Here is a 112,282-nt window from a genome sequence, read left to right as displayed (position 1 = left end):
CGGGTCCGGTTCGCCGGGCAGGACCTCGACGGTTTCGTGCTCGAGCGGGTGGCCGAGTCCGACCATCGCGGCCGGTTGGCGCCGCTGCGCCGGGTGGTGTCCGCCGAGCCGGTGCTCGCCCCCGAGATCGCCCGGCTGGCTCGCCGGGTTGCCGACCGTTACGCCGGCACGCTCGCCGACGTCCTCCGGCTGGCCGTGCCGCCGCGGCATGCGCGGGTGGAGTGCGCCGCCGCCAAACCCGCATCGGATTCCGCTCCCGGATCGGACCCGGAGTCCGCTCCGGATTCCGCGCCGGAGTCCTCCGACAAGGTCCCGTCCGCTCGCCCGGCCGACGCCGTGCGGCCCGGACCGTGGGGCGCCTACCAGACCGGCGTCGCCTTTCTGGAGGCTCTGCGCCGGGGCGACGCGCCGCGCGCGGTCTGGACCGCCGTACCCGGCGAGGACTGGCCGACCGCACTCGCCCACGCCGCCGCCGCGACCCTCGACGGCGGCCGTGGAGTGCTGGTGGTGGTCCCCGACCAGCGCGACGTGGCCCGGCTGGACGCCGCGTTCGGCGAGGTGCTCGGCCCCGACCGGCACGTCGTCCTGACCGCCGATCTCGGTCCGGCCGAGCGCTACCGCCGTTTCCTGGCCGCCCGACGCGGCAGCGTGCGGTGTGTCGTCGGCACCCGGTCGGCGGCCTTCGCGCCGGTCGCCGACCTCGGCCTGGTCACCTGCTGGGACGACGGCGACGACCTGCATGCCGAGCCGCGCGCGCCCTACCCGCACGTGCGCGAGGTCTTGTTGCTGCGGGCGCACGAGTCCGGGTGCGCGGCGCTGCTCGGCGGGTTCGCGTGCACGGCCGAAGGCGCTCACCTGCTGGCCACCGGATGGGCGCGGCCACTGGCTCCGGAGCGCGCCGTCGTCCGCGACCGCGGGCCGCGGGTGGTGGTGGCCGGCGACAACGACACCGACCTCGCCCGCGACCCGGCGGCCCGCGCGGTACGCCTGCCGCACCGGGCGTTCGAGCAGGCCCGGGCCGCCCTGGGTTCCGGGCCGGTGCTGGTGCAGGTGCCCCGGTCCGGCTACCTCCCCGCGCTGGCCTGCCAGACCTGCCGGGGCCCGGCGCGGTGCGTGACCTGCTCCGGTCCGCTCCAGCTCGGCTCCGCCGGCGCACCCCCGAGCTGCGGATGGTGCGGCCGGCCCGCGGTGTCGTGGCGGTGCCCCACCTGCGGCGGCGGCCGGTTGCGTGCACCCGTGGTGGGTGCCGGGCGGACGGCCGAGGAGCTCGGCCGGGCGTTCCCGAGGGTTCCGGTGCGCACGTCCGGCGGCTCCCGCGTGCTGTCCACGGTCGGCGCCGAGCCCGCCCTGGTGGTGGCCACGCCGGGCGCGGAGCCGGTGGCCGAGGGCGGATACTCCGGTGCTCTGCTGCTGGACTCCTGGCTGGCACTGGCACGCGCGGACCTGCGGGCGGGGGAGGAGGCACTGCGCCGCTGGTTCAACGCCGCGGCGCTGGTCCGGCCGGCGCGTGCGGGCGGTTCGGTCGTCGTCGTCGGCGACCCCGGCTCCCCGGCGATCCAGGCGCTGGTCCGGTGGTCGCCGCAGGACCAGGCCGACCGCGAGCTCGCCGAACGCGAGGCCGCGAGGTTCCCGCCGGCCGCCCGGCTGGCCACTCTGACCGGTGCGCCGGACGCCGTTCGCGACCTGGCCGGGCTGGTGGAGCTCCCACCGGGCACCGAGGTGCTCGGCCCGGTGCCCCAGGCCGGCGAGGACGAGGTCGTCCGGCTCGTCCTGCGGGTCCGGTGGGCGGACGGCGCTCGCCTGTCCGCGGCGCTGAAGGCGGCCCAGGCGGTACGCAGCGCCCGCAAGGCGCCGGGCCCGGTCCGGGTCCAGGTCGACCCGGCCGTGCTCGGGTAGGCCCGCGGGGCAGCCCCCCGCGCGGGTAGGGTCGGCGTTCGTGACGCACGCAGACACCCCACCCTCCTCGCCGTCCCGCATCCCGCCGTCCCGGACACCGCTGGAGGCAGTCGTGTTCGACGTGGGCGGGGTCCTGCTGGACTGGAACCCGCGCTACCTCTACCGCACGCTGCTGACTGACGAGGACGAGGTCGAGAGGTTCCTCGCGCAGGTGTGCACCCCGGAGTGGAACGCCGCGCAGGACGCCGGCCGGACCTGGGCCGAGGGTGTGGCCGAACTGACCGCCCGGTTCCCCGAGCACGGCGCCCTGATCCGGGCCTACGACGAACGCTGGGCGGAGATGGTCGCCGGCACGTTGGAGGAGACCGTCGCGGTGCTGGACACCCTGCGGGCGGCCGGCGTCCCGACGTACGCGCTGACGAACTTCTCCGCCGAGAAGTGGACGGTCGCCTGCGAGAAGTGGCCGTTCCTCGCCGACCTGGATGGTGCGGTCGTGTCCGGTGTGGAGCGGGTGTCCAAGCCGGACCCCGCGATCTACCGGCTGCTCCTGGACCGGCACGGCCTGACCGCGGACACGACGTTCTACACCGACGACGTGCCGGTCAACGTGCACGCCGCCCGCTCGGTGGGGCTGCGTGCGGAGGTGTTCGTGGACGGGGAGACGATGCGCGGCCAGCTGAAGGCGGCCGGCCTGCCGGTGTGAGCCCCGCGGCGGGTCGGCGGACCGCCCGGGTGACACGGGCGGAAGCCCGCCGACGAACTGTCAGCCGAGCGCGTCGAACGCCAGCGCGTACAGCACCGCGGTGAAGGACAGTCCGTCCCGCATCCGCCCGTCGCGCACGATCCGGCGTACCTCCGGCACCGGCACCCACTCGACCCGCTCCGCCTCGCTGGGGTCACTGGGCGCTCCCACCCGGGTCGCCCCGTCGGCGAGGAAGAGATGGAACCGCTGGTCGGCGATCCCGTTGCTCGGGTGGTACGCCGCCAGCTCGCGCAACGGGCCGGGCCGCCAGCCGGTCTCCTCCAGGACCTCCCGCTCGGCGGCCTGCGCCGGGCTCTCGCCCGCGTCGACGCCGCCTGCCGGAATCTCCCAGCCCCAGGTGTCGGTGATGAACCGGTGCCGGTACAGCAGCAGCAGGCCTCGCCCGGGGTCGTGGACCACCACGCCGGCGGCTGGGCGCGGCATCCGCAGGACGTGGTGGTCGAACCGGCGCAGTCCGGGCACCTCCACGTCGGCCAGGGTGAGCCGCACCCAGTCGCTGGAGTAGATCTCGCGCTCGCCGTGCACGGTCCATCGCATGGCGCCGACCCTATGGGCGGCTTGCGAATGGTGGGGAAATGGCCCGGTCGGGCCGGATCCGGGGCGTCCGTAGACTGGCGGGGACGTCTGTGAGCTGATCGAGGAGACCTGCGTGGCTGTCCAGCCCATTCGACTGTTCGGTGACCCGGTGCTGCGGACCCCGGCCGAGCCCGTGCGCGACTTCGACAAGGAGTTGCGCAAGCTCGTCGCGGACCTCACCGAGACCATGCTCGACGCGCCCGGCAGCGGCCTGGCCGCACCCCAGATCGGCGTCGGGTTGCGGGTCTTCACCTACCACGTCGACGACGTCATCGGTCACCTGATCAACCCCCAGCTCGACCTGTCGGAAGAGGAGCAGTTCGGGCCGGAGGGGTGCCTGTCGATCCCCGGGTTCACCTTCGACTGCCGGCGCGCGCTGCGGGTCGTGGCCAAGGGCTACGACATGCACGGTGAGCCGGTGACCGTCGAGGGATCGGACCTGCTCGCGCGGTGCGTCCAGCACGAGACCGACCACCTGGACGGCGTGTTGTTCGTCGACCGGCTCGACCGGGAGGCACGCAAGGCGGCCCTGCGGGCGATCCGCGAGGCGGAGTGGGCCGGCCAGACGCCACCCGCCGTTCGGGTGTCGCCGCATCCCACCCTGGGCCGGGCGCTGTAGTGCCGGCCGTGAACGCGGGGGAGTCCGCGGTGCCGGAGGCCAACGGTGCGGCGGCGGACGGCGCCCGGATGCGGTTGCTGTTCGCGGGTACGCCCGAGGCGGCGGTGCCCGCCCTGGAGGCGATCCTTGCCGGCCGACACGAGGTCGCCGCCGTACTGACCCGGCCGGACGCACCCTCGGGCCGGGGGCGCAAGCTGCATCCGTCGCCGGTGGCCGAACGCGCCCGCGCCGCCGGGATCGAGGTGCTCACTCCGAAGTCCGCGAAGGACCCGGCGTTCGCCGAACGCCTGCGCGAGATCGCCCCCGACGCCTGCCCGGTGGTGGCCTACGGTGGACTGCTCCCGGCGAGCGTGCTGGACATCCCCCGGCACGGCTGGATCAACCTGCACTTCTCGGTGCTGCCGGCCTGGCGCGGTGCGGCGCCGGTGCAGCACGCGATCCGCGCCGGTGACGACGTCACCGGGGCGTCGACGTTCCAGATCGTGGAGGAGCTGGACGCGGGCCCGGTGTACGGCGTGCTCACCGAGCCGATCGGCCCGACCGACACCGCGGGCGACCTGCTCGACCGGCTGGCCAGCAGCGGCGCCCGGCTGCTGGCCGACACCCTGGACGGCATCGCCGCGGGCACGCTGGTGGCCCGGCCCCAGCCCACCGACGGCGTGACGTACGCGCGCAAGGTCGACGTGGACGACGTACGCGTGGACTGGAAGGCGCCCGCGTTCGCCGTCGACCGGCTGGTCCGCTCGGCCACACCCGCCCCCGGCGCGTGGACGACGTTCCGCGACGAACGCCTCAAACTCGGCCCGGTCACCGTCGTCCCGGACGCCGAGGTGCTGCCGCCCGGGCAGCTCCGAGCGGAGAAGTCCAGGGTTCTCGTCGGCACCGGCAGCGTTCCGGTGGCGCTCGGTGAGGTACGCCCGCCGGGCAAGCAGGCGATGGCGGCGGCCGACTGGGCGCGCGGCGTGCGGCCCGATGCCGAGGAGACGCTCACCTGATGGGGTCCGAGTCCGGCACCCCTGCCAGGTCCGGCAGACCCGGAGGCTCCGGCATGTCTGGAGGCGGCGGGAAATCAGGCGGCGCCCGGCGCACCGGGCCGGCCGCCGGGGCCGGCCGGCGAGGTGGAGCGAGCACCGCGGGCCGGCGGCAGCCGCGTCCTTCCGGTGGCTCGGGTGAGTCCGGCGGGCAGCGGCGTGGCGGGATCGATCCCGCCCGGCTGGCCGCCTACGACGTCGTGCACGCGGTGTCGGTCCGAGACGCCTACGCCAACCTCGTGCTGCCCTCGTCCCTGCGGGAGCGCGGCCTGTCGGGCCGTGACGCCGCCTTCGCCACCGAACTCGCCCACGGCACATTGCGGCGCGGCGGCTACGACGACGTGCTCGCCCACTGTGTCAACCGGCCCTTGACGAAGCTGGACCCGGAGGTCCGGGACGTCCTTCGCCTTGGTGCGCACCAGATTCTCGGCATGCGGGTGCCCGCGCACGCGGCGGTGGCGACCAGCGTCGACCTGGCCCGCAGGGTGGCCGGCATCGGCCCGTCGAAGTTCGTCAACGCCGTATTGCGGAAGGTGGCGGCCCGCGACCTGCCCGGCTGGCAGGCCGAGCTCGCCCCGGCGTACGAACAGGATCCGGTCGGCAACCTGGCCGCGGTGCACGCGCATCCGCGGTGGGTGGTGGAGGCGTTCGCGGCCGCGCTCGGCGGTTCGCTGGCCGAGACGGCCGCCGTGCTCGCGGCCGACAACGAGCCGGCCCGCGTGACGCTCGCGGCCTGGCCGGGCCGGTCGAGTGTGGCGGACCTTCGCGCCGACGGCGCCGAACCCGGCCGGTGGTCTCCGTACGCCGCCGTCCTGACCGAGGGCGGTGACCCGCACCGGATCCCGGCGGTGGCCCAGGGCCGCGCCGGCGTCCAGGACGAGGGCAGCCAACTCGTCGCGGCGGCGCTGGCGGAGGCGCCGCTGGCCGGCGACGGCACCACCGGCGGTGACGGGATCAGCGGCACCGGTCCGGACGAGCGATGGCTCGACCTGTGCGCCGGGCCCGGCGGCAAGTCCGCCCTGCTGGCGGGCCTGGCCGGACGGCGGTCGGCGGCGTTGCTGGCCGCCGAACTCCAGCCGCACCGGGCCGACCTGGTCGCCCGGGCACTGACCCCGCGCGGACGGCGCACCCGCGGCGTGCTCGGCACCGTGGTCGCGGACGGCACCGTCCCGGCCTGGCGGCCCGGCACCTTCGACCGGGTGCTCGTCGACGCGCCGTGCACCGGACTCGGTGCGCTGCGCCGCCGGCCGGAGGCGCGCTGGCGGCGGGCGGCCGAGGACGTCGCCGGGCTCACACCGCTGCAGGGCAGGCTCCTGGCCACCGCCCTGGACTCGGTGCGGGTGGGCGGCGTCGTCGCGTACGTCACCTGCTCACCGCACCTGGCGGAGACCCGGGACGTCGTGGCCGGCGTGCTGGCCACCCGCTCCGACGTGGAACGCCTGGACGCCCGCCCACTGCTGCCCGGCGTACCCGACCTCGGCGACGGCCCGTACGTACAGCTGTGGCCGCACCGGCACGGCACGGACGCGATGTTCCTCGCCCTGCTGCGACGCACCGACGGTGACAACGGCGACGGCGGCACCGGCGGCACCGGCGCAGCGCACCAGTAGAGTCGCGACCACCATGGGCGTTCAGATAGCACCGAGCATCCTGTCGGCCGACTTCGCGCGGCTGGCCCAGGCGGCCGAGTCGGTCCAGGCGGCCGACTGGCTGCACGTCGACGTGATGGACAACCACTTCGTCCCCAACCTCACGCTGGGACTTCCGGTGGTGGAGTCGCTGCTCGCCGCGACGGACCTGCCGATCGACTGCCACCTGATGATCGAGGACCCCGACCGCTGGGCACCCGCGTACGCCGAGGCCGGAGCGGGCAGCGTGACCTTCCACGTGGAGGCGGCGCACGCACCGGTACGCCTGGCCCGCGAGCTGCGCGCCCTGGGCACCCGTGCCGGGATGGCGCTGAAGCCGGCGACGCCGGTCGACCCGTACGCCGACCTGCTGGGCGAACTGGACATGCTGCTGGTGATGACGGTCGAGCCGGGGTTCGGCGGGCAGAAGTTCCTCGACCTGTGCCTGCCGAAGATCCGGCGCGCACGGGAGCTGGCCGGCGGGCGCGGGCTCGACCTGTGGCTTCAGGTGGACGGGGGAGTGTCGGCGGAGACCATCGAACGCTGCGCGGACGCCGGCGCCGACGTGTTCGTCGCGGGCTCTGCGGTCTTCGGCGCCGAGGATCCCGACAGGGCGGTCACCCACCTGCGTGCGCTGGCGGCGGAGGCGTCCAAACCGGTCGGGTAGGAATCCTCCATGACCTTTCCCGAGTACGACCACTCCGACGTGCAGTACCCCACGCCCCGCTACGCCGGCACCGGCGGCGAGGTCAGCGCGACCTACCGCCCGGCGGACCACCCGCCGGAGTTCACCTACCGATCGGGCGGCAGCGTCCACTACCTGTCCACCGGCGCGTCCACCAACGGCGAGTTCGGGCTCTACCGCTGGGAGATGGGACCGGACCCCTCCGGCCCGAGCGAGCACTTCCACCGGTCGATCTCGGAGTCGTTCTACATCCTGGCCGGATCGGTCCGGATCTTCGACGGCTCCCGCTGGCTCGACACCGAGCCCGGCGACTACGTGCACGTCCCCGAGGGCGGCATCCACGCGTTCCGCAACGAGTCCGGCGAACCGGCCAGCATGTTGCTGCACTTCGCACCCGGCGCTCCGCGGGAGGGCTACTTCGAAGGCCTGCCCGACCTGTCGAAGACCGACCAGGCCGAGCGCGCTGCGTTCTTCCTCCGGCACGACACGTTCTGGGTCTGACGCCGGGCCCGGGCCTGGGCCCAAGCCCGCTCCGGGACTGCCGCGCCCGGTCTCGCCCGGCCGTGCAAGACTGAACGTCGTACGAGCTGACAGCTCGCGCGTGCTCCGGGGTCGGTGAAAGTCCGAACCGGCGGTGACAGTCCGCGACCCGTGCGAAGCCGTTCCGACGGCCTCGCACGGTTGACCAGGTGGAACTCCTGGACCGACGGTTAAAGTCCGGATGGGAGGCAGCACGCGGGCCACGGCATGCGTACCCGCCGTGCGGACGAGGGCACCCCTCGTCTGCGCCGACGGGTCGTCACGTGCCATGACCTCGCCTTTTCCCCGGTGCCCGCTCGGGCGGACCGGAAGGCGAGGGAGTAGCCGGTGTTCACCGGAATTGTCGAAGAACGCGGCGAGGTCGTCGACCTCGTGCGCCTGGGGGACTCCGCGCGGTTGACCGTGCGCGGGCCCGTGGTGACCAGTGACGCGCGGCACGGCGACTCGATCGCCGTCGACGGCTGCTGCCTCACCGTCGTGGAGGTCGAGCCCGGCGAGGGCCGGTTCACCGCCGACGTGATGGCCGAGTCGTTGTCGCGGACCAGCCTCGGCGGCCTGGCGCCCGGCGACCTGGTCAACCTCGAGCGTTCCGTACCCGCCGGCGGGCGGCTCGGCGGCCACATCGTGCAGGGTCACGTCGACGGCACCGGCCACATCCTGTCCCGCCGGCCCACCCCCCGCTGGGACCTGGTCGAGATCGCCCTGCCGCCGGCACTGGCCCGCTACGTCGCGGAGAAGGGCTCCGTCGCCGTGGACGGGGTGTCCCTCACCGTCGTGGAGGTCCGCGACCTTCCCGAGCCGGCGTTCACCGTCGCACTCATCCCCACCACCCTCGACGTCACCACGCTGGGCGCCCGGCAGCCAGGCGACGCGGTCAACCTCGAGGTCGACGTCATCGCGAAGTACGTCGAACGACTCACCGTCACCAACGCCGACCGGGCCACTGATCACGTAGCCGGGCGGTCGCACACCCAAGGAGCACACGCATGAGCTGGTTGACCTGGCTGATCGACGCGAAGCTGCAGATCGGCGGTTCTGAGATCCTCTGGCGCGAGATCGTCGGCAACGGCTTCGGCCTGGCCAGCGCGCTGTTCGGGATGCGCCGCCGGGTCGCGGCCTGGCCGGTCGGCATGATCGGCAACATCCTGCTGTTCACGGTCTTCCTCGGCGGCGTGTTCCACGCCCCGCAGGACAAGGACCTGTGGGGGCAGGCCGGCCGGCAGGTGTTCTTCTTCGCGGTGAGCGCGTACGGCTGGTGGCGGTGGCGCCAGGCCCGCAACGGCGCCGGTGACGGCGGCGCGGTCGCGCCGCGGTGGGCGACCTGGCGCGAGCGCGCGGGCATCCTGGTCGGCGCGGCCGTCGGCGTGGCGGTGTTCACCTACGTGCTCGGCCTGCTCGGCTCGTGGGGCCCGCTCGCCGACGCCTGGATCCTGACCGGCAGCATCCTCGCCACCTACGGCATGGCCCGCGGGTGGGTGGAGTTCTGGCTGATCTGGATCGCGGTGGACGTGGTGGGGGTCCCGCTGCTGCTGAGCGCGGGCTACTACCCGTCGGCGATCCTCTACATCGTCTACGGCGCCTTCTGCGTGCTGGGCTTCGTCACCTGGATCCGCGTCCGGGCGAGGATCGCGGCGATGCCCCAGCCTGCGGACACCGTGGCGGCAGGTGATCCCGCATGAGCCCGGGCCGCGACCCGGTCGAGCGCGCACTGGCCGACCTCGCCGCCGGCCGGGCGGTGGTCGTGGTCGACGACGAGGACCGCGAGAACGAGGGCGACATCATCTTCGCCGCCTCGGCCGCGACCCCGGAGCTGGTGGCGTTCACCGTGCGGCACACCAGCGGGGTCCTGTGCGTACCGATGGAGGGCGCCGACCTGGACCGGCTGGCCATCGGCCCGATGACCGCGGACAATCGCGACGCCATGCGGACGGCGTTCTGTGTGACCGTGGACGCGGCCGCCGGAATCACCACCGGCATCAGCGCCGAGGACCGTACGCACACCATCCGGCTGCTGGCCGACTCGTCCACCGGCCCCAACGACGTCGTACGACCGGGTCACGTGTTCCCGCTGCGCTACCGTCCCGGCGGCGTGCTGGTCAGGCGGGGGCACACCGAGGCCGCCGTCGACCTGGTCCGGCTCGCCGGCCTGCCGCCGGTGGGCGTCCTCGCCGAACTCGTCGAGGACGACGGCTCGATGATGCGCGGGGACGCGCTGCGCCGGTTCGCCGGCGAGCACGACCTCGCGCTGATCACCGTCGAAGATCTCGTACGCCACCGCCGCCGGCACGAACCGCTGGTGGAACGCGTCGCGCAGACCCGGATCCCGACCCGGCACGGCGACTTCCGTGCCGTCGGCTACCGCTGCACGGTCGACGGCTCCGAGCACGTCGCCCTGGTCCGCGGGGAGCCGGGCGCCAAGGACGGGGCCGGTGCGCCCGGCACCCCTGGCGCCACAGGCGGCGAGCCCCTGGTGCGGCTGCACTCCGAATGCCTCACCGGCGACGCGTTCGGTTCGTTGCGCTGCGACTGCGGACCCCAGCTGGACCGTGCGCTGGCGGCGGTCGCCGCCGACGGCACCGGGGTGGTCGTCTACCTGCGCGGCCACGAGGGACGCGGCATCGGCCTGCTGGCCAAGCTGTCCGCGTACGCCCTGCAGGACACCGGGCACGACACGGTGGAGGCCAACCTCGCGCTGGGGCTGCCGGTCGACGCCCGCGACTACTGGATCGGCGCGCAGATCCTCGCCGACCTCGGCGTGGAGCGGATGCGTCTGCTCACCAACAACCCGGCCAAACGCGCCGGGCTGGAGGCGTACGGCCTGACCGTCACCGCCACCACACCACTGACGATCACACCGAACGGCGACAACGCCCGTTACCTCGCGACCAAGCGGGATCGGCTCGGGCACGCGCTGCCGGCCGAGGCGGGCGTCCTTCGGCAGACCACCGGGAGGGCTTCATGAGCGGATCGGGCGCACCGGGCGCCACCCGGATCGACGGTGCCGGCCTGCGGGTCGGCGTGGTCGCCGCGTCGTGGCACGAGGAGGTGATGGGCGGCCTGCTGGACGGCGCGCTGCGAGCGCTCGCCGAGGCAGGGGTGAGCGACCCGGTGGTGGTGCGGGTGCCGGGATCGTTCGAGCTTCCGGTGGTGGCCGCGCGGCTCGCCCGGTCGGGCCTGGACGCCGTGGTGGCCCTGGGCACCGTCATCCGCGGCGGCACACCGCACTTCGACTACGTGTGCCAGGCGGCGACCGCCGGGCTCACCGACGTGAGCGTCCAGACCGGGGTGCCGGTCGGCTTCGGCGTGCTCACCTGCGACACGGCCGAGCAGGCGCTGGACCGCGCCGGGCTGCCCGGGTCGCACGAGGACCGGGGCTACGAGTGCACCCAGGCGGCACTGCGCACGGCGCTGACCCTGCGGAACCTGGCGGGCACGCTCCCGCCGGCCGGTGGCCACCGCGTCGTTCCGGTCACCGGGTGAGCTGCGGGGAAGGGGTGCTCTGCGGGGAAGGGGTGATCCGGTGAGGAGCCTCCGAACGAACCGGCGGTTGCTGCTCCTGCGCCACGGCAAGGCGGAGTCACCGTTGGGGGTGGCCGACGCCGACCGCCCGCTGGCCGGCCGTGGCCGGGCACAGTCCGGCTACGCCGGGCGGCAGGCCAGGGAACTCGGCGTCGTGCCCGACCTGGCAGTCGTGTCGCCCGCGCTGCGGACCAGGCAGACCTGGGCGGAGTTCGCCGGCGCGATCGCGGCGAACTCCGCGGGCGGCGCCCCTCGTTCAGGAAAGTCTCAACCTGAAGTTGAGGTCGAGACAACTGCACCTCAGGTCGAGGTGGAGGTCGACCTCGATCGGCGGGTGTACGACAACACCCTGGACGACCTCCTCGACGTGGTGACCGAGGCGCTGCACGACGCTCGCACCCTGCTGGTGGTGGGGCACAACCCCTCGATCGCGAGTCTCGCCGCCGTACTCGACGACGGCTCGTCCGGAGCGGACCGGAGCGTGCTGGCCGGCGGATATCCCACCGGCACGCTCACGGTGTTCGACGTCGCGGGCTCGTGGAAGACGGTGGGCCCGGGGTCGGGCCGGCTCCGCGCGGTGATCCGGCAACCGTCCTGACCCCGGGTCCGGGACCTCACACCGAGCGCTGGTAGGAGCGGAACGCCCGCGCCGCCAGCCAGCCCATGACGGCCACGAGCGCCACCAGCAGCCCGAGCCGGCCACCGACCAGCCCCCAGTCCGGTGCCGCCGAGACCGCCGACCGGGCGGCGAGGGCGGCCCAGTCCACCGGGTTGAACCTCGCCACGTCGCCCACCCAGGCAGGCATCAGCGCGGGGGCCATCATCACCGACGACAGGAACGACAGTGGCAGGATCAGGAACTGCGAGATCCCGATCAGCGCCTCCTGCTGGTGCACCAGCAACGCGATCGCGTCCGACAGCGCGGCGAACACGACCGCCAGCAGCACGGCGCACACCAGGACAACCAGCACGCCCGTGACCCCGCCGGCGAAGCGCGCACCGGCCGCAAGCCCGACACCGAGGACGATCAGCGACTGGATCACGGTGGTCACCGCCTGGAACGCCAGCGAACCGGTGATCAGCGCGCCGCGGCTCATCGGAGAGGTGAGGTTGCGGTCCATCACGCCGCGTTCCATGTCCTGGATGAACGACGTGCCCGCCCAGCCGGCGGAGAACATCGCCGTCATCACCACCACGCCGGGCGTGAGGTACTCCAGGTAGGAGCCGGTGCCGAAGCCCGGTAGCCGGGCGACGTTCCGGAACAGCTGGCCGAACAGCAGCAGCCAGATCATCGGCTGGATCAGGGTGAACGCGAGGTACGCCGGCTGCCGGGTCAGGGTGCGCAACGACCGTCCGGTGAGGTACGCGGAGTGGGCCAGGAACGTGCCGGCCGAACCGGCCCGCCGCTCGGCCCGTACGCCGGTGCGGGCGTCCGTCCGGCCGTCGACAGGGGTTTCGGGGAGGGTGGTCATCGGTTCGTCTCCTGCCGGGGGAGGGACGCCGTGTCGGCTCGGTCGAAGGACCGGCCGGCGTGGCGCAGGTACACGTCGTCGAGGGAGGGCCGGGCCACTGTCACCGCGGTCAGGCCGACCCGGGCGCCGTCCAGGGCGGTCAGTACGGCGGGCAGCGTGGCCGCGCCGTTGCTCACCCGGGCCCGCACGGTCGTCTCCTCCACGGAGACGTCGTGGACGCCGGGCACTCCGGTCAGCGCCGACCGGGCCACCTCGGCCTGGTCGGCAGCGGCGATCTCGGCCTGGACGGTGTCGCCGTCCAGCTGGGCCTTCAGCTCCTCCGGCGTACCGGCGGCGACGACCCGGCCGCGGTCGATGATCACCAGCCGGTCGGCGAGCCGGTCCGCCTCCTCCAGATAGTGCGTGGTGAGCAGCACGGTCAGCCCGTCCTCGCGGGCCAGCCGGGCGATCTCGGCCCACATCTCGGCCCGGGCCTGCGGGTCCAGTCCGGTGGTGGGTTCGTCCATGAACAGCACCGATGGCCGGTGCACCAAGCCGGTGGCGACGTCGAGCTTGCGCTGCATGCCGCCCGACCACTTGCCGGCCAGCCGGTTGCCGGACTCGGTGAGTCCGAAGCGGGCAAGCAGCTCGTCCGCCCGGGACCGGGCGGACGGCCCGGACAGCCCGTGGACGCGGCCGGCCAGCACGAGGTTCTCCCGGCCGGTGCCCATCGGGTCGAACGCCGGTTTCTGGGAGACGTAGCCGATCGCCCGGCGTACCCGCGCGGGGTGGCGGTGCACGTCGATCCCGGCGACGCTCGCCGAGCCGGCGTCGGCGCGGGAGAGCGTGGTGAGGATCTTCACCGTGGTGGACTTGCCGGCGCCGTTGGGCCCGAGGAGTCCGAAGACCGAGCCGGCGGGCACGGAGAAGGTGATTCCGGCCAGCGCACGGACGGCCTTGTCGCCGCTGCCGTAGGTCTTGGCCAGGCCGGCAGCCTCGATGGCGGGCCGGCCGGAGGGGAGTGGTGCGGGGTCGTCGAGGACCCCGGACGCCGCGTACGCGGACATGGTGCTCCTTCGCGTGGAGGGGTGAAGGAGTCGAGTGGTCGCGGTACGCGGATATCCTGCGCTGTGGAGGCCTTGGGATCCGCGCCCGGCGACGGGCTCGACTCGAGGTTGTGCCGCCGGCCCCTGACCGTGGTGTTGCCGCACCTGGTCGGGGGTCGCGTGCTTGTCGGCGCGGGGCGCCGAAGCCGGCTAGATCGTGCGGCGGTCCTCCGTCCAGCTCAGTTCCTCGCGGAACTCCTCGTGCAGGATCGCCGAGGCCTCCTCCGGGGAGAGGTCGCCGGCACGGAGTTCGTGCATCCGCTGCCAGAGCCGGTAGCCGCCGAGCTCCTGCGTGCGCATGTCGGCGACGAGGGAACGGACGAACTCGATCTCCGCGTCCAGCAGGGCGGAGGTGAAGTCGTACTCGATCATGAAGATCCGCGGGAAGTTGGGTGGTGCGGCCGCCCTGACCGCCTCACCTGCCGCCCGCTGCATCGTCAGCGCGCTCAGCCGCAACTCCAGCAGCCGGAGCACCTCCTCGGGATCGAGCGCACCCATCAGCGACAGTGCCGCCTCGAAGTTGGTGAACTCCTTCTTCGGCACGCTGACCAGTTCGCTCAGCCAGTCGGTCATCCGGGCCTTGCCGGGCTCGGTGATCGCGTAGATCGTCCGCTCGGGCCGGTTGCCCTCCCGCAGCGTCTCCCGCGCCTCGATCAGGCCGGACTTGTGCAGCGAGGCGACCACGGAGTACAGCGAGCCGTAGTTGAGCTTGATGCTGTCCTCCTTGCGCCGCTCGCGCAGCGTGGTGGACATCTCGTACGGGTGCATGGGCCGCTCGTAGAGCAGGACGAGCACGGCCAGGGCCAGCGGGTTCGTCAGACGCGGCGTGGCCATCGCTCCTCCGGTCGGTTCCGCCGCCGGCTCGGGGCAGCGATCTCTACTCGGGCTCGTTTACTCGAACCAGAGTATTCGCCGCCGGATGGTGGTCCGTCAAGCTGTTTCGGTGGTCTCCGCGTCCGCGGCGTCCACCTCGTCCCGGGTGATGCCGAGCAGGTAGATGATCGCGTCCAGGTAGGGCACGCTGACCGCGGTGTCGGCGGCCTCACGGACCACCGGCTTGGCGTTGAACGCCACCCCGAGCCCGGCGGCGGCGAGCATGTCCAGGTCGTTGGCGCCGTCCCCGATCGCCACCGTCTGCGACAACGGGACGCCGGCCGCCGCGGCGAACCCCCGCAGCGCCTCCGCCTTTCCGGGGCGGTCCACGATCGGTCCCTCGACCCGGCCGGTGAGCCGCCCGTCGGCGACCTCCAGCCGGTTGGCGGCCACGAAGTCGATGCCGAGCTCGGCGGCGAGCGGCTCCACCACCTGGGTGAACCCGCCGCTGACCACGCCGATCTGGTAGCCCAGCCGGCGGAGGGTACGGGTGAGCGTGCGGGCGCCGGGGGTGAGCCGGACCTCGCGGCGTACCTCCGCCAGTGCTCCGGCGTCGACTCCGGCGAGCAGGGCGACCCGCCGGCGCAGCGACTCGGCGAAGTCGAGTTCTCCACGCATCGCCTCGGCGGTGACCCGGGTGACCTCCTCCTCACAGCCGGCGTGCGCGGCGAGCATCTCGATCACCTCGCCCTGGATCAGGGTCGAGTCCACGTCCAGGACGACCAGCCTCTTGGCCCGGCGGTACAGGCCCGCCGGCTGGACGGCCACGTCCACGTGCGTGGCGGCGGCCTCGATGGCCAGCGCCTGGCGAAGCAGGTCGGGATCCACACCGGACACGTCCATCTCGATGGCGACCACCGGATAGCGGGCGATCCGGACGATGCGGTCGATGTTGGCGCCGGTGTCGGAGATCCGCCCGGCGATCGCCGCGACCGCCTTCGGCCGCAGCGGCTGGCCGAGCACCGTGACGTGGCTGCGGCCACTGCGGCGCGGCCGGTTGTCGCCGGCACCGTCCTCGGTCTCGACGTACATCCCGAGGCCCCGGCCGACCTTCTCCACCTCCTGCCGCAGCCGACCCACGTCACGCGGCGCGGTCACCAGGATGCCGAGGACCAGCCGGCCACGCAGGACGACCTGTTCGACGTCGAGCACCTCGACCGGGTACCTCGCGAGGGTGTCGAACACCGCGGAGGTGACGCCGGGGCGGTCCCGGCCGGTGAGGGTGACGAGCAGGGTGGAGACGGGCGGCTTCGACGCGGGCGGATCGGTCGCGGGCACGTCGGCAACGTTAGTGGGGCCACCGCGGTGCTCCGGCGCCGGGCGGGTCCGGCTCAGCCGCGGCCGACGTAGGGCATCCGGGTCGCCATCACCGTCATCGTCGGCACGTTCGCCGAAAGCGGCAGGCTCGCCATGTAGACCACCGCGCGGGCGACGTGGGCGACGTCGATCGTCGGCTCGGGCCGAACCGAACCGTCCGGCTGTGCCACGCCCTCGGCCATCCGGGCGGTCATGTCGGTCGCGGCGTTGCCGATGTCGATCTGTCCACAGGCGATGTCGTACGGGCGGCCGTCCAGCGCGGTGGCCTTGGTGAGCCCGCTGATCGCGTGCTTGGTGGCGGTGTAGGCGGCCGAGTGCGGGCGCGGCGTGTGCGCGGACAGAGAACCGTTGTTGATGATCCGGCCGCCCAGGGGGCGCTGCGCCTTCATCAGCCGGACGGCGTGCTGGGTGCACAGGAACGCGCCGGTCAGGTTGACGTCCACCACCGCGCGCCAGTCGGCCAGGGACACCTCCTCGACGGAGGTGGCGGGGGCGTTCCGCCCGGCGTTGTTGACCAGTACGTCCAACCGGCCGTGGTGGGTGCGTACCGCGTCGAACAACGCGGCCACCGACTCGGGGTCGGCGACGTCGGTGGGTACGGCGAGCGCCGGTTCGCCCGACGTGCTGGAGACGCTTGCCGACCGGGCGGCATCCCGCCACGCCCGCGTACACTCCGCCGCCACCTCCGCCAGCGGCTCGGGCCGCCGCCCGGCGAGCACCACCGCGTAGCCGTCGGCGGCCAGGGCGACCGCGACCGCCCGGCCGACGCCGGACCCGGCCCCGGTGACCACCGCGACCGGAGCGGCCGCGCCCGACTCGCCGGGACCGCCCGCGCCGGTGCTGCCGTCCTCGTCGTTCCTGCCGACCGCGTCGTCCGCCATCCCGCCAGGATGCCGCACCGTACGCCGTCACCCGGATACGCGGCGACGAGCAAGCTGACCGCTATGGGACGAGTGGGCGCGGCTGGGTTGTCGAGACATCAGATCTCTATCGACGCTGGTCGCATGACAACCCGAATCGCGATGCTCGGCGCCGGATCACTCGGCTTCACCCGCCGCCTGGTGCGGGACATCCTGTCCGTACCCGAACTCGCCGACACGACGTTCGCGTTCCACGACATCAACGAACGCAACCTCGACATGGTGACCAGGCTGATCCGCCGCGACATCGAGGCCAGCGGACTGCCGGCCACGATCGAGCCGAGCCTGGAACGCCGCCGGGCCATCGCCGACGCCGACTACGTGTTCTCGGTGATCCGGCAAGGTGGGCTTGACGCCTTCCGGACCGACATCGAGATCCCGCTGAAGTACGGCGTCGACCAGTGCGTCGGTGACACGTTGTGCGCGGGCGGTGTCATGTACGGACAGCGCACGATCCCCGCGCTGCTGGACTTCTGCACCGACATCCGCGAGGTCGCCAAGCCGGACGTGCTGTTCCTCAACTACTCCAACCCGATGGCCATGAACACCTGGGCCTGCAACGAGTACGGCGGTGTGCGGACCGTCGGCCTGTGCCACGGCGTCCAGGGCGGCCACTGGCAGATCACCCGGTGCATCGAGCACTGGGCGAAGCGGGAGGGCCTGATCGGCCAGGACGAGACGCTGCACCGCAGCGAGGTCGACATCGTGGCCGCCGGCATCAACCACCAGACGTGGTACATCAAGGCGCAGTGGCGCGGCATCGACATGATCCCGAAGATGCTGGAGCTGTTCGAGGGGCACCCGACGTACCCGCAGACGGAGAAGGTCCGCATCGACGTGCTGCGCCGCTTCGGCTACTACAGCACCGAGTCCAACGGCCACCTGTCGGAGTACCTCCCGTGGTACCGCAAGCGGACCGACGAGATCTCGCGGTGGATCGACCTGTCCAGCTGGATCAACGGCGAGACCGGCGGCTACCTCCGGGTGTGCACCGAGGGACGGAACTGGTTCGAGACCGACTTCCCGAACTGGATGAAGGAGGACCCCAAGCCGATCACCGCCCAGGACCGCAGCGAGGAGCACGGCTCGTACATCATCGAGGCGCTGGAGACCGGACGCGTCTACCGCGGCCACTTCAACGTGCCGAACGACGGCGTGATCACCAACCTGCCGCAGGGCAGCGTGGTGGAGGTGCCGGGCTACGTCGACCGCAACGGCATCAACATCCCCGTCGTCGGTGACCTGCCGATGGCCTGTGCGGCCACCTGCGCGGCCAGCATCCGGGTGCAGGAGATGGCCAAGGAGGCGGCGGTGCACGCCGACACCACCCTGCTCAAGCAGGCGATGCTGCACGACCCGCTGGTCGGCGCGGTCTGCGACCCCGAGGAGGTGTGGCAGATGACCGACGAGATGCTCGTGGAGCAGGCGCGGTGGCTGCCGCAGTTCGCCGAGGAGATCCCCGCGGCCCGGGAACGCCTGGCCACCGCCGAACGCGACGGCACCCGGGTCAAGACCGTCACCACCGAGGGCGCGGCCCGGCTGCACACCAAGACCGTGGAGGAGATGGCCGCGGACCGGGAGGCCGCGCGGTCCAACGCCGCCGCCGCCGACAAGGCGGGCATGACGAAGACCGGCTGACCTCGCCGGCCAGGCGTCCGGGACGTCGGGTGAGCGGGAGTGGTTACGGCGATACCCGGCCGGTTGTCGGTGCTGACCTCTAGGGTCAGCCCAACGGCCGGCCGGGAGTCGCGACGCCGGCATCCGACACATTCCCTGGAGGCATCCATGCCCGACGTTCACCCTGGCGCCGCACGCCGCGTGGTTCTGCTGGTCGGCACGACCAAGGGAGCCTTCTTCCTGCACTCCGACGAGCATCGTCAGGACTGGACGCTCACCGGTCCACACCTGGGCGGCTGGGAGGTCTTCAGCCTGCTCGGCGACTCCCGACAGGGCCGCCGGCGGATCTATGCGGGCACCCACCACCAGTCCGGAGGCGCCACGATCCAGGTGAGCGACGATATGGGCGCCTCCTGGCGCCCGGTCGAGGAGGGGCCGCGGTTCACCCCGATGGGCGACTTCGACTGGGAGAAGGGGCGGTGGATCCCCAACCAGCCAGGCACGCAGCGGGAGTGGCGGCTCAACCGCTTCTGGCAGCTCGTCCAGGGTCACGACTCCCAGCCGGACACGGTGTTCGCCGGGTCAGAGGAGGCGGCGTTGTTCGTCAGTCACGACGCCGGCGAGCACTGGACGGAGCTGTCCGGGCTGACCGCACACCCCACCCGGCCCGACTGGGGACCCGGTGCGGCCGGCATGGGCCTGCACACGATCCTGGTCCACCCCGACAACCCCGACCGGATGTGGGTGGCGGCATCGGCGGTCGGGGTGTTCCGAACCGACGACGCCGGCGCGACCTGGCAGACCTGCAACGCGGGGCTGGACCGCCAGCCGGTGGCCGGCAGATCTGCGGAGATCGGCTACTGCGCCCACAAGATCGTGCTCGACCCCGACGACCCGGAGGTCCTCTACATGCAGGACCACGGCGGCGTCAACAAGTCGGTCGACGGTGGCGACAGCTGGTTCCCCATCGAAAAGGGCCTCGGCGCCGAGGGAGACGAGCGGTTCGGCTTCCCGATGGCCGTCGCCCGCAGCGGGGAGCTCTACATCTTCCCGTTGAAGAACAGCGAGCACCGGGTCGCTCGGGACGGCCGCATGATGGTCTACCGCTCCGACGACCGAGGCGAGTCCTGGCAACCGGTCCCGGGCGACTTCGCTGCCTCCACCAGCTATGTCAACGTCCTGCGTGACGGCATGGCCGTCGACTCGCTGGAGCCGCACGGCCTCTACTTCGGCACCAGCTCCGGGGATCTCTTCTACTCCCTCGACCGCGGCACCAGCTGGTCCGCGATCGAAGGCCGCTTCCCCCGCATCACCTGTGTCAAGACCTGGTTGCTGCCGGCATGACGACCACCGAGCCGCCAACCCGGCGCGACGCATCGGCCGGAGGGGCCGAGATCACGGTGCGAGTGCCGTCCCTTCTGCGCGACTGCACCGGCGACCGGACGCGGTTTCCGCTCACCGCCGGCACGCTCGCGGAGGCGGTCGAGGTGCTGCTGACCACCTTCCCTCTTCTGCGCCAGCACATCGTGGACGAGCAACGCCGCCTGCGTCCGCACGTACTCATCTACTTCAACGGCGACAACATCGCCTTTCTCGACCAGTCGGAGGTTCGGCTCGCACCTGGCGACGAGCTGACCGTGCTGCAGAACGTCTCCGGGGGCTGACATGGCAGGAGTGCCGTCCAGTTCCCCGGCCAGCACCGACGCCGCCCCGGTCCGTGACCAGGGGGGCACGGTCGTGCTGCTGGTGGGGACCACCAAGGGTGCCTTCGTGTTCTGCGCCGACCGCGGCCGGATGTCGTGGCGGTGCCTGGGGCCGATCCTGCCCGGATGGCAGGTCTACGACCTGACGGTGCTGCCCACCACCGGCCGGCTGTTGGCCGCGACCAACCACCAGGCCTACGGACCCACCGTGCGGGTGAGCGACGACTTCGGCGCCGGCTGGCGTCCGGTGCAGGGGAGCCCGCGATTTCCGGACGGAGGTGGGCGTAGCGTCCGGGAGATCTGGCGGTTCGGCGGCCCGGAGCGCGGGCCGGGCACGCGCTTGTACGCCGGCACCGCAGACGCCGGGCTGTTCACCTCCGGCGACGAAGGTGAGTCCTGGACGCTCGTGGAGAGCCTGGAGGCGCACCCGACGCGGCCCTTCTGGGACGTGCCCGCCACCGCCGGCAGTCTGCACAGCGTGGTGCTGGACCCCGCCGACCCCCGCCGGATGTGGGTGGGTGTCGCCGGCGCCGGCGTGTTCGGCTCCGAGGACGGCGGCGCCACCTGGGAGCCACGCAACTCCGGTCTGCCACCCGCACCGCCCGGACATCCCCATCCGGAGGTGGGCCGGCACGTGCACAAGCTCGCGATCGACCCGACGCCGCCCCACCCGCTCTACCTCCAGCACCGCGGCGCCGTGTCGACGTCGACCGACGGTGGACATTCCTGGCGGCCCGTGCCCGGGAGACTCCCCGGCACGTTCGGCTTCCCGCTCGCCGTCGACCGGCGCGGAGCTGTCTACGTCGCGCCGCTGGCGGGTCCGGCCGAACGCTACATGCCAGACGGCCGGCTCGGGCTGTACCGCTCGACCGATGCCGGGACGACCTGGACCGAATGCCGGCAGGGACTTCCGGCGACACCGCAGTACGTTTCCGTCCTCCGCGACGCGGTCGCGGTCGACGACCTCGACCCGGTGGGGGTCTACTTCGGCACGACGTCAGGGGAGCTGTACGCCTCCGCCGACGGTGGCGACACCTGGCGTCGGATACCCGGACAGTTCACCCGGGTCACCAGTGTGCGAGCTCGTGTGCTCGACGCCGGTGTCGACACGTGGTTCGACGCCGAGGCCCTCACCGACCGGCTCGGCGGTGGCACACCCTGAACCGGCATGGAGGGACCATCCACCAAGGGGGGTCCCTCCAAGCCGGCTAGGGACCGGGCGGGCCGGCCGCGGGGCGGGGCCGGGCACACGCGGCGACCAGTGCACGCCGCGCGGCGTGCTCGAGCCGGCGCAGCGCCCGCCGCCGGGAGTCGGCTTCGTACGCCGACGCCGAGCCGCCCTCGTCGACCAAAGCGAGCTCGCAGACCAGCAGGCACCGCCGGGCCCGGGTGGCCAGCGCCTCCGCGCGCGGGGCGTACCCGGGCGGCAGCCCGTCGCGGGAACGGCTGCCCACCTCGCGCAGGTCTGTCAGCGCCTCGGCCATCTCCGGCCGCCACCGGGCGACGTCGAGGTCGGCGAGGGTGTCAATCACCTCTTGCAGGGTGTGCGCGAGCTCCAAGGAGGCGTCGCCGAATCCCTCCGGAGGCGCCGGCGTCGCGGCGTACACGCGCCACTGGACGCCGGCCCCGATCACATGCGGCACCAGGCCGAGGCCCGCGCCCTCGCACACGACCGCCTCGCCCGCCTCGATCGCCGCCTCGGTGAACGCGGGCGGCCCGGCCAGCCCGAGCGGGTCGCCGGGCACCGGCAGGGCGGGGGAGACGGCCCGGGTGCCGAGGTTGCGCAGGGTGCCCAGCGACAGCAGCAGCGGCACCGGCTCGTCCTGACCCGGCAGGCCGATGACGTGGTGGGCGGCGTCGTCGCCCCGGACGGCCTCGTCGGCCTCGTCCAGGCTGGTCGCGCCGAGCAACCAGGAGTTGGCCCACGTCGCCAGCCGGACCGCGCGGGGCACCATCGACATGGTCGACATGGGCTCCAGCGTAGGGTCCCGCTCCGACAGGCGCAGACCGGTGCCCGACCGGTGCCGGCCGGGCGGTGACGCGCTGATCCGCACGCGAGCACGGCGGCGTCGTGCCGTAGGTTGTGCACCCATGGGGTCTGTACTCGAGCTCACCGACGTCACGATCACCCGTAACGGCACCAAGCTTCTCGACGCGGTGACCTGGTCCGTCGAGGACACCGACCGCTGGGTGGTGCTCGGTCCCAACGGTGCCGGCAAGACGACCCTGCTGCAGATCGCCTCCGCCCGGATGCACCCCACCAGCGGCACCGCGACCATCCTCGGGGAGACCCTGGGGCGGGTCGACGTGTTCGAGCTGCGTCCCCGCATCGGCCTCACCAGCGCGGCGATCGCCGACCGGATTCCCCGGCACGAACGCGTCGACGACGTGGTGGTGTCGGCCTCCTACGCCGTGCTCGGCCGCTGGCGGGAGGCCTACGACGACGTCGACCACGAACGCGCCCGGCAGTTGCTCGCCTGGCTCGGTGTGGGTGAGTACGCCGACCGTACGTTCGGCACGCTGTCCGAAGGCGAACGCAAGCGGGTGCAGATCGCCCGGGCCCTGATGACCGACCCCGAGCTGCTCCTGATGGACGAGCCCGCGGCGGGTCTGGACCTCGGTGGGCGAGAGGCGCTCGTGCGCACCCTCGACGAGATCGCCTCGGACGACTTCGCCCCGGCCACGGTGCTGGTCACCCACCACGTCGAGGAGATCCCGCCGAGCTTCACCCACGTCCTTCTTCTGCGGGGAGGCAGCGTGGTGGCGGCCGGCCCGATCGCGGAGACACTCACCTCCCCGGCGCTGTCGGAGACCTTCGGCCTGCCGCTGAAGGTGGTCCGCTCTGATGATCGCTGGACGGCGCGCGCGGACCGCTGAACCACTGGTTGTCCACAGATCGCGACCTGCCGGTGGGCAGACGTAGGCCGTGATCATTTAGCTTTGAGCATGGGCGGCGTCGGTCTCCATGGTGGAGACGTTCTCACGATGGCGGGCGTCATCGCGCGGTCCATGAATCGGGGCAGCCGTGGAACCCCTGAGCTTCCTTCTGATGTTGGCGATACTCGTTGTCATCGCCCTCGCCGGTTCGGTCCGGATCGTCCCGCCGGGACGGGCCGGCATCGTCGAGCGACTGGGACGGTTCTCTCGCACCCTCCAGCCCGGCGTGTCGATCATCGTGCCGTTCGTCGACAAGGTGCGACACACCGTCGACCTGCAGGAGCAGGTGGTGTCGTTCCCGCCGCAGCCGGCGCTCACCAAGGACGACCTCGTCGTCTCCATCGGCACGGTGATCCACCTCGAGGTGACCGACCCGGTGGCCGCGACCTACGAGATCGCCAACTACGTCCATGCGATCGAGCAACTGACCACGACCACCCTGCGCAACATCGTCGGCGGTATGGACCTCGAGCGCACCCGGGCCAGCCGCGAGCAGATCACCATCACGCTGCGCGGTGTCCTGGACGACGCCACCGGCAATGGGGCGTCCGGGTCACCCACGTGGAGCTGAAGGGCATCGACTGATCTGCGGGTTGTCCACAGATTGTGACCTGCCGGTGGGCAGACGAAGGCCGTGATCGCATAGGTTTTGAACATGGGCAATCTGCTCGCCTGGATCAGCGAACACCTGTGGTTGGCCTGGGCGATCCTCGCGGTGGCGCTGGCCGCCGTCGAGCTGCTCACGCTCGACCTGGTGTTCCTGATGGTGGCCGCGGGAGCGGCTGCCGGGGCTCTCGCGGCCCTGGTCGGCGGCGGACCGGTCATCTCGATCGTGGTCGCGATCGTGGTCGCGATGGGAATGCTCGCGGCGGTACGCCCGGTCGCCCTCCGGCACCTGAAGGAGGCTCCGACGATCCGCACGGGTATATCCGCGCTGGTGGGCAAGACGGGTGTGGTCGTCGAAGAAGTCAATCCCCATGGTGGGAGAGTCAGAATCGGGGGAGAGGTCTGGACTGCGCGTCCCTACGACGAGCATTCGAGGATCGAACCCGGCAAGTCCGTCGACGTTCTCTCGATCGAGGGCGTCACCGCGTACGTCCATGAATCGGAGCAGCCGTGGGACCTTTGATCTTCGTTCTCGTATTAGCGATTCTCGTCGTCACCGTTCTGGCCAGGTCGGTCCGGATCGTCCCGCAGGCGCGGGCCGGCATCGTCGAGCGCCTGGGCCGGTTCGCCCGAACCCTGGGCCCCGGCCTGTCGATCATCGTGCCGTTCGTCGACAAGGTGCGCTACACCATCGACCTGCGGGAGCAGGTGGTGTCGTTCCCGCCGCAGCCTGTGATCACCGAGGACAACCTCGTCGTCTCCATCGACACGGTGATCTACTTCCAGGTGACCGACCCGGTGGCCGCGACCTACGAGATCGCCAACTACATCCAGGCGATCGAGCAGCTCACCATGACCACCCTGCGCAACATCGTCGGTGGCATGGACCTCGAGCGCACCCTGACCAGCCGCGAGCAGATCAACACCGAGTTGCGCGGCGTCCTTGACGAGGCCACCGGCAAGTGGGGCGTCCGGGTCAACCGCGTGGAGCTGAAGGGCATCGACCCGCCGCCCTCCATCCAGGACTCGATGGAGAAGCAGATGCGCGCCGACCGCGACAAGCGGGCCGCGGTTCTCACCGCGGAGGGCACGCGCCAGTCGGCGATCCTCACCGCCGAAGGTGAGAAGCAGAGCGCGATCCTCACCGCCGAAGGTGAGAAGCAGTCGCAGATCCTGCGGGCACAGGCCCAGCGGGAGTCGCAGATCCTGCGGGCACAGGGTGAGGCGCAGGCCATCGAGACCGTCTTCAACGCGATCCACGACGGTGAGCCCGACCAGCGCCTACTGTCCTACCAATACCTCCAGATGCTGCCGAAGATCGCCCAGGGCGACGCCAACAAGCTGTGGATCGTCCCGAGCGAGATCGGCAAGGCGCTGGAGGGCATCGGCTCGATGGTCGGCCAGTTCACCGAGGACAGCGAGCCGAGCCCGCGGCCGGCCGACCGCACCCGCCGGCGCACACCCAAGCCCCACGCGGTGGAAGCCGCCCAGGCCGAGGAGGCCACCGACACCGCCCTGCAGGACGCGGAGTCGGAGGTGCAGGCGGCGATCGCCGCCGCCGAGGACGCCGCCAAGGGCGGCCTGGGCGGGCGGCGGAACGAGACCGAGGCCAACGGGGATTCGGCGGGACCGGCGCAGCCGGCCGCGCAGGAGCCCCGGCCGGAGTGAGTGAACTCGGATACCTCGCCGTCTTCCTCGCGGGGGCTGCGGCCGGCACGATCAACGCCATCGTGGGGTCGGGAACGCTGATCACGTTCCCGACCCTGATCGCGTTCGGGATCCCACCGGTCACCGCCAACGTCTCCAACACGATCGGGCTCGCCCCAGGGTCGGCCGCGGCCGCCTGGGGCTACCGCGCCGAGCTTCGCGGGCAACGCACCCGGCTGGTCCGGCTGGGTTCGATGTCGGTGCTCGGCGCCATCACCGGTGCGATCCTGCTGCTCACGCTGCCGTCGAGCGCGTTCGACATGATCGTGCCGGTCCTGGTCGGCCTCGGGGTCGCGCTGGTGATCCTCCAGCCGTGGCTGTCGCGCCGGCTCGCCGACCGCCGTAAGGAGCCCGTACGCCGCCACCACGGCGGCTGGCTGCTGATGGTGCTGGTCTACCTGACCGGCGTCTACGGCGGCTACTTCGGCGCCGCCCAGGGCGTGATCCTGATGGCCATCCTCGGGATCGGGCTGGACGAGGCGCTGCAGCGCGCGAACGCCGCCAAGAACGTCCTCGCCGGCCTCGCCAACGCCGTCGCGGCCGTCGTCTTCATCATGGTCGCGCACGTGGCCTGGATTCCCGCCGTCCTGATCGCGGTCGGTTCGGTCGTCGGCGGCCTGGTCGGCGCCCGGGTGGGGCGCAGGCTGTCCCCGCTGCTGCTGCGGGGCGTGATCGTCACCGTCGGCGTGATCGCGATCATCATGTTGCTCCGGCGGTAGTGCGGCCGGAGCAGCTTCGAGCCGAGCCCAGCACGACCGGGCCGACTGGGCCGACCGACCCCCGACCCGCCGTCCTCGTTGCCTTCCGGGACGCACCCGAACCCGATAGCGTTCGGGACGAGTGTCCAGCGAATGGGGGAGCGGTCATGACGGACATCGAGGACCGGCCGGCCCGGTCACGGCTCACGCTCACCGGCGTCAGCTCCCGTGCATGGGAGCACCCCGCCGACCGCGGCGCCCTGGTCGCGGTCCGCCAGCTCAGGGGCTTCGACGTCGTGCTCCGCAAGCTGTCCGGGCTGATCAACGAGCGTGCGCTCCGGCTGATCTTCCTCGGCTCGGCGGTGCGCGCGGGGGACCGGCAGTTCCCCAAGGTGCACCGGTTGTACGCCGAGGCCGCCGCCACGCTCGACGTGCGGGAGCTGCCGGAGCTGTACGTCATGACCGGGCCGATGCCCAACGCCATGTGCATCGGGCTGGACAAACCGTTCATCGTCGTCAACAGCGGGTTGATCGACCTGCTGGACGAGGAGGAGCTGCGGTTCGTCCTCGGTCACGAGCTCGGTCACGCCCAGAGCGGGCATGCGCTCTACCAGTCGGTGCTGGTGTTCCTGATCCGGCTCAGCGGCGCGATCGCCTGGGTGCCGCTCGGCGTCCTCGGGCTGCGGGCGATCATCGCGGCCCTGATGGAGTGGTCGCGCAAGGCGGAGTTGTCAGGTGACCGGGCGGGCCTGCTGGCCTGCCAGGACCCGGCCGCCGCGCTGCGCACCCACATGAAGCTCGCCTCCGGCGGGCACCTGGAAGACGTCGACGCGACCGCGTTCCTCGCCCAGGCGGCGGAGTACGACGCCAGTGGCGACCTGCGCGACAGCGTTCTGAAGCTGCTGCTGCTGGAGGCCCGCAGCCACCCGTTCCTCGCCGTCCGCGCGGCCGAGCTGCGGCACTGGGTGGACCACGGCGACTACCGGCGCATCCTCGACGGCAACTACCCCCGGCGCGAGGACGACGCCAACGCCAAGATGAGCGAGGAGGCCCGGCGGGCGGCCGACTCCTACCGCGAGGCCTTCGCCCGGTCGCAGGACCCGCTGGCGAAGATCTTCGCCGACCTGGGCGGCGCGGTCGACGGCGTACGCGACAAGGTGAACGGCTGGTTCGGCAACCGGTCCGGCTCCGGCTCAGGTTCCAGCCCCAGCTGACCGTCGTCGGCCCGCGGCTCCTCGGCCGAGACGTCGGCGTCGGCGTCGGGCAAGCTCAGGTTGGCAACCCGAGGTCGTCCAGCACCTCCGCACCGCGGAGGTCGGTGAGCGCCCGCCCGGGCACCAGCAGCTTCGACCGGCGCAGGCCGCTGCCCACGATGACGCCCGCCGACTCGGCCACCCGCCGGTCCACGAGCACCGGCCAGTCGGCGGGCAGGCCGAACGCCGTGATTCCGCCGTACTCCATGCCGGTGCGGGCCACCGCGTCGTCCATGGGCGCGAACGACGCCTTGCGGGCGTCCAGCCGGCGCCGTACCACGCCGTTGACGTCCGCCCGGGTGGTGGCGAGGACCATGCAGGCCGCGTAGCGGGTCTCACCCCCGCGCTTCCCGGCGATGATCACGCAGTTGGCGGAGGCGTCCAGCGCGACGTCGTACGCCGCACAGAAAGCGGCCGTGTCGGCGAGTTCGGGATCGATCTCGGCGACCTGGAACTCCCCGGTGCCGATGCCGCGGTGGTCCCACTCGCGGATGGCGGCGGTGACCGGTGGGGCCAGCAGGTCGGTTCGGTCGAGCGCGGGCACGGCCTTCAGCGTGCCGAACGTGGAGTCGGTGCTCATCGTCCTCATTGTGCCGTCACCGGCCAGGTCAGGTCGCACGGCACCGGCACCGGCTCCGGTCGACCGCCCGGACATCGGGCGGAGGTCCCACGGATCTTGGGCAGGTTCCGTCCCGGCGCACGGACGTGGGGGACCGGAGCTGTCCTGCACGGGTCGTACGGTCAGGGCCATGAGCAGGCGAACGGACCACGACTCGTGACGGCTGTCCTCCGGATCACCCGCGCCCGGGCGGTCGCCCACCGGCTGCGGGCACACCAGCTGGTCGACCGGCTGCCCGCCGGCAGCTACGTCGAGGCCGCGCGGCACGGACTGCAGGACTCGGCCCCGCGAGCGGCGCTGGTGGCCCTGCACGCCCGGGTCGAGTCCTGCGAGCCCCATGCGTGGGAGGCCGACGGCCTGCTGCAGACCTACAGCCCGCGGCTGGCCGTGCACGTCCTGCCGGCCGCGGACTTCGGCGTGTTCACCGTCGGGCGGCTGCCCGACGATCCGGTCGTCAGGCGGGAGGTCGACGACGCCGCGGAGGAGGTGTGCCGGATGCTGGCGGGCGGTCCGGTCCGCGCCACCGGGCTTTCGCGGGACCAGGGCCAGCTGGTGCGGGTGGGCGCGGCCAGTGGCCGGATCGCCGTGCGGTGGGACACCACGTCGCTCACCGTCCGGGAGGTCGAGGCGCCCGACGTCGACCCGGCCGCGGCCCGGGCCGAGCTCGCCCGCAGGCACGTGCACGCGTTCGGGCCGACGACGCCGCGGACGTTCGCGTGGTGGGCGGGGATGCATCCACGAGGTGCCCGGCAGGTGTGGGAGCAACTGGCGGGCGAACTGCTGCCGGTCGACTTCGAGGGGCAGCAGGCCTGGATCCTGGCCGGCGACGAACAGTCGGTACGCCACGCCGGTGAGGTACGCGGGGTGCGGCTGCTGCCGACGGAGGACCTGGGCCTGCTCGGCGCGGACCGGGCAGGACTGTACGTAGGCCCGTCCGCGCGCCGCAGGACCACGTCGTACGACTGGTACCACCCCAACGGCGTGCTGGTCGACGGTGAACTCGCCGGTCAGTGGGGCCGGCGCGGAGGCCGGGTGGAGATCGGTCTGGACCGCGCGATCCCCGCATCGGTGCGGGACGCGGTGGCCGCCGAGGCCCTGACCATGCCGATCCCGAACGCCTCCATGAGCGTCGAGTTCCTCGACCGGTAGGGATGAGGGCCGTGGCGGTTGTTCTGCTGGCCGGTGGAAGGTTCAGCATCCCTGGCGGACCTGAGCGCCGTCGGCAAGTGCGTCGGCGACCCGGTTCACACCGGCCCGCACAGCGAGCAATCTCTTCAGATCTGCTCCCTGGCACAGCACATTCACCCGCTCGCCGGCATGCCGAGCAACAAAGGTCATCCACCTTCGCGCGTGGGTATACCGACCGGTATGGCTAACCAGCTGCTAGCCTCACTCGGATAAACCGATCGGTTTAGTCGAAAGGGAGCGGCATGCGCCAGTCACTGACCACGGCCGGGCCGGAGCCGAGGACAGCAGAGCCCCAACGGCGCCGGGCCGGCACGGGGAGGACCGGAGACGCTGTCGGACTGGCGGCGGCCGGCATGTCGCTGATCGCCGTCTGCTACGGGTTGGCCCGGTTCGCCTACGGCCTGTTCGTGCCGGCCTTCCGGGCGGAGTTCCACCTCGGCGCCGCCACCGCCGGCGCGGTGGCGGCCGGCAGCTACGCCGGCTACTGCGTGGCCATCGTCGTGGCCACGCTCGCCACCTCGCGGTGGGGCGCGCGCCCCGTCGCGGTGGCAGCCGGAGCGTGCGCCACTGCCGGTACGGCGGTCATCGCGTCCGCACCCGGGACCGTCGTACTCGCCCTCGGCGTCGTGCTCGCCGGGTCGAGCACCGGGCTCGCCTCGCCTCCGATGGCCGAGGCCGTCGCCCGGTCCGCGCCGTCGAGACTGGAACCCCGGATGCAGGCAGTGGTCAACGCGGGCACCGGTCTCGGGGTGCTCGTGTCCGGACCGGTCGCGTTGCTGTTCGCCGGGAGCTGGCGCTGGGCCTGGGCGGCGTTCTCCGCCCTCGCGTTCGCGATCACGCTGTGCGTGTGGTTCACGGTGCCGCGACGTGTCCGCCACACAGACAGGCCGGCAGGGCCGGCAGCGCAGGACGGGCCGGTGGCGTCGGCCGGCGACTCACCGGAGGGGCAGGGACGTGGGGCACTCCGCGCCGGGACCCGCATCCCTCCGGGCGGCTGGCGCCTGCTCGCCGCCGCGTTCTCGATGGGGCTGGCCAGCGCGGTGACCTGGACGTTCGGCCGCGACCTCGTCACCGCGGCCGGCAACAGTGCTCTCACCGGCGTGACCATGTGGATCGCCCTGGGTGCCGCGGGGCTCCTCGGCGCGTTCGCCGGTGACCTCACCACCCGGATCGGGCCGGCGCGCTGCTGGACCGGCGGGATGCTGCTGCTGGGCGCGTCCACGGCCGCACTCGCGCTGGCCGCCGGCAGCGCTGTCGTCGCCGTCGCGGTCGGTGCCGCCTTCGGCGCGCTCTACATCGGGCTCACCGGGTTGCTGCTGATCTGGGGTACGCGGATCCTGCCCCGGAGGCCCGTGGTCGGCGTCGGTGCGGCGTTCTTGTTCCTCGCCTTCGGTCAGGCGGTCGGCGCACCCGTTCTCGGCGCCGTGTCCGATGCGGTCACGCTGCCCGGCGCCTTCCTGGTCACCGCGGCTGTGGCGGTTCTCGGTGCCGTGATCCGGCCGCGGCCTCTCCAGGGCTAGGACAGACCCTGGGCAGGTCCTCCACTCAGGGAGTGTTCTCCGCCGGCGCGGCGTACCACCGCCACCGGTCGAGTTTCGCCTTGTCCGGCAGGGAAATCCGCCCCGTCGCCCACAGTGTCGCTGCCCACGGGTCGGCTCCCTGGTCGACGTCGGGGAACAACCTGGTCAGGATGCGGGCACACAGGTCCGGGTCGGGCTGCCAGCCAAGCCCGAGCCCGGCGGTCACGTCGTACATGTGCACGAGCACCTCGAGGATGCCCATCGCCGCGAAACCCTCCGGGTCGGCCAGTCCGAAGACGTGGTGGGCCCGCACCGTCGACGGCACGGTCTTCACCATCGCCGACAGGAATGCACCGCTGGCCTCCAGCACCTGCACCAGACCGGCGTTGCCTGCCTCCGGGTCGGCGAAGATCGTGTTCGCCGGTCCGCCCGGGCGCCGCCGCTCACACCCGAACGGAACGTGCGTGTCGCGCGGGGGCCGGCGCGGTCCGAGCTGAGCGGCGTAGGCGAACAGATCGTCCGCGGTGTGCTCGATCGTCTCCCAGCAGGTCCACTCCAGGTCACCGGCCGGCACGTGCCAGTCCTGGCCCTCGGCCTGGGCAAGGGTGTCGGCCGCGTCGGCCACCACGGTCTCCACGTCGGCCGCACCGATGCTCGTTCCCACGTTCGTCGTCAACCTCTTCCTGCAGCAGTCAGTCGGCCTTCGGTGTGTTCGGTGTGTTCGGTGATTCGGGTGACGCGGGAGAGGCGGCGAGGAACTCCCGGGCGCCACGCAGCCGGGTGCGAAGCAGACCCTGGGTACGCCGGCAGTCCAGCCGGACGTCGAGCGGCCCGGGCACCGGCAGGTCGGCCCGCAAACCGGTGGGCAGCCGCGAGGGGTCCAGCCCGTCGCGCGCGGCCACCAGACGTCCCAGCTCGTGACGGCTGATCGCATCGGGACCGGCGACGTGGGCCACTCCGGCGTGGCCGGATTCCGAGAGCTCGAGCAGGGCGGCCGCGAGGTCGCCCACGTGCACCGGGCACCGCACGTCGTCGGTGAACAACACGCCCTCCTGGGCACCGGCCGCGACGGCGTGCACGAACGTCTCGTGTCCTGAGGTCCCGTCGCCGAGGATCAGCGAGGTCCGCACCACCAGGGCGCCGGGGTCGATCGCGGCAACCGCAGTCTCCGCCGCCGCCTTCGCGGCGCCGTACGGGTTCAGCGGGTCGGGCATGGCGTCCTCGGCATATGAGTCCGCGGCTCCGGAGAACACCGCGTCGCTGGACACCTGCACCAGCCGCGCGCCGATCCGGACCGACGCCACGGCCACGTGCGCCGCGCCGTCGGCGTTGGTGCGCCAGTCGGTCTTCGCGTACGCGGCGTTCACCACCACGTCCGGCCGCACGTGGGAGATCAGCGCCGAGACGTCGTCACGACGGCGGATGTCCAGTGCCTGCCACCCGACGGCGGGGGAGGAGGCCGGCCGGCTGGCGTACGTCGCGAACACCACGTGGCCCGCGTCCACCCACCGGCGGACGAGCTCGGCTCCCAGGTAGCCGGAGCCGCCGACGACCAGAACCCGGCTCACGTCCACTCCTCGGTCAGCCGGACGATGCGTTCGGGATGGCCCAGCTCCACCTGGTCGCAGACGTTCTCCGCCCGCAGCGCGACGACCGCGGCGCGTACGTCCACCGGGCGGCCCGTCCGGCGCTGGTAGGCCTCCGCGAGCCGGTGCAGAAGGTCCGGCGAGCCGTCGGCGAAGTACCGCAGGTCGGCGGTCGCCCGGCCATGCGCCACGCAGGAGAAGTCCCACACACCGGTGAGTACGCCGACCGGCGCGTCGAGCACGAAGTTGCCGGCGTGGAAGTCGTTGTGCAGCAGAACGTCGGGACCGGGAACACCACCGTGCTCCCAGGCCTGCGCGTACTCCTCGATCAGCGCTTCCACCGGCTGCCAGCTGTGCTCGGCCGCCGGGATCGTCGCGGTAGCAGGGACACCGGCGGGGTCAGACACCGACGGTGCCGTCGATTCCCTCGCGGAGGAGGTCGGCGTGGCCGCTGTGCCGGGCGTACTCGTGGATCATGTGCAGCATCACCAGGCGCAACGACACGTCCTCGCCCCAGCGTGGGACGTGCACCACGAGGTCGAGGGATTCGGCGGCCGCCTCGATGCGACGGGAGTGCTCGACTTCGGCCTGCCAGGCCGTGAACGCCTCCGACCTGGTGGAGCCGGTGGCGTCGTAGGCCACCTGGAAGTCGCCTTCGTCGGACCAGACCAGCGGCACGTCCTCGCCGTCGATCACCCGGCGGAACCACGCCCGCTCCACCTCGGCCATGTGCCGCACCAGCCCCAGCAGGGACAGCGTGGACGGTGGCATCGACTGGCTGCGCAGGTCCTCGTCGGACAGCCCGTCGCACTTCATCGCGATCGTGCCGCGGTGGAAGTCGAGGAAGGCACGGAGCATCTCCCGCTCGCCGGCGATCGAGGGCGGGTCAGGTCGTTCGGTCGTCACCGGCGCATCCTCCCCTTCGCCGGTCCGCGGCCGCAACCCGGGTACACGCGCGGGGGCGTACGGGAAGCCCCGGTCACTCCCCGAGCCACAGACAGAACGGATGCCCGTCCGGGTCCAGGCACACGCGTACGTCGTCCTGGGGCTGGTGCTCGGCGAAGGTCGCACCGCACTCGGCGGCATGCGCCGCCGCACCCGCCAGGTCGTCGACCCTGATCTCCAGGTGCATCATCATCTGCTGCTCGGTGGGTGTGGACGGCCACACCGGGCGGACGTAGGCGCGGTCGTACTCGAACGACAGCGCGACGCCACCGGCCGGGTTGTCCAGCTTGACCCAGTGCGGCTCCTCGGCGGTGATCTTCCAGCCCAGCAGCCGTTCGTAGAAGCGGGCCAGGGCGGGCGGGTCCGGTGTGGCGAGGTTGACGGTGGTCAGGGTCAGTTCCGTCATCGCGGCCTCCCTTGTCCAGGCGCCGCCCGGTGGGCGATGCCGGCGTGGCGCAGCCGACGGTACACCTCGGGCCACTCCGCGCCGGCCCGCTCGACGGTCCGTTCGTGGGACCCTTCGTGAGTCCGCTCGACGGTCCGCGACTTACCGCCGACGGCGCGGTCCTTGAACCCGCTGGAGGTGGACACGCACACCACCGGCCCGTCCGGGTCCGGCAGGTCCCCACCGGCCCGGCCGGCCCGAAACCCGGCCAGGCCCGCGGCGGCGGACAGCTCGGCCCACAGGCCGGCCCGTGCCAGCTCGGCCCGCGCCGCTGTCAACCGCGCGTTGTCGACCAGGATCGCCTCGCCGCCGCTCTCGCGCACCGCCACCACACCGCGGTAACCGCCGACCGGACAGGCGATCCCGTACGCGTCCGTCGGCCCCACGTCGACATTGGCGGCCGGAACGCCGTCCCGCAACGCCTTCGCCAGCGGTCCGCCCGCCGCCGGCTCGCACGCGTACATCACCGGAACGCGGTCGGTGACCCCGAGCCGGCGCAACTCGGCGAACCCCTTCCACACCCCGAACAGCAGTTCGCCGTACCCGGTGGGCACGAACACCGCTGCCGGTACGCCGAGGTCGGCGTGGATCTCGTACGCGATCGTCTTGTAGCCCTCGGGTCCGAACGCGTGCCCGGTGTGTGTCGACGTCAGGTTGCTCACCGGGTGCAGGCCGAACTCGTCCACCACGCGGCGCACCAGCGGCCACCGAGCGGCCACCGGCACCGGCAGCACCTCCGCGCCGTAGGCATGCAGGAACGCGTCCACGGCCGGCGGGAGGTCCTCCCCGGTGAACACCACGCACCGCAGCCCGGCCCGGGCCGCGTACGCCGCCGCCGACGCGCCGTGGTTGCCGGTGGAGGCGACGACCACACCCGGTGCGCCGATCCGGGCCGCGGCACTGACCGCGACCCGGTTGTACCGGTCCTTGTGGCTCCACGTCGGATTGCGCGACTCGTCCTTCACCCACACGCCGGGCTCGAGCTCCAGCAACGGTGTGCCGCCCTCGCCGAGGCCGGGCGCCTCCAGCGGGGGCAGGAGCGGTGCCCACCGATCCAGACCGGCGGACCGGGGCGGCCCGGACGGCGTGGCATCGGGGGAGAAGAGGGCCCGCGGCACCCGCTCGTAGGCGTAGTCCACCTCGACCGGATACGAGATCTGCTCGGTGCTCGTCCGCCGGCACCCGGCGGTCAGCGGCGGCCAGAGCGGGTAGGCGACGTCCCGGTCGCCCAGTGAGCGCTGGCAGGTCGCCAGGCTCGCCGCCTGAGGTGTCGGGTGAGCAGGTTCCGTCACGTCCACGCCGCCCGAGCGTACGCGGACGAGCCGAACCTCAGCGCCGGGCGAGCGTGTTCCACAGCTTCGTCGTACTCCGGCGCCGTCCCCACGCGATGACCGCGGACAGGACGAGCAGCGCCAGCGGCATCACGACACTGCCACCGACGACCGCGACGGTCACGATCAACGCGCCGACCATCAGTCCCACGAACGCCAGCCCGGCCAGGCCCGCAAGCCGCGGCACGAAGAGGGCAACCGCACCGAGGATCTCCAGGACTGCGATGAGATAACGGAACCAGTCGCCGAACCCGATCTCGTCGAACGTCGCCACGACCATCGGGTCCCCGCCGAACTTCCCCAGAGCGGCGAAGACGAACGCCAGTGCGGTGACGGCCTGGACCACCCACAAGCCGACGTTGGTGGCCCGGCGGGTCGAGGTACGCGGTGCGGTGTCGGTTCCGGCGGCGCCGGTTCTGTTCCCACGCGAGGACAGCGATTCGGACATCGGGTGTGGCCCTTCTGTGCGGGTCGTGGAGCGTGTCATGGCAGCCATTCCACGGCAGACGGCACAGCGACCGGCAGGGCTGGGAGTCGGCTCGGCGTACGACGAAAGAAGCGACCGCGAGGCCCGCGACCAACTTTCGTAGGGCCGCGGGCCTCGCGCGGACCGAGCACGTTCAGCGGCTCATCGCGGTCTCCTGCTGGATGCGCGACAGCTTCTCCGGGTTGCGCACGTAGTAGAACGCGGTCACCAGGCCGTCCTCGACACGTACGGAAAGAACGCCGTCGATCTCGCCGTCCAGCCGGGTGAGCAGCGCCGGGCCGCCGTTGATCTGCACCAGCTCGGCCGACATCCGGGCGCCGAACTTGCGCATCCCGCCCACGAACAGCCGGGCCACCTTGTCCGCCCCGACGACCGGCCGCGGCACGGCCTGCTTGATCCCGCCGCCGTCGCCCATCGCGACGACGTTCGGTGCCAGCTGGTCCAGCAGGCTCTGCAGGTCGCCGGTCTCGACCGCGAGCTTGAACGCCTCCAGCGCACGGCGGGCCTGCGCGGCGGACACGGACTCGCGGGGGCGGCGGGCGGCGACGTGTGCCCGCGCCCGGTGGGCGATCTGCCGGACGGCGACCGGAGTCTTGTCCACGGCCTCGGCGATCTGGTCGTACTCCACGTCGAACACCTCGCGCAGCACGAACACCGCCCGCTCGGTCGGCGTGAGGGTCTCCAGCACCAGCAGCATCGCCGTCGACACGCTCTCGGCCAGCTCGATGTCCTCGGCGACGTCCGGGGTGGTCATCAGCGGCTCGGGCAGCCAGGAGCCGACGTAGGACTCCTTGCGCCGGCCGAGAGTACGCAGGTGGTTCAGCGCCTGCCGGGTGGCGATCCGGACAAGGTACGCCCGCGGCTCCCGCACGATGTCGGGGTCGACGCCCACCCAGCGCAGCCAGGTCTCCTGCAGGACGTCCTCGGCGTCGGCCGCCGAGCCGAGCATCTCGTAGGCGATGGTGAAGAGCAGGTTCCGGTGCGCGACGAAGGCGTCGGTGAGGCGAGCAGTCCGCCTGTCGTCGTCATGCCCTGGCGGCTGCGACGAGTCCGTCGTTTGCTCACTCATGGCCGGTTCCTCCACCTCTTCGCTGTCGACCGCGGCGCACACCCACACGATGCCGGTTCCCGCCCTCCTGTGACACCCATGGCGAGTGGCGTACGTCACAATCCCCCGCCCCTCGCGGCGAACCGGGATCGGCGGAGGAACCCCTGTCACATACAGGCCGGTCGCGGTGCCTTGGGGAAGACATTCTCTTCTCGAAGGACAGGCACTCGGTTATGAACGAGCACAGCACCCAGCAGAAGGTGGCACTTGTCACCGGGGCGAACAAAGGGATCGGCCGCGCGACCGCCGAGCAACTCGCCGCACTGGGCATGACGGTTCTGATCGGCACCAGGAACCGGCAGCGTGGGGAGGAGGCCGCCGCGGCGTTGCGGCGGGCGGGCGGCGACGCGTACGCGGTGACCCTGGACGTCACCGACGCAGCCGGCGTCCGGGAGGCCGCGAAGTGGATCGAGGACCGCTTCGGTCATCTCGACGTCCTGGTCAACAACGCGGGCATCAGCGGCTCGGGGCAGGTCTCGCCAGAGGACGCCGTCGACCAGATCCCGAGCATCGTCGACCTGGAGATGGTCCGCGCGGTGTTCGAGACCAACGTCTTCGGGGTGATCTCGGTGACCAACGCGATGCTTCCGTTGCTGCGGCACTCGCCGGCGCCGCGCATCGTCAACCTCAGCAGCGGTGTCGCGTCCCTGACCATCGCCGGCGATCCGAACGGCCCGCTGGCCGGGTTGCCGGCCTCGGCCGCCTACGCACCGTCGAAGACCGCCCTGAACGCGCTGACAGTGCAGTACGCCAACGAGCTGCGCAAGGACGGCATTCTCGTCAACCTCGCCGACCCCGGCTACGTCGACACCGACATCAACAACCACCAGGGGTACCTCACTCCCGCGCAGGCAGCCGCGGTCGTGGTGCGCCTGACCACGCTCGGAGAGGACGGGCCCACCGGCGGTTTCTTCAACCAGGACGGGCCGTTGCCCTGGTAGCGGCGCCGGACGCGGCTCACCCGGTGACCGTCGTGTCCGGTGGCGTACTCACGCGGCGGCGACGTCACAGGGCTCGGGCCGCCGGCGTCTTGTGGTCGTCCAAGTACGCAGAACCCCACTAACGCGAGGGAGAACGAAGCGATGGAACCCCGGCTCAACCTGTTCGAGAGCGAAATCGGCGCGAAGTTCGCCAAGCGGTTCGCGAACGCCGGCATGGTGGTCATGCAGTCGTCTCTGCCGACGTCCACCCAGGAGCTGGTGTCGCTGCGGGCCAGCCAGATCAACGGCTGCGGCTGGTGCATCGACATGCACACCAAGGAGGCGGCGGCCGCCGGCGAGACCGCGGTCCGGCTCAACCTGGTGGCGGCATGGAGGGAGTCGACGGTGTTCAGCGAGGCCGAACAGGCCGCGCTGGCGTTCGCCGAGGAAGGCACCCGGCTCGCCGACGCCTACCAGGGCGTCTCCGACGAGACCTGGGCACAGGTACGCAAGCACTACGACGACGAGCAGCTCGCCGCGCTGGTCTGCCTGGTCGCCCTGATCAACGCGGCCAACCGGATGGCCGTGATCGTGCACCAGCAGGGCGGCTCGTACGAACCCGGGATGTTCGCCGCCGCCGCCGGCTGACCGGCGGGGAGTCGGCCCGGCCCGGGGTACCCGACCCGAGCCGGGCCGACAACGGTGAAGTCCTGCCGGTGTGCGTTCAGGGGCCGGGAACCATCGAGGTGGTGACGTTCGGAGCCGACCATCCGGGCACAGTGGCCAGTGGCGCACGAGTCTTCTACGAGTCGTTGGGTTTCGTCCCGGCCGAGCCCACCGATCCTGGCCCCCATTTGCCCGATATCCACATTTCCAGTTGGGCCGGCGCAGCTCGATTTTCAGGGTCCGGGCGCTATCCCAGCTGGTCGCGACGCCTTGTCAGGTAGGCGATCTCGGCGGAGTTGCCCGCCAGCCCGATCGCCTTGTCGTACGCAGCACGCGAGTCCTCGCTCCGGCCCAGCCGGCGCAGCAGGTCCGCGCGGGTCGCGTGGTAGGCGTGGTAGCCGGCCAGCCTGTCCTCGAGCCGGTCCACGGCAGCCAGTGCCACCTCCGGACCGTCGAGTTCGGCGACCGCGATCGCCCGGTTGAGCGCGACTACGGGGGAGCGGTCGAGACGTACCAGCTGGTCGTAGAGAGCGACGACCTGGGACCAGTCGGTGTCGCGGGCGTCCCCGGCGTAGGTGTGCACGGCGTTGATCGCCGCGAGGATCTGGTAGCGACCCGGTGCCACCCCGGAGGCCAGGCGCTCGCGGACCAGCCGGTGGCCTTCGGCGATGAGCGCGGTGTTCCACGATCCACGGTCCTGTTCGCCGAGGGAGACCAGTTCACCGCGTGCCGACACGCGGGCTGGACGGCGGGCCTCAGTGAGCAGCATCAGCGCCAGCAGCCCGGTCACCTCACCGTCGTCGGGCATGAGGGCATGGACCAGCCGGGTGAGCCGGATCGCCTCGGCGGTGAGTTCGTGGCGTACGGGATCGGAGCCGGGACCGGTCGCCAGGTAACCCTCGTTGAACACCAGGAACAGCACGGCGAGTACGCCGGACACCCGGGCCGGGAGGTCTTCCGCGGACGGCACGCGGTAGGGGATACGTGCCGCCTTGATCTTGGCCTTCGCACGGGTGATCCGCTGCCCCATGGCGGCCTCCTGCACCAGGAAGGCCCGGGAGATCTCGGGCACCGTCAGCCCGCCGATCATGCGCAGCGTCAGAGCCACGCGGGTCTCCATCGCCAGCGCCGGGTGGCAGCAGGTGAAGACCAGCCGGAGCCGTTCGTCGTCGATCGCACCGAGCGGCCGGCCGTCGTCGGACAACATCGCGGCCTCCCTTTGCTTCTCGTCGCGCTTGTTCTCACGCCGGAGCCGGTCGATGGCCTTGCGGTTGGCGGTGGTGGTCAGCCAGGCGCCGGGATTGGGGGGAACGCCGTCGGTGGGCCAGCGTTCGACGGCAGTCGCGAACGCCTCGGCCGCGGCCTCCTCGGCGACGTCGAGGTCACCGAAACGCCTCGTCAGGGAGGCCACCACCCGCGCCCACTCCTCGCGGTGGGCCCGGGTGATCGCCTCCCGTACGTCGACCACACTTCCCGGACTCACAGGAACGGCCGCACCTCGACCTTCCGGTTGCATGCCCGAGATCCCGCAGCGGCGAGCCTGAGCGCCACGTCGAGGTCCTCGGCCTCCATGATCCAGAAGCCGGCGAGGTACTCCTTGGACTCCAGGAAGGGGCCGTCGGTGAACAGCGTCTCCTCGCCGCGGTTGTCGATGACGGTCGCGGCGCTGGGGGAGGCGAGGCCGCCGGCGAAGACCCAGTGACCGTCGGCGCGGAGCCCGTCGTTGAACTCGTCGATGGCCGCCATCTCGTCGGAGGCGGCGGAGCCGGTCCGGTCGTCGATCACGGAAACGAGGTACTGCATGCCGAATCATCTCCTGCGGTTCAGGGCGCCCGTCGCGAGCGGCCGTTCACTCTCGCTACGAACGCCTCGGCCCCGATCCGACACCGCGTCCCGGAGTACTTTCCAGAACCTTCTCGTACGACCCCGGGGCGTGTCGGTCGTGAGCCGTCCCGCAGCGACGATATCCGGCCGTGGACTCACGGTCCTCCACGCACTCGCCTCGGGAGAACGCCGGCCGACGCGCGCCCGGCGGGGTGCGAATCGGCCCGAGGATCGGAACGAACGCCTGGCTCGCTCCAGCCGGTAGGCCTTCTCCGCCTCGATCAGGTCCGGGGTCAACCGTGGATTGAAAATGGTTCCCTCACCTCAGTGGTCCTGGCGCCTCTGGTGGAAAACGACGCACCTCTGCGACGAACGACCCACGGCGGATTCGACAACGCGTCGTGAGGTTCGGCGGATTCAGGGGTGGTAGCCGGTATGCCTCATCCTGCGGGCGGGGGAGCCCGCCACGCCTGATCGTCGTTGCGCACCGGCGCAGGGGAGAGGTGGGGGCCAGCCGGCCGCGGTCTCCGGGGTCTGTATTACACGACGTGGATGTCCAGGGAGGGGTGGCTCGGCACGGACGTCGCGCCCCTGGCTGTCAAGGCCGGGTTGTCAGCCGGGGGTTGGCCCGTGAAAACCCGGTGCGTCCCGCCCGTGGTGTCGAGTTGGATCGGCGCAGGTCGATCACGCTTTCATTCGGGCGACTACGGCTGGGCTTGGAGGTTCGGCGCGCAGGGGCTGGCCGACACGGTTCGCGTGTGGTGCCGCAACGGGCAGATCGTGGCCGCCGGCATGCTCGACGGCGAGGACGGGTTGATGGGGAAGCGGAGCGGGGCACGCCCATCCGAGAGATTGACATAATGTTCATTATCGGCGTTATACCCGGAGGGCTGGGAACGGCCGAGAGGGGCTGGTCCGACGCGTAGGAACCTGGCCGGAACTCGGCCGGTCCGTCGCAGGTACGACAGAGTTGTCGACACGCGCGATCCGACGAACCGAACATGACCGTCAACCAGCGGACAGCTCGGGATCCGGAGCTTCCGGCGTGTGCCTCGAGCCGGTGCGCCCCGCCGGCGGCCACCCGAGCCTCGGGCCCCGTGGCGCGGCGTCATCCCAGGTCAGCGCGGGTCTCACCCGACAGCGCGCGAGCGGTGCATATGGCCGAAAATCGCCTTCTGAGCAGATCGGCCAAGCCGGTGACGGTGCGTTGGAGCCAGGCGCCGCACCGTCATCCAGGTCACATTCATGTCGTGTAATAGCACTTACACGACATGGTACGTTTTGGCCCATGAGCGAGCCGAAATCGGCGTCGACGGTGACCGTGCACGACGCGGTGCTGGAGTATCTGGAGGTGCTCGAGCGCCGCGTGATGCGTTCCCAGCTCAGCGCCGCCACTCTGCACGCCTACCACCGTGACCTCGACGACTTCACCACTCTCCTGGGCCCCGGCACCGTGCTCGACACGATCGAGGCCGACCAGCTGGAAGCCGCCCTGACGGCCATCGCCAAGGCGCCGGATCGCCGCTACACAAAGGGTCTGAAGATCGCCGAGGACGGCTCCACTCCCCCAGGTCGCGGCCAGCACCTGCTGGCTCGCTGGTTCGCCGCCGTCCGCGGGTTGTTCCGCTGGGCGGCCGACAAGGGCTACGTCCAGGTCGACCCCACCACCAAGGTGGCCGCGCCGCGCACCCCGCGGCGAGCGGTGGGCGCCCGGCTCGGGTTGCGGGTCGACGAGGCGCTGGTGTTGCGAGCTTCGCCGAGCCGGCGTGCCCAGGAAGCTCTGCGTGCCGACCAGAAGCTGTCCATCCGCGACGAGGCGATCCTGCGGCTCCTGGTCGAGTCGGGGCCACGGGTCTCGGAGCTGTGCGGCGCGAACCGTAGCGACATCCGCCTGCACGAGGAGACGCGTACGCCGGTTCTGCACGTACGCGGGAAGGGCGGCAAGAACCGCGACCTGCCGCTGTCACCGGCGACTCATCGAACCATCGAGAGATATCTTTCGCAGGAGCGGCCGCCGCCTCCGAAGCCCACGTCGCTCGACCGCGCGGAACGCATCCGGGTCGAGGACGCGGCTAGCGCGCTGTTCGTGTCCGTACGCGGGAAGCGGTTGTCGCCACGTGACCTGCAGCGGATGGTCGAGCGCTACACCAAGGAATACCTCGGCCGGCGGGCGACACCGCACTCCCTGCGGCACACGGCGCTGACGGTTCTCGCCCGGGCCGGCGTGGACATCGCGACCGTCGCCCAGATCGCCGGGCACTCCAGCCTGGCCACGACGTCTGTCTACATGGACGAATCGATGAGCGCCGCCGCCGAGGCCATCGACAGCTCACCCCTCGCCGCCGACTGAGACCAGGTGCGTCGTCCCTGGCGAACTCCCGCCCGAGATCGGATCGGGCGGGAGTTCGCCAAGGACACGACCGGGGTCAGGCCGAGTCCGGCTCCCAGGCGAAGCCGTCCGGGTCGGTGAACGCTCCGGCGTCGCTGCCGATGACGACGCGGTGCGACCCGGAGCCGTCCGGGTCGACGCCGACGTCCTTGGCGGCGGCCTTGCGCCCGTAGAGCGCGAGCTTGACCGAGGAGGACGAGCCGTCGAACTCGACGTACTTTCTTCCGAAGCTCTTGCTCACTGTCAAACCTTGGTTGACATAGAACTGCCTGCTGGCCTTGACGTCGTCCACACCGAGCAACAGCACGATGTCATCGACGTTCCTGGTCGCCGGGCGGGTGTCCTTCTTCGCCGACGTCGCGACCTTCCAGATGGTGCCGTCCGGTGCCTGGACGACTCCCCCGTACCCCCAGAAGCTCTTCGTGGCGGGCTTCAGCGTCGTGGCGCCGGCATCGACGGCGGTGCCGACCAGGCTGTCGACGGTGCCGGGTTGCGACACCACCAGGGACAGAGCGCACCCGCGGAAGCCGCTCGTCGGCGCGTCGCCGGCCCGCGTACGGATCGCGCCGCCGAGTCCGAAAGCCCTGTCGTAGAAGGCGTTCGCCGCTGCGGGGTCGGGTGCCTCGATGGTGATCGACCTGATGGCGGCCATGTCAGCGGACCTCCTGGATGCGGACCATGTTGCCCGCGGGATCCCGGAAGGCGCAGTCGCGGACGCCGTACGGCTGTTCGGTCGGCTCCTGCACGACCTCGACGTCGCCCGCCTGGACCTGCTCGAACGTGCTGTCGAGGTCCTTGGTGGCCAGCAGGATCCAGCCGTAGGTGCCCTTGGCCATCATCTCGGCGACGGTGCGGCGCTCGTCCTCGGTGATCCCCGGATCGGCGAACGGAGGAGCAAGCAGGATCGAGGTGTCGGGCTGGCCGGGAGGACCGACGGTGATCCAGCGCATCGTGCCTTTTCCGACGTCCTGGCGGACCTCGAAGCCGAGACGGTCGCGGTAGAAGGCCAGGGAGGCCTCCGGGTCCTCGTGCGGGAGGACGCTGGTGTGAATGGTGATGTCCATGCCCGTCACGCTAACTGCGGCTCCACCGGCCGTGCTTCTTGATTCCTGATCGGTCTGGTCACCTGCTTGGCCACACATGCGGGCAGGTGCGCGCTTCCCTGTGCGGCCTGGCGTTTGTAGGTGCTCGGCGGCATTCCGACCAGTTCGGTGAATCGGGTACTGAAGGTCCCCAGCGAGGCGCAGCCGACCGCGAAGCACACCTCGGTGACGCTGAGGTCGCCGCGGCGCAGCAGTGCCATCGCCCGCTCGATCCGCCGGGTCATCAGGTAGCCGTACGGCGACTCGCCGTAGGCCAGCCGGAACTGGCGGCTCAGGTGCCCGGCCGACATGTGCACGCCACGGGCGAGCGTCTCGACGTTCAGCGGCTGGGCGTACTCCCGGTCGATCCGGTCGCGGACGCGGCGCAGCAGGGCCAGGTCACGCAGGCGCTGCTCGGACGGGATGGTGCTGGTGCTCACCGTCGAGATCCTGCCATGCCGGGCCGGGGTGGCCCAGCACGTCGGGCGTGACCGGCCGGTCGGTGCTCGTTCGTCCGCTTTGTCCCGGTTGCCGGGCGGTCCGCCCGCTTCGTCCCGTGCGTCAGGGGGCGATCAGGGCGCGAACAGCCGGGACGGCCGCTTGGGGAACAACGCGTTCACCAGCGGCCCTGCCTCGCCGCCGGTGCCGACGTCGGGATAGGTGGTGCGGAGTTCGTCCAGCGACGCGTGCCCGAACAGCGACCGCAGGAACACCAACTGCGGGAACCCGGCCCGCGGTGTCCGGTCGTGCCGGGCGGCCGGGCCCTGGTCGCGGACGGCGCCGAGCCGGCCGTTGGTGAACGTCAGGCGTACGGCGGTGCGGTAGAAGTCGAGCAGCAGGTCGCCGTCGTAGCCGGCCACGGGCGACTCCGCCAGCCGGCGTTCGAGGACGGGGGCGATCCGGCGGAGCACCGCGGGCAGGTCCGGCACCCGGACGTACCACGCGTAGGGCGGGTCCTGGCGAGGCCCGTGCTCGGCCGGAATCATCGGGTAGAACGGATGGTCGCGGCCGAGTTCGAAAACCAGCCTGGTGATCGGCTCGTGGTCGGGCGTGTTCGGCGGCTTCTGCCCGGCGAGGTCGACGAGGGCACGTACGAGCGACGGCCGAACGCGGGCCAGGTTGGTGCCGGGGATGAATTCCATCAGGGTGACGTGGAAATGCACGCCACTTCCCTGCGCCACCACCAGCCCGCAGAACTCCCCCGCGCCGGACTCGATGACTCGTACCCGGCCATAACCTCGGAGCGCGTCGGGTTCGTCCTCCGCGTCGATGTGGTACGTCCAGGATTTCTCCGTGAGCCGGGAGACCACCAGACTCCCCCGCTGGCCCTGTTCGTAACACGCGACCAGCGCGGGAACGTCTTCCCTGGTTGCCTTTCGCAGCCGGTACGGCTCGGGTTCGCCGGCCTTCGGTTCGGGCAGCAGCGAGACCGGGAACGAAACGCTGCCGCCGAGGTCGACGGCGTACTCGTAGCCGAACTGCCGGTAGAAGTTCGGAATTCCGGTGATCGACTGGACGAGTTTTCCGTCCTGTTCGCACCGGTCGTGAATCGCGCCGAAGAGCGTACGGACGAGCCCTCGCCGTCGGTATTCGGGATCCGCGGCGACGATTTCGGGCCGGCCGACCGGGAGCGGAACGCCGTCGTAGGTCCATTCCTCCTGCTGGTAACACGCACAGGCGACGAGCCGTTTCCGGTCGGCGCCGGTGTCCTCGACCACGACGTAGTCGTGTGGTCCGAGCAGGGGATGGTCGCCGCGCATGTGCCGGCGCACGGTGTCGGCCACCACGATGTTGGGCGGGCCGTCGTCGGTGTCGCGGAACACCGTCCCGGCGAGCTCGACGAGCGCGTCGGTGTCCGCAGGCGTCGACCAGCGCATCACCAGGCCGTCGCCCAGGTCGCGGGTGGAGCCGGTGGGTTCGTCGGTTCGTACGGTCGAAGTCATCGCAGCCGAGACTAGGGCCACGCCTCGGTCTCGGCCACCACTTATCGGTACGGAGCCGTCGGTGCCGAACAGCTGTCCGGCCGCCCCTCCCGGACGCCTCAGACGCCGACGTCGCGCGGTGGGTCGTCCCAGCGGCCGGCGAGGATCTCCGGGAACAGTTCGGGTAGCCGCCGGGGCGCGAACACGGCGGCGTCGGCGGGGCCGGCCTCCAGGTCGCGCCGGCTCCACCACCGGTAGGCCTGGTGGCCGTCACGCATCGACCACGGGTCGCCGATGGCGTGGATGGCCGGGGTGTTCGGCGCGCGGTAGACGAAGAACTGCTCCCGCTGGTCCAGGAGGTCCTCACTGCCGGCATCGCCGTCGCCGCCTGCACCCCGGTCGCCGCCTGCAGCCGCGTTCTCGGCGGCGAGGGGTACGACGTGGCGACGGGTCCACACCGGACCCTGCATGCGGTCGGGATCGACCTGCAGACCGGTCTCCTCCCGCAGTTCGCGGGCAGCCGCCTGCAGCGCCGACTCCCCCGCCTCGAGGCCGCCGCCGGGGCAGAACCAGAACCCGTCCGCGGGACCGCGTGGGGGCTTGGCGTGGAAGAGGAGAAGCCGGTCCAGCGGGTCGACGACCAGCAGGCGCACGGCGGAACGTATGCGGGATCCGGGCACGAGCCGAACGATATAACCGTGATCAACTTCTCCTGCAATCCGATGCCCCCGGCCCGGCTCGACACCGGAGCGCGAACCACGGAGGATGGCCGAAGGACGTGAACCGCCTGTGCACACAGGGATGCGCTGGGCGACGAGCCGACAGGATCCGGTGACGGGATTCGGTGACGCGACGTGCGGGAAGGAGCCGGTGCGGTGATCCACGAGGTGTTCGTCCTCGACGCCGTGCGCACGCCGGTCGGCCGGTACGCCGGCGGGCTGGCCGACGTACGCCCGGACGATCTCGCCGCCCACGTCGTCGGCGAAGTCGTCCGCCGTAATCCTGGGCTGGACTCGGCACGCGTCGACGACGTGGTGTTCGGTGCCGCCAACGGTGCGGGCGAGGACAACCGCAACGTCGCCCGGATGGCCGTGCTGCTGGCTGGGCTGCCGGCCTCGGTGCCGGGCGTCACCGTCAACCGGCTGTGCGGTTCGGGGATGGAGGCGGTGATGGCGGCCGGCCGTACCATCGCCGTCGGTGAGGCGTCCCTGTGCGTGGCCGGCGGGGTGGAGTCGATGAGCCGGGCGCCGTGGGTGCTGCCCAAGCCCGACCGCGGCTTCCCACGTGAGTCGCAGACGCTGCACTCCACGACGCTGGGCTGGCGGATGGTCAACCCGGCGATGCCGCCCGAATGGACCGTCTCGCTCGGTGAGGCCACGGAGTCCCTGGCCGGTGAGTACGGCATCTCGCGGGCGGGCCAGGACGCGTTCGCCGTACGCAGTCACCGGCGGGCCGCCGCCGCGTGGGCGGCCGGGGAGTTCGCCGCCGAGGTGGCACCCGTACCCGGCTGCGACCTGGACCGCGACGAGAGCGTCCGGCCGGACACCACCGTCGAGGCCCTCGCCGCGCTGCGGCCGGCGTTCCGCCCGGACGGGACGATCACGGCGGGCAACTCCTCACCGCTGAACGACGGTGCGGCGGCGCTGCTGCTCGGTGACGAGGACGCGGCGCGCTCGATCGGTGTGGAGCCGCTGGCCCGGGTGGTGTCCCGGGGGGTCGCGGCGGTCGACCCGCGGCGGTTCGGCGTCGGCCCGGTGCCGGCGGCCGAGCAGGCGCTGGCCCGGGCCGGGCTCGGCTGGGCCGACCTGGACGTGGTGGAACTGAACGAGGCGTTCGCCGCCCAGGCGCTGGCCTGCCTGGCGCACTGGCCCGACCTGGACCCCGAGATCGTCAACCCCCGCGGCGGTGCCATCGCCCTCGGCCACCCGCTCGGAGCGTCAGGGGCGCGGATCGTCGCCTCGCTGGCCTGGCAACTGCGCCGTCGCGGCGGCGGACGCGGACTCGCGGCCCTGTGCATCGGGGTCGGCCAGGGCCTGGCCGTCGTGCTCGAGGCCTGACCTCCTCTCCGGTGTGCCGCCCCGTCGTCCGCGGGTGGAGACGGTGGCGACGCCCGGGTCCGCTTCGGCCGGCTTTGGGGGTGGTAGCTGAGAAGGTGCCCGGAATCGACGGGCGCCGCCTTGCCCTCAACCTTGGTTGGGGTCCTAGCGTCGCACGCGATGACACACGTCGTACGACGTGCACGCGCGCCGAGGCGAAGGGACCGAGCGGGCATGGACATGGAGACCACCGCGTGGATGTCGCTCTACCACGCGATGAACGCCGAGGACGAGCGCCGGCCGTTCTCCCGCGCGACCCTGCGGCGGATCGGCGGGTTCGCCGCGCCGCACCGTGCCCAGCTCACGAAGTTCCTCCTGCTCAGTGTGGTGACCGCCGTCCTGACGGTGGCGACGCCGGTGCTGGCCGGGCGGGTGCTGGACGCGATCGTGCAACGCTCGCCGTTGCGGGTCGTGCTCGTCCTCGCCGCGGTGATCGCGGTCATCGCGGTGGCCGAGGCCGGGCTCGGGATCCTCACCCGGCTGCTGTCCGCCCGCATCGGCGAGGGACTGATTCTCGACCTGCGCACGGCCGTGTTCGACCACGTGCAGCGCATGCCGGTGGCGTTCTTCACCCGTACCCGCACCGGCGCCCTGGTGAGCCGGCTCAACAACGACGTGCTCGGCGCCCAGCGCGCCTTCAGCGACACGCTGTCCGGCGTGGTGAGCAACCTCGTCACCCTGGTCCTCACCCTGGCGGTGATGATCGGCCTGTCCTGGCAGGTGACCGTGCTGGCACTGGTGCTGTTGCCGATCTTCGTGGTGCCCGCGCAGCGGATGGGCAACCGGCTTGCCCGGCTGGAGCGCGAGGCGGCCAATCACAACTCCGCGATGAGTACCCAGATGACCGAGCGCTTCTCCGCTCCGGGGGCCACGCTCGTCAAGCTGTTCGGGCGGCCCGCGCACGAGTCCGCGGAGTTCGCGGTGCGTGCCCGGCGGGTGCGCGACATCGGGGTGCGCAGCGCGATGGTGCAGTGGGTGTTCATCGCCGCGCTCACACTGGTCTCGGCGCTGGCACTGGCGCTGGTCTACGGCCTCGGCGGCTACTACGCCCTGGCCGGCTCACTGGACCCCGGCGACGTGGTGGCGCTGGCGCTGCTGCTCACCCGGCTGTACGCGCCGCTGACCGCGCTGGCCAGCGCCCGGGTGGAGGTGATGAGTGCGCTGGTCAGCTTCGAGCGGGTCTTCGAGGTGCTCGACCTGGCGCCGCTGATCGACCAGTCGCCGGATGCCGTCGGCGTGCCGGACGGGCCGGTGTCGGTGGAGTTCGAGCACGTCCGGTTTGCGTACCCCGCCGCCGACAAGGTGTCGCTGGCGTCACTGGAGGAGGTCGCGAAGCTGGACGCGCGTGGTGGCGAGGAGGTCCTGCACGACGTGTCGTTCCGGGTCGAACCGGGCGCCATGGTGGCGCTGGTCGGCTCCTCGGGTGCGGGGAAGTCGACGATCGCGTCGCTGATCCCCCGGCTGTACGACGTGGACGAGGGCGCCGTGCGGCTGTCCGGTGTCGACGTACGCGACCTGACGTTCGACTCACTGCGCGACACGATCGGGATGGTCACCCAGGACGGCCACCTCTTCCACGAGTCGCTGCGGTCCAACCTCCTGCTGGCCCGCCCGGAGGCGAGCGACGACGAGCTGTGGGAGGCGCTGCGCCGGGCCCGGCTGGACGACCTGGTGGCAGGGCTGCCGGAAGGTCTGGAGACGGTGGTCGGCGAGCGGGGGTACCGGCTGTCCGGTGGTGAACGCCAGCGGCTGACCATCGCCCGGCTGCTGCTCGCCCAGCCGCGGGTGGTGATCCTCGACGAGGCGACCGCGCACCTGGACTCCACCTCCGAGGCGGCCGTGCAGGCTGCGCTCGGTGAGGCGCTGGCCGACCGGACCGCCGTGGTCATCGCGCACCGCCTGTCCACGATCAGGGCCGCCGACCTGATCCTGGTGCTCGAGGCCGGCCACGTGGTCGAACGCGGCACCCACCACGAGTTGCTCGCCCGCGGCGGCCGCTACGCCGAGCTGCACCGTACGCAGTTCGCCACCGAGAGCGAGAGCTCCGAGGTGGAGGCCGCCATCCCCGAGGATCGCGGCGTCTCCACAGTCGACTCCGTCGGTGGCCCGGTGGTGGTCTCTCCGGAGCCGTCAGCGGCGGCGAATGTCGCGGCCCCGGCCGGGTAATGTCGGCGCCATGCCCACTGCACCCCGTCCCGAGCAACGTCCCTTCGTCCACCGCCACCACGGTGACGAGCGGGTCGACGAGTACGCCTGGCTGCGCGACCGCGAGGATCCGGCCGTACTCGCCCATCTGCAGGCCGAGAACGCCCATACCGAGGAATCCCTCGCACATCTGGCCGGCCTGCGCGAGGAGCTGTTCGAGGAGTACCGCTCCCGGATCAAGGAGACCGACGAGGACGTCCCGGCACGTGACGGAGCGTGGGAGTACTTCACCCGCACGCAGGAGGACAAGCAGTACCCCCTGTTCGTACGTCATCCCGTCGGTGCCGAAGACGCGTCCGGCGGGGGCAGCACGGATGTGAGTGCCGGCGAGGAGGTGCTGCTGGACTGCAACGAGGCCGCGGAGGGCACCGAGTACTTCGCGCTGGGCGCGTTCTCGGTGTCGCCGAGCGGCCACCTGCTCGCCTACTCGGTGGACACCGACGGCAGCGAGGAGTTCCGGATGCGGGTGAAGGACCTCCGCACCGGCGAGCACCTGCCCGACACGATCAGCCCGACGGGGTACGGCGCCGCCTGGTCCGCCGACGAGGGGTTCCTGTTCTACACCACCCTCGACCCGGCCCACCGGCCGTGGAAGCTGTGGCGGCACCGGCTCGGCACCGACCAGTCCGACGACGTCCTGATCTTCACCGAGGAGGACGAGTCGTTCTACCTCGGAGTCTCCCGGACCCGCTCGCGGGAGTGGCTGGTGCTGGACCTGCACGCCACCGAGTCCAGCGAGGTCCACGTCCTGCCCGCCGACGACCCCGAGGGCCGGTGGCGGCTGGTCGCCGCGCGCCGGCCCGGGGTGGAGTACTCCCTCGAGCACCACACCGACCGGTTCCTGTTCGTCACCAACGACCAGGGCCCAGACTTCCGGCTCGCGCAGGCGCCGGTGGAAGACCCGCGCCCGGAGCGCTGGACGGACGTGATCCCGCACCAGGAAGGCGTTCGGATCGTGTCGGTGGACGCGTTCGCCGACCACCTGGTGGTGGCCTTGCGCTCGGACGGGCGTACCGAGCTCGACGTGATATCCGTCGCCGACGGGGAGCGCCGCCGGATGGGCTTCGAGGAGCCCATCTACACCGTCGACGTCGGCACCAACCGCGAGTTCGACACCACCACGCTGCGGATCGACTACACCTCGCTGACCACGCCGAACTCCGTCATCGACGTCGACCTGGCCACCGACGCGCGCAGGCTGCGCAAGCGGCAGCCGGTGCTCAACGTCGACCTCGACCGCTACCAGTCGACCCGGGAGTGGGCCACCGCTCCGGACGGGACGAAGGTGCCGATCTCGCTGGTGTGGCGCGACGACCGCCCCGAGGGTGGGCCGGTGCTGCTGTACGGCTACGGGTCGTACGAACACTCGATGGACCCGTGGTTCTCCACCCTGCGGCTGTCGCTGCTGGACCGTGGGGTGGCGTTCGCGATCGCGCACGTGCGTGGCGGCGGGGAGCTCGGCCGGTCGTGGTACGACCACGGCAAGCGGCTGGAGAAGGCCAACACCTTCACCGACTTCGTGGCCGCCGCCGACTACCTCGTGGAGACCGGGTGGACCACCCGGGAAGGCCTGGCGATCCGAGGTGGGTCGGCCGGCGGCCTGCTGATCGGTGCGGTGCTCAACCTCCGCCCGGACCTGTGCGCCGCGGCGGTGGCGGAGGTGCCGTTCGTGGACGCGCTCACCACCATCCTGGACCCGTCGCTGCCGTTGACGGTGCGGGAGTGGGACGAGTGGGGAAACCCGGTGGCCGACCCGCAGGTGTACGCCGCGATGAAGGCGTACGCGCCCTTCGACAACGTCTCGGCCAGCCACTACCCCGCCATCTACGCCACCGCCGGGCTGAACGACCCGAGGGTGAGCTACTGGGAGCCGGCCAAGTGGGTCGCCCGGCTACGGGACCGGATGACCGGCGGTGGACCGGTGCTGTTGAAGACCGAACTCGGCGCGGGCCACGGCGGGCCCTCGGGCAGGTACGACGCCTGGCGGGACGAGGCGCAGGTGCACGCGTTCGTCCTCGACCAGGTGGGTCTGGCGAAGGCGTCGGAGTAGCCGTCGTCGTGGACGTCGACATGCATGTCGGCATGGACGTCGGCATGGTCAGACGCACGCGAGGTCCGGTGTCCGCGTAGGCCAGCCTTGGTCGATTCCGCACCTGCGGGGTCCGTGCGGAGGTAACCTCCCGCCAACCTGCTGAGGAGGTGGCCGCATGGGCCCCGACGTACACCGGTCTCTGGTGTGGTGCAAGGACGCCGGCGCTGAGCTCGCCGAGGTCAAGCTGGCGCGCGGGCACCTGTCCGCGGTCGGTTCGGCGATCGGTGCGGACCCGGTGCCGTACCGGCTGGAGTACGCCCTCACCACCGGTGACGACTACGCCACGTCGTCGCTGCGGGTGCACGCGTTCGGCGTCGGCTGGCGGCGGGTGCTGGAGCTGCGCCGTGACGGCGCCGGCCGCTGGGAGATCCTCGCCGACGCCGAGGGACACCTGGACGCGCCGCCGCCGGGTGGGGACGCACGGCTCTACGGCGACGCGCTGGACTGCGACCTGGGGCTGTCTCCGCTCACCAACACCATGCCGGTACGCCGGCACGGGCTGCTCACCGGCGGTGGACCGGTCGAGCTGCTGACGGCGTGGGTGTCGGTACCCGACCTGTCGGTACGCCCGAGCCGGCAGCGCTACACCCACGTGCGCGCGGACGGCGACGGTGCGGTGGTCCGGTTCGACAGCGACGACTTCACCGCCGACGTCGTCTTCGACCGGGACGGGCTGGTCCTCGACTATCCGGGCATCGCGCACCGGGTCGGCCCGGCCGAGCCGAGCGCCGGGAGCGTGGCCAGGATCGATCCCGCCAGGGCGGACGTCTCGGCCACGGCTCACCGGGGCGAGGAGGCCGACGGCGCCGCGGGTGAGGTCCTCGCGGCGACCTAGGGTCATCGGTGGCCGGATTCCTCCACGAAAGCCCGGCCACCGCAGGGATCCTCGCTAGTTGGTGCCGCTCTTCGGCCCCGGGGCCTGCTTCTGCCCGGGCTGACGCCACTGCTTGCCCGTCCCGCGGTCGGCGAGGTCGACGACCCGGACGGCGGTCGAGGTGTTGCCGCTGACCTTCGCGACGACGGCGACCTGCTGGCCCTGCTTGATCGACCCGATGCCCTCCCGCAGCGCGTTCACCCGGGTCTTGGCGTCCACGACGTAGGTGTGGGTGTAGCCGTCGGTGCTCTTCACCGTGACCGCGGTGGAGCTGACCGACTGGGCGGTGCCGCGCTGGGCGGCGACGGTCTGGTAGCCACCGCCCGGCTTCGCGACGACGAACTCACCGTGCAGCGCGCGACCGGCCATTCCGAGCTCGCCGGGCCCGAACCCACCCGGTCCGAAGCCACCTCCGAAGCCACCCGGTCCGAAGCGTCCGGGCCCACCCGGCCGGCCGGGGTGGCCGAAGCCGCCGCGTTCCTTCGGTGCCGGTGAAGCGGTCGGCGTGGCCTGGGGCTGCGCGGCCACCTGCGCCTTGGGGCCGGAGGCGTTGTCCGCCAGCGCGATGCCGCCGACCACGAGCCCGGAGACGGTCGCCGCGGCGGCGGCCACCCCGACCACGGTGGTGCGGCTGACGGTGCGTCCTGCAGGACTCATGTTCTGCTCCGTTCGTCGGAAGACCCGGCCTTCGGTCCACTTCCCCGCGCGGGCGGTACGACGCGGGATCGCGCACCACTATCGGACCCGAACCTGGGAAACACCTGAAGAGAACCTGGGATTTTCGCTGCGGTGTTGGGGCCTGTCCCTTCCCGAGCGTACGCAGGGGTGGCGATGCGGCATGCTGGCGGTCATGCGTTCGGTGTACCTGCTCCACGTCGGCTCCTGGGTCCGCTACCTCGATCTGCCCGGGGGCTCCCCCGACACCGAGTCCAACGGTTCTCCCGCGTCGGCGACGTCGCAGGGTCCGGTGTTCGTCTACCTCGCCGGTCTCGGCGCGGCCACCTCCGCCGACTTCCCGCACGTTGTCACCCGCCCGGCGCTGCGGCGGCACCGCTCACTGCTGGTCGACCTGGTGGGCACCGGCTGGAGCGACCCGGCCGACCCCGAGCGGTTCGGGTACACCATCGAGGAGCACGCGGACGCGGTCGCGGCGGTCCTGGACGCCGACGGCCTCGGCGGGACCACGGTCGTCGGCCACAGTCTCGGCGGGGCGGTCGCCATCGCGCTCGCCCACCGCCGGCCCGACCTGGTGGGCACCCTGATCGCCTGCGAACCCAACCTCGACCCCGGCGCGGGCGAACTCAGCGCACATGTCGCCGCCCAGACCGAGGAGGCGTTCGTGCGCCGCGGGTACGACGCCCTGCGCGCGGTCGTCGCCCGCGACGAGCACGCCGCCGGGCAGTCGGTGTTCCACGCCACCACCGGACGCTGGACGCCGGTCGGGATGCACCGTACGTCGGTGTCGATGCTGGCCGACCGGGAGCCGACGTTCCGTACGCAGTTCGCGCGGGGCGCCATGCCGCGGGCGCTGCTGGTCGGCGAGCACACCCCCGGCTTCGACCTGACCGGGCTGGCGGCGGCCGGTGTGTCCGTGCACGTCGTGCCGAGCGCAGCGCACGGGATGGCGTACGACAACCCGGCCGGCCTGGCGGACACCATCGCCGCCGCCGTCGAGACGTGCGAGCAGGGCCACTGAGCACCCGGCGTCACTGACCACCCGGCCCGCGGCCATCGGACGAAGGCCCGGGCTCGGGCAACGTCCGGCCCAGCCGGGCGAGCGGGGACACCGCCATCAGAGCCGGGGACAGCAACATTCCGGCGGCGGTGACCAGCAACGCGGTCCGCAGGTCCCAGCGTTCGGCGAGGAAGCCGCCGAGCAACGAGCCGAGCGGGGTCAGCCCCATGCCCACGAACGTGATCGTCGCCGCCGCGCGCCCCTGCAACCCGGCGGGGGTCACGGCCTGCCGGACGGCCATCACGGTGACGTTCACCAGTTGGCCGAAGGCGCCGAACACGAAGTTGGCCGCGAGCAGGACGGCGACCGTCGCCGCCGACGCACCGTGCAGTGCGGGTACAGCGAGGAACGCGCCGTCGCCGATGACCGCCGCGGCGACGAGCACCACGCCGTAGCCGAACCGGCGCGGGAGCCGGGCGGCCAGCAGGGCGCCCACGAGCGCGCCCGGCCCGACCGCCGCGAGGGTCAGCCCGACGGCGGTCCCGGACAGGTGCAGCACCCGCGGCAGGAACAGCAGGTAGCCCGTCATCGTCGCCGACAGCCAGAACTGGAAGGCGGCCGAGGCCAGGCACACCGTTCGCAGGAAGGTGTCGGCGGCAACGAAGCGGAGTCCTTCCCGGATCCGCCGCCAGACCGGCGAGCGAGCACCGGTGTGCTCGCCGGTGGACTGCGGGACGTGTTCGCGGTGGCGGATCCGCCGGATCGACAGACAGGACAGCGCGAAGAACACCGCGCTGGTCGCGGCGCCGGCCGGTGCGGACGACATCGAGGCGAGGGCGCCGCCGAGCGCGGGACCGCCGATCTGGGCGGCCGAACGACTGCCCTCGAGCGCGCTGTTGCCCCACACCAGCTGGTCGCGGCGGACCAGCCGGGCCAGTGCGGTCTGGTAGGCGACGTCGAAGAACACCGACAGGGCGCCCACCACGAACGCGACGACGGCCAGCGCCGGCAGGCCGAGGATGCCGAGCAGGCCCGCCGTCGCGGCGGCGCCCAGCGCCAAGGCGCGGCCGGCGTCGGTGACCACCATCACCGTCCTGGTGCGCCACCGGTCCACCCACGCGCCGGCGACGAGGGAGAACACCAGGATCGGTGCCTGACCCACCGCACGGAGCAGGCCGAGCTGGCCCGGGTCGGCGTGCAGCGTCAGCACGGCGATCAGCGGCAGGAGCATCAGGGCAGAGTGCTCGCCGAACTGGGAGACGGCCTGCCCGGCCCAGAGCCGGCGGAAGTCCCGGTCGCGCCACAGACCCGGCGAGCCGGAATCGGGATCGTTCGGAGAGCTGGTGGCAGGGTCGTACGGAGTACCGGCCGCGGTGGACGCGGTGGCGGACTCCCCAGACGAAGTGGACGGCACGGGCGGGGACCCTTCGATGAGCAGAAGCCGAGCCCGAGGTCCGGTCCGGGGAACTCACCGGTGGGTTTCGGGCAGCGGAGGATTCGCTGTGCCGCACGTCAGGGGCGGCACGCGCTGACAGGCCGGCGTACGGCCTATGAGGTCAACGCGTGCCCGGGCGACCGGGCATGTTCGCAGCTCCTCGAAGGGGTCGGTTCCTGCGGGACTCTAACCCCACAAGGGTGTTCCCGGAAAGGAGGTTTCGCCCGGCCGTCGATCGCCGCCGGTCAACCGCTGCTTGCGGAGTGGTGGTCGTCCCACCAGGGCCCCAGCGCCTGCGCCACGGCGACGAACCGGCGGTAGGCGTCGGCCAGCACCTCCCGGCGAGCGGGATCGGGCACGTGGCGGCGCACGATCCGTACCGTCCGCGCGGTCTCGGCCAGCGAGGAGTACCACCCGACGCCGAGCGCCGCGAGCAGCGCCGCACCCCGCGCGCCCAGCTCCGTACCGGCCGCGACCTCGATCTCGGTGTCCAGCGCGTCGGCGAACATCTGCGACCACACCGCGCTGCGCGCCGCGCCGCCGGACAGCCGGGCGACGTCGGCGAGCGCGAAGCGTTCCCGCAGTGCGTCCACATGCACTCGGTGTCCGAGCACCACGCCCTCCATCAGGCCGCGGACGAGGTCGCCGCGGGTGTGCCAGCCGCGCACGCCGAGGAAGGCCGCGCTCGCGGTCTCGCCGTACGGCGATCCGTACAGGAAGGGGTGGTAGACCAGCTGGCTCGGCCCGGACAGCGCGCCGGCGGCCTCGCGTTCCAGCGCGGCGTATCCCTCGTCGGTCCCGGGCACCCCGAACGCCGTACGCCACCAGTCGAGGTTGGTGGCCGAGGAGGCGGAGGTGGACATCGCCAGCCAGCGTCCCGGCTCGACGAAGGTGCGGGCCTGCCAGCGTTCGTCCACCACGGCGTCGGCGCTGACCACTTGGTTGATGCTGAACGTCCCGCCGACCAGGCTGAGCAGCCCGGGTTCGACCGCGCCGAGCCCCACCGCCGTGCCGTCGACGTCGTGCGCGCCGGTGACGACCGGTGTGCCGGGGGCCAGGCCGGTGGCGGCCGCCCCTTCCGCGGTCACCTCTCCGGCGACCGCGGCGCTGGGCAGCAGCCGAGGCAGCCGGTCGGCCAGGCCCGGCCAACGAAGCTCACCGGACCCGCCCAGGCTGCTCAACCCGTACAGGTCGAGTGCCTCCGGCGCGTAGTCCTGGGTACGCACGGAGGTGAACGCGCAGCTGGCCTCGCTGGGGTCGGTGGCGATCGCACCGGTGAGGCGGTAGCGCAACCAGTCCTTGCAGAACAGCACCCACCGCGTGCGGTCGAGTACCCGCGGGTCGTGCCGGGCGAACCACGCCAGCAGCGTGGACGGCGAGCCCGCGTACGGCACCTGCCCGGTCAGCTCCAGCGCACGCGCCCAGACCGGCGACGCGCGCCAGTCCCGCAGCACGTCGTGCGCGCGGGTGTCCATCGCGGTGACGGCCGGGCGCACCGGGCGGCCGGACTCGTCGAGGAGGTACAGCCCGTCGTTGTGGCCGACGATGCCGACCGCACCCACTCGGGCACCGCTGACCCCGGCAGCCGCCAGCGCCGCGACGATCGCCTGCACGGTCGCCGCCCACACCTCGTCCAGGTCGCGTTCGACCCAGCCCGGCCGTGGGCTGTCGACTCGCACCCGGGCGCTGCCGGCGCCGAGCTCGCGTCCCTCGCGGTCGAAGACGCACGCCTTGGTGACGGTCTGCCCTGCGTCCACCCCGAGCAGCAGTTCGGCTCCCCCGGCGGCACCCGCGCTGCCCGCACGAGTCGTGGTCACGGGGTCAGGCCCAGCCGAGTGCGGACGCGTTCACCGCCGACGCCACCTGCCCGGTGCGGTGCAGTTCGGCGATCGCCTCGGCCACCAGCCGGGCCGAGCGGGTGTTGGTGGTGTGGGTCTCCCCGCCGAAGTGGGTGGTGAGCGTGACGTTGTCCAGGGAACGCCAGGGGCTGTCCGGCGGCAGCGGTTCGCTGTCGAACACGTCCAGTCCGGCACCGGCGAGCAGGCCCTGCGCCAGGGCGTCGTACAACGCGTCGTGGTCGACCAGACGGGCGCGGGAGGTGTTGACGAAGTACGCGGTGGGCTTCATCAGCGCGAACTGCGCGGCACCGACGAACCGCTCGGTCTCAGGGGTCAGCCGGGCCAGCACGTGGACGAAGTCGGACTCGGCGAAGACCGTGTCCAGGTCCACCCGGGTCGCGTCGTGGGCGGCGAGCACGTCGTCGCCGACGTAGGGGTCGGCGACCAGCAGCCGTACGCCGAAGCCGCTCAGCCGCCGGGCCAGCTCCCGGCCCACGTGCCCGAACCCCACCAGGCCGACGGTGCTGCCGCCGATCTCGGTGCCCGGTCCGCCGAAGTCCTTGCGCCAGCCGCAGGCCTTCACCGACGCGTCGGCGCGGGCCACGCTGCGGCCCTCGCTGATCATCAGGCCGATGGCGAGTTCGGCCACCCCGGAGGCGTTGCGGCCGGCGATCGGCACCACCCCGATCCCGCGGGCGGTCGCCGCTTCGATGTCGACGTTCTCCAGCCCGGCCCGGGCCACCACCACCGCGCGCAGCTCGGGTCCCGCGTCCAGCACCGCGGCGGGTACCGGAGCGAAGTGCAGCGCCAGTGCCTGCGCGTCACCGACCGCGGCGGCGATCTCGGCGGGCACGGGCACGGCGCCCGGGCCCTCCTTCTCCATCCGCTGCTGGGCGGCGTGCTGGTCGGCCTTGCCGCCGGACCAGTCGACGGTACGGACGCCCGCGGGATCCAGGCCGGCGCCGGCGAGGGCCTCGACGTAGGCGGACGCGGGAATGTAGTGGTCGCCGATCACGAGTGTGCGCACGTCCGGAACCTACCCGACCGCGATCACCCGGCCGTGCTCACCCGAGGACGACCAGAGCCCGGTCGTCGTCGGTGACCGGACCGGCCAGGCTGCGCGGGCTGCGTACCGCCGCCGTCCCCCACGCCACCGCCTCGCGCAGCCGCCGGGCGGGCGGCCCGTCCACCGCGAGGAAGCCGGCCAGCAGGTTGTCCCCCGCCCCGACGGTGCTGGCGACCTTCACCGGCCCACCGGCCCGGGCGTGCAGCGGCGGCCCGTCCCCGACCAGCACCGCACCGTCCTCGCCCAGGCTCACCAGGACGTCGGCGCCGGTGGTCCGGCGTACCTTCGCCGCGGCGGTGAGCACGTCGTCCAGGGTGGACAGCGCGTCGCCGGCGAGTTCGGCGAGCTCGTCCAGGTTGGGCTTGACCAGGGCCGGCCGCCCTTCCAGCCCCTGCCGCAGCGCCGCGCCGCTGGAGTCCAGCGCGAACCGTCCACCGGCCAGGCGTACCCGCTCGGCGACGTCGGCGTAGAAGTCCTCGGCCACCCCGCGCGGCAGGGTGCCCGCACCGACGACCCAGTCGCCGTGGCCGAGGTGGGCGAGCACCGCCTCCGCGAGTGCGTCGGCCTCTCCCCAGCTCAGGGTGGGTCCGGGCTCGTTGACCTTGGTGACGACGCCGTCGGGGGTACGCAGGGAGATGTTGACCCGCACCGGCTCGGTCACGGGCACGCCGGTGTAGGACACCGACTCCTCCTCCAGCAGCCGCCGCAACTGGTCGCCCTCGGTGCCGCCGAGCGGCAGCACCGCGCGCGACCGGACGCCGTTCGCGGCCAGCGCGCGGGTCACGTTGACGCCCTTGCCGCTCGGCTCGACGTGCGCGCCGCTCGCGCGGTTGACCGCGCCGGACACCAGCGAGGCGACGTCCAGGGTCCGGTCGACGCTCGGGTTGGGGGTGACGGTGAGGATCACGGCACTCACGCCCGCACCACGGTGGGGCCGGCCGCCTCGATCTCGGCGGCCTCGGCCTCGCCGAGTTCGGCGCCGGTGACCACCACGTCGAAGTCCGCCACGTCGGCGAACCGGCAGAAGCTCGTACGGCCGAACTTCGAGTGGTCGGCGAGCAGCACCCGCCGTTTTCCGGCCGCGACCATCGCGGCCTTGACTGCCGCCTCGGTCGGCAGCGGTGTGCTGAGGCCGTGCCCGGGCGTGACGGCGTTGGTGCCGAGGAACGCCACCTCCACCGACAGTTGCTCCAGTTGCCGGCGGGCCCAGTCGTCGACGGTGGCGTAGGTGCGCCCGCGCACCAGCCCGCCGAGGGTCCACACCGACAGCTTCGGCCGGTCGGCGAGCAGCGTGGCGATCGGCAGCGAGTTGGTGACCACCGTGAGCTCGCGGTCGGTGGGCAGCAGCCGGGCCAGCGCCTCCGGGGTGGAGCCGCTGTCGAAGAGGACCGCGCCCTCGGCGGGGAGCTGGTCCAGTGCCGCCCGGGCGATCCGCGCCTTCTCCTCCCGCTGCTGTTCGCGGCGGGTGGCCAGCCGGGGCTCGTATCCCAGGCGCTCCACCGGGATCGCGCCGCCGTGCACCCGCCGGATCAGGCCCTGGCGTTCGAGCACGGTGAGGTCGCGCCGCACGGTCTCCTGGGTGACCTGCAGCGTGTCGGCCAGCCCGGCCACCTCGACCCGGCCGTCGGTCCGGGCCCGGGTGAGGATCTCCAGCTGGCGTTCCTCGGCGTACATCCCTGCTGCCTGACCGAGTCTGTCCGGCCGGTTGTCTGCCTCGACCATCACCCGCCGAGCATGCCGGATGGATCTACGCTCACACAAGAGCGCCGATGTGGGATCTTGCCCGGATTCCTGTGATTGTGTGGGTTGTGGCTTGACTCTGGTACGAATCGGGTGGATGGTCGGTGCGCTGTTCGCACTACGGAGGTTCGGAACATGAGCGGAGCCAGTCCCAGAGCCAACCCCGGCGCCGGCCCACCCCCACCTGCTACCGGCACCACCAGCCGGCGAACCCTGCTCCGCGGCCTGGCCGGCGCGGCCGGGGCCAGTCTCGCCGGAGCCGCGATGTCCGGCTGTTCCTCACCCAAGGACGTCGCCCGGGCCTCCACCAGCGATCCGTGGCGGCAGTTCGCCGGGACCACGCTCAACTTCATCTCCGAGAACACCGCGCCCACCGCGGCCATCGCCGCCAACCTCGCGCCGTTCACCAAGCTCACCGGAATCCGGGTCAACATCGTGACGCTGGAACTGTCGGCGCTGGTGCAGAAGGTCGCCCTCGACCTGGCGTCCGGCCAGTCGCAGTACCAGGTGATCTACGCGGACCCCTACCAGGTGCTCGCGCCGTACTCCAAGGGCCTGGTCGACCTGCGCGAGCTCGCCGCGGAATCCTCGGTGCCCCACCTGGCAGGCGGGTTCGCCGACTTCATCCCCACCCAGCTGGAGGCGGCCGGCAAGTTCGGCGACCGCGACAAGATCTTCGCGCTGCCCTACGACTGCCCGACGATGATCTGGCACTACCGCAAGGACCTGTTCGACAAGCACCACGACGCGATGTCGAACGACCTGGGCTTCGACCCCACACCGGGCGCGGACATCACCTGGGACCAGTACGCCGCGATCGCGAAGTGGTTCAACGACAAGACCGACGACATCCCGTACGGCACCGGCCACCAGGCCAAGCAGCACGACTCGCTGATGTGCGACTTCTCCAACGTGTTGTGGTCCTACGGCGGCGACTACTTCGACAACGGCAAGGCGGTCGGCAGCCTCGGCGCCACGGACCCGGGCAAGTGCCGGCTGGACAGCGACGAGGCCGCGGAGGCGGCCGCGTTCTACGACCGGCTGCTGGCCTCGGCCGATCCTGCCTCGCGCACCTGGGACTGGGACGGCGTGGGCGCGGCCTTCCGCGCGGGCCGGATCGCGATGTGCCCCAACTGGCACGAGTTCGCCGCCAGCAACGAGGCGACCATGCCGGGCAAGGTCGGCTACGCCCGGCTGCCGAAGGGCCCGGCCCGCTCGGCCAGCCACTACGGCGGCACCGGCATCGGCATCAGCGCCAACACGCTGCCCAACGAGCGCCGCGCCGCGTGGCTGTTCACCGTGTGGGCGACCGCACCGCGCACCCAGCTCGCCAACCTCAAGAGCAAGGCCGGCGGCGGGACACCCACCCGCACCTCGGTCTATGAGCTGCCGGAGGTACGCAAGGCGGAGAAGCGGCCCTCGGCGATGCCCAACATGCTCACCGCCGACGCCGTCAACGAGGCGTGGAAACCGGCCAACATCGGCCTCCGGCCGAAGATCCCGATGTGGAACGAATGCGACACCGCCATCTACACCCAGCTGTCCCGCATGCTGCTCGGCGACGCCAAGCCCGCGCAGGCGATGCGGGACACCGCCGAACGCATCGACCGCATCGTGGCCCGAGGGTGGGTGAGCTGAGATGAGCGACACCCTCACCGGCGTGTCCGAGACCAGCGCCCAGCGCACCGGCCGCCGCCGCCCGCGCCTTGAGTTCGAGGGCCGGCTGATGGCCCCCGGCGTGATCCTGCTGGCCGCCCTGTCGATCGTGCCGTTCCTCGCGATCATCTGGATGAACTTCTCCCAGGTACGCCTGCTCGGCGGCGTCGCCACCAGCTGGGTGGGCCTGGACAACTGGGCGCGGTTCTTCACCGACCTCGACATGGCCGCCAACTGGCTGCGTACCGGCGCGTTCTTCGTCCTCACCGTCGGCCTTGAGATGGTCGGCGGGGTGGTGCTCGCGCTGTGCCTGTGGCGGGTCGTGCGCGGCCGTAACCTCGTCCTCAGCCTGCTCCTGCTGCCGATGTTCGTGGCACCGGTCGTGGTCGGCCTGCTCGGCAGGTTCCTCACCGACTCCACGTTCGGCCTGTACGCCTGGCTGCTGCGTGGCGTCGGCTACACCGGCGACATCCTGGGCGGGAAGTACTCCGCGTTCGCCGCCGTGGTGGCGATGGACGTGTGGGAGTGGACACCGCTGATCGCGCTGATCACCCTGGCCGGGCTGTCCTCGGTGCCGCTGTCGGTGCGCGAGGCGGCCTCGATCGACGGGGCGAGCGGATGGCAGTCGCTGCGCCACATCGTCCTGCCGTCCATCTCCAACGTGTTGCTGGTGGCGCTGCTGATCCGGTCGATGGACGCCATCCGCTACTTCGACATCATCTGGGTCACCACCAACGGCGGCCCGGCCGACGCCACCAAGACGGTGCCGGTGCGGCTGTACGAAACGGCGTTCCGGTTTTTCGACCTCGGGTACGCCGCGACGATCGGCCTGGTGATGCTCGCGGTCTCGATCGCGATCGCCCGGATCTTCGTCCGGCTCCTCGACCAGAAGGGACTCACCCGATGAGCGCCACCGCCCCCACCAGCCCGCTGGAGCGGGGCACGAGGAGTTCGCGCACGCTCGCCTGGGTGCTGCTCGCGGTCGGCCTGGTGTGGACCCTCGTCCCGCTGGTGTGGATGCTGTCGTCGTCGCTGAAGTCCAAGCCGGACGTCACCTCGGGCACGCCGAAGTTCCTCTTCGCCCCCACCCTGGACAACTACCGCAACCTGTTCTCCGGCGCCAACGACCTCACGCCGTACCTCACCCACAGCATCCTCGCCGGCGGAGCGTCGGCCGTGCTCGCGGTGGCGCTCGGCGCCCTCGCCGGGTACGGCCTGTCCCGCACCCGGATGCGCGGCCGCAAACATCTGTCGTTCTGGATCATCTCCACCCGGATGGCGCCGATCGCGGCCGTGGTGCTCCCGTTGTTCCTGATCTTCCGGCAGCTGGACCTGATCGACTCGGTGTTCGGGCTGGTGCTGGCCTACCTCACCTTCGACCTGCCGTTCGCGATCTGGCTGATGAGCGCGTTCTTCGCCGACGTGCCGCCCTCGCTGGAGGAGTCGGCGCTGGTCGCGGGCTGCTCGCGCTGGCAGGCGTTCTACCGGGTGGTGCTGCCGCTGACCAAGGCCGGACTGGTGACGACGTTCGTGCTGTGCCTGGTCTTCGCGTGGAACGACTACGCGTTCGCGCTGGCGTTCAGCGGTCCCAACTCCCAGACCCTGCCGATCGCGGCGAGCCAGTTGGTGACACAGACCGGCATCGACTGGGGTCAACTGTGCGCGATCGGTACGTTCGTGGTGGTGCCGATGATGCTCGCGGGCCTCGCCGTCCGCCGGTGGCTGGTCACCGGGCTGACGCTCGGCGCGGTCACCGGAGAATGAGCTGACCTGAGCTCACCTGAGCTGAACTCGAGAGGGAGTACGACGATGGGCGAAGCGGTTCCCCCGACCATGCGGGCCGCGGTCCTGCGTTCGGTGAAGGACCTCGTGGTGGAGGAACGGCCGGTCCCCGAGCCGGGGCCGCGGGAGGTGCTGATCCAGGTGCGCTCGGTCGGCACCTGCGGATCCGACGTCCACTACTACGAGCACGGCCGGATTGGCGACTTCGTCGTCCGGGCGCCGCTGATCCTCGGACACGAGGCGAGCGGGGTCGTGGTGGGGCGCGGCTCGCAGGCCACCCGGCACGAGGTCGGGCAGCGGGTGTCGATGGAGCCGGGCGTGCCCTGCTTCACCTGCGCGCAGTGCCGGGCGGGCCGCTACAACCTCTGCCCGGACATGCGGTTCTTCGCCACCCCGCCGATCGACGGGGCGTTCTGCGAGTACGTCGTCCTGCACGAGGAGTTCGCGCACCCGGTGCCGGACTCGCTGTCCGACGACGCGGCGGCGCTGCTGGAGCCGCTGTCGGTCGGGGTGTGGAGCTCGCAGAAGGCGCGGGTCGGCCCGGGCACGCACGTGCTCGTCACCGGTGCCGGCCCGATCGGCCTGGTCGCGCTGCAGGCCGCCCGGGCGTTCGGGGCCACCGAGGTGGTGGTCACCGACGTACTCCCCCAGCGCCTGGAGACCGCGCGGGCGCTCGGGGCGACCACGGTGAACGTGGCCGAGACCTCCCTCGCCGACGCCGGTGTCGAGGCCGACGTGCTGATCGAGTGCTCCGGCTTCCCGCCCGCGATCGGCGAGGCGATCCGGCGGGTGCGCCGGGCCGGGCGGGTGGTGCTGGTCGGCATGGGCGGGGACGAGATCCCGCTGCCGCTGGCGCACGTGCAGAACCGCGAGATCGAGGTGACCGGCACGTTCCGGTACGCCAACACCTGGCCGACGGCGATCGCCCTGGCCACCGGTAAGGAAGTCGACCTGGACCGGCTGGCGACCCACCACTTCGGGCTGGCCGGCACCGAGCAGGCGCTCACCGCCCTGGCCCGCGACGAGAACACCATCAAGGCCATGGTCCACCCGTACGAGCACGAGGAGGAGTCCCGGTGAAAGCCGCCGTCATCAGCGCACCCGGTGAGGTCAGTGTCGAGAGCGTCCCGGACCCCACTCCGGGGCCACGCGACGTGGTGGTCAAGGTCGCCGCGTGCGGGATCTGCGGCACCGACCTGCACATCCTGGAAGGCGAGTTCGCCCCCACGCTGCCGGTCGTGCCCGGCCACGAGTTCGCCGGTGAGGTGGTCGCCGTCGGCGCCGACGTCACCGAGTTCGCCACCGGCGACCAGGTGGCGGTCGACCCGTCCCTGCACTGCGGGGAGTGCCACTACTGCCGCCGGGCGCGCGGCAACCTGTGCGAGAACTGGGCCGCGATCGGGGTGACGACCGCCGGCGGCGCGGCCGAGTACGCCCTCGCCCCGGTGAAGAACTGCTACCGGCTGCCCGACGGCGTCTCGACCGGGGACGCCGCGCTGATCGAGCCGCTGTCGTGCGCGGTCCGCGGGTTCGACGTACTCCCCCGCGTCCTCGCCGACCATTACCTCATCTACGGCGCCGGCACGATGGGCCTGATGATGATGGAGCTGGCGAAGCGGGCCGGGGCAGGCAGCGTCAACGTCGTCGACCTCAATCCCAAGCGGCTGGAGACCGCCCGCGAGCTCGGCTGCTCGGCCACCGCCACCAGCGCCGACGAGCTCACCGAGGGGTTCCCGCGCGGCTGGGACGTCGTGGTCGACTGCACCGGGGTCGCCGCCGCGATCTCCGACGGGCTCACGCGGGTCGGGCGCGGCGGGACGTTCCTGCAGTTCGGAGTGGCCGCCTACGACGCGCGGGTGCAGATCGAGCCGTACAAGATCTACAACCAGGAGATCACCATCACCGGCTCGATGGCGGTGCTGCACAGCTTCGAGCGCGCCGGTGACCTCTTCGTCAACGGCACCTTGCGGCCGGACGTGATGATCAGCGACCGCTTCCCGCTGGCCGACTACGCCACGGCGCTCGACCAGTTCAAGGCAGGTGTGGGGCGCAAGATCCAGATCATCCCCTGAGGTCGACGAACGCGGGAAGGAGCAGGTCGCGCAGACGCCGCCTCCTCAGCCCTGGGCTCGTAGTTCGAGGAGCTCCGGGGCCAGGATGGTGATCGTGTGACGGTCGACCTCGATCAGGCCGTCCCGGCGGAGCCGGAACAGTGCACGGTGGACCGTCACCCTGGTGACACCCAGGAGGTCGGCCAGGACCTGCTGCGTTCCTGGCAGGGAGACGCTTCCCCTCTCCTCCGAGGCGGCCCGGTCCAACAGCCAACCGGCCAGTTTGCCTCCGCCGGCAGCATTGCGCTGACGACAGCCTTCTGGTGGGCTCGGGCATGGTCGGCTAGAACACCCAGCACATGCCTGCGCACAGTGGGCACGTCGTCGATCACGGCCAGGAAACGGTCACGTGGCAGGAGCCGTGTCGAACACCGCGCGAGCGCGGTGAGGGTCGCGGTGTGCCCGCCACCATCGATGACCGCCACTTTGTCGAGCGCGCAGGGTCCGGCCCACTCCCCGAAGCGGACGACCCGACCCGAACGCGTGCAGGCCGTTGCGGCGACCCGGCCGCTCAGCAGCAGCACGAGATGCGTCGCCGGATCCCCCGCGTTGCGCAACACCTGTCCGGCCGGGACGCTGCGGGCAAGCGAGTCGTCCCAGAGTTCGTGCAACCGGTCGTCCGGCAACCCGGCCGACAGCGGAATCCCGCCCAGTGAGCACCGTGCCCGAGCCGCCGAGGTATAAGTTGATACAGATCTCGGCATCCTCAGAACCTACCCTCGGGCGCATGCTGATGGTCGAACTCTCCTTCACTGCCACGTCGGAGCGCCTCGCGGCACGTCCGGCGCATCGCCTGCTCCTCCAGCGCCTTCACGAAGACGGCCGCCTCGTCGCCGCGGGCCCATGGGCGGACGACACCGGCGCGCTGCTCGTCTTCGACTCCGAACGAAAGGAGGTGGACCGCCTCCTGGAACTCGACCCGTACTACCGCACGTCCGGAGTCGAGGTGCTCACCATCCGCGAGTGGGCACCCGTGGTCGGGCAGGAACGGCTGGTGCACCACCACGACTGAGGCGCGGCTGTCGCCGGTAGTGGTCGTTCCCCGGACACCGCGAAGGTCCCGGCATCCTCGTGGGAGGATGCCGGGACCTTTCTCGGCTCGCTACCTGTGTGGCTGTCTACGCCGAACCCGCCGGACCCGCGGGCTCAGCGACCGGCCGCCACGGTGTCGTTGGCGCAGCGCAGCACGGGCCGGCCGCTGACCTCCGCCACGTCCACCGGCCTGGTCAGCCCGGTGATCTCGAACGTGTGCGACTCCCCCGGCAGCAGCGTGACCAGCATGTCGTCCACGCTCGCGGCCGGGTCCAGCCGGTCGGCGAACAGCGCAAGATCACGCACCAGCGTGCGCGCCGACACGGTGACCCTGGTCACCGGGCCGTCGGCGTTCACCTCGACGTCCCAGTCGGGTGCGGGGTAGGCCAGGTCCTTGTCGGCGGCGAAGAACCACGTCGTCCGCCGGTCCCCCGCGGTGACCAGGAGGTACTCCGTGGACGGGTCGGTCGTGGCGGCCACGTCGACCGGCACCCGCACCGACGCGGTCGCGGCCGGATCCACGCTCACCGAGGTGGACCAGTTGGCGAGGACCTCGCCGCTGAAGGTACGGCGTTCGACCGAGACGTCGGCCTCCCACACCCCTGCGTCACCGGCGGCGCCACCGCCTGTCAATCCCTCGTTGACAAGGTACGCCGTGAGGCCCTCGGGGCGGGGCTGGACGGTGACCAGCCGCGGGTCGTACACCTTGCGCAGCGCGTACCACAACGGCTTCGGCCGGGCGTCGCCGTCGACGGCCGCCCAGGAGGTCACCGGCCAGCAGTCGTTGATCTGCCACACGACCGTGCCCATGCAGCGGCCCCGGTGCGAGCGGTAGTGCTCGATGCCGACGGTGAGCGCACGGGCCTGGTTGAGCTGGGTGAACCAGTGCCAGTCCTCGACGTTGCCCGGCTCGGGGAAGTGCGGTGCGAGGCCGCGGGCGAGCTTGGCGTTGCCGTCGGTGGCCTTCTGGTGGCTGAGTACGCCGGGTGAGTCGGCCGCCAGCGGCTCGTCGTGCACCGCTCGGGTCAGCGTGGACCAGGTGGGCGGGCCCTGCCAGCCGAACTCGGCCACGAACCTCGGGACGTAGTTGCGGTAGACGGAGTAGTCGACCTGGTTCCACACGTCCCAGACGTGCTTGCACCCGTGCTCGTCGACGTTGGGGTGGCGGTCCATCGAGCCGGAGTAAGGGCTGCCCGGCCAGTACGGCCGGCTCGGGTCGGTCTCCCCCACCACCCGCGGCAGCAGGTCCAGGTAGTAGCCCTCGCCCCAGGTGCGGTCACCGACCTTGGGCTGCCAGCCCCAGTCGAACCACGCCCAGATGTTCTCGTTGTTGCCGTTCCACAGCACCAGGCTCGGGTGCGGCATCAGCCGGGCGACGTTCTCGCGGGCCTCGGCCTCGACCTCCTCCGCGATCGGCGACTCCTCCGGGTAGGACGCGCAGGCGAAGAGAAAGTCCTGCCAGACGAGGATGCCGAGCTCGTCGGCCGCGTCGTAGAAGGCGTCCTGCTCGTACAGGCCGCCGCCCCACACCCGCAGCAGGTCGATGTGGGCATCCTTGGACTGCTGCAGCCGAGCGCGGTAGCGGGCGGCGTCGACGCGGGACGGGAAGCAGTCGTCGGGGATCCAGTTGGCGCCGCGGGCGAAGACGGGCACGCCGTTGACCACGATGGTGAACGCCGAACCGTCCTGCTCCTCACCGGTTTCACCGGGGCCGTCCGGTGTGGTGTCAAGCTCCACCTGACGGAAGCCGACGCGGCGCGACCAGCCGTCCAGACTCCCTTCGGCGCCGGACAGCTCGACCGCCAGGTCGTACAGCGGCTGCTCGCCGTGCCCGTGCGGCCACCACAGCCGGGGGCTCTCGACGCTCAGCTCCAGCTCGGCGCCGGCGGCACCGGCCGGAACCTCCACCTCTGCCTGGGATCCGGCCACGCTCGCGGTCAGCGTCAGGCCGGACTTGACACCGCCTTCGGCGCGATCGCCGGCCGCGGGCGCGGCGTACTCGATGTCGGCGAGTACGCGGACCCGGCCGCCGCTCGCGACGGCGCGGTCGCCACCGAGGTCGACGTCCACCACGGGACGGACCCTGGCGAGCCGGGCGCCGCTCCAGCTGTGCAGGCGGATCGGCTTCCAGATGCCCGCGGTGACCAGCACCGGGCCCCAGTCCCAGCCGAAGTTGCAGGCCATCTTGCGGATGAAGTTGAACGGCTCGGGGGTGGCGGAGTTGGGTCCGGGCAGGTCGCCGAGCTTGTCCCGCAGCTGCTCGGCGTACCGCTGTGCCGACGCGAACGTCACCACGAGCTCGTTGCGGCCCTCGCGCAGCGCGCCGGCGACGTCGAACCGGTAGGAGCGGTGCATGTTCTGGGTGGTGGCGATCTCCTGCCCGTTCAGCGACACCGTGGCCACGGTGTCCAGCCCGTCGCAGACCAGGTCGACGCGGTCCGAGCCGTCCGGCGTCCACTCGAAGGAGGTGGTGTAGCGCCAGTCGGCGCGGCCGATCCAGCCCAGGTCGTACTCGTTGCGGTCCAGGTAGGGGTCCGGGATCAGGCCCGCCGCCAGCAGGTCGGTGTGCACACTGCCTGGCACCGTTGCCGGCACCGTCGCGTTCGCGACCTCGGGCGGAACACCCTCGGCCTCCCCCACCACCCGCAGCGTCCAACCCTCGTGCAGCTCTCGCCACTGACTCATCCGCGAATCCTCCTGCCCGCTACACCTGCCCTGGCCGACGGACCGCCGGCCCGGCTTGCCTCGAGGTCGCAACCGCCCGGTCCTCGTCGACCGGCCGGTGATCGCCCGCTCCTACCTTCCCGCATCCGGGCCGGGAAGTTGTCACCGGGCAAACCCTCTTGCGCCGGGGACCAGGGTCAGCGCACTATTGTGCCAAGTACTCGGTACAAACGGGTTCCGGCACGATCCGGCCCGGCGAAAACGGGGGTTCGACGATGGGTTCTCTTGGAGTGACGGAGCTGGGGATCTACGGCGCCGTCGTGGTGGTGATCGGCATACTCGCCTGGAAGTTCGTCTTCCGGGTCGGCCCGGTGCAGGGCTTCGTGGTGCTGCAGCGGTGGGGCATCGCCGAGCCGACCCGAGAGCAGAGCGAGGCCGCCGCGGACCACCTGCGTGAACGACGGCGCCTTTACCCGCTGGTGCTGATCGCACTCGCGATCCTGCTGACCTTCGCCTACCGGCTCGCCGGCCAGGGGACGGTGGGCACCTTGGCCGTTCTGCTCGGCACCCTCGTCGGCACCCTGCTGGTCGGTGAACTCGTCGCGGGCCTGCGGCGCCCGGCCTCCACCGCTCGGGTCGCCACCCTGGTGCCGCGACGGCTGACCGACCTGGTGCCACGTGCCTGGCTGGCGGGTGCTGCCGCGATCTTCGTGCTCGCCGTCGCCTGCGTCGTGCCGGCGCTCGGTGCGCAGGCGTTTGCGGACGAGGTCCACGCGTGGGCCGATCGCAACCCTGGCCGGATCGGCCCGCACGGAGTACCCACGGCGGACGCGCTGAGCTCTCTTCCACGCGGCAGCGGTGCGATCTGGCTGACCTTGGCCCTGCTGGTTCTCGTCGCCGTCAGTGTCGCGGCGGTCGTACGGCTGACCCTGACCCGCGCACCCTTGGCCGCGGACGCCGCCGTCGACTCCGCGCTGCGGATCCGCACCGCGCGGGTGGCCACCGGAACGGCGGTGCTGCTGGTTCTCGGACTGTCCGGCACGCTGACGGAGCGGATCGTCGCAAGCATGGATCCGATGGCGACGGGATCGCCGCCCGCCGCTCCCGGCTTTCCCGTCCAGCCGTCCTGGCTGGAGGCGCCCTGGTCGGTCGTCAACGCGGCCGACCTGGTCTACGGGCTTGCCGCCCTGGTCGTCTGGTGCGGCCTGATCTCGCCGTGGCGCCGGCAGCGGCTGGTCGAGGCCACCCGGTGAGTTCCCACTCCGGTCCGGCCGCGCGGATCACCGTCGACGTGGCCGGCGGCGTCGCCCCCTGGCGGCAGGTACGTGACCAGATCCTCGGGCTGGTCGAACGCGGCCAGCTCCCCATCGGCGCCCGGCTGCCCGCGATCCGCCAGCTCGCCACCGACCTCGGCATCGCCCCCGGAACGGTCGCCCGCGCCTACAAGGAACTCGAGGGCGAGGGCATCCTCGCCACCGCACGCCGGCACGGGACGGTGGTCGCCGCCGCCCCTGCCGGAGCGGCCGACCCGCTGAGGTCGGCCGCCCAGGAGTACGTCGACGCTGCGCGTGCACTCGGCGCCGACGCCCGCACCGCGGTCGGCATGGTGCAGCGGCTCTTCGATCGGCCAGACTGATCGACATGCCGACCGGAGCGCCGCAGTCCACCTCCCAGCCCGACCAGTCCGAGCCCACGACCCAGCCCACGACCCAGCCCACGACCCAGCCCACCCTGGCCGCGGTCGCCCGCGAGCTCGATGCCGAGCTCGACGCCCTGCCGGGCCGGGCCTCGGTGTGGTTCGGCAGGCCGGGCGAGGCACCCGCGTACCTCCGTGAGCCCGACGCCACCCACTACGCCGCCAGCACCATGAAGGTCGCGGTGCTGGCGGCGGCGTACCGGCTCGCCGACGAGGGTCTGCTCGACCTGGACGAGCAGGTGCGGGTGCACGACGACTTCGAGTCCGCGACCGGTGACGGCAGCCGCTACCACGCCACCGCCGACTACGACAGCGATCCCGAACCCTGGGCGCTGCTGGGGCGGTCGGCCGGTCTGCGCTGGCTCGCCCGGCGGATGATCGTGCGGTCCAGCAACCTCGCCACCAACCTCGTCCTCGAGCGGGTGGGGCTGCCGGCCGTCGCGGCCGTGTGGTCGGCGGCCGGCGCCCGGCACTCGGTGGTGGCCCGCGGGATCCAGGACTACGCCGCCGAACAGGCCGGGCTCTCGAACCTGGTGACCGCCGCCGACCTCGCCGGCCTGCTCACCGCCGTCTACGACGGGACCCTCGCCTCTCCCGCGGCGTGTGCGCAGATGCTGACCGTGCTGCTGGGCCAGGAGGTGACCCAGGACGTCGTGGCCGGACTGCCGCCCGGTACGCCGGTGGCCCACAAGAACGGCTGGGTGGACGGAATCCGGCACAGCGCGGCGCTGGTGTTGCCGGCCGACGCGCCGCCGTACGTCCTGGTCACGTGCGTGAGCGCCGACCTCGACGAGCAGGCTGGGTGCGAGGTCGTCGCGAGAGTCGCCGCCGCGACCTGGACCGTGCGGGCGCACGCTGGTACCCCCGAAACCGCTGCGGCGTCCCCCGTTCTGCACGATTGATAACTCACTGTTACCGAATCTCTGAAAAATGTCACGGAAAGTCTTGCGCGGGGTTGCGTGCTGTTGGTAGTCGTATGAACACCTGAAGTGTGCGTGTGTGTCGGCGGAGGAGGGAGCCGGCGACATCCACCACGACCGGCAGGTGGCACGGTCGCCGAAACCCCGGGCGGCGCCGGTCCACCTGGGTTCCCGGGTGCGCGCGTGACTGCGGGAGGACGAAAACCGGTGACGCCACACGAGGACGAGCTGCCCGAGGTGCTCTCACTGCGCAGGCCTCGAACCCGGCCCGGGGGCTGGTTCCGGTCCCCGGTCTCGCTCCGACGTCCGGGGAGGTGCTGACTGTGTACCCACCCGACGACGCGGTATTCGCCCGAATCGATGTGGTGTTCACCCGAATCGCCCCCCGGATCGCCACCGGATTCGGCGCCGGCGCCGAATCCGGTGGCGCCGAATCCCACGCAGGGGCTCGGCCTCGGCTCGGCGCCGCGCCCTCGGACGTGCCCGGCCCGCGTGGGCTGCACGGGCTGCGTGGCCCGGCCCGGGCGGCGGAGTCCACCGGGGACGACCAGGCCGAGGAGCCCCCACCGGGTGAGACCCTTCGGCAGTGGGTACGCCGCCACTGCGCCGGCGGCGCTGGCGTACCCGCCGACCTGGCCGTGGCGATGGCCCGCCGGCTGGTCGCTCTCGTCGGCGCCGCCCACCGCGCCGGTTGCCCGCTGGGCGACCTCTCGCCGGACCGGTTCGTCGCACACGTCGATGGCTCGCTCACCCTTGCGGACCCGTCGGCCCCGACGGCGTCCACGCCGCCTGCTCCCCTCACGTACTCCGAGCCGTTCCGAGACCCGGCCTCCGGCGGGTCGGACCCGATCGCCGCCGACCTCTACGGCCTGGGCTGCCTGTTCTTCCTGCTCGCGACCGGCTCCGAGCCGCTGCTGCCGGCCGACGACCCAGCTGGGTCACCGCCGTCGCGGCGATGCAATCGCGACCGGTTGACGGCCTGGCTGGCGGTGATCGCGCCCTACGGCGACACCGCCCGGCTGCTCGCACCGGCGATCGGTGAGCTGCTCGCTCCGCGCCCTGCCGACCGATGTGGCCTCGCCGCGCTCGAACGCCTGCTCTGCGACACCGTGCCCGAGCCACCCGTCCCGGTGCCGTACCCGCCCGCGAACGGCCAGCCCAGCGGGGACGAACTCCTCGCCGACGGGCTCGACCACCTCACGGCGCGGATGTGCCCGGACGGCGAGCGGCTGTGGCCGACCGGCACCGAGGGCACCCGCACCGATCCGTGCGACGTCCAGCACGGCGCCGCCGGAGTCCTCGCCGTACTCCTGCGGGCACACACACACGGTGCGTCCTTCGACCTCGCACCCGTCACGCTGGACGCCGCCGCGCGCAAGGCCGCCGGCTGGCTGGCCGAGCGGGCTGAATGCGCCGGCCGGACGGGCCCGTCTCTGCCGGGGCTGTACTCCGGGCGGGCCGGGGTGGCCTGGGTGCTGGGTGAGGCCGCGGCCGTGCTGGGCGAACCCCCGCTGTTCGCCCAGGCGGAGCGGCTGGCCTTGCGGCTGCCGACCAGCTGGCCGACCGCCGACCTCGCGCACGGGCTGGCCGGTGCGGCGCTGACCCACCTGCATCTGGCGGCGCTCACCTGTGACGACGCCAGGCCGACCGTTCGGGACACCCGTTTCGGTGTCCGTGCCGCGGGCTACACCAAGGCGCTGTTGTCGGCGGCCGAGCCGGGGCCGCACGGCCCCACCTGGCCGGCCCGCGCCTCCACCGCCGAAGCCGCCGGCGGGTCGTACGGCTTCGCCCACGGTGTCGCCGGGATCGGCTACACCCTGCTCGCCCTGGGCACCGCGCTGGACGACTCGGCCGCACTCACCCTGGCGGGCGAGGCCGGCGACGCGCTGTGCCGAGCGGCGCACACCGACGAGAACGGCGCGGCCTGGTGGCCGGCCGGCCCACGCGAGGCCGGCTGGCGGCCGCACTGGTGCAGTGGTTCCTCCGGCGTGGGCACGTTCCTGCTCCGGCTGTACGCCGTCACCGGTGAGCAGCGCTTCGCCGAGTACGCCCGCGCGGCCGCCGGTGCCGCCTACCGCGCCCGATGGACGGCGTCGCCGGTCGCCTGCCACGGCCTCGCCGGTGACGGGGAGTTCCTGCTGGACACCGCCGAGCTCCTCGACGACCCCACCTACCGCGCCTGGGCGGAGGATCTCGTTCCGCTGCTCGCGGTACGCCACTGCCGGCGCGGCGGCAAGGCACTCGTCGCCGACGACACGCTGACCGGTGTGGTCGCCGACTACAACGTCGGCCTGGCCGGGGTGCTGGCGTTCCTCACCCGGTTGCGCTACGGCGGCCGGCGGATGTTCCTGGTCGACGACCTGCTGGTGGACGACCACCTCTGGGGGCGGGCCGCCCGACGGTGACGCCGGCACCGCGTGCCCGGCCGCGGCGGCGATGTCACGGGTACGGCGGGTACGCCGTCCTGGCTGGCGTACCCACCCGCCGCGCGGAGGCACTGCCACCCGCACCGGCGTACGCACCTGGAGGAACGCAGATCATGGCCGAGACATCCCCGAGCACCGTGGAGGCGCCGTTGACGCGGTTCGCCCGCCAGCGCACGGTCGTGCTGACCACCTTCCGCCGCGACGGAACCCCGGTCCCCACGGCGGTCCACGTCGTGGTCGACGGCCCGCACGCCTACTTCCGTACCTACTCGGCGGCGGGCAAGGCCAAGCGGTTGCGCCGCGACCAGCGGGTCGAGATCGCGCCGTCCACCGCGGGCGGGCGGCCGACGGGCCCGGCGACGGCCGCCACCGCCCGGCTGCTGAGCAAGGCGGAGGCGGTGCCGGTCCGGCGGCTGCTGCGCCGCAAGTACCCCCTGCTGCAGGGGGTCGCGGTGCCGGTCTTCCACCGGCTCGCCCGCTACCACACCCTGCATTACGAGCTGAGCCCGCGGCGCTAGCCGGACCGGCGCGGGCAGAGGTCGCGTGCCGGGCGGCGATCTGGTCTGCTGGACACGTGGGTGTCCCCGAACGCTGGTGGCCGGACGACCCGGCCGAACTCGCCGCCGTGCAGGCCGAGCTCGGCGCCCGCTCCCCCTCGCCCTGGCGGCCGCCGGCCGACCGGCCGATCCGGATCGGCGGCTGCTTCTGCTGCTTCCCCCGCGGGGTGGAGGGCTTCGGTGACCGCGGCGACCCGCTGTGGGTCGCCGCGGTGACCTTCGAGGCGAGGCGGCGGCTCACCTTCACCGTGCGTACCGATCGGGCCCGCGCCCCCTACGTCGCCGGACTGCTGGCCATGCGGGAGGGGCCCGCGCTCGCGGCCGCGGTGGCAGAGCTCGCCGTGACCCCGGACGTCCTGCTGGTGAACGCGACCGGGCGCGACCATCCCCGTGCCGCCGGTCTGGCATACCACCTGGGTGCGGCCCTGGACCTGCCGACGGTCGGCGTCACCCACCGGCCCCTGCACGCCGCCGGCGACTGGCCCGCCGACGAGGCCGGCGCCTCCAGCACGCTCACACTGGCGGGTGCTCCGGTCGGAGCGTGGGTACGCACCCGCGCCGGTCGCCGCCCGCTGGTCGCCCACGCCGGCTGGCGGACCGACCACGGCACCGCCGTCGAGGTCGTACGACTGGCTACGGGAACCGCTCGCACTCCCGTGCCGCTGCGCGAGGCGCGCCGACTCGCCCGGCGTGCCCGGGCACTACGGTGACGTGCATGTCCGCTCCGGATCTTTCCGTCTCCGCGACGTCGGCCGTCCGGGTCGCCGCCACCGTGCTGTGGACCAGCCCCGACGCGCACCGCGAGATCGACGCACCGATCGTGGCCGCCGTACCCGACCCGCGCGGCTGGGCCGCCGGTCTGGACGTGCCGGCCCGCCGCGACCTCGCCAACCGCGTGCTCACCCAGTTGCTGGCCGGCGAACCCGTCACCGTCCTGGAGGAACGCGGCGACTGGGTACGGGTGGTCGCGCCCTGGCAGCCCTCCGACCTGGACCCGCGCGGCTACCCCGGCTGGGTGCACCGGGCCCACGTGGCGCAGGCCGCGGCGCCGACGGACCAGGAGGCGGTGGTCACCGTCGAGGCCACCCCCGTGGAGCCGGACCCGGGAACGGGCCGGGACGAGGTGCCTGCCGAACTCACCTACGCCACGATCCTGCCGGTCCTCGTCGAGGCGACCACCGGCGGCGCCGGAGGTGCTGACCAGGCCGGTGACGCCGGACCCGGCTCGCGGGTGCGGGTCGCTCTGCCCGGCGGCGGCTCCGGCTGGGTGGACGCACGAGCCTGCGTGGTCCGGCCGACCGGCGCCGGCAAGCCCGTCCGGACCGAGGCCGTGCTCGCGCAGGCACGGCGGTTCGTAGGTCTGCCCTACCTGTGGGGCGGCATGTCGGCGTTCGGCCTGGACTGTTCGGGGCTGGTGCACATCGCGTTCCGCGCCCTCGGCCGGATCGTCCCGCGCGACGCCCACGACCAGGCCGACGCGGCCGAGCGTGTCCCGGCGAGCGAGGCCAGGCCAGGCGACCTGTACTTCTTCGCCCGGCCGGGAAAGTCGATCCACCACGTGGGGTTCGCCGCCGGGCCCGGCTCGGACGGCGTACTCCTGCACGCACCCGGCACCGGCCAACAGGTCCGGGAGGAGCAGATGGACGCCGACCAGCGGGCGACCCTGCTCGACCTGGCCGGCCGGCTGGCCGACTGAGCCGGGACGAGCGGTCGACCGGAGTCGACCGTCAGTCGGTGGACCGCCCGCTGCGGGCCGGCTCCTCCTGCTGCTCGCGGTGCTCGGCCCTCCGGCTCTTCGCCAGGCTGGCCACGGTGGTCACCAGCAACGTGCCGACGATCACCGACAAGGACACGGCGATGCCGATGTCGGGTACGGACTTCAGCGGCTCACCGCCGTTGAGGAACGGCAGGTTGTTCTCGTGCAGGGCGTGCAGGATGAGCTTGACGCCGATGAAGCTGAGGATGACCGCGAGGCCGATCGGCAGGTAGACCAGCCGGGTGACCAGCCCGCCGATCAGGAAGTACAGCTGGCGCAGCCCCATCAGCGCGAAGACGTTCGCCGCGAAGACGAGGTAGGGCTCGTTGGTCAGGCCGTAGATGGCCGGGATGGAGTCCAGCGCGAACAGCAGGTCGGTGGTGCCGAGCGCGATCATCACCAACAGCATCGGCGTGGCCAGGCGCTTGCCATTCTCCACCAGGGTGAGCTTCACGCCGTTGTACTGGTCGGTCGCCGGGAGGTGGTTCTTCGCCCAGCGGATCAGCGCGTTCTCCTTGTAGTCGGAGTCGTGGTCGTTGCCGCCGCGGACGAACTGGACGGCGGTGTAGATCAGGATGGCGCCGAAGAGGTAGAAGACCCAGGCGAAGGTGTTGATCGCGGCGGCGCCGAGCGCGATGAAGATGCCGCGCATGACCAGCGCCAGGATGATGCCGATCAGCAGCGCGGTCTGTTGGTACTTCCTGGGTACGCCGAACCTGGTGAGGATGACCAGGAAGACGAACAGGTTGTCGATCGACAGGCTGTACTCGGTGATCCACCCGGCGAAGAACTCCCCGGCGTAGCGCCCGCCGGCAAAGTGGAGAACGCCGAACCCGAAGAGGACCGCCAGCCCGACGTACATCCCGATCCAGGTGGTGCATTCGCGCATCGACGGCTCGTGCGGCCTGCGGCCGATCACCAGGACGTCGAGGGCGAGGATGGCCATCAGGACGCCGACGGTGGCGAACCAGACCCAGGGTTGGACGGTCACGCGCTGAACCTCCGAGAGAAGAAACGATTGCTCCCTCGGAGGTCTCTTCCGCCCGGAACCCGGACCGACGGCACCGGGCAGGCCGACGCGGAGGCCGGCTGACCGTGATGACGATGCCGCCGCGAAGGAATACTCCCCTCACGATGCGCTCCCATTGTCACGTACCCGCGGCGTTGTGGCCAACCGGGGGCGAGGAAGCTCCCCCGGGGTCCTCTCGCTTCACCGGCGCCCGCTTCGCACCACACCCTAAAGTGGGGCCATGACCCCCACGGTGCTCGAACTGGACCTGACCGTTCCCCTGCTGGAGTCGCCGCCGCAGGACCCCGTCGGCGCGGTGCTGCACCGGCGCCGCCCGCTGCTGCGGGATCTGGTGGAGGGTCTGCGGCTGGCAGCGTTCGACTCCTCGGTGACCGGTCTGGTCGCCCACGTGGGTGGGCAGGGGCCGACGTTCGCGCAGGTGCAGGAGCTGCGGGCGGCGGTGCGGGTGTTCGCCGACGCGGGCAAGCCGACGGTCGCCTGGTCGGAGACCTACGGTGAGTTCGGTCCGGGGACGCTGCCCTACTACCTCGCGTCGGCGTTCGACCAGGTGTGGCTGCAGCCGTCCGGCGACGTCGGCCTGACCGGCATCATGGCCGAGGCCGTCTTTGTCAAGGACGCCTTGACAAAGCTCGGGGTGGTGCCGGAGATGTCGCGCAGGCACGAGTACAAGAACGCCGCGGACACCTTCCTGGCAACGCAGATGAGCGACGCGCATCGGGAGGCCGCCGGCCGGTTGGCGGCCTCGGCGATGGAACAGGTCGTCGAGGGAATCAGCACCCGCCGCAAGCTCACCTCCGCGCAGGTGCGTGACCTGGTCGACCGTTCGCCGCTGTCGGCGAAGGACGCGCTCGCCTCCGGGCTGGTCGACCGGCTGGGGTATCGCGACGAGGTGTACTCCGAGCTGCGCGGGCGGCTCGGCGAGGTCACCTTCCGCTATGTCCAGCGTTACCGCCAGGCCCGCCAGCTGGAGCCCCGCCATGCGCTGGCCCGGCTGCAGCGCTCCCCCGGAGTCGCCGTCGTGCACGGCACCGGACCCATCCACCTGGGCCGGTCCAGCCGCCGGGGCCTCAGCTCCACCTCGATCGGCTCCGACACCATGGCCGGCGCGCTGCGGGCCGCCGCCGCCGACGCGAAGGTCCGTGCGGTGGTCCTGCGGGTGGACAGCCCGGGCGGCTCCTACGTCGCCTCCGACGCTGTACGCCGGGAGGTCGTCCGCGTCCGCGAGGCGGGCAAGCCGCTGGTGGTGTCGATGGGCACGGTCGCGGCCTCGGGTGGGTACTTCGTGTCGATGGCCGCCGACAGCATCGTCGCCCAGCCGGGCACCCTCACCGGCTCGATCGGGGTGTTCGGGGGCAAGGCGGTCGTTCGCGACATGCTGGACCGGGTGGGCATCGCCCGGGACGGAGTGGCCGAGGGCCGCAACGCCGCGATGTTCTCGGCGTACCACCGCTTCACCGCCGAGGAGTGGCGCCGGCTGGAGGAGTGGCTGGACCAGGTGTACGACGACTTCACCGCCAAGGTGGCCGCCGACCGGGGCCTGTCCCGCGACCACGTGGAGAAGGCCGCCCGCGGCCGGGTCTGGACCGGCGCCGACGCCCGCGAGCGGGGCCTGGTCGACGAGCTCGGCGGCTTCGAACGCGCGGTGGAGATCGCCTGCGCCCGGGTCGGCATCGGGCGGGAGGAGGCCAACCTGCGCTACCCCGCCCGGGTCGGGATGGTCGAACGCCTGCGCGGACCGGAGTCCAGTGAGCGCGCCGCGACGGCCGGCGCAGGTCTCGGGACGGGTCTCACCGCCGGCCTCGGGGCTGGTCTGGGCGCCGGACTGGGGCTGCCGGCGACGTCCGGCCCGGCCCGGATGCTCGCCGAGCTGACGGCCGCGCTCGGCCTGGGCCACGCCGGGGTCCTCACCGCCCCCGTGCTGTGGGAGTTGCGCTGAGTCGCCCTGCGTTGCGGTGAGTTGCCCAGGTCTGCTTGCCAGGTTTGCCCCCTGCGTCGTGCTCCCTGACTCGCCCGGAGGTGTGGTGAGAAGAACCGAGCCAACGGGCACGAGGAGCGCCGTGGGTGCCGAACCCGGCCGATGATCGTTCGGTCGCGGCGTACGGGGTGACCCATGCGCGGCCCGGCCCCGTGCGTCAGGGAAGATGGCGGGTATGGCAACCCGCTCCGACCTCCGTAATGTCGCGATCATCGCCCACGTCGACCACGGAAAAACCACCCTCGTCGACTCGATGCTCTGGCAGTCCGGAGTGTTCCGGGACAACCAGGACGTGGCCGAACGAGTCATGGACTCGATGGACCTCGAACGCGAGAAGGGCATCACGATTCTCGCGAAGAACACCGCGGTCCGCTGGCAGACCCCCGACGGCCCGGTGACGCTCAACATCGTCGACACCCCGGGCCACGCCGACTTCGGCGGCGAGGTCGAGCGCGCCCTGGAGATGGTCGACGGTGTGCTGCTGCTGGTCGACGCGTCGGAGGGCCCGCTCCCCCAGACCCGGTTCGTCCTGCGCAAGGCGCTGCGCAAGGGGCTCCCGGTGGTGCTGGTCATCAACAAGGTGGACCGGCCCGACAGCCGGATCGCCGAGGTGGTCGACCAGACGTACGAACTCTTCCTGGACCTGCTGGACGACCCTTCCACCGACGCCACCGCGCTGGACTTCCCGATCGTGTACGCCTCGGCGCGTGCGGGCCGGGCCACGCTGGAGCAGCCGGCCGACGGGACGATCCCCGACAACCAGGACCTGCGGCCGCTGTTCGAGACGATCCTGTCCACGGTGCCGCCGCCCTCCTACACCGAGGGCGCCCCGCTGCAGGCGCACGTCACCAACCTCGACGCCTCGCCCTACCTCGGCCGGCTGGCGTTGTGCCGGGTCCACCAGGGTGAGCTCGTCCGCGGCGCGACCGTCGCCTGGTGCCGTGCCGACGGGTCGGTCGAACGCGTCCGGATCACCGACATGATGATGACCGAGGCGCTGGACCGCGTTCCCGCCGACAAGGCCGGGCCCGGCGACATCGTGGCGATCGCCGGCATCGCCGACATCACCATCGGTGAGACGCTGGCCGACCCCGAGGACCCCAAGCCGCTTCCGGTGATCCGGGTCGACGAACCCTCCATCTCGGTCACCATCGGCATCAACACCTCACCGCTGTCGGGCCAGAGCGGGGACAAGGTCACCGCGCGGCTGGTGAAGAACCGCCTCGACGCGGAGACCATCGGCAACGTCTCCATCCGGGTGCAGAACACCGAGCGGCCCGACACCTGGGAGGTGCAGGGCCGCGGCGAGCTCCAGCTCGCCGTGCTCGTGGAGCTGATGCGCCGCGAGGGATTCGAGCTCACCGTCGGCAAGCCGCAGGTCGTCACCCAGGAGATCGACGGCAAGCGGATGGAGCCGGTGGAGCGGGTCACCATCGACGTGCCGGACGAGTACGTCGGCGTGGTCACCCAGCTGCTCGGCCTGCGCAAGGGCCGGCTGGAGCAGATGGTCAACCACGGCACCGGCTGGGTACGCCTGGACTACCTCGTACCCGCCCGTGGCCTGATCGGGTTCCGCACCGAGTTCCTCACCGAGACCCGCGGCACCGGCCTGATCCACCACGTGTTCGAGAAGTACGAGCCGTGGGCCGGCGACCTGCGGACGCGTCCGCGCGGTTCACTGGTGGCCGACCGGCGGGGCTCGGTCACCGCGTACGCCTGCTTCAACATGCAGGAGCGCGGCACGCTGTTCGTCAAGCCGGGCACCGAGGTCTATGAGGGCATGCTGGTCGGGGAGAACTCCCGCCCCGAGGACATGGACGTCAACGCCACCCGGGAGAAGAAGCTGACCAACGTCCGCTCCTCCACTGCCGACGAGCTCGAGCGGCTGGTACCGGCACGAGAGATGGCGTTGGAGCAGGCGCTGGAGTTCTGCCGCGAGGACGAGTGCGTGGAGGTCACCCCGGCGGCGATCCGGCTGCGCAAGATGACGTTGGCGCAGACCGACCGGGAGAAGCAGCGCGCCCGCGCCCGCCGCGGCTGAGCGCGGGACCGAGGCGGCCCTGTCGAATCACTGACGTCGAACTAACTGCATCAAACCAACTGCGTCGAACCGGCCCGGCTGACCTGCCCGGGCCGGTTCGACGCGTTTCGGGGTCACTCGCCGGGGTCACTCAGCGGGGCTGCAGCAGTCGCATCCGGGACCGCAGCCGCACGCACCCTCGGGTGCGTCGGCTTGTCCTTCGGTGAGCCAGCGCGTGGCCGATGCTCGGCTCCGCCAGTTCGTAGCGGGTCCGGCGCCCGTCGCGCACCGCGGTAACCAGATCGCAGCCGCGCAGGCAGTCCAGGTGGTTGGACATGTTCGTCCGTGAGACGTCGAGCAGCTCCGACAGCTCTGCCGGGTAGCCCGGGCCCTCGCGCAGAGCCAACACGATCCGCGACCTGGTCGGATCCGACAACGCGTGCCCGAACCTGGACAGCACCTCGGCGTGGGTGGCGACCTTGAGCATGCGGCCGCACAGTTTCGCCGGCCGCGGGGCTGGGCAGGTCGATCCCGGGATGCGAGACCATCGGATGCTGCTCACCGTGCTGGTACTGCCGTGCCTGCTCGCCGTGCTTGCCACCGCGGCCATGGCGGCGACCATCTATCACCCGCGACCGGCCACCACCCCGGCCCTCACCGCCGACTCGTGCACCGAACCGACCGGGGTGGTTGCCGCTGACGTTGCCGACGTGGTCCGCGGTGGCCGGGTCGACGGGTGGTCCTGCCCGGCGCCCGAGGCCGTGGTGAACGCCAACGAGGCGTTGACACTTCGCCACGGTCCGGCAATGGCCGCGCTGCTGACGAAGTACGGCGACCGGTACTGCCTGCCGGTCGGTTGCTGGGCCCGGCTCTCCCAGCAGCTGGCAGAGGGTGACTTCACCATCCGGTACGGCATCGACGACCACGGCCGCCGGGTCACCCTCGGCACGGTGACGTTGTTCGTCGAGGACCACCTCCAGGGGGAGCGTACCGTCAGCAGGCGACAGGTCCTGATGGCCAGAGGACGTGAGATCCGCGACCCCGGGATCGAGGGCGAACGGTTGTACCTCTCCGGCCGATGCCCGCAGGGGTGCGCAGCCGGGCACGGGCGGACCTACGACTACCGCGTGCCGGTCGACCGCGCGCGGGACGGACGGTTCGTCTGGCCCGGCGCCGCCTACGCAGGCGAGGCGGACGTTGCGTACGGCACTGTCGTCCACGAGTTCACCTGGCGCGACGCGGGCGGGCGGCCGGGGCGGTGGTTCTTCTGGGTGAAGGGCGTCACCGTCCTCCGCGAGGACGACGGAGAGTTCCTGTACGCGAGCCCGGACCGGCTGCCGAGTTCCCCGTACCAAACGGCCTGGCACCCCAACTGACGGCTCCAGCCTCCAGCACTACCTCGCCCGCCGGCGTCCAGTCAGATCCCGCCAGCGTGCAGCTAGAGGCAGCCGGACACGGGTGCCCGCCTTCACGGTCGGAGCACCTCCTGCTGCGGGTCCACCCATTCCGGTGGGATGTACTCGGGGTGGCCGTGGGCGCCCAGCCGCACTTGCCAGCCTCGGTGGTGGACGAAGGTGTGATGGCTCTTGCACAGGAGGACTCCGTTCGCCAGATCGGTTGGGCCGAAGTCGTCCCAGGGGTTCATGTGGTGGGCGACGCAGCGGCGTTCGGGGACCTGGCAGCCTGGGAAGTGACAGTGAGACCCGTCCCGGACCGCCAACGCCCGGCGCTGCGCTTCGGTGAAGAACCTGTCGGCCATTCCGACGTCGAGGACCTCGCCGTTGCCGCCGAGCACCACCGGGATGATGTTCGCGTCGCAGGCCATCCGCCGGACAGTGGCAACCGAGATCGGTTCGCCGCGTAGCCCGAGGATCCTGGCTGATCCGCCGCCTCCGCATTTGCTGCAGCCGTCGTGCGGGTCCATGCGGCCAGCGGGGTCGGTGAGGTCCTCGGGGTCGCTGGGTTCGTGGCCAGCCTCCGGCCCCGCCGCACCCTCCTGCAGTTCGGCGTCGGCGCCATCTTCTACCCCGAGGTCCCAGTCCTCGGGTCCGGTATCTGTTTCCGGATCGGATCCGAGTCCCGTTCCAGCTTCCCTTTCGGCGCCGGGGTCGGTTCCGGTCTCGGGGTGGATTCCGGTGGCGGTGTTCGGTTGTGGGGTTCGCCCGTGTTCTCGCGGCCGGGGTATCCGGTCCGCGGCGCTGCCCGGCCCGGGTGGGCTGGGTGCGTCGAGTGGGTCGGGTGCACCGAATGGGTCGGGTGACAGTTTCGCCTTGCCCGGTTGACCGTTCCGGCCAGTTCCCGTCCTCTCGCCACCGGGCCTGCACCCGTCATCGGTGTCCGCCGTCCCGGTCGGTTCGCGCGGGTCTGTCGTCGTCTCCCCCAAATCGGCGCCCGCGTGTGGGACGCCGGTGTCGGCCGGCCGGACTGGCTCGTCATGGCCCTTCGCCAGGTTCGGGTCGTCGACCTCTTCGTCAACATCGGGTTGCGATGTGCCGTCCTCAGTGGGTTCACGGTTCGCACCGGGCGCCGGCGCGGGCTCAGGGTCGTTGCTGGGCTCAGGGTCGTTGCTGGACTCGGCGTTGTCACTCGGCTCGGCATTGCTGGTGGGCTCGGCGTCCCCGGAGCCGCCTGCGTCGCCGGCCTGCTTGCTGGGCATGGTGCTGGCAGGCTTGGCATCTGCGGTGCCGCTGCGGCTCCTGCCCGGCCCGGCCTGTCCCGACCCAGAATCCTCGGTGGGCTTGGCGTTCTTGCCCTCGGCGGCCCGGCGCTTGGCGGCTTGGCGTTTGGCGGCTTGGCGTTTGGCATCGGGGGTCTGGCAGCCACACGGCATGGGCCGGACGGGGTTGAGGTCGTCGATGGTGCCGAACCCGACACCGTTCATCAGGTTGTGCAGATCGATCAGGACGGTGACGCAGTCCCGCCCCCGGCCACGGTTGGGCGAGGCCTGGTGCTGCGCCCACATGGCGACCAACTCCGCGAACGCGTCCCCACGCTTTTGGTCCAGGGGACGGTCGTCGGGTTCGGGGCGGGTGTCACGGGCAACCAGCGCCTCGACCAGCTTGCGGAGGACTTCCATCTCCAGCACCGGCAGCTTGATCACCACCGTCTCCGAACCGGGGATCCCGTTCGGCGCGTACTTCAGGGAACGGGAGCATTCTGCGGCACGTTCGTCGTCCTCGAGTTCTTTACCGAGGCGGCGTTCCCACTCCTCCGGCGCCAACACCCGCAGCAGGTGCCGTCCCAGCAGGCGCACGTCGTCGGGGTTACGCCGCCGCGACTCCTCGATCAGATACTCCTCGGCCTCCACGCGCTGTTCCAGGCTGACCCACTTCGGCAGATCCTTGATCGCCCCCGCGATCACCTGCGCGTGCCTGAACGACAGCTCCCCACGCGCCAGAACACGGGCGGTGAGAGTGATGGTGCGGTCCAGATCCCGTGCCAGGGCGACGGTGGCGTAGGAATCCTTCTTCCCCATCCGCTGGGAGTGGCGCAGCCACGTCGCGGTCGTAACCGCACCCGTGGTCTTGCCGACGTCGCAGGCCTCGGCCCTGGACACCATCGCCAGCTTCAAGGCGGCCATCATCGCCTCGCCGACCTGGTGCAGGTCGAACAACCGGCCCAGCTTCTCGGGCCGAAGTGACAGCATCGGCGCCGCCAGCGCGTCACCGACGACAGAACGGACCTGAACCAGCGCAGCCTCCAGACGCTGCTCGGCGTCGATGCCGCCGTCCCAGCCCGAAGGATTCTGCACTGTCGAATGCATGTTCGAACTCTACAGGCTGCCACCGACAGCTAACCCGTTGTCCACAACGCGACCCCGAAAACACGCCGATCCGCTACCTGTGGACAAAAACCTGGCAACGATCCGCCCGTCTCATGCCCGGTCGACTCGCACCGGCACCGGCAAACGTTCCGCCGCGCGAATCATTCGATCCCAGGACAGGTCGAGGTCGGGATGCGGCAGGGGCTCGGGATGGTGATGCGTCAGGCCGCGGCGGGTCTGCTGGCCCGGCACTCCCGGGTGAGGACGACGACCGGGCACTGAGCCTGGTGCAGCAGCGCCTGGCTCACCGAACCCAGCAGCATTCCGGCGAAGCCGCCACGTCCGCGAGCGCCCACCACGATCAGACTGGCCGAGGCGGACAGTTCGATCAGGTGGCCGGCGGCGTGGCCCATCAGCACGCGTTCCTCGATCGGCAGGTCGGGGTACTTGTGCCGCCATCCGGCCAGCGATTCCTCCAGCAGCCGCAGCCCGGCGGCGGTGTCGGCGGCGCCGGACCGTGCGCCCCGGCCCTGCCGCACCACGTGCACGGCGAGCAGTCGTGCGTGCCGGCGGGCCGCCTCCTCCACCGCTGCCTCGACGGCGACGGCACCGAGCGGGGACCCGTCCACCCCGACGACGACGAGGTTGTCGGTGCGTTCGGGCGACAGAGTGCCGCGAACGACCACGACGGGGGCCTGCGAACGCGCCGACAGCTCGATGGTGAGCGAACCCGCCAGGGCATCGGCCACCGAGCCGCGGCCGGCCGTACCGACGACGACGTACGTCGCGTCACTGCTCAGATCCACCAGCAGGGGTGAGGGAAAGTCGGTCTCCACCGTGGTCGCGATCTCGATGTCTGGTGCGGCGTCCCGGGCTGTTCGTACGGCCTCCTCCATCAGTGAGTCCGCGTGGGCGCGCAGTCCGCCCTCGGGCCCGAGTTGCCACATGGCGGCAGGGATGTGCAGCAGTGGCCAGGCGAACGCGTGCACCACCCGCAAGGGCACCTTGCGCAGCCCGGCAGCATTGGCCGCCCAGGCCACCGCGTCAAGCGAACCTTGCGTGCCGTCGACGCCGACCATGACCGGTCGCGGTATTTCGGTGGACATGCGGTTCACTCCTCCGGGTCCTGCGGGGCTCGCGGCTCGGGCACGCTCTGCCCGGACATCTGCCCGGACATCTGCCCGGACGTCTGACCGGACGTCTGGGACGTCTGACCGGAAGCGCGGTCGGCCGGCTGCGCGGCCGGCTCCGGTGGTGCCGGGTCGGGGTCTCGTTCGGACAGGACGAACTCCGCGACCGGCCGGCGCGGGGTCGGAGGCACCTCGGGCCCGTACCCGAACCTCAGCACGATCTGCGGCTCGGTCCATCCCGACCGCGGGTCGCGGACCAGCCAGCGCAGTTCGGCGTGCTCGATCGGCTGGTTCAGCAGGGACGCCGCGACGCCGTGAGTGGTGGCGGTCAGCAGCACCCGCTGCAGGGCCTGCCCGGCGGTGACCCAGTCCTGCGGGGTGTCCCTGGTGGTGGACAGGACGGCCAGGGACGGTGAGTCCTCGAACTTCCCCTTCGGGCGGAGCCGGTCACCGGGGTCGACCGCAAGGTCGCGGACCGGGGAGCTTCCCTCCGCGCGCGGTCCGAGCGCGCTGGACGGCACACCGCTGCTGGTGCGCTGTCCGCCGACCCACACCTGGCGTTCGACCAGCCGGCGGGGGTCGTCGGCCTCGGCGATGTCGGCGTCGGTGGCGAGCTCCATCAGCCAGCGCTGCCGGTCGCGGTCGTCGATCCACTCCAGCCGTACGCCCTCACCGGCGGCCGCCTGGCTGATGTCGGTGCGTACCTCGTTTGGAACCGCCCGCTCGGTGAACGGCTGCCGGTTGGTGCGCCGCCGGGGCAGGAACGGGAACAACGCGGCCAACTGGCCGGCGTCCTCGCTCGGGTTACCCACGCTCACCAGGGCGACGAGGGTCCGCCGCTCCGGGTCGGGAAACAGCAACGTCGTGGTGTGCGCCCCGATCGCGGCGGCGGCCACCCGCAGGTTGACCAGCGCGGTGCCGGCGCCGATCAGCGTCATCCGTCCTTCCGGGTCCTCCGCGGCGAGCTCGCGGGCGGGGTCGCGGTGGACCTCCACCGACCGGCCACGGAAGCGGAAGCACCACGGCTGGGCGTTGTGCATGGACGGAGCGAGCACCGCTGCTCCGACGAGCGTGTCCCGCTCGGTCTGGTCGAGCTCTCCGACGAGCAACGCACACCTCCAGAGTTGGCCGGCCCGTCTTCAGGGTCGTTTCGCACGACACTTCGCGGCAGCGGGCGAAGGTCCCGGCGCCCCGTGACCGAAGCCTCTCGCCCGCTCCGCCGGTCGGCCGCCACGCTGAGCGGGTGCGGATGAACTCGCCCACCCTCCACCTGGACCGGCTCGACGCCGCGCTGTTCGGGCTGGACGACGTGGTGGTCGACTCCGCGCTCCTGCATGCCGCCGCCTGGCAGCGCACCTTCGACTCGTTCCTGCGCCGCCGCGGCCGCCGGGCCGGACTGCACAGCACCGAGGGCACCGGCGACGGGACGCGGATCCCGTCGTTCGAACTGCCCGGTGACTACCTCCGCTACGCCGCCGGCCGGACCACCGCCGAGGGAGTACGCGGGTTTCTGACCGCCCGCGGCATCGCGCTCGCCGACCACTCCCCCGCGCCCGGTGAGGAGACCGTCCGCACGCTGGCCGACCACAAGGACGCCTGCTTCGGCGAGGAGGTCCGGCGGGTCGGCGTCAACGCCTACCACGCGTCGGTCGACCTGCTGCGTGACCTCGCCGCCCGTGGCGTCCGGCTCGCGGCCGTGGCCGGCGACCGTAGCTGCGAGCAGCTGCTGTCCGCGGCGGGGATCGCCGGCCTGTTCGACGTCTGCGTGGACGGCGGAGACACCACGCTGCTCGGCCTTCCGGCGCTGCCCGACCCGGGCCTGCTGCTCGAGGCGACCCGCCGGCTCGGTGTCTCCCCGAGGCGTACGGCGGTGCTGAGCGGCAGCCTGGTCGGGGTGGAGGCCGGCTGGCACGGATGCTTCGAGCCGGTCGTCGCCGTCGACAGGTACGCCCGCGCCGACGATTTCTACCGCCGCGGTGCGCACGTCGTCGTCCGCGACCTGGCCGAACTCGTACTCTCCGGGCGATGCCGGCAGGAGCTGCTCGCCCATCGGTAAAGCCCCCTTTCGCCCGCCCGACGCAGCGGACCAGGAGGTACGCGCCGATGACAACCCAGCCGACGGTCCTGCGTCTCGACCGGATCGGTGCCGTGGTGTTCGAGGTCGACGTGGTGGTCCCTGACACCGCCAGGGCGCACGCCGCGGCCTGGAAGCGCTGCCTGGACGCGTTCCTGCGCCGCCACGGCCGGATGGTGGGGGTCGCGTTCGCGCCGTTCGACGTACGTGAGGACTATCTGCGGCACTTCGCCGGCCGGCCCCGGATCGCCGGCCTGCGCGCCCTTCTCGCCGACCGGGGCATCGACCTGCCCGACAACGGCGCGGAGAACAGCGTGTCGTCGCTGGCCGACTGCGAGACCCGCAGCTTCCTGGCCGAGATCGCGCGGTACGGCGTACCTCCGCATCCGGTCGCGGTCAAGCTGCTGTACGAGCTGCGCGCCCGCGGCGCGCGGACGGCCGCGGTGTGCATCGGCGGCCACTGCGAGGAGATCGTGGCGGCGGCGCAGGTACGCCGGTTGTTCGACGTGGTCCTGGACGGAGCGCGAGCGGGCGCGGAGCGGGGATCCACCGGCCCGGCATCCGGCGGCGGGTGGGTCGTACCGGCGAAGGACTTCCGCGGCGGCACAGAGGTGTTCGCCGCGGCGGCCCGGCGGCTGGCGATCCCACCGGCCCAGGCCGGCCTGCTGGTGGCCTCCGCCGACGGTGAGCGAGCCGGGCGGCGGGCAGGATTCGGGACCGTGGTCACGGTCACCGCTCCCGACGGCTTCACCGCCAACGCCGGCGTCGGCGTCGCGGCCGGCGCCGCGAACCCCAACGGTTCCGGGGACACAGGTTCCGGGGACACAGGTTCCGGGGACACAGGTTCCGGCGAGACGGGTTCGGGCGACACCGGCTCCGCGATCCCCGCTGCGGATCTCGCGCAGGTGCGGGTCTTCGGGAGACGACGTGAGCCATTCGGTCTTGACCTATGACCGGTACGAGCCGGCGAGAGAGGGTCTGCGCGAGGCGCTGTGCACCCTCGGCAACGGATACTTCGCCACCCGCGGCGCCGCGCCGGAGTCCCACGCCGACGGCGTGCACTACCCCGGCACCTACCTGGCAGGTTGTTACGACCGGCTGGAGTCGCGGGTCGCCGGCGGGGTGGTGGAGAACGAGGACCTGGTCAACGCGCCGAACTGGTTGCCGCTGACCTTCCGCCCCGTTGACGGCTCGTGGCTCGACCTGGACCGGGTGCAGATCCTGGACTTCCGGCAGGAGCTGGACCTGGGCCGCGGCGTACTGACCAGGCGGGTGCGCTTCCGCGACGAAGGCGGCCGGACCACCCTGCTCGCCCAGCGGCGCTGGGTCTCCATGGACGACCCGCACCTCGCGGTGCTGGAGACCGAGATCGAGCCCGAGAACTGGTCCGGCCGGCTGCAGGTGCGGACCGCGCTGGACGGCAGCGTCGCCAACCGGGGCGTACGCCGCTACGCCGACCTGGCCGGTGACCACCTGCGGCCGGTCACCGCCGGGTACGACGGGCAGGACCTGCTGTGGCTGCAGGTGGAGACCGCGCAGTCGCGGGTGCGGATCGCAGAGGCGGCCCGGGTGCGGGTGCACGGTGCGGCGGGACCGGTGGAGCGCCGGCTGGTGGAACGGCCCCGCCGGGTCGACCTCGACCTGACCTTCGCGGTGGAACGCGGCAAGGCGGTGACCGTGGAGAAGACGGTGGCGGTCCACACCTCCAGGGACCGGGCGATCACCGAGAGCCTGACCGCCGCCTGCGACGCCGCGAGCCGCGCCGGCCGTCCCGAACACCTGCTGGCCCGCCACGAGCTCGCCTGGGCGCGGCTGTGGCGTGGCTGCCGGACCGTCGTGGACGGCGGACCGCAGCAGACGCTGGACCTGTACGTGTTCCACATCCTGCAGACGCTGTCGGAGCACACCGTCGAACTCGACGTCGGCGTACCCGCCCGCGGGCTGCACGGCGAGGCCTATCGCGGGCACGTCTTCTGGGACGAGCTGTTCGTCTTCCCGTTCCTGCTGCTGCGGCTGCCCGAGGTGGCCCGGGCGCTGCTGATGTACCGCTGGCGGCGCCTTCCCCAGGCTCGGCTGGCGGCGCGGGCGGCGGGCCACCGCGGCGCCATGTATCCGTGGCAGAGCGGGAGCGACGGCCGGGACGAGACCCAGCGGCTGCACCTCAACCCGCTGTCGGGACGCTGGATGCAGGACAACACCCACCTGCAGCACCACGTCGGGCTGGCGGTGGCGTACAACGTCTGGAAGTACTACGAGGCCACCGGCGACGTCTCCTTCCTCGCCACCCACGGTGCGGAGATGCTGGTCGAGATCGCGCGTTTCTGGAGTGGCCTGGCGACCTACGAGGCGACCGGCGGACGCTATGAGATCCGGGGCGTGATGGGCCCGGACGAGTACCACGACGCCTATCCCGGTGCCGCCCGCCCGGGCATCGACAACAACTCCTACACCAACGTCATGACCGCCTGGGTTGTGCGGCGGGCGCTGGACGCGCTGGCCCTGATCCCGGCGTACCGGCGTACCGAGCTGACCGCACGGCTCGGGCTGCGCCACGCCGAGCTGGAGCGGTTCGACGAGGTGAGCCGGCGGCTGCGGGTGGTGTTCCACCACGGGGTCATCGGGCAGTTCGAGGGGTACGACCGACTTGCCGAGCTGGACTGGGACGGATATCGCGCGAAGTACGGCGACATCCGCCGGCTGGACCGCATCCTGGAGGCCGAAGGCGACTCGGTACGGAGGTACCAGGTCTCCAAGCAGGCGGACGTTCTGATGCTGTTCTTCCTTCTCGGCAAGGACGAGTTGACACAGGTCCTGAACCAGCTCGGCTACGACCTGGACCCGGCGACGATCCTGCGTACGATCGAGTACCACCTGGACCGCACGTCCCACGGCTCCACCCTCAGCGCCGTGGTGCACGCGTGGGTCCTCGCCCGCACCGACCGTCACAGCTCCTGGGCGTTCTTCCTGCAGGCGCTGGGATCCGACGTGCGGGGCGGTGAGCAGGACACGACCGCGGAGGGCGTCCACCTGGGGGCGATGGCCGGGTGCGTCGACCTGCTGCAGCGTTGCTACACAGGGATCGAGACCCGCGACGACGTGCTCCGGCTCAACCCGCGGCTGCCGCGCGAGATCACCGACCTGGAGCTCCAGCTGCGCTACCGCGGCCACTGGGGCGTCACCGTCCACTGCACGCGGGACGAGGTGCGCATCGGGCTGCGGCGCTCCGCGGCGGCGCCGATCACCGTGACGGTGAAGGACGAGCAGACGACGCTGCGTCCCGGACAGTCCTGGCGGGTGCGCCGACCTGGCCGGCTCCACCGGGCGGGACGGGTCGGCGGCACCGGTGCGCGCACCGGCCCCGGCACCGGCACCGGCCCCGGCGCCGGCACAGGCACAGGCACAGGCACAGGTGGCGCCGGCGCTAGCGGCGCAGCAGTTCCGCCACCGGCCGCCGCGGCGTCGGAAGCGGCAGCCCGGAGACCGGACGGCCGAACCGCAGGATGAGCTGGGCGAACCCGGGCAGGTCCAGGTCGTCGCGTACGCGGGTGCGCAGGTCGGGCAGCTCCAGCGGCTGGTTGAGGTAGGACGCGGCCAGACCCTCCACGCTGGCCCACAACAGCATCCGCATCAGCGCCTGCCCGCACCGCAGCCACTCCACGGGACGGTCCCCGTCGGTGAACAGGACCGCGATCACCGGGTCCCGCTCCGGCCGGCCCGGTGAGGAGGACAGCCGCCGCCGGCCGCCGGCGTAGTCCCGCATCGGGAAGTCCGCCTCGTGCCCGGCCTTGGCGGACACGCCGAGCACCGCCTCGGGCAGCCCGGTGCCGTACAGCGGCGCCTCCCCGCCCACCCAGCGGGCGAGTTCGTGCTGGAACTTCGGGTCGGCCTGCTCCCGGCGTTCGGCGGCGGTGACCAGCCTGGACAGCACCCCGCGTTCGGCGTGTTCGGTGATCCAGCGCAGCTGGGCGCCCTCGAGCTCGGCCTCCCCCGCCAGCACGCTCCTGGTCCGCGCCGGCACGTCCGGGTCCAGCCGGGACCTGATCGTGCGCCGCAGCGGCACGTGCTGGAGCAGCCTGGTCTCGGCCATCGACGGTAGATGGTCCGGGCCGAGGGAGACCACCGCAGCCAGGTCGCCGCGCTCGTCACCGGGCATCAGCGACACGGTGGGTTCGGAGCCGAGCGCGCTCACTCCCAGCCGGACCGCGAAGATGGCCGCACCGACGCCGATCAGCATCTGCCGGTCGTCTGGGTCGACCACGGCCACCGCACGGGTGCGGTCGACGTACACCTCCACGCTTCGGGCGGTGACCCGGAACGCCCACGGCTGGGCGTTGTGCAGGGAGGGCGCGAGCCGCGCGGTGCTCACCAGTTCCTCGGCGTGCTTGCGCAGGTCCAAAGTGACGAACATCCCGAACTCCTCGTGGATCAGTGGTACTTCCGGCCCCAGCGCGGCGCGACCCGTTCCCACTCCTGGCCCCAGGCAGCGAGCCGGCGACGGTCCAGCGACCAGCGGGCGAGCAGCGAACAGACGACGATGCCGAGTTCGAGACCCATCAGGGCGGTGATCGCGGTGGCCACGCCCTTGTCGGACAGCTGTGACGGCGTGAGCGGCGGACGGGTCACCTGGCCGGCGGCGTCCACCCAAATCCGCACCGTCGAGCCCGCGCCGGTGCCGGCCCGCACGGGTACGTCCCCTTCGGACCAGGCGCCGTTCGGTCCCTGCCAGCGCGCCCGGGCGTAGGTGGTCACCGGGTTCGGTGCGTCCTGACCGGGATCCACCGAGCCCGGTGCGGACTCCAGCAGCTTGGCCGTACCCCAGTGGCCGGCCGCCTGCTGGGCCGCCGACCTGGCCGCACCGTCGGCGTACGCACCCCGGCCCATGCCGATCGCGACCGGTATCGCCACCAGCGCCGCCACCAGCGTCACCGCGATCAGCAGGCCCTCCACCCGGTCTGAAGCACGGCACATCGGGTTACGGCTCCAGCCCAGCCGCCGAAGGGCCAGGACCGTCCACCGCCTCAGCCGGCCTCGCGCCATGCGGACCTCCCCGGGCGCGTCCTGCGCGCGATGCGCGTCCTGTCCGCTGCCTCCACAATGTGACTCGTGCGGGTACCGGCCCGGTGGTGTTCGCCCGGCGGCTCCACACCTCTCCACCGTTCAGGGTCATCAGCGAGACGGCGCACCACCCAGGGCACTTGGTCCGCGATCCCGCGCCGACCGTCCCGGGCCGCGAAGTCTGCGCCACCTCGCCCGGATTCTGCTGCCAGGGTTGGGCGGAACCAAGGTCGTAAGGGAGACGTGCAGATGCCGCGACCGGGCGACAACCCGGCCATCGTGGTCGGGGTCGACGGATCGGACAACGGGCTGCGCGCGCTGGACTGGGCGCTGGAGGAGGCGGCCGCGCACCGCTGTCCAGTGCGTCTGGTGTACGCGTACGTGCCCTTCGCGCACCGGCGCGCCGAGCGGGTTCACGGCGCCTCCCCGAGGATGATCGCGATGTACGAGGAGGGCCGGGAGGTGTTCGCGGCGGCGCGGGCACACCTGGCCGGGCACCTGCACGCGGACCTGGTGGTCGGCACCGCGTTGTACGAGGGGGCGCCGGCAAGGGTCCTGGCCGAGATGGTCTCCCGGGCACGGATGTGCGTGGTCGGCCGGCGGGGGCGCAGCGGGTTGGCCTCCCTGCTGCCCGGGTCGACCTCGATGAGCCTGGCCGTGCACGCCCGGGTCCCCGTGGTCGTCGTACCGGCGCGGCGTGAGCCGGCGGCCGGCACCGCGGGCGGAGGGGCCGAAGTGGGAGAGGCGAACGGGCGCGGCGGACCGGGTGGACCCCGGGTGGTGGTGGGCGTCGACCTGCCGTCGACCGGTGAGACGGCGGTCGAGTTCGCGTTCGAGGAGGCGACGGCACGCGGTCTGCCGCTGCTTGCGGTGGCCGCCTGGGACCTCACCGACCCCTACGTCTACAGCCCCGCCGCCCTGACCGAGGCGGTGGCGGAGAGCCAGGCTCGGGTGACCCGGTCCCTCGCCCAGACCCTCGCGCCGTGGCGGGAGAAGTACGCCGAGGTGCCGCTGGCAACGCTGGTCGAGCGGTCCCACCCGGTGGCGGCTCTGGTCGGCCTCAGCCGCCCGGCCGACCTGCTGGTGCTGGGCGGGCGCGTGCACCCGCCGTCGGAGCTGGTCACCGGGTCGACGGCCCGCGCGGTGTTGCGGCGGGTGGCCTGCCCGGTGGCCGTCGTACACGACCCTGAGCTCTCGAAGGTGTCGCGTACGACCGCCTGAGTCGCGGCGGCCGGCCCTGCGCACGGTGTCGGCGCACAGAGGTGACACCGGCACGGTGAACTGTCCTCCGGCGCTTCGGGTGGTACGAAACCCGCGCAGGGACACCGGGATCGGGTCCTGAAGAGATTTCCGGAAACTCGTACGCCGTCGGTGTCGAGAACGTCGTGCCGGCTCCGTCCCAGGAGCACCAGCGGCCGACGAGACCGCGACGAAGCCCGACGTTGGACCCGGCGAGGAGAACCGATCATGCAGCCGACCAAGATCTCCGAGATCCTGAACCACCCGACCAGCCGGCAGCTGCTGGCCCGCGACCTGGCCCGCCTGGCCTACGTCGCCGAGGACGGCACTCCCCGCAACGTCCCGATCGCGTTCACCTGGAACGGCACGCAGATCGTCATGTGCACGGCGAAGAACGCCCCGAAGCTGCCGTCCCTGCGCCACAACCCCGCGGTGGCGCTGACGATCGACACCGAGGTGCACCCGCCGAAGATCCTGCTGATCCGCGGCCGGGCCGAGATGGACGTCGTCGACGGCATCCCGGAGGAGTACCTCCAGATGAACGGCAGCTACCAGATGACGGCCGAGCAGCGGGTGGAGTGGGAGGCGGAGGTGCGGTCGCTGTACGACGGCATGGTCCGGATCGTGGTGACCCCGACGTGGGCGAAGCTGATCGACTTCGAGACGACCCTGCCGAGCGCGGTGGAGGAGCTGGTCCGGCAGCGCGAGGAACGCCGGCACGCCTGAGGGCAGCGCCGACGACAGGTCCGGAAGAATCCAGGAAGAACCAGGAACGGAGACAGACGATGAAGTACCTGCTGCTGAAGCACTACCGGGGCGGCCCGGCCCCCGCGGTCGACCACGGGCCGATGGACCAGTGGACGCCTGAGGAGGTCGACGCGCACGTGCAGTACATGCGCGACTTCGGCGATCGCCTGCAGGAGAAGGGCGAACTCGTCGACGTGCAGGCCCTGACGCCCGAGGGCACGTTCGTACGCTACGACGGCGAGGGGCGGCCACCGGTGACCGACGGCCCGTTCGCCGAGACCAAGGACCTGATCGCCGGCTGGTACATCATCGACGTGGAGTCCTGGGACCGCGCGGTCGAGGTGGCCGCGGATCTGTCCGCCGCACCCGGGCCCGGCGGCAAGCCGATCCACGAGTGGCTGGAGGTCCGGCCGTTCCTCACCGGCATGCCCGCGGCCACCGAGTAGACAGGTCGTCGTGAACGAATCGCTGCTGCGAGAGCTCGTTCCCGCGGTGATCGGTGTCCTCGTCCGGCGCGGAGCCGACTTCGCCTCGGCCGAGGACGCCGTCCAGGAAGCCCTGATCCGGGCGCTGGAGACCTGGCCGGACGACCCGCCGCGGGACCCGAAGGCGTGGCTGGTCACGGCGGCGTGGCGCAGGTTCCTCGACGCCACCCGGGCCGCGGCGTCCCGGCAGGACCGCGAGCTCGCCGTGGAGGTCGAGCCGCCCGCCGGGCCGGCCCCGGCCACCGACGACACGCTGCGGCTGTACTTCCTGTGCGCGCATCCCACCCTTCCGCCGGCCGCGGCGGTCGCGTTGACGCTGCGCGCGGTCGGCGGCCTGACGACCCGGCAGATCGCCGCCGCCTACCTCGTCCCCGAGGCGACCATGGCGCAGCGGATCAGCCGCGCCAAGAGGCGGATCGCCGGGCTGCCGCTGGACCAGCCCGGCGACCTCGGCACGGTGTTGCGGGTGCTCTACCTCGTCTTCAACGAGGGGTACGGCGGAGACGTCGACCTGGCCGCCGAGGCGATCCGTCTCACCCGCCAGCTGGCCGCCCTGACCGGAGAACCCGAGGTCGCCGGGCTGCTCGCGCTGATGCTGCTGCACCACGCGCGGCGGGCGGCCCGGAGGGGCGCGGGGGGACGCCTCGTGCAGCTGGCCGAGCAGGACCGGTCGCGGTGGGACACCGGCCTGATCGCCGAAGGAGTGACGGTCCTGCAGACCGCGCTGGCCCGTGACCGGCTGGGCGAGTACCAGGCGCAGGCAGCGATCGCCGCCCTGCACGCCGACGCACCGACGGCCGCCGAGACCGACTGGGTGCAGATCGTGGAGTGGTACGACGAGCTGCTCCGCCTCACCAACAGTCCGGTGGTGCGGCTCAACCGCGCGGTGGCGGTCGGTGAGGCCGACGGACCGCGAGCGGGGATGGCGGCACTGGCCGGGGTGAGCCCGGACCTGCCGCGCTACACCGCGGTGACCGCGTACCTCCACGAGGGCGCCGGTGACCTCGAGCGGGCCGCGAAGCTGTACGCCGAGGCGTCCCGGGCCGCCGGCAGCGTGCCGGAACGCGACCATCTGACCCGGCAGGCCGCACGGGTCCGCCGGCTGCTGCGTCCGTGACGGCCGCTGGGGCAGGCAGCGCAGGCCACGCGCCAGGACCGTCCTCGGCGATGTTCTAGCGGTCGGGGCGCACCAGCCGGCCGCGCAACATCGCGCTGACCGGTTCCTCGTTCCCGCCGGCCGGGCCGGGGTCGCCGACCTCGTCCGCGAACTCCACCTCCCCGCCCTGCTGCACGACCCGGGCGAGCAGTTCGTCCACGAGGTCGTACACCGGGCGCAGCCGCCCACCGCAGTGCGGGCAGCTCGACGTCGCCTTCGGTGTCAGCTCGCCGCAAGTCTCGCAGTCGAAGCCCGCGACGACGGCGTCCCCGCGTACGACCAGCATGGCGGCCTGCCCGCGGTTGACCGCCTGCCCGCAGGCCTCGATCCCGCTCACCGCCTGCCCGCTCGCCTCCCGGTCGGCGATCTCGGCCAGCACCCGGCGTTCGTGCTCGCGCCGGCGCCGGTCGCGGGCCCGGGCGCTGAGGTCGCGGACGTCGCCCGCGGTCATCGTGTGCGGGTCGACGACGAACGTACCCACCAGACGGCGCCGCACGGCATCGGGCAGCTGACCGACGAACTCCACGATCCCGACCTCGTGGCCGCCGACGACCAGGTCTCGGCCGTTGGCCGCCAGTAGCTTCTCCACCGTCGCCGCGGTCGTCCGGTAGTGGCGCCGGGCGAGTTCGGCCGCCCGGTGGCGGGTGTTGTACTCCTCATAGCCGGCCCAGCCGGCGTGGGAGGGGTCGCGTACGCCGTCCCCGACCAGCTTGTTCACCGACTCGATGCTCTCCCCGTCCACCCGGAAGATCCACGCCTCGCGGCGTTCCACTACCACCACGTAGTAGGGCCGGGCATGGTGGAGCGCCGACAGCAGCGGACGCACGTACGGACGGCGGTCGGCCACCACCCGCGTGTGCACCGGCCACGACACCGGCACGGCCTCCTGCAGGCCGAGCGACGGCGCTGCCACCAGGGCGACGCCGTGGCCGAGCCAGTCCCGCACGTGCGTGGTGAGCGCCTCACGCACCCGCGTACGGGCCTCGGCGAGCTCCAGCCGCACGGCGTGCGGGGCGTCCCGCGCGGAGTCGGCCTGCTCGGCGAGCAGGTTGTCCACCCGGAGGAACATCTCCCGCACCGCGACCGCCTGGGCCGGTACGTCGGCGTAGAGCGAGAGCACCGCCCCGTCCGGATCGCGGTAGCCGAGGAGCCGTTCCACCTGCCTGGCATCGATCATGCTCGCTCCCGGGGAGCCTCGAGGGGTCTGAAGGTCTGAAGATTTGTGAGTCGGTCGGAGTCGGTCGCAGTCGTCACATTCGGCCGAGGTGTCAGGCCGCCGGATACTTCGCGAGGATCACCTTGAGCTGATCCACCAGGGCCAGCGACTCCTCACACGGCCGCTGCCAGACGTTGCGGCCGAAGATCAGGCCGAGCGCGCCCGCATCCATGGCCATCCGGGCCTTGTCCAGCATCTCCGCGTCGTCGGCCTTCTCCCCTCCCGAGACCAGCACGTAGGTGCGGGCGGCCGAACGCACCACGGCCTCGATGGCCTGCGACGGAGACACGTCGGTGTCGTACTCCGCGCGCGCACCTTTCCGGTGCTCCGGATGAGGAAAGTTCACCTTGACGATGTCGGCGCCCAGCTCGGTCGCGGTGCGGGCGGCGTAGTCGACGGCGTAGAAGGAGTCCTTGCCGCCCTTGGCGTCGACCGCCGAACCGCGCGGGTAGGCCCACACGATCAGCGGGAGACCGTAGTGGTGGGCGTCCTCTCGGACTTTCCGGAACTGCGCGAAGTCCTCTTCCTGCGCGGGTGATCCGACGTACAGGGTGTATCCCACCGCGTCCGCGCCCAGGCGTGCGGCGTCGGCCACGTCGGCATTCAGCGGCGACAGCGGATGGTCGGCCGCCGGGATCTCCGTGCGCCCGTTCAGCTTCAGGACGAGCGGAACCTCACCGGCGTAGTCCCAGTAGAACTTCTCCGCCACACCGATCTGCACGGCGATGCCGTTGAAGCCGCCGCGCAGGGCGAGCTTGACGATGTAGGCCGGGTCGCCGGCGTCGGGGTTGGCGAAGAAGTCCCGCGGACCATGCTCGAGCCCCTGGTCGTAGGGGAGGAACATCGCGGTGCCGTTGCCGACGCCGTGCTGGAAGAGTATGCGGTGCAGGCGGGCCTTCTTGCCGGTGTTCAGGCCGAGTTGACGAAGCTGTGGGCGGCTGGCCATCGTGGTGATCCTCCCGGGTGTGTGGATCACAGGTCCCGATTAGGACCTGGTTCTCTCCAGGTTTCTCAGCCGATGCCCCTGTTGGGACAGGGGCGAAGGTCCGGTCTGGACCGGGCGCGGCCGAGGCGTTCGGGTGAGCCGTTCATCGCCCGCACTGCTCAGGCTGGTTGGGCGGGTGGCGGTTCCCCGGTCCAAATCGGCCGGTCCGCCGTACCGGCGGGTCCGCCCGGGTCCTCCCCTCCCTGGTCGAGCCGGAAGGGCGGGTATTCGTCGCGCAGCAACAGGACATACGCGCTGACCCGGTAGCCCCAGCGCTCCATCCCCATCATGAAATCGAAGATCCCGCTCGGGTAGACGCGGCGGAACAGCAGCGAGATCGCCGCGAACAGGACCAGCAGCCCGATCAGTCCGGGGCCGACCCGGCCGTAGCCGTACTCCGCTCCCCCGCCGGGCCACGATCCCCACCCGTGACCGTGCGAGCCGAGCGTCACGGTCCGGCCGCTGAACACCGCGAGGACCAGGTAGTGCGGGATGGCCAGCAACCACCATTTCACCAGCACCAGCCCCCGCGACAGCCGCCGCGGACAGTCGATCGAGAGATCGGCCGGATAGCTGGGATCGGACTCGAACTTGAACGGCGGATATTTGTCGCAACCCAGCACGAGTGCGTAGAACGCCACCCGCCAGCTCCACCGCAGGACACCCTCGGCGAACCCGAAGAGCGCCGGCGGATAACGCCCGGTGAAAAGACGACAATTCCCGCGACGACGGTCAGGACCAACAGTACGAGCCACAGAATCCACAAAACGATGAAATGCGGAATGGCAAGAATCCATTTCACCAGCCACAGCCACCGGGACAGGTCCGGCTGCAACCGGCCCTCGACCCGGACCGGATAGGGCCGATCCGCCTGATGTGCCCGATGTGGCTCATCCGACCGATGTGGATGAGCTGGCTGATCTGGCGGGTTCGGGCCCATCGGGCAACCTCCTGGTCAGCGGACGTAGTCGGCGGATGTGGTCGGCGGATGTGGTCGGCGGACTGCTCAGCGGATGTGGTCCGTGCCGCCGTAGGGGTTGAGCCGGTCAGGCGGAGCGTCGTGCAGGACGGTCAGCCCCACCGCCGCGAGCAGGACGCCGCCGGAGAGCAGGGCCGCAAGCACCGGCCACCGCGGCCACGACGGCGTGTCGACCGACAACCGGACGTCCACACCCGGGTCGCCGTCGGCGTTCATCACCACTAGGTCCCACCCGCCGCGGCGCAGCGGCCAGGTGAGGGTCCGGGCACCGGACCCGACCGACCAGGCGACCCAGATCCCTTCGTGTGTTGGACTCTCCACCCGTCGGCCGGCCGCCACGGGTGCGTACCGCACGCCGACCGGTGACAACCGGAAGTCGGCGTGCGCCACTCCCGTTCCGCTCAGGTAACTCGCCTCGTCCGCCCGCCGGGCGATCCCGACGAACACCGGCCCGCCGTCCACCCGGACGACGCTGATCCGGGACGCGTCGGCCCGCCGGGAGGCGAGCCGGTCGAGGAGACGCGCCGGGCTTTCCAGGTCCTGCTGGGCGGTGACGAGGGCGGTCGACGGGACCGCCAGGCGGGTGCCCACCTGGCCGCTCGGCGAGATCGGGCGGCGGCCGGCCTCGTCCGAGGCCGCCACCACACCGGTCAGTGCCAGTGCGATCCCGGCGATCAGGGCGAGCCCGGCCGGAACCGCACGCCAGGTGCGGTCCCGGTGCCGACAACCCGTCGCCGAGGTCCCCACGAATTCAATCCTCACAACGCCGTCGAAAACGGCCTTAGTGTCCGTGGAAATAACGTACGAACATGGAGCCACGCTATCGACCGGGACACCGGACCCGGAAGCGTTCCTTCTCAATCCGAATTCAGTTTGCCCACGGACCGGCCGAGGGCAGCTTTCTTCAGGTCAGCGAAAGCTGGGACCGGCCTGAACAGGCAACCAAAGGGAGTGACACAAGGTGTCGAAGCAATACCTCGGAAAGGTCGCTGCCGGTCACGGCACGATCAAGGTCGGTCGGCAGCGCCCGATCGACCCCCCGAGCGGTCCGGTCGCCGGTGGTGACGGTGGCGTGACCGGCGCCGACACCAACCTCGCGGCCGGCGGTGCCGTGGCGCTGGCGGCGCCCGCGTTCGGCGGCGTCTTCATGGTTCGCCGGCGGCGGACCGATGGGGCGCAGGTCTGACCCGGTGACGAGCGAGGCCGGCCGCCGGCGCTGGAAACTGCGCCGAGCCGTCGGCTTCGGTCTCGTCACCCTGCTCGCACTCGCCGGAGCGACCATGCTGGTCATGGCGTTCAACACTCCCGCGGAGCGGCCGCCGATGCCCGCGGGCGACGCAGCGCCGGCGTTCCTCACCACCCCTCAGCCCACTCCCGCGGCCACCGGGACACCGGCACCGACCGCAGCGCCGACCACCACCTCGCGGGCGGCGGGCAGGCCGGCGGCGCCGGGCGTCTCACCGACCCAGCCCACCCCCACCGGGCTTCCGCATTCGATCCCGACGAGTCTGTCCATCCCGCGGATCGGCGTGGCCACCCAGCTCCTGCAGCTCGGGCTGAACAAGGACAACACCATCCAGGTGCCGACACCCGAACGCGCCAACCTCGCGGGGTGGTACAAGTTCGGGCCCAGCCCCGGTGAGATCGGCAACACGGTGATCGTCGGGCACGTCGACTCGGTGAAGCTCGGCCGCGCGGTCTTCTTCCGGCTCGGTGAGCTCCGGCCGGGCGACAAGCTCAGCATCGTCCGCAAGGACGGGTTGACGGTGCCCTACCGCGTGGACGGTGTGAAGGCGTACCCGAAGGCGAACTTCCCCACCGACCTCGTGTACGGCGACTCGAGCAAGTCGACCTTGCGCCTGGTCACCTGTGGGGGTCCGTGGTCGAAAGCCACGTCCTACCGGGACAACATCATCGTCTTCGCCACCCAGTCCGGCCCCGCCCGCAAGGGGCCCGCCAAGTAACGAACGGCCGCCACGTTGCCGGGTCGCTGCCCCACTCTACTCGGGCCGCGACCCGGCATGAGGCGGCTCGGGCCGCGACCCGGCATGAGGCGGTACGGCGGCTCAGCGGCGCTCAGCGCCCGCAGCCGCCGTCCGGGCGGCGGTGACGCCCTCGATGTCGTCGGCGGCGGCGTGCAGCAGCCGGTGCGCGAGTTCGGACAGCGCGCGGGCGACCGCCAGCTCGTCGCCGATCTCCGGCACACTCGGATCCGCCGGATTACGGCGGGCCCGGCCGGAGCCGGACAGGTGCGTCCGGTCACCGGAAACCAGGCGGGCCTCCGCACGGGTCTGGCCGTCGTGCTCGTCGATGAAGATGTCGACGCTCCAGCGCTTGGTGACTTGTGCGGTCTCGGTCATCGTGGTCTCCTCCCCCTCCCCGAGGGGAACAGGTGCGGCCCGTGCGCGCGGGCCGCACCTGCCGCATCGGACGCCCCCCGGAGCCGATGCGGGTCCCCCCCATTCCCTCAGCCGGTGCGCTGCACCGGGATCGCGCGCGCCTCCGGCGCTTCTCGCTCACCGGCATCCGGACCTCGGGTGTCCCACCTGCCATGCCGATCGCCTTCTCAGTCGTACCTCAGCCCATCACCACCGGCGTCGCGTCCAGCAGGGTCGACCGGCCCGGGAGTGTGGGTCCTTCGCCCGAACGGTCCCGATGTCCGGTAAGTCGGTCACCCGTCCGCCATCCGCGCCGCCGCGACCGCGGCCTGCCCGTAGCTCACCCCGCCGTCGTGGGTGGGCACCTGCTCGGGGACGAAGACCTCGAAGCCCTCCCGGTCCAGGGCGTCCACGACGCCTTCGAGGAGCAGCCGGTTGGTGAACGCGCTGCCGGCCAGGCACACCGTCCGGACGCCGACCTCCCGGCCGGCGTCCACGCACAGGGCGACGGTCACCGCGACGAGCGTGGCGTGGAACGCGGCGGCGAGCCGCCCGACGGAGACGCCGTCGGCCATGCCGGACAACACCGCGGCCAGGGTCACCGCCGGGTCGTACACCCGCACCTCGCCGGCGGTGACGATCCGCCACGGCAGCTCCTCCTCGCGCCGGCCCCGGGCCGCGGTCTCCAGGACGGTCGCGGCCTCCCCTTCGTACGCGGCGTCCTCACGCAGGCCCAGCAGGCCGGCCACCGCGTCCACCAGCCGGGCGGCACTGGAAGCCGGCGGACTGTTCACCCCGCCGGTGACCATCCGGCGTACGGTCTCCAGCTCGCGCGCGGACAGGCGTTCGGTCCGGGCGCCGATCAGGTCCGGGTCGATCGGGGCGCCGCCGAGTCGTTCGCCCGCGAGGAGGTAGCCCAGGGCGGTACGGATCGGACTGCGGGCGGCCAGCTCACCCCCGGGAAGCGGTGCGCGACCGAACCGGCCGGCCCGGTGGTACCCACGCAGGTCGGCGACCAGGATCTCTCCGCCCCACAACGTGCCGTCGTCCCCCAGGCCCGGGCCGTCGTAGGCGACGCCGAGGAAGGTCCCGGTCACCCCGTGCTCGGCGGCGCAGGCCGCCACGTGCGCGTGGTGGTGCTGTACGGCGATCCGCCGGTCCGCCGGCCAGCGCCTGGCGTACTGGCTGGCGAGGTAGCCCGGGTGCAGGTCGTGCGCCACCGTCGCCGGGGTGCCGCCGACCAGCGGGACGAGCCTGGCCAGCTCGTGCTCGAACGCGTCCAGCTTCGCCGGGCTGGTCAGGTCACCGACCTGTTCGCTCACGTACGCCCGCGAATCCCCTGCCAGCGTGTGGGTGTGGGACAGTTGCGCCCCCACCGCAAGCACAGGTTGACGAGGGGACACGGGCAGCGGCACCGAGCCGGGCACGAGCCCGCGGCCGCGGCGCAGCGCCCCCGGGCGGCCGCGCACTACCCAGTGCACGGAGTCCCTGGTCCGGGTGCGGACCGGCAGGTCGTGCCCGAGGAACCCGTCGGCCAGCCCGGCCAGGCGAGCCGGGGCGTCGGCGTCGTCGACCACCACCGGCTCCTCGGCCGGATGCGCGCCGGCCACCACCAGCGGGCGATCCAGGTCGTGCACGAGCAGCGCCTGCAGCGGGGTGGCGGGCAAGGCGAGCCCCACGTGGTCCGAGCCCGCGCTCACCCCGGCGGCGATCGGCAGCCGGCTGCGCCGCAGGCGGGCCAGCACCACCGGACGGGACGGTGAGACCAGCAGGTTCACCTCGGTGTTTCCCAGGTCGGCGACCGCCCTGGCCACCGACAGGTCCGGAGCCAGCACCGTGAGGGGACGCGTCCACCGGTGCGTACGCGAGCGCAACCGGGCCACCGCCCGGGGAGCCGTCGCGTCACAGACCAGTTGGTAGCCGCCGGGTCCCTTCACCGCGACGACGCCGCCGGCCGCGACCGTCTCCACGGCGGCCGCCAGCGCGCCGGCGTCGGACCAGCGGTCACCGGTGGGGTCACCGGCCCGGAGCCTGCCGCCGCCGGCGTCGCCCCAGCCCCTGCCGTCGCCGCGGTCGGCCTGGGCGGCACGCCAGGAAAGACGCGGGCCGCACTGCGGGCAGCCCGGCGCCAACGCGTGGTGGCGCCGGTCAGCCGGGTCCTCGCGTTCGGCCGTACAGGCGGCGCACAACGCGAACCCGCCCAGGGCGGTGTTCGCCCGGCCGTCAGCTCCCTCACCGAGGGCCGCGAGCATCTCGTCCGGCGAAAGCTCGTCCAGCAGCGACTGCCGCGGGCCGCACAGCCGGCAGGACACGAACGGGTAACGGTAGCGCCGGTTCGCGGGGTCGAACAGCTCGCGCAGGCAGGCCGCGCAGACCCCCCGGTCTGCCAGGCTGCCCGACAGTTGCTTGCCGGACAGGTCGGTGCCGGAGGGACCGGCGGGCCCGGCCGCCATCGGCGGGTCCACGTCGTCGAACAGCACCCGGAAGCCCGTCCCCGGAAGGGGCGTCACTCCCTCCAGCTCCACCACGTCCACCAGGCTCACCCGGGCCGGTCGCGGCGCCTGCGTACAGATCCGGTGGACGAACTCCGCCAGCGCGGCCGGTGGGCCGGCCACCTCGACCACCACCTGGTCGCGGACCGTCCGCGCCGTACCGTCGAGTCCACACTCGCCCGCCGCCAGGCTCAGGTGCCGGCGCAGCCCCACACCCACCACCGAGCCCGCGACCAGCACACGCTGCGCCTGCCGGGCCGGCAGTTCACTTTCGGGGACGGGACGTGTGACTGCCCCGCTCATCGCCGCCCACCATTACGCAAGGCACGGGTGTACAACGCCTGTCCGGCCATGGTCTCCCCCTCGTTCCCCCGTTGCCCCGCAGGTTCACCCGGCAGCTCCGCCGGACAGTTCGCGCCGCCGGACCGTCCTCACATCACCTGGTCGGCGGACCGGCGCGGCGTCGGTACCGCCTCACCCCGTGGATACCCAAGCCGCAGCACCATCTGCGGATGGTCCAGCCCCGGCGCCGCACTGTGCAGGTGACCCCTTTCGGTGAGCTCCTCGATCGGTGCGTTGAGGAAGGACGCCACCACGCCGTGCTGGCCCGCGGTGAGCAGAACCCGCTGCAACGCCATCCCAGCTCGTACCCAGTCCTTGTGGCCGTCACCGGGGGTGGACAGGACCGCGAGGGTCGGCCGGTGCTCGAAGATCGCGACGTCCCGGGGGCCGGCGTGGCGATGGGGGTCGAGGTCGCGGACGGGAGCCCCGGAGTCCGCCGACCGGGGGCCGAGCGCTCCGACCGGGATGCCGTCCGCGCTGTCCCGCGCGCCGATCCAGGGCTCCATCTCATTTTCCAGGGCCTCGTCGGACTCCTGGGCCCGCTCGGCCTCGATCACCAGGTGGCGTACCCGCTCGACCTCACTGGAGGTGAGCACCCGGACGTGGCCGCCCTCCGCCTCCGCGGCCTCCTCCAGCCGGGACACCAGCGAGAACGGCAACCGCCAGTCGCGGTAGGGCCCGCGGTTGGTGTGCCGCTCGGCGATCATGTCGTACCGCGCGAGGTCGTCGGCGGCGATCGGCCGGCGGACGCCGAAGTGGACGACCGCGGCGAGAAACGGCGTCTGCGGCCGCGGGTGTGCCTGCACCCACGCCTCGTGCCCGACGTAACGAACGCCCAGAAGCGCGTTGTACGTCGCCGCTCCGCAGGAGATCACCATGAACCGGCCCGCGGGGTCGGCCATGGTCAGCTGGCGCTCGGGGTCCGCCCAGATCTCCAGCAGGTCGTCGCCGAAGCAGAACCGCCACGGCTGGGTGTTGAGGACCGACGGTGCCTGCACACCGGCGTCCACGACCAACCGCTCCTCGCGGTCGGTCAGCACGTGGCGTCGGGGCATGCTTCGAGCGTCACGGCCACGCCGACCCGGTCCCAGAGTCGTCGGCACCTGCACCCGCAGGCCAAAGACCCCCGAGCCCCCCGGCTCCCCGCGGCCGGCTCGACGGGTACTCATGCCTCCTGGTAGTCCAGCGTGCTCTGCGTGTTGTGCACCACCGCGCGCACCGCGTCCTCGAGCTCCTCGGCGTCGCGGCTGTCGAGGTCGGCCTCCAGCAGCGGCAGCACGATCTCGTCCTCGACGGTGAAGTGCAGGCGGGCGACGGCGTACAGCCCGTACAGTGCCTGCCGTAGCTGGCACCACGCGTCGTCCTCGCCGAGCGGCAGGGCACGCCTCGCCTCGTCCAGGTCGGAGGCCAACCGGTCGATCTCGGCGTGGTGGGCACGAAGGACGTCAATCGGAGTAGCGGTCTCGGCGGCCACGGTCAGGGCGGGGTAGAGGATCTCGTCCTCGACCGAGATGTACGGCACCAGGTCGTTCACGAAGAAGGTCACGTGACCAGTGATCCGGTCCCACACCTCGAGCATCGTGGCGTCGTCCATCCAGGCGGCAGTCGCCTGCAGAGCCTCCACCTCGGTACCAAGCTCCATGTGTCGACTGCGCAGCCACGTCAACTCAGCCATACTTCTCCTCCCAGCAACATCCCGTTAGATCTCTCTCAGGATCTGCTGTGGACAACCCTCCGCGCGCTGGGCGATGGTCCCGGCCGGACCGACGATGGTCCCCGCTGACCTGACGATGGTCCCGGCTCGGGCGCAATCCTCGGCCGGCGATGGCCGGATGTGCTCGTGCCGCGACGCCGGGTGGTCGTGACCATCAGGAAACAGGGTGGACGACCGCCACCGGCACCGACGCCTCCCGCAGGACTCCCTGGCTGACCGAGCCGAGCAGGGTTCCGGCCAGGGCGTGCCGGCCGCGCGCGCCGACTACGAGAAGCCGCGCTCGCTCCGACTCCTCCAGCAGTGCGTCCACCGGACGGCCGTGCACGACTGTCCGTTCCGTCCTGACATCGGGGTACTTCTCCCGCCATCCGGCCAGTGCCTCGGCGACGGCCCTGGCCGGCTCGTCCACGTCCGACTCCGCGTCCGACGCGGAGCACAGCACCGCCCGCAGGGCGACACCGTGCCGGGCGGCGTGTTCGAAGGCGAACGCCAGCACGGTGTCGGAAAGGTCGGTTCCGTCCAGGCCCACCACGACCGGGGCGCCCGGTGGACCGCCCGGGCCGCGCACCACCACGACCGGGCAGTGGGCTCGGGCGGCCACTCCCGCGCTGCACGAACCGAGGACGCCGCGCGCCAGCCAGCCCCGGCCGCGGGTGCCGACGACCACCAGCGCCGCCGACGCGGACTCGGCGAGGAGCACCTGGGCGGCGTTGCCCTCGGCGGTCACCTCGACGACCGGCCGGTCGCCGATCTCCGGTGCGGCCTCGGCCAGGGCGCCGGACACGACCTCCTGGGCCGCCTCGTCCAGCGCGTAGACGTCGTAGTCGCCGGGCGGGTACGCGGCCGGCGCGATCGGCAGCTGGTACGCGTGCACCACCCGAAGGGCCGTGTCGCGGGTCCGGGCCTCGGCCGCGGCCCAGCGCAGGGCCTGGACACCGCCCTCTCGCCCGTCGACGCCCACGGTCACCGTCCGCGCGCCGGTCAGGCCCCCGCCCACCTGCTCCCCCATGGCTCGCTTTTCTGCCTACTGCGGAGGCGGGCCGACCGCGCGTTCCTTCCGGCTGCGCTCCACGGCGAAGACGGCCGCTTCCGTACGGCGGTCCATGCCGAGCTTGCGCAGCATGCCTGACACGTAGTTCTTCACCGTCTTCTCGGCCAGGAACATGGTCTGGGCGATCTGCCGGTTCGTCATGCCGGCGGCGATCAGGTCGAGAATGCGCCGCTCCTGGTCGGTCAGCGCCGCGTAGCGCGGGTCCTCCTGGTCCGGGCCGCGCCGCAGCCGTTCCAGAACCGCGGCGGTCAGTGCCGGGTCGACCATTGACTCCCCGGTCGACAGCCGGCGGACCGCGCCCACCAGGTCGTTGCCGCTGACCTGCTTGAGCAGGTAGCCGGCGGCACCGGCCATGATCGCGTCGAAGAGTGCCTCGTCGTCGGAGAAGGACGTCAGCATCAGGCAGGCCGGTGACGGCTCCATAGAGGACCGGATGTCGCGGCAGACCGTCACCCCGTCGCCGTCGGGCAGCCGGACGTCGAGAACCGCGACGTCGGGACGAAGTGCGGGCACGCGGGCGCGCGCCTGCGCGGCGGTGGAGGCCTCGCCCACCACCTCGATGTCGTTCTCCTCCTCCAGCAGCTGGCGCAGGCCGAGCCGGACCACCTCGTGGTCGTCCAACAGGAAGACCTTGATGGTCATCCGGTTCCTCTCTCCCCTGGTGTGGTCACCAGCGCTGTCCCCCGGTGTTCAGCCAGGTGTCCACCTGGGTGCCCACCTCGTTCGCCCCGATCCCCTCGTACGCTCCGTGGCCGTGGGCCGCCGACCAGCTCGCGCTCGCGCACCGGCACCACCGCGATCGGGGGCCCCAGCCCGCGCAGCAGCCCGGGTCCGAGAACCCCGGCCAGGCTGGCGGCCGGCGGCGGCTCCGCGACCTCACCGGTGGCGCCGGAGACCGCCACGACCGGTCCGCCTACCCCGATCCCGGCGTTCTCATCCCCGGGCCTACCCACCACGAGCAGGTCGGCATCCTGCGCTGCCGCCGACAGCGACTCACAACCTGCCGGTGAGGTCCGGGCGAACGCCGCCATCGGGACTTCACGGACCTCGCTGCCCCTGGCGAGCGCCTCCTGCATGGCGAACCGGCGTACGTCTTCGGCGGACCGCCCACCCTCGGCGGCCACCACGACGTGGCCCGCGACCCCCCGGCGCGGGCCACGTCGATGGCGACGCGGCCGCCGTGTCAACCCACGCTTGCGGGTTGGTACGGCGACCACCGGGCACGGGCCGAAGGCCCCACCCCACTGGCCGAACGAGGCGACGAGCTCCGCCGCCTGCCGGCCATCCCCCCGGACACCAACGACCAGGAACTCCGGATCGGGCACCGCCCCCACCAGGACCTGGGCGACCGACCCCTCCAGCGCCCAGGGAACCGCGCGGACGCCCGGCGCGGCTGCCTCCGCCTGCCGGACACCGTCCCTCGCGGTCCGCCAGGCGCGGTTTCGCGCCGCGCAGTGGAGTTCGTTGTCACCGTGTGGGCCGTCGCCACCGGTCTGGTAGGCGTGGCACACGACGAGCGGGAGCCGGCGCGCCCTCGCGGCCGACGCCGCCCAGCCCACCGCACCATGGGCCGAGGCTCCCTCGCTCGCTCCGACGACAACTGCGCCCATGGGCGCTCCACCAGGTCCGATCATCAGCACCTTCCCGCAAGCCCCACAGCCCCCGGCCGGAGACTCAGGCGCAACCCTTCCGTGCCACACAAACCGCTGGCAGGGCACAAGGTCCCGATCAGGCGGGCACTTCCCCGCTGCCGGTCCGGTCTCGGTACGCCCAGGGAGGACCTTCGCCTCTGCGCGCCGCCGCGGGCGAGACGGCAGCGTGGAGGCACCGAGCGGGCTGTGACCGGTTCCCGCGGGTCGGTGTGCCCGGTGATTCCGGTGCGCCGGGCCTGACGATCGAGACAGATCGTGCCGGACAGCACCGGGCAGCACCGCGCAGCGCCGGACAGCGCCGGATCGTGAGGATGAGGAGCAGATGTTCGACAGCAAGGGCTTGGAGGTACTCCCGCCCACGGAGTGTCTGCGGCTGCTCGGCGAGGCGCCGATCGGCCGGATCGTGTTCACCGAACAGGCTCTGCCGGCGGTCCAGCCGGTCCACTACGCGCTGGACGGAGACTCCGTGGTGATCCGGACCACCGTGGGCTCCAAGCTCGCCGCCGCCGCGCGGAACTCGATCGTGGCCTTCGAGGTGGACCAGATCGACGCGGGCCACCAGGTGGGCTGGAGCGTCACGGTCGTCGGGCACGCGGAGATGGTCACCGAGGCCAGGGAGATCGACCGCCTCTCGGGGCTCTCCCTCCAGTCGTGGTCACCGACCGAGCCGACGCACTTCATCCGCGTCCGGATGGAGATGGTCCGCGGGCGCCGGCTCGTGCCGTCCACCGCGACGCGGGAGCCGACCCAGGTGCCCGCGCAGAAGCCCGCGACCGGGACGGCCTGAACGCATCGAGGCGACCGCGCGGCGCTGCCGGTCAGCGCAACCAGGGATTGCGGCGTACGACCGGGTGGTTCGCCCAGGCCCGCCCGAGCCCCCACACCTCACCGGCCGCGGTGCCGGCGCACACCATCAGCGCCACCACCGCCAGGAACCCGGGAACGACCCAGCCACCGGAGCCGGCCACCCCGAGCACCAGCGCCCCGCCCACCAGAGCGGCGCTCCGCAGGCACACACCGAGCAGCACCGCCACGGCGACCACGGCGAGCGCTGCGAGCACCGTGACCCGGAACCAACCGGACTCTCCTACCCAACCGAGATGATTCGGGGCGACGCGGTCCGGGTATCGGCTGGCGAGGGCGTCCTCCACGAGCATCCAGACACACAGCGCACCGGTCGCCAGACGGAGCACGGCAAGCCAGCGCCCCGCGCCGGCACCCGGCCGGGAGGTGGCAATGGGGACCAGCCGCGAGCCTGCTCGGTGGCCGGATCGCGCCGGGGCGGCGACCCGGTCGGCGTGGTGCTGCGGCCCGCTGTGTCCCCCGCGTCCGCCCGGGCCACCGGGTCCCACCTGGCTTCCCCGTACGTCCTGTCCTGCCTGCCGGAAAGGCCGGGGCGTTCCGCTCTGCCCGGCCCGCCCGCCGCGCGGCCGTCCACCGTGGCCCGGGCGGGTCGGGCCCGGCCGGGTGGCTGTCCCGGCGGTACGCACGGACTCGACGGGGAAGTCCCGGGTGCGTTGCCGGGGAATCGTCGGCTGTGCGGCGTCCCCACCGGAAGCGGACATGGCCCCTCCTTCGGCCCGTGGGCGGTACACGACAGGACAACTTTGGGAAAGTCCGGGTCCGTGGCGCCGGTGCCCAAGGTCACAGGAAACGCGCCGATGGTCCCGCGGAAGGTCCTGTGACCGGCCCTGTGCCGGG

Annotated in this window: 108 protein-coding genes, 1 pseudogene and 1 riboswitch (1 of these 110 cut by a window edge); of the genes and pseudogenes, 58 read left to right on the top strand and 51 right to left on the bottom strand. The window is 72.1% G+C overall.

Going from position 1 to position 112,282, the window contains the following annotated elements; translation table 11 throughout:
• Both ABZV93_RS16630 and ABZV93_RS16625 read left to right on the top strand, forming a co-directional pair.
• Nucleotides 1–1,896, top strand: the 3' portion of a protein-coding gene (locus tag ABZV93_RS16630; RefSeq protein WP_354936261.1) for a primosomal protein N'. Its footprint begins 201 nt before the window's first position; 1,896 of the gene's 2,097 nt are visible here — the last part of the coding sequence; its start codon lies off the left edge, out of view; the stop codon is at nt 1,894–1,896.
• Nucleotides 1,897–1,936: 40 nt separating this feature from the next.
• The gene (locus ABZV93_RS16625) at nt 1,937–2,599 is read left to right on the top strand and encodes an HAD family phosphatase (protein ID WP_354936258.1); all 663 of its coding nucleotides are present in this window, start codon (nt 1,937–1,939) and stop codon (nt 2,597–2,599) included.
• A 60-nt stretch (nt 2,600–2,659) separates the two neighbouring features.
• Here the strand turns inward: ABZV93_RS16625 and ABZV93_RS16620 are convergent, their stop codons facing one another.
• The gene (locus ABZV93_RS16620; protein WP_354936255.1) at nt 2,660–3,196 is read right to left on the bottom strand and encodes an NUDIX hydrolase; all 537 of its coding nucleotides are present in this window, start codon (nt 3,194–3,196) and stop codon (nt 2,660–2,662) included.
• A 112-nt stretch (nt 3,197–3,308) separates the two neighbouring features.
• Here ABZV93_RS16620 and def point away from each other — a divergent pair, with 112 nt between their 5' ends.
• From def to ABZV93_RS16570, 10 genes are all read left to right on the top strand, one after another.
• A complete protein-coding gene (gene def / locus ABZV93_RS16615; RefSeq protein ID WP_354936252.1) occupies nt 3,309–3,854 on the top strand; it encodes a peptide deformylase in 546 nt (181 codons plus the stop codon).
• A 68-nt stretch (nt 3,855–3,922) separates the two neighbouring features.
• Nucleotides 3,923–4,849, top strand: a complete 927-nt coding sequence (gene fmt / locus ABZV93_RS16610) for a methionyl-tRNA formyltransferase (protein WP_354936550.1) — start codon at nt 3,923–3,925, stop codon at nt 4,847–4,849.
• A 53-nt stretch (nt 4,850–4,902) separates the two neighbouring features.
• Entirely contained in the window at nt 4,903–6,495 is a 1,593-nt protein-coding gene (locus ABZV93_RS16605) for a transcription antitermination factor NusB (RefSeq protein WP_354936249.1), read from the top strand.
• Between the two features lie 13 nt (nt 6,496–6,508).
• Nucleotides 6,509–7,180 carry a ribulose-phosphate 3-epimerase gene (gene rpe / locus ABZV93_RS16600; protein WP_354936246.1) on the top strand — a complete coding sequence of 224 codons (672 nt, stop codon included), beginning with the start codon at nt 6,509–6,511 and terminating at the stop codon, nt 7,178–7,180.
• Nucleotides 7,181–7,189: 9 nt separating this feature from the next.
• Complete coding sequence (locus ABZV93_RS16595; RefSeq protein ID WP_354936243.1) at nt 7,190–7,699, top strand: cupin domain-containing protein; 510 nt, start codon at nt 7,190–7,192, stop codon at nt 7,697–7,699.
• Between the two features lie 96 nt (nt 7,700–7,795).
• A riboswitch (FMN riboswitch) is annotated at nt 7,796–7,937 on the top strand.
• A 128-nt stretch (nt 7,938–8,065) separates the two neighbouring features.
• Nucleotides 8,066–8,728: a riboflavin synthase gene (locus ABZV93_RS16590; RefSeq protein ID WP_354936240.1), complete on the top strand. Its 663-nt coding sequence runs from the start codon at nt 8,066–8,068 to the stop codon at nt 8,726–8,728.
• A complete protein-coding gene (pnuC, locus tag ABZV93_RS16585) occupies nt 8,725–9,417 on the top strand; it encodes a nicotinamide riboside transporter PnuC (RefSeq protein WP_354936237.1) in 693 nt (230 codons plus the stop codon). The genes ABZV93_RS16590 and pnuC overlap by 4 nt, the downstream gene beginning before the upstream one ends.
• The gene (locus tag ABZV93_RS16580; RefSeq protein ID WP_354936234.1) at nt 9,414–10,700 is read left to right on the top strand and encodes a bifunctional 3,4-dihydroxy-2-butanone-4-phosphate synthase/GTP cyclohydrolase II; all 1,287 of its coding nucleotides are present in this window, start codon (nt 9,414–9,416) and stop codon (nt 10,698–10,700) included. Before pnuC ends, ABZV93_RS16580 begins: the two co-directional genes overlap by 4 nt.
• On the top strand, nt 10,697–11,218 hold the full coding sequence (gene ribH, locus ABZV93_RS16575; RefSeq protein ID WP_354936232.1) for a 6,7-dimethyl-8-ribityllumazine synthase: 522 nt from the start codon (nt 10,697–10,699) through the stop codon (nt 11,216–11,218). The genes ABZV93_RS16580 and ribH overlap by 4 nt, the downstream gene beginning before the upstream one ends.
• Nucleotides 11,219–11,258: 40 nt before the next feature.
• Nucleotides 11,259–11,855: a histidine phosphatase family protein gene (locus tag ABZV93_RS16570; protein ID WP_354936229.1), complete on the top strand. Its 597-nt coding sequence runs from the start codon at nt 11,259–11,261 to the stop codon at nt 11,853–11,855.
• Nucleotides 11,856–11,871: 16 nt separating this feature from the next.
• Here the strand turns inward: ABZV93_RS16570 and ABZV93_RS16565 are convergent, their stop codons facing one another.
• The 5 genes from ABZV93_RS16565 to ABZV93_RS16545 form a co-directional block, all read right to left on the bottom strand.
• Nucleotides 11,872–12,729 (bottom strand): ABC transporter permease, encoded by an 858-nt coding sequence (locus ABZV93_RS16565; protein ID WP_354936226.1) that lies wholly within the window; start codon nt 12,727–12,729, stop codon nt 11,872–11,874.
• Entirely contained in the window at nt 12,726–13,775 is a 1,050-nt protein-coding gene (locus tag ABZV93_RS16560; RefSeq protein ID WP_354936223.1) for an ATP-binding cassette domain-containing protein, read from the bottom strand. The genes ABZV93_RS16565 and ABZV93_RS16560 overlap by 4 nt, the downstream gene beginning before the upstream one ends.
• Before the next feature lie 189 nt (nt 13,776–13,964).
• Complete coding sequence (locus ABZV93_RS16555; protein ID WP_354936220.1) at nt 13,965–14,648, bottom strand: PadR family transcriptional regulator; 684 nt, start codon at nt 14,646–14,648, stop codon at nt 13,965–13,967.
• A 96-nt stretch (nt 14,649–14,744) separates the two neighbouring features.
• Nucleotides 14,745–15,965, bottom strand: a complete 1,221-nt coding sequence (gene serB / locus ABZV93_RS16550; protein ID WP_354936217.1) for a phosphoserine phosphatase SerB — start codon at nt 15,963–15,965, stop codon at nt 14,745–14,747.
• 53 nt (nt 15,966–16,018) lie between these two features.
• Nucleotides 16,019–16,885, bottom strand: coding sequence for an SDR family oxidoreductase (locus ABZV93_RS16545; RefSeq protein ID WP_354936214.1), 867 nt, complete (start codon nt 16,883–16,885; stop codon nt 16,019–16,021).
• A gap of 123 nt (nt 16,886–17,008) precedes the next feature.
• Between ABZV93_RS16545 and ABZV93_RS16540 the strand changes: the two genes are divergently transcribed.
• The 4 genes from ABZV93_RS16540 (at nt 17,009) to ABZV93_RS16525 (ending at nt 21,406) form a co-directional block, all read left to right on the top strand.
• Entirely contained in the window at nt 17,009–18,562 is a 1,554-nt protein-coding gene (locus ABZV93_RS16540; RefSeq protein WP_354936211.1) for an alpha-glucosidase/alpha-galactosidase, read from the top strand.
• Nucleotides 18,563–18,709: 147 nt separating this feature from the next.
• A complete protein-coding gene (locus ABZV93_RS16535; RefSeq protein ID WP_354936208.1) occupies nt 18,710–19,885 on the top strand; it encodes an exo-alpha-sialidase in 1,176 nt (391 codons plus the stop codon).
• Nucleotides 19,882–20,205, top strand: a complete 324-nt coding sequence (locus ABZV93_RS16530; RefSeq protein WP_354936205.1) for a MoaD/ThiS family protein — start codon at nt 19,882–19,884, stop codon at nt 20,203–20,205. Before ABZV93_RS16535 ends, ABZV93_RS16530 begins: the two co-directional genes overlap by 4 nt.
• 10 nt (nt 20,206–20,215) lie before the next feature.
• The gene (locus ABZV93_RS16525) at nt 20,216–21,406 is read left to right on the top strand and encodes an exo-alpha-sialidase (protein WP_354936202.1); all 1,191 of its coding nucleotides are present in this window, start codon (nt 20,216–20,218) and stop codon (nt 21,404–21,406) included.
• A gap of 46 nt (nt 21,407–21,452) precedes the next feature.
• Here ABZV93_RS16525 and ABZV93_RS16520 read toward each other — a convergent pair whose 3' ends face one another.
• Nucleotides 21,453–22,214: a hypothetical protein gene (locus ABZV93_RS16520; RefSeq protein ID WP_354936199.1), complete on the bottom strand. Its 762-nt coding sequence runs from the start codon at nt 22,212–22,214 to the stop codon at nt 21,453–21,455.
• Nucleotides 22,215–22,335: 121 nt separating this feature from the next.
• Here ABZV93_RS16520 and ABZV93_RS16515 point away from each other — a divergent pair, with 121 nt between their 5' ends.
• The 6 genes from ABZV93_RS16515 to ABZV93_RS16490 all read left to right on the top strand — a co-directional run bounded on the left by ABZV93_RS16515 (nt 22,336) and on the right by ABZV93_RS16490 (nt 27,406).
• Nucleotides 22,336–23,121: an ABC transporter ATP-binding protein gene (locus ABZV93_RS16515; RefSeq protein WP_354936196.1), complete on the top strand. Its 786-nt coding sequence runs from the start codon at nt 22,336–22,338 to the stop codon at nt 23,119–23,121.
• Nucleotides 23,122–23,293: 172 nt separating this feature from the next.
• Nucleotides 23,294–23,752 carry an SPFH domain-containing protein gene (locus ABZV93_RS16510; RefSeq protein ID WP_354936193.1) on the top strand — a complete coding sequence of 153 codons (459 nt, stop codon included), beginning with the start codon at nt 23,294–23,296 and terminating at the stop codon, nt 23,750–23,752.
• 84 nt (nt 23,753–23,836) lie between these two features.
• Nucleotides 23,837–24,310 (top strand): NfeD family protein, encoded by a 474-nt coding sequence (locus ABZV93_RS16505; RefSeq protein ID WP_354936190.1) that lies wholly within the window; start codon nt 23,837–23,839, stop codon nt 24,308–24,310.
• Nucleotides 24,298–25,455: an SPFH domain-containing protein gene (locus ABZV93_RS16500; protein ID WP_354936187.1), complete on the top strand. Its 1,158-nt coding sequence runs from the start codon at nt 24,298–24,300 to the stop codon at nt 25,453–25,455. The genes ABZV93_RS16505 and ABZV93_RS16500 overlap by 13 nt, the downstream gene beginning before the upstream one ends.
• Complete coding sequence (locus tag ABZV93_RS16495) at nt 25,452–26,213, top strand: sulfite exporter TauE/SafE family protein (RefSeq protein ID WP_354936184.1); 762 nt, start codon at nt 25,452–25,454, stop codon at nt 26,211–26,213. The genes ABZV93_RS16500 and ABZV93_RS16495 overlap by 4 nt, the downstream gene beginning before the upstream one ends.
• A 146-nt stretch (nt 26,214–26,359) precedes the next feature.
• A complete protein-coding gene (locus ABZV93_RS16490; RefSeq protein WP_354936181.1) occupies nt 26,360–27,406 on the top strand; it encodes a M48 family metallopeptidase in 1,047 nt (348 codons plus the stop codon).
• Nucleotides 27,407–27,461: 55 nt separating this feature from the next.
• On the opposite strand, the gene ABZV93_RS16485 is transcribed toward ABZV93_RS16490, so the two are convergent.
• On the bottom strand, nt 27,462–28,025 hold the full coding sequence (locus ABZV93_RS16485; protein ID WP_354936179.1) for a YbaK/EbsC family protein: 564 nt from the start codon (nt 28,023–28,025) through the stop codon (nt 27,462–27,464).
• A 195-nt stretch (nt 28,026–28,220) separates the two neighbouring features.
• On the opposite strand from ABZV93_RS16485, the gene ABZV93_RS16480 reads away from it, so the two are divergent.
• Both ABZV93_RS16480 and ABZV93_RS16475 read left to right on the top strand, forming a co-directional pair.
• Nucleotides 28,221–29,213, top strand: coding sequence for a crosslink repair DNA glycosylase YcaQ family protein (locus ABZV93_RS16480; protein ID WP_354936176.1), 993 nt, complete (start codon nt 28,221–28,223; stop codon nt 29,211–29,213).
• A 281-nt stretch (nt 29,214–29,494) separates the two neighbouring features.
• Entirely contained in the window at nt 29,495–30,772 is a 1,278-nt protein-coding gene (locus ABZV93_RS16475) for an MFS transporter (RefSeq protein ID WP_354936173.1), read from the top strand.
• A gap of 25 nt (nt 30,773–30,797) precedes the next feature.
• On the opposite strand, the gene ABZV93_RS16470 is transcribed toward ABZV93_RS16475, so the two are convergent.
• The 8 genes from ABZV93_RS16470 to ABZV93_RS16435 form a co-directional block, all read right to left on the bottom strand.
• On the bottom strand, nt 30,798–31,436 hold the full coding sequence (locus ABZV93_RS16470; RefSeq protein ID WP_354936170.1) for a hypothetical protein: 639 nt from the start codon (nt 31,434–31,436) through the stop codon (nt 30,798–30,800).
• Nucleotides 31,437–31,464: 28 nt separating this feature from the next.
• On the bottom strand, nt 31,465–32,340 hold the full coding sequence (locus ABZV93_RS16465; RefSeq protein WP_354936167.1) for a sugar nucleotide-binding protein: 876 nt from the start codon (nt 32,338–32,340) through the stop codon (nt 31,465–31,467).
• On the bottom strand, nt 32,337–32,765 hold the full coding sequence (locus tag ABZV93_RS16460; RefSeq protein WP_354936164.1) for a phosphotransferase: 429 nt from the start codon (nt 32,763–32,765) through the stop codon (nt 32,337–32,339). The genes ABZV93_RS16465 and ABZV93_RS16460 overlap by 4 nt, the downstream gene beginning before the upstream one ends.
• Nucleotides 32,758–33,264: a DinB family protein gene (locus tag ABZV93_RS16455; RefSeq protein WP_354936162.1), complete on the bottom strand. Its 507-nt coding sequence runs from the start codon at nt 33,262–33,264 to the stop codon at nt 32,758–32,760. Before ABZV93_RS16455 ends, ABZV93_RS16460 begins: the two co-directional genes overlap by 8 nt.
• Nucleotides 33,265–33,337: 73 nt before the next feature.
• On the bottom strand, nt 33,338–33,709 hold the full coding sequence (locus ABZV93_RS16450; RefSeq protein ID WP_354936160.1) for a VOC family protein: 372 nt from the start codon (nt 33,707–33,709) through the stop codon (nt 33,338–33,340).
• Nucleotides 33,706–35,046 (bottom strand): pyridoxal-phosphate dependent enzyme, encoded by a 1,341-nt coding sequence (locus ABZV93_RS16445; protein ID WP_354936158.1) that lies wholly within the window; start codon nt 35,044–35,046, stop codon nt 33,706–33,708. The genes ABZV93_RS16450 and ABZV93_RS16445 overlap by 4 nt, the downstream gene beginning before the upstream one ends.
• A 31-nt stretch (nt 35,047–35,077) precedes the next feature.
• The gene (locus ABZV93_RS16440; protein ID WP_354936155.1) at nt 35,078–35,527 is read right to left on the bottom strand and encodes a DoxX family protein; all 450 of its coding nucleotides are present in this window, start codon (nt 35,525–35,527) and stop codon (nt 35,078–35,080) included.
• A 172-nt stretch (nt 35,528–35,699) separates the two neighbouring features.
• Nucleotides 35,700–36,635 carry an RNA polymerase sigma-70 factor gene (locus ABZV93_RS16435; protein ID WP_354936152.1) on the bottom strand — a complete coding sequence of 312 codons (936 nt, stop codon included), beginning with the start codon at nt 36,633–36,635 and terminating at the stop codon, nt 35,700–35,702.
• 212 nt (nt 36,636–36,847) lie between these two features.
• On the opposite strand from ABZV93_RS16435, the gene ABZV93_RS16430 reads away from it, so the two are divergent.
• Nucleotides 36,848–37,615, top strand: coding sequence for an SDR family NAD(P)-dependent oxidoreductase (locus ABZV93_RS16430; protein WP_354936149.1), 768 nt, complete (start codon nt 36,848–36,850; stop codon nt 37,613–37,615).
• A gap of 141 nt (nt 37,616–37,756) precedes the next feature.
• Entirely contained in the window at nt 37,757–38,242 is a 486-nt protein-coding gene (locus ABZV93_RS16425) for a carboxymuconolactone decarboxylase family protein (protein ID WP_354936146.1), read from the top strand.
• A gap of 265 nt (nt 38,243–38,507) precedes the next feature.
• Here the strand turns inward: ABZV93_RS16425 and ABZV93_RS16420 are convergent, their stop codons facing one another.
• Nucleotides 38,508–39,728, bottom strand: a complete 1,221-nt coding sequence (locus ABZV93_RS16420) for a DUF6596 domain-containing protein (RefSeq protein WP_354936547.1) — start codon at nt 39,726–39,728, stop codon at nt 38,508–38,510.
• Nucleotides 39,729–39,739: 11 nt separating this feature from the next.
• Nucleotides 39,740–40,063 (bottom strand): YciI family protein, encoded by a 324-nt coding sequence (locus ABZV93_RS16415; RefSeq protein WP_354936144.1) that lies wholly within the window; start codon nt 40,061–40,063, stop codon nt 39,740–39,742.
• A gap of 1,309 nt (nt 40,064–41,372) precedes the next feature.
• Between ABZV93_RS16415 and ABZV93_RS16410 the strand changes: the two genes are divergently transcribed.
• Nucleotides 41,373–42,434, top strand: a complete 1,062-nt coding sequence (locus ABZV93_RS16410; protein ID WP_354936141.1) for a tyrosine-type recombinase/integrase — start codon at nt 41,373–41,375, stop codon at nt 42,432–42,434.
• Between the two features lie 76 nt (nt 42,435–42,510).
• Here ABZV93_RS16410 and ABZV93_RS16405 read toward each other — a convergent pair whose 3' ends face one another.
• From ABZV93_RS16405 to ABZV93_RS16385, 5 genes are all read right to left on the bottom strand, one after another.
• The gene (locus ABZV93_RS16405) at nt 42,511–43,125 is read right to left on the bottom strand and encodes a glyoxalase (protein WP_354936138.1); all 615 of its coding nucleotides are present in this window, start codon (nt 43,123–43,125) and stop codon (nt 42,511–42,513) included.
• Nucleotide 43,126: 1 nt separating this feature from the next.
• A complete protein-coding gene (locus tag ABZV93_RS16400; protein WP_354936135.1) occupies nt 43,127–43,537 on the bottom strand; it encodes a VOC family protein in 411 nt (136 codons plus the stop codon).
• A 5-nt stretch (nt 43,538–43,542) separates the two neighbouring features.
• The gene (locus ABZV93_RS16395) at nt 43,543–43,995 is read right to left on the bottom strand and encodes a helix-turn-helix transcriptional regulator (protein ID WP_354936132.1); all 453 of its coding nucleotides are present in this window, start codon (nt 43,993–43,995) and stop codon (nt 43,543–43,545) included.
• A 132-nt stretch (nt 43,996–44,127) separates the two neighbouring features.
• A complete protein-coding gene (locus ABZV93_RS16390) occupies nt 44,128–45,498 on the bottom strand; it encodes a GNAT family N-acetyltransferase (RefSeq protein WP_354936129.1) in 1,371 nt (456 codons plus the stop codon).
• Between the two features lie 98 nt (nt 45,499–45,596).
• Nucleotides 45,597–46,157 (bottom strand): NUDIX domain-containing protein, encoded by a 561-nt coding sequence (locus tag ABZV93_RS16385; protein ID WP_354936126.1) that lies wholly within the window; start codon nt 46,155–46,157, stop codon nt 45,597–45,599.
• Nucleotides 46,158–46,355: 198 nt separating this feature from the next.
• On the opposite strand from ABZV93_RS16385, the gene ABZV93_RS16380 reads away from it, so the two are divergent.
• From ABZV93_RS16380 to ABZV93_RS16365, 4 genes are all read left to right on the top strand, one after another.
• Nucleotides 46,356–47,534: an acetyl-CoA C-acyltransferase gene (locus ABZV93_RS16380; RefSeq protein ID WP_354936545.1), complete on the top strand. Its 1,179-nt coding sequence runs from the start codon at nt 46,356–46,358 to the stop codon at nt 47,532–47,534.
• A gap of 213 nt (nt 47,535–47,747) precedes the next feature.
• A complete protein-coding gene (locus ABZV93_RS16375; RefSeq protein ID WP_354936123.1) occupies nt 47,748–49,739 on the top strand; it encodes an ABC transporter ATP-binding protein in 1,992 nt (663 codons plus the stop codon).
• 10 nt (nt 49,740–49,749) lie between these two features.
• A complete protein-coding gene (locus tag ABZV93_RS16370) occupies nt 49,750–51,828 on the top strand; it encodes a S9 family peptidase (protein ID WP_354936120.1) in 2,079 nt (692 codons plus the stop codon).
• A 157-nt stretch (nt 51,829–51,985) separates the two neighbouring features.
• A complete protein-coding gene (locus tag ABZV93_RS16365; protein WP_354936117.1) occupies nt 51,986–52,705 on the top strand; it encodes a putative glycolipid-binding domain-containing protein in 720 nt (239 codons plus the stop codon).
• A gap of 54 nt (nt 52,706–52,759) precedes the next feature.
• Here ABZV93_RS16365 and ABZV93_RS16360 read toward each other — a convergent pair whose 3' ends face one another.
• Nucleotides 52,760–53,401, bottom strand: a complete 642-nt coding sequence (locus ABZV93_RS16360; RefSeq protein ID WP_354936114.1) for a hypothetical protein — start codon at nt 53,399–53,401, stop codon at nt 52,760–52,762.
• 193 nt (nt 53,402–53,594) lie between these two features.
• On the opposite strand from ABZV93_RS16360, the gene ABZV93_RS16355 reads away from it, so the two are divergent.
• Nucleotides 53,595–54,440: an alpha/beta hydrolase gene (locus ABZV93_RS16355; protein WP_354936111.1), complete on the top strand. Its 846-nt coding sequence runs from the start codon at nt 53,595–53,597 to the stop codon at nt 54,438–54,440.
• Nucleotides 54,441–54,450: 10 nt separating this feature from the next.
• Here the strand turns inward: ABZV93_RS16355 and ABZV93_RS16350 are convergent, their stop codons facing one another.
• The 5 genes from ABZV93_RS16350 to ABZV93_RS16330 form a co-directional block, all read right to left on the bottom strand.
• A complete protein-coding gene (locus ABZV93_RS16350; RefSeq protein WP_354936108.1) occupies nt 54,451–55,833 on the bottom strand; it encodes an MFS transporter in 1,383 nt (460 codons plus the stop codon).
• 266 nt (nt 55,834–56,099) lie between these two features.
• Nucleotides 56,100–57,671 carry an FGGY-family carbohydrate kinase gene (locus tag ABZV93_RS16345; RefSeq protein WP_354936105.1) on the bottom strand — a complete coding sequence of 524 codons (1,572 nt, stop codon included), beginning with the start codon at nt 57,669–57,671 and terminating at the stop codon, nt 56,100–56,102.
• 4 nt (nt 57,672–57,675) lie between these two features.
• Nucleotides 57,676–58,719, bottom strand: a complete 1,044-nt coding sequence (locus tag ABZV93_RS16340; protein WP_354936102.1) for a 2-hydroxyacid dehydrogenase — start codon at nt 58,717–58,719, stop codon at nt 57,676–57,678.
• Between the two features lie 37 nt (nt 58,720–58,756).
• Complete coding sequence (locus ABZV93_RS16335) at nt 58,757–59,674, bottom strand: 1-phosphofructokinase family hexose kinase (RefSeq protein WP_354936099.1); 918 nt, start codon at nt 59,672–59,674, stop codon at nt 58,757–58,759.
• The gene (locus ABZV93_RS16330; RefSeq protein WP_354936542.1) at nt 59,671–60,480 is read right to left on the bottom strand and encodes a DeoR/GlpR family DNA-binding transcription regulator; all 810 of its coding nucleotides are present in this window, start codon (nt 60,478–60,480) and stop codon (nt 59,671–59,673) included. Before ABZV93_RS16330 ends, ABZV93_RS16335 begins: the two co-directional genes overlap by 4 nt.
• Before the next feature lie 153 nt (nt 60,481–60,633).
• Between ABZV93_RS16330 and ABZV93_RS16325 the strand changes: the two genes are divergently transcribed.
• Genes ABZV93_RS16325 through ABZV93_RS16305 form a run of 5 tightly spaced genes read left to right on the top strand, consistent with a single transcriptional unit; the run spans nt 60,634 to nt 66,008 of the window.
• Nucleotides 60,634–62,136 (top strand): extracellular solute-binding protein, encoded by a 1,503-nt coding sequence (locus tag ABZV93_RS16325; RefSeq protein ID WP_354936096.1) that lies wholly within the window; start codon nt 60,634–60,636, stop codon nt 62,134–62,136.
• Nucleotide 62,137: 1 nt separating this feature from the next.
• On the top strand, nt 62,138–63,061 hold the full coding sequence (locus tag ABZV93_RS16320) for a sugar ABC transporter permease (RefSeq protein WP_354936093.1): 924 nt from the start codon (nt 62,138–62,140) through the stop codon (nt 63,059–63,061).
• Nucleotides 63,058–63,918 (top strand): carbohydrate ABC transporter permease, encoded by an 861-nt coding sequence (locus ABZV93_RS16315; protein WP_354936090.1) that lies wholly within the window; start codon nt 63,058–63,060, stop codon nt 63,916–63,918. The genes ABZV93_RS16320 and ABZV93_RS16315 overlap by 4 nt, the downstream gene beginning before the upstream one ends.
• A gap of 45 nt (nt 63,919–63,963) precedes the next feature.
• Nucleotides 63,964–65,016 carry an NAD(P)-dependent alcohol dehydrogenase gene (locus ABZV93_RS16310; protein WP_354936087.1) on the top strand — a complete coding sequence of 351 codons (1,053 nt, stop codon included), beginning with the start codon at nt 63,964–63,966 and terminating at the stop codon, nt 65,014–65,016.
• Complete coding sequence (locus tag ABZV93_RS16305; protein ID WP_354936084.1) at nt 65,013–66,008, top strand: zinc-dependent alcohol dehydrogenase family protein; 996 nt, start codon at nt 65,013–65,015, stop codon at nt 66,006–66,008. The genes ABZV93_RS16310 and ABZV93_RS16305 overlap by 4 nt, the downstream gene beginning before the upstream one ends.
• A gap of 45 nt (nt 66,009–66,053) precedes the next feature.
• Here ABZV93_RS16305 and ABZV93_RS16300 read toward each other — a convergent pair whose 3' ends face one another.
• Together ABZV93_RS16300 and ABZV93_RS16295 are read right to left on the bottom strand one after the other, a co-directional pair.
• On the bottom strand, nt 66,054–66,269 hold the full coding sequence (locus tag ABZV93_RS16300; protein ID WP_354936539.1) for a helix-turn-helix domain-containing protein: 216 nt from the start codon (nt 66,267–66,269) through the stop codon (nt 66,054–66,056).
• A gap of 113 nt (nt 66,270–66,382) precedes the next feature.
• Nucleotides 66,383–66,751: pseudogene (locus ABZV93_RS16295) on the bottom strand (cyclic nucleotide-binding domain-containing protein); the annotation flags it as partial.
• A gap of 23 nt (nt 66,752–66,774) precedes the next feature.
• On the opposite strand from ABZV93_RS16295, the gene ABZV93_RS16290 reads away from it, so the two are divergent.
• Nucleotides 66,775–67,059: a YciI family protein gene (locus ABZV93_RS16290; RefSeq protein ID WP_354936081.1), complete on the top strand. Its 285-nt coding sequence runs from the start codon at nt 66,775–66,777 to the stop codon at nt 67,057–67,059.
• A 134-nt stretch (nt 67,060–67,193) separates the two neighbouring features.
• Here the strand turns inward: ABZV93_RS16290 and ABZV93_RS16285 are convergent, their stop codons facing one another.
• A complete protein-coding gene (locus ABZV93_RS16285) occupies nt 67,194–69,764 on the bottom strand; it encodes a glycoside hydrolase family 2 protein (RefSeq protein ID WP_354936078.1) in 2,571 nt (856 codons plus the stop codon).
• Between the two features lie 254 nt (nt 69,765–70,018).
• Here ABZV93_RS16285 and ABZV93_RS16280 point away from each other — a divergent pair, with 254 nt between their 5' ends.
• From ABZV93_RS16280 to ABZV93_RS16250, 7 genes are all read left to right on the top strand, one after another.
• Nucleotides 70,019–70,996 (top strand): hypothetical protein, encoded by a 978-nt coding sequence (locus ABZV93_RS16280; protein WP_354936075.1) that lies wholly within the window; start codon nt 70,019–70,021, stop codon nt 70,994–70,996.
• Nucleotides 70,993–71,379, top strand: coding sequence for a GntR family transcriptional regulator (locus ABZV93_RS16275; RefSeq protein WP_354936073.1), 387 nt, complete (start codon nt 70,993–70,995; stop codon nt 71,377–71,379). The genes ABZV93_RS16280 and ABZV93_RS16275 overlap by 4 nt, the downstream gene beginning before the upstream one ends.
• A gap of 5 nt (nt 71,380–71,384) precedes the next feature.
• A complete protein-coding gene (locus ABZV93_RS16270) occupies nt 71,385–72,341 on the top strand; it encodes a serine hydrolase (protein WP_354936071.1) in 957 nt (318 codons plus the stop codon).
• 341 nt (nt 72,342–72,682) lie between these two features.
• Nucleotides 72,683–74,764, top strand: coding sequence for a lanthionine synthetase LanC family protein (locus ABZV93_RS16265; protein ID WP_354936068.1), 2,082 nt, complete (start codon nt 72,683–72,685; stop codon nt 74,762–74,764).
• Nucleotides 74,765–74,898: 134 nt separating this feature from the next.
• Complete coding sequence (locus ABZV93_RS16260; RefSeq protein WP_354936066.1) at nt 74,899–75,303, top strand: PPOX class F420-dependent oxidoreductase; 405 nt, start codon at nt 74,899–74,901, stop codon at nt 75,301–75,303.
• A gap of 56 nt (nt 75,304–75,359) precedes the next feature.
• Nucleotides 75,360–76,052: an endonuclease V gene (locus ABZV93_RS16255; protein WP_354936063.1), complete on the top strand. Its 693-nt coding sequence runs from the start codon at nt 75,360–75,362 to the stop codon at nt 76,050–76,052.
• A 5-nt stretch (nt 76,053–76,057) separates the two neighbouring features.
• On the top strand, nt 76,058–77,038 hold the full coding sequence (locus ABZV93_RS16250; protein WP_354936060.1) for a C40 family peptidase: 981 nt from the start codon (nt 76,058–76,060) through the stop codon (nt 77,036–77,038).
• Between the two features lie 31 nt (nt 77,039–77,069).
• Here ABZV93_RS16250 and ABZV93_RS16245 read toward each other — a convergent pair whose 3' ends face one another.
• Complete coding sequence (locus tag ABZV93_RS16245; RefSeq protein WP_354936057.1) at nt 77,070–78,089, bottom strand: TerC family protein; 1,020 nt, start codon at nt 78,087–78,089, stop codon at nt 77,070–77,072.
• Between the two features lie 259 nt (nt 78,090–78,348).
• Here ABZV93_RS16245 and sppA point away from each other — a divergent pair, with 259 nt between their 5' ends.
• Complete coding sequence (sppA, locus tag ABZV93_RS16240; RefSeq protein ID WP_354936054.1) at nt 78,349–80,064, top strand: signal peptide peptidase SppA; 1,716 nt, start codon at nt 78,349–78,351, stop codon at nt 80,062–80,064.
• A gap of 214 nt (nt 80,065–80,278) precedes the next feature.
• Entirely contained in the window at nt 80,279–82,144 is a 1,866-nt protein-coding gene (gene typA, locus ABZV93_RS16235; RefSeq protein ID WP_354936051.1) for a translational GTPase TypA, read from the top strand.
• Between the two features lie 130 nt (nt 82,145–82,274).
• Here typA and ABZV93_RS16230 read toward each other — a convergent pair whose 3' ends face one another.
• Complete coding sequence (locus ABZV93_RS16230; protein WP_354936048.1) at nt 82,275–82,610, bottom strand: metalloregulator ArsR/SmtB family transcription factor; 336 nt, start codon at nt 82,608–82,610, stop codon at nt 82,275–82,277.
• Between the two features lie 49 nt (nt 82,611–82,659).
• Here ABZV93_RS16230 and ABZV93_RS16225 point away from each other — a divergent pair, with 49 nt between their 5' ends.
• Nucleotides 82,660–83,499 (top strand): hypothetical protein, encoded by an 840-nt coding sequence (locus tag ABZV93_RS16225; RefSeq protein WP_354936046.1) that lies wholly within the window; start codon nt 82,660–82,662, stop codon nt 83,497–83,499.
• A 92-nt stretch (nt 83,500–83,591) separates the two neighbouring features.
• Here the strand turns inward: ABZV93_RS16225 and ABZV93_RS16220 are convergent, their stop codons facing one another.
• The 3 genes from ABZV93_RS16220 to ABZV93_RS16210 form a co-directional block, all read right to left on the bottom strand.
• Nucleotides 83,592–85,886, bottom strand: coding sequence for a DUF222 domain-containing protein (locus ABZV93_RS16220; RefSeq protein WP_354936043.1), 2,295 nt, complete (start codon nt 85,884–85,886; stop codon nt 83,592–83,594).
• Between the two features lie 221 nt (nt 85,887–86,107).
• Nucleotides 86,108–86,992: a universal stress protein gene (locus tag ABZV93_RS16215; RefSeq protein WP_354936040.1), complete on the bottom strand. Its 885-nt coding sequence runs from the start codon at nt 86,990–86,992 to the stop codon at nt 86,108–86,110.
• A 5-nt stretch (nt 86,993–86,997) separates the two neighbouring features.
• A complete protein-coding gene (locus ABZV93_RS16210) occupies nt 86,998–88,125 on the bottom strand; it encodes a hypothetical protein (RefSeq protein WP_354936037.1) in 1,128 nt (375 codons plus the stop codon).
• Between the two features lie 140 nt (nt 88,126–88,265).
• Between ABZV93_RS16210 and ABZV93_RS16205 the strand changes: the two genes are divergently transcribed.
• The 3 genes from ABZV93_RS16205 to ABZV93_RS16195 are packed head-to-tail and all read left to right on the top strand — an operon-like array spanning nt 88,266 to nt 92,594.
• Nucleotides 88,266–89,072 (top strand): HAD family phosphatase, encoded by an 807-nt coding sequence (locus tag ABZV93_RS16205; RefSeq protein ID WP_354936536.1) that lies wholly within the window; start codon nt 88,266–88,268, stop codon nt 89,070–89,072.
• Nucleotides 89,073–89,119: 47 nt separating this feature from the next.
• Nucleotides 89,120–90,043 (top strand): hypothetical protein, encoded by a 924-nt coding sequence (locus tag ABZV93_RS16200; protein WP_354936034.1) that lies wholly within the window; start codon nt 89,120–89,122, stop codon nt 90,041–90,043.
• The gene (locus ABZV93_RS16195) at nt 90,018–92,594 is read left to right on the top strand and encodes a glycosyl hydrolase family 65 protein (protein WP_354936031.1); all 2,577 of its coding nucleotides are present in this window, start codon (nt 90,018–90,020) and stop codon (nt 92,592–92,594) included. The genes ABZV93_RS16200 and ABZV93_RS16195 overlap by 26 nt, the downstream gene beginning before the upstream one ends.
• On the opposite strand, the gene ABZV93_RS16190 is transcribed toward ABZV93_RS16195, so the two are convergent.
• Nucleotides 92,512–93,498, bottom strand: a complete 987-nt coding sequence (locus ABZV93_RS16190) for a hypothetical protein (RefSeq protein ID WP_354936028.1) — start codon at nt 93,496–93,498, stop codon at nt 92,512–92,514. The genes ABZV93_RS16195 and ABZV93_RS16190 overlap by 83 nt on opposite strands.
• Before the next feature lie 17 nt (nt 93,499–93,515).
• A complete protein-coding gene (locus ABZV93_RS16185; protein ID WP_354936026.1) occupies nt 93,516–94,058 on the bottom strand; it encodes a hypothetical protein in 543 nt (180 codons plus the stop codon).
• A 336-nt stretch (nt 94,059–94,394) separates the two neighbouring features.
• Here ABZV93_RS16185 and ABZV93_RS16180 point away from each other — a divergent pair, with 336 nt between their 5' ends.
• From ABZV93_RS16180 to ABZV93_RS16165, 4 genes are all read left to right on the top strand, one after another.
• Nucleotides 94,395–95,366 (top strand): universal stress protein, encoded by a 972-nt coding sequence (locus tag ABZV93_RS16180; RefSeq protein ID WP_354936024.1) that lies wholly within the window; start codon nt 94,395–94,397, stop codon nt 95,364–95,366.
• Between the two features lie 246 nt (nt 95,367–95,612).
• Nucleotides 95,613–96,110 carry a pyridoxamine 5'-phosphate oxidase family protein gene (locus tag ABZV93_RS16175; RefSeq protein WP_354936022.1) on the top strand — a complete coding sequence of 166 codons (498 nt, stop codon included), beginning with the start codon at nt 95,613–95,615 and terminating at the stop codon, nt 96,108–96,110.
• Nucleotides 96,111–96,169: 59 nt separating this feature from the next.
• Nucleotides 96,170–96,577, top strand: a complete 408-nt coding sequence (locus ABZV93_RS16170) for a YciI family protein (RefSeq protein WP_354936019.1) — start codon at nt 96,170–96,172, stop codon at nt 96,575–96,577.
• 10 nt (nt 96,578–96,587) lie between these two features.
• Complete coding sequence (locus tag ABZV93_RS16165; protein ID WP_354936016.1) at nt 96,588–97,733, top strand: DUF6596 domain-containing protein; 1,146 nt, start codon at nt 96,588–96,590, stop codon at nt 97,731–97,733.
• 55 nt (nt 97,734–97,788) lie between these two features.
• On the opposite strand, the gene ABZV93_RS16160 is transcribed toward ABZV93_RS16165, so the two are convergent.
• The 4 genes from ABZV93_RS16160 to ABZV93_RS16145 form a co-directional block, all read right to left on the bottom strand.
• Nucleotides 97,789–98,949: a hypothetical protein gene (locus ABZV93_RS16160; RefSeq protein ID WP_354936013.1), complete on the bottom strand. Its 1,161-nt coding sequence runs from the start codon at nt 98,947–98,949 to the stop codon at nt 97,789–97,791.
• A 91-nt stretch (nt 98,950–99,040) separates the two neighbouring features.
• On the bottom strand, nt 99,041–99,934 hold the full coding sequence (locus ABZV93_RS16155) for a fructose-bisphosphate aldolase (RefSeq protein WP_354936010.1): 894 nt from the start codon (nt 99,932–99,934) through the stop codon (nt 99,041–99,043).
• Between the two features lie 158 nt (nt 99,935–100,092).
• Nucleotides 100,093–100,614, bottom strand: a complete 522-nt coding sequence (locus tag ABZV93_RS16150; protein ID WP_354936007.1) for a DUF4389 domain-containing protein — start codon at nt 100,612–100,614, stop codon at nt 100,093–100,095.
• 365 nt (nt 100,615–100,979) lie between these two features.
• A complete protein-coding gene (locus ABZV93_RS16145) occupies nt 100,980–101,699 on the bottom strand; it encodes a hypothetical protein (protein WP_354936004.1) in 720 nt (239 codons plus the stop codon).
• Between the two features lie 214 nt (nt 101,700–101,913).
• On the opposite strand from ABZV93_RS16145, the gene ABZV93_RS16140 reads away from it, so the two are divergent.
• Nucleotides 101,914–102,138, top strand: coding sequence for a hypothetical protein (locus ABZV93_RS16140; RefSeq protein WP_354936001.1), 225 nt, complete (start codon nt 101,914–101,916; stop codon nt 102,136–102,138).
• 4 nt (nt 102,139–102,142) lie between these two features.
• Nucleotides 102,143–102,916: a class F sortase gene (locus ABZV93_RS16135; protein WP_354935998.1), complete on the top strand. Its 774-nt coding sequence runs from the start codon at nt 102,143–102,145 to the stop codon at nt 102,914–102,916.
• 102 nt (nt 102,917–103,018) lie between these two features.
• Here the strand turns inward: ABZV93_RS16135 and ABZV93_RS16130 are convergent, their stop codons facing one another.
• The 7 genes from ABZV93_RS16130 to ABZV93_RS16100 form a co-directional block, all read right to left on the bottom strand.
• Entirely contained in the window at nt 103,019–103,312 is a 294-nt protein-coding gene (locus ABZV93_RS16130; protein ID WP_354935995.1) for a DUF1876 domain-containing protein, read from the bottom strand.
• A gap of 311 nt (nt 103,313–103,623) precedes the next feature.
• A complete protein-coding gene (locus ABZV93_RS16125; RefSeq protein ID WP_354935992.1) occupies nt 103,624–106,125 on the bottom strand; it encodes a Sua5/YciO/YrdC/YwlC family protein in 2,502 nt (833 codons plus the stop codon).
• A gap of 128 nt (nt 106,126–106,253) precedes the next feature.
• On the bottom strand, nt 106,254–107,219 hold the full coding sequence (locus ABZV93_RS16120) for a hypothetical protein (protein ID WP_354935989.1): 966 nt from the start codon (nt 107,217–107,219) through the stop codon (nt 106,254–106,256).
• 110 nt (nt 107,220–107,329) lie between these two features.
• A complete protein-coding gene (locus ABZV93_RS16115) occupies nt 107,330–107,839 on the bottom strand; it encodes a hemerythrin domain-containing protein (protein ID WP_354935986.1) in 510 nt (169 codons plus the stop codon).
• A 193-nt stretch (nt 107,840–108,032) separates the two neighbouring features.
• Complete coding sequence (locus ABZV93_RS16110) at nt 108,033–108,887, bottom strand: universal stress protein (protein ID WP_354935983.1); 855 nt, start codon at nt 108,885–108,887, stop codon at nt 108,033–108,035.
• Nucleotides 108,888–108,902: 15 nt separating this feature from the next.
• Complete coding sequence (locus ABZV93_RS16105; RefSeq protein WP_354935980.1) at nt 108,903–109,571, bottom strand: response regulator transcription factor; 669 nt, start codon at nt 109,569–109,571, stop codon at nt 108,903–108,905.
• Nucleotides 109,568–110,539, bottom strand: a complete 972-nt coding sequence (locus ABZV93_RS16100; protein ID WP_354935977.1) for a hypothetical protein — start codon at nt 110,537–110,539, stop codon at nt 109,568–109,570. The genes ABZV93_RS16105 and ABZV93_RS16100 overlap by 4 nt, the downstream gene beginning before the upstream one ends.
• Before the next feature lie 364 nt (nt 110,540–110,903).
• Here ABZV93_RS16100 and ABZV93_RS16095 point away from each other — a divergent pair, with 364 nt between their 5' ends.
• Nucleotides 110,904–111,368: a pyridoxamine 5'-phosphate oxidase family protein gene (locus ABZV93_RS16095; RefSeq protein WP_354935974.1), complete on the top strand. Its 465-nt coding sequence runs from the start codon at nt 110,904–110,906 to the stop codon at nt 111,366–111,368.
• Between the two features lie 31 nt (nt 111,369–111,399).
• On the opposite strand, the gene ABZV93_RS16090 is transcribed toward ABZV93_RS16095, so the two are convergent.
• Entirely contained in the window at nt 111,400–112,146 is a 747-nt protein-coding gene (locus tag ABZV93_RS16090; RefSeq protein ID WP_354935971.1) for a hypothetical protein, read from the bottom strand.
• Nucleotides 112,147–112,282 lie beyond the last annotated feature (136 nt).

This window comes from Actinopolymorpha sp. NPDC004070 (genome assembly GCF_040610475.1).
Taxonomy (GTDB): Bacteria; Actinomycetota; Actinomycetes; order Propionibacteriales; family Actinopolymorphaceae; genus Actinopolymorpha.
This window is presented reverse-complemented; position numbering and strand designations above follow the sequence as displayed.

Excerpts from the sequence above, each read along its gene's own strand:
- ABZV93_RS16620 (WP_354936255.1), bottom strand. The coding sequence starts at position 3,196 with ATGCGATGGACCGTGCACGGCGAGCGCGAGATCTACTCCAGCGACTGG.
- fmt (WP_354936550.1), top strand. The coding sequence starts at position 3,923 with ATGCGGTTGCTGTTCGCGGGTACGCCCGAGGCGGCGGTGCCCGCCCTG.
- ABZV93_RS16605 (WP_354936249.1), top strand. The coding sequence starts at position 4,903 with ATGTCTGGAGGCGGCGGGAAATCAGGCGGCGCCCGGCGCACCGGGCCG.
- rpe (WP_354936246.1), top strand. The coding sequence starts at position 6,509 with ATGGGCGTTCAGATAGCACCGAGCATCCTGTCGGCCGACTTCGCGCGG.
- ABZV93_RS16595 (WP_354936243.1), top strand. The coding sequence starts at position 7,190 with ATGACCTTTCCCGAGTACGACCACTCCGACGTGCAGTACCCCACGCCC.
- pnuC (WP_354936237.1), top strand. The coding sequence starts at position 8,725 with ATGAGCTGGTTGACCTGGCTGATCGACGCGAAGCTGCAGATCGGCGGT.
- ABZV93_RS16580 (WP_354936234.1), top strand. The coding sequence starts at position 9,414 with ATGAGCCCGGGCCGCGACCCGGTCGAGCGCGCACTGGCCGACCTCGCC.
- ribH (WP_354936232.1), top strand. The coding sequence starts at position 10,697 with ATGAGCGGATCGGGCGCACCGGGCGCCACCCGGATCGACGGTGCCGGC.
- ABZV93_RS16565 (WP_354936226.1), bottom strand. The coding sequence starts at position 12,729 with ATGACCACCCTCCCCGAAACCCCTGTCGACGGCCGGACGGACGCCCGC.
- ABZV93_RS16560 (WP_354936223.1), bottom strand. The coding sequence starts at position 13,775 with ATGTCCGCGTACGCGGCGTCCGGGGTCCTCGACGACCCCGCACCACTC.
- ABZV93_RS16555 (WP_354936220.1), bottom strand. The coding sequence starts at position 14,648 with ATGGCCACGCCGCGTCTGACGAACCCGCTGGCCCTGGCCGTGCTCGTC.
- ABZV93_RS16545 (WP_354936214.1), bottom strand. The coding sequence starts at position 16,885 with ATGGCGGACGACGCGGTCGGCAGGAACGACGAGGACGGCAGCACCGGC.
- ABZV93_RS16540 (WP_354936211.1), top strand. The coding sequence starts at position 17,009 with ATGACAACCCGAATCGCGATGCTCGGCGCCGGATCACTCGGCTTCACC.
- ABZV93_RS16535 (WP_354936208.1), top strand. The coding sequence starts at position 18,710 with ATGCCCGACGTTCACCCTGGCGCCGCACGCCGCGTGGTTCTGCTGGTC.
- ABZV93_RS16530 (WP_354936205.1), top strand. The coding sequence starts at position 19,882 with ATGACGACCACCGAGCCGCCAACCCGGCGCGACGCATCGGCCGGAGGG.
- ABZV93_RS16520 (WP_354936199.1), bottom strand. The coding sequence starts at position 22,214 with ATGTCGACCATGTCGATGGTGCCCCGCGCGGTCCGGCTGGCGACGTGG.
- ABZV93_RS16515 (WP_354936196.1), top strand. The coding sequence starts at position 22,336 with ATGGGGTCTGTACTCGAGCTCACCGACGTCACGATCACCCGTAACGGC.
- ABZV93_RS16510 (WP_354936193.1), top strand. The coding sequence starts at position 23,294 with ATGTTGGCGATACTCGTTGTCATCGCCCTCGCCGGTTCGGTCCGGATC.
- ABZV93_RS16505 (WP_354936190.1), top strand. The coding sequence starts at position 23,837 with ATGGGCAATCTGCTCGCCTGGATCAGCGAACACCTGTGGTTGGCCTGG.
- ABZV93_RS16490 (WP_354936181.1), top strand. The coding sequence starts at position 26,360 with ATGACGGACATCGAGGACCGGCCGGCCCGGTCACGGCTCACGCTCACC.
- ABZV93_RS16485 (WP_354936179.1), bottom strand. The coding sequence starts at position 28,025 with ATGAGCACCGACTCCACGTTCGGCACGCTGAAGGCCGTGCCCGCGCTC.
- ABZV93_RS16475 (WP_354936173.1), top strand. The coding sequence starts at position 29,495 with ATGCGCCAGTCACTGACCACGGCCGGGCCGGAGCCGAGGACAGCAGAG.
- ABZV93_RS16450 (WP_354936160.1), bottom strand. The coding sequence starts at position 33,709 with ATGACGGAACTGACCCTGACCACCGTCAACCTCGCCACACCGGACCCG.
- ABZV93_RS16440 (WP_354936155.1), bottom strand. The coding sequence starts at position 35,527 with ATGTCCGAATCGCTGTCCTCGCGTGGGAACAGAACCGGCGCCGCCGGA.
- ABZV93_RS16435 (WP_354936152.1), bottom strand. The coding sequence starts at position 36,635 with ATGAGTGAGCAAACGACGGACTCGTCGCAGCCGCCAGGGCATGACGAC.
- ABZV93_RS16430 (WP_354936149.1), top strand. The coding sequence starts at position 36,848 with ATGAACGAGCACAGCACCCAGCAGAAGGTGGCACTTGTCACCGGGGCG.
- ABZV93_RS16425 (WP_354936146.1), top strand. The coding sequence starts at position 37,757 with ATGGAACCCCGGCTCAACCTGTTCGAGAGCGAAATCGGCGCGAAGTTC.
- ABZV93_RS16415 (WP_354936144.1), bottom strand. The coding sequence starts at position 40,063 with ATGCAGTACCTCGTTTCCGTGATCGACGACCGGACCGGCTCCGCCGCC.
- ABZV93_RS16410 (WP_354936141.1), top strand. The coding sequence starts at position 41,373 with ATGAGCGAGCCGAAATCGGCGTCGACGGTGACCGTGCACGACGCGGTG.
- ABZV93_RS16405 (WP_354936138.1), bottom strand. The coding sequence starts at position 43,125 with ATGGCCGCCATCAGGTCGATCACCATCGAGGCACCCGACCCCGCAGCG.
- ABZV93_RS16400 (WP_354936135.1), bottom strand. The coding sequence starts at position 43,537 with ATGGACATCACCATTCACACCAGCGTCCTCCCGCACGAGGACCCGGAG.
- ABZV93_RS16390 (WP_354936129.1), bottom strand. The coding sequence starts at position 45,498 with ATGACTTCGACCGTACGAACCGACGAACCCACCGGCTCCACCCGCGAC.
- ABZV93_RS16375 (WP_354936123.1), top strand. The coding sequence starts at position 47,748 with ATGGACATGGAGACCACCGCGTGGATGTCGCTCTACCACGCGATGAAC.
- ABZV93_RS16370 (WP_354936120.1), top strand. The coding sequence starts at position 49,750 with ATGCCCACTGCACCCCGTCCCGAGCAACGTCCCTTCGTCCACCGCCAC.
- ABZV93_RS16365 (WP_354936117.1), top strand. The coding sequence starts at position 51,986 with ATGGGCCCCGACGTACACCGGTCTCTGGTGTGGTGCAAGGACGCCGGC.
- ABZV93_RS16360 (WP_354936114.1), bottom strand. The coding sequence starts at position 53,401 with ATGAGTCCTGCAGGACGCACCGTCAGCCGCACCACCGTGGTCGGGGTG.
- ABZV93_RS16355 (WP_354936111.1), top strand. The coding sequence starts at position 53,595 with ATGCGTTCGGTGTACCTGCTCCACGTCGGCTCCTGGGTCCGCTACCTC.
- ABZV93_RS16330 (WP_354936542.1), bottom strand. The coding sequence starts at position 60,480 with ATGGTCGAGGCAGACAACCGGCCGGACAGACTCGGTCAGGCAGCAGGG.
- ABZV93_RS16325 (WP_354936096.1), top strand. The coding sequence starts at position 60,634 with ATGAGCGGAGCCAGTCCCAGAGCCAACCCCGGCGCCGGCCCACCCCCA.
- ABZV93_RS16320 (WP_354936093.1), top strand. The coding sequence starts at position 62,138 with ATGAGCGACACCCTCACCGGCGTGTCCGAGACCAGCGCCCAGCGCACC.
- ABZV93_RS16315 (WP_354936090.1), top strand. The coding sequence starts at position 63,058 with ATGAGCGCCACCGCCCCCACCAGCCCGCTGGAGCGGGGCACGAGGAGT.
- ABZV93_RS16310 (WP_354936087.1), top strand. The coding sequence starts at position 63,964 with ATGGGCGAAGCGGTTCCCCCGACCATGCGGGCCGCGGTCCTGCGTTCG.
- ABZV93_RS16290 (WP_354936081.1), top strand. The coding sequence starts at position 66,775 with ATGCTGATGGTCGAACTCTCCTTCACTGCCACGTCGGAGCGCCTCGCG.
- ABZV93_RS16285 (WP_354936078.1), bottom strand. The coding sequence starts at position 69,764 with ATGAGTCAGTGGCGAGAGCTGCACGAGGGTTGGACGCTGCGGGTGGTG.
- ABZV93_RS16280 (WP_354936075.1), top strand. The coding sequence starts at position 70,019 with ATGGGTTCTCTTGGAGTGACGGAGCTGGGGATCTACGGCGCCGTCGTG.
- ABZV93_RS16270 (WP_354936071.1), top strand. The coding sequence starts at position 71,385 with ATGCCGACCGGAGCGCCGCAGTCCACCTCCCAGCCCGACCAGTCCGAG.
- ABZV93_RS16260 (WP_354936066.1), top strand. The coding sequence starts at position 74,899 with ATGGCCGAGACATCCCCGAGCACCGTGGAGGCGCCGTTGACGCGGTTC.
- ABZV93_RS16250 (WP_354936060.1), top strand. The coding sequence starts at position 76,058 with ATGTCCGCTCCGGATCTTTCCGTCTCCGCGACGTCGGCCGTCCGGGTC.
- sppA (WP_354936054.1), top strand. The coding sequence starts at position 78,349 with ATGACCCCCACGGTGCTCGAACTGGACCTGACCGTTCCCCTGCTGGAG.
- typA (WP_354936051.1), top strand. The coding sequence starts at position 80,279 with ATGGCAACCCGCTCCGACCTCCGTAATGTCGCGATCATCGCCCACGTC.
- ABZV93_RS16230 (WP_354936048.1), bottom strand. The coding sequence starts at position 82,610 with ATGCTCAAGGTCGCCACCCACGCCGAGGTGCTGTCCAGGTTCGGGCAC.
- ABZV93_RS16225 (WP_354936046.1), top strand. The coding sequence starts at position 82,660 with ATGCGAGACCATCGGATGCTGCTCACCGTGCTGGTACTGCCGTGCCTG.
- ABZV93_RS16220 (WP_354936043.1), bottom strand. The coding sequence starts at position 85,886 with ATGCATTCGACAGTGCAGAATCCTTCGGGCTGGGACGGCGGCATCGAC.
- ABZV93_RS16215 (WP_354936040.1), bottom strand. The coding sequence starts at position 86,992 with ATGTCCACCGAAATACCGCGACCGGTCATGGTCGGCGTCGACGGCACG.
- ABZV93_RS16205 (WP_354936536.1), top strand. The coding sequence starts at position 88,266 with ATGAACTCGCCCACCCTCCACCTGGACCGGCTCGACGCCGCGCTGTTC.
- ABZV93_RS16200 (WP_354936034.1), top strand. The coding sequence starts at position 89,120 with ATGACAACCCAGCCGACGGTCCTGCGTCTCGACCGGATCGGTGCCGTG.
- ABZV93_RS16190 (WP_354936028.1), bottom strand. The coding sequence starts at position 93,498 with ATGTTCGTCACTTTGGACCTGCGCAAGCACGCCGAGGAACTGGTGAGC.
- ABZV93_RS16185 (WP_354936026.1), bottom strand. The coding sequence starts at position 94,058 with ATGTGCCGTGCTTCAGACCGGGTGGAGGGCCTGCTGATCGCGGTGACG.
- ABZV93_RS16180 (WP_354936024.1), top strand. The coding sequence starts at position 94,395 with ATGCCGCGACCGGGCGACAACCCGGCCATCGTGGTCGGGGTCGACGGA.
- ABZV93_RS16175 (WP_354936022.1), top strand. The coding sequence starts at position 95,613 with ATGCAGCCGACCAAGATCTCCGAGATCCTGAACCACCCGACCAGCCGG.
- ABZV93_RS16170 (WP_354936019.1), top strand. The coding sequence starts at position 96,170 with ATGAAGTACCTGCTGCTGAAGCACTACCGGGGCGGCCCGGCCCCCGCG.
- ABZV93_RS16160 (WP_354936013.1), bottom strand. The coding sequence starts at position 98,949 with ATGATCGATGCCAGGCAGGTGGAACGGCTCCTCGGCTACCGCGATCCG.
- ABZV93_RS16155 (WP_354936010.1), bottom strand. The coding sequence starts at position 99,934 with ATGGCCAGCCGCCCACAGCTTCGTCAACTCGGCCTGAACACCGGCAAG.
- ABZV93_RS16130 (WP_354935995.1), bottom strand. The coding sequence starts at position 103,312 with ATGACCGAGACCGCACAAGTCACCAAGCGCTGGAGCGTCGACATCTTC.
- ABZV93_RS16125 (WP_354935992.1), bottom strand. The coding sequence starts at position 106,125 with ATGAGCGGGGCAGTCACACGTCCCGTCCCCGAAAGTGAACTGCCGGCC.
- ABZV93_RS16120 (WP_354935989.1), bottom strand. The coding sequence starts at position 107,219 with ATGCCCCGACGCCACGTGCTGACCGACCGCGAGGAGCGGTTGGTCGTG.
- ABZV93_RS16115 (WP_354935986.1), bottom strand. The coding sequence starts at position 107,839 with ATGGCTGAGTTGACGTGGCTGCGCAGTCGACACATGGAGCTTGGTACC.
- ABZV93_RS16110 (WP_354935983.1), bottom strand. The coding sequence starts at position 108,887 with ATGGGGGAGCAGGTGGGCGGGGGCCTGACCGGCGCGCGGACGGTGACC.
- ABZV93_RS16105 (WP_354935980.1), bottom strand. The coding sequence starts at position 109,571 with ATGACCATCAAGGTCTTCCTGTTGGACGACCACGAGGTGGTCCGGCTC.
- ABZV93_RS16100 (WP_354935977.1), bottom strand. The coding sequence starts at position 110,539 with ATGGGCGCAGTTGTCGTCGGAGCGAGCGAGGGAGCCTCGGCCCATGGT.
- ABZV93_RS16095 (WP_354935974.1), top strand. The coding sequence starts at position 110,904 with ATGTTCGACAGCAAGGGCTTGGAGGTACTCCCGCCCACGGAGTGTCTG.
- ABZV93_RS16090 (WP_354935971.1), bottom strand. The coding sequence starts at position 112,146 with ATGTCCGCTTCCGGTGGGGACGCCGCACAGCCGACGATTCCCCGGCAA.